Here is a 115,343-nt window from a genome sequence, read left to right on the forward strand (position 1 = left end):
AGGCGCCCCGTTAAACCACGCTGGCCGTCATCCGATATTGATTTGGGGGGTAACCCGGCAGGACGCCGGGTTAGCCGCGCTGGGCCATGGATGGCCCATCGCGGCGGCCCCCCAAATCAATGTCGGATGACGGGCACACCGAGCCTAGGCGAGGTGCCGAGTGGTGGGGCAAAAGCGCTTTGGTTACTTTCGCGCTCTTCGAAAGTGACCCGCCGTAAGGGCGGAACCAATAGCCGCCGTGACCCCAGCATCGGATATGTACACAAACCCAATAAGCTAAAGAGTTGTGTAGATACCTATGCCCCGATGGCGGTATATCAGTCACCGCCTGTATTGCCTGCCCCCTGCTATCGCGGGCAAGCCCGCTCCCACACAAGCTCATCCCACAGTCAGCGGGGGGCTGGGTTCAGGGCTTTTTCCAGACGTTTGGCCCGGGCGCTGGCGGCGAGGTCCAGCACGGCTTGGTCGCGCTGCCACATCGCGGCCCACGGTCCCGCCCCCATCGCCTGATTGACCTGCGCCTTCAGCGCCTCAAACTGCACAAACAATCCCCCCAACAACACATGCCCCGCCGCCGACGCGCTGGGTTGGCGAACAACCTCGGCGCAGCCGGCCAGCAATGCCAACAACTGCAAACGCAGGGCCTGGGGCCAGTCGCACTCCTGGCCGATGCCATGCAGCCAGGCGGTCATCGCGCTGAGTACATAGGTGTCCTCCAGGGTGCGGAAGGGTTTGACGTAATCGTCCCAGCCATCCCCCGGCAAGCGCTCGCAGGCGGCGTGGTCGAGGTAGACGCGACCATGGCTGATATCGGGCATCAAGGGGATCGCCGGCAAGGGCTCCACACGCACGCCGGGCTCGCCGGCCAGCACCACGGCCAGGGTCAGGCGCGGCTTTTCGCCGGGGGCCTCGCAGCGGGCGGCGATCAACAGCCAGTCGGCGGCATCGCCGGCGGTGACGAAGTCCTTGCGTCCGCTCAGGCGCAGGTCGTCCAGGCGCGTTTGCATATCCAACGGGCGCAGGCTGCGCTGTTCGGTCGCACACAGGGCGCCCAGGCTGTGGGGCGCGCTGGGCCATAACGCGCGCAATGCTGCTTGATAACCCACCAGGAACGCCAGGCCGGGCGTGGCCATCAGGCGGGCGCCCTGGGTTGCCAACTCAAAGGGCGTGAGCGGCCCCAGGCGTTGCAATAAAACGCTGTAGCCCTCGGCCAGGTTGGCGTGGACGGGCAGTCGGGCAGGTCGGTCGAGCAACGCGTGCCAGGGCATGGAAGGCTCCTTGGGGGCTGTCATCTAAGCGTCACCGTAGATTCATGGAGATGACACCGGGGGTACATAGCCTGACTTTGCACAACAAAGTCGACTGGCCGCAACCCTGGCCGGCACCTGGAGACTCGCCATGACTCAGATCGCCCGCATCAGTGACACCGGCAATGAACGCCGCCTGCAAGCCGAACGCCTGATCGGCGCCCAGGCGTTGCAGGAAGCCCAGGCCCTGCGTTTCAGCGTTTTCAGCGGCGAGTTCAATGCCAAGCTGAAAGGCGCGGAGCTGGGCCTGGACATGGATGACTATGATGTTCACTGCAGCCACATTGGCGTACGGGACTTGAACACCGGGCGCCTGGTGGCCACCACCCGCCTGCTGGATCACCAGGCGGCCAGCACCCTGGGCCGGTTCTACAGCGAAGAAGAGTTCAGCCTCCACGGCCTTCTGCATTTGCAGGGGCCGATCCTGGAGATCGGCCGTACCTGTGTCGACCCGGCCTACCGTAACGGCGGCACCATCGCGGTGCTGTGGGGCGAGTTGGCCGAGGTGCTCAACCAGGGCGGCTACAGCTACCTGATGGGCTGCGCGAGCATCCCGATGCACGACGGCGGCATCCAGGCCCATGCGATCATGCAGCGCCTGCGCGAACGCTATCTGTGCAACGAACACCTGCGCGCCGAACCGAAAAAACCCCTGCCGAGCCTGGACTTGCCGTCCAACGTCATCGCCGAAATGCCGCCGCTGCTCAAGGCCTACATGCGCCTGGGCGCGAAGATCTGCGGCGAGCCGTGCTGGGACGAGGATTTCCAGGTGGCCGACGTGTTCATCCTGCTCAAACGCGACGAGTTGTGCCCGCGATATGCCCGCCACTTCAAGGCGGCCATGTGATGGGCCGCCTGCGGGTCTACGGGCGGATCGCCCGCGTGCTGCTGGTGGTGGCCCTGGGCTTGAGCATGGCCGGCGTGTTTGGTGTGTTCGAGCGCCTGGGAATCGCCAACTCCATGGTGCGGCGCCAGCGCTGGTCGCGGTTTTTCATGGCGCGCCTGAGCAATGCCCTGCCCTTTCGCGTGACGGTGCACGGTGAGCTGCCGCAACAGCCGATGCTGTGGGTCAGCAACCATGTGTCCTGGACCGACATCCCGCTGCTGGGGATGGTGGCGCCGCTGTCATTCCTGTCCAAGGCCGAAGTGCGCACCTGGCCAGTGGCCGGTTGGTTGGCCGCGAAGGCCGGCAGCCTGTTTATCCGCCGTGGCTCGGGGGATAGTCAGTTGATTCGCAAACAGATGACTCGTCATCTCGAGCAAAAACACCCGCTGCTGATGTTCCCCGAAGGCACCACCACCGATGGCCGCAGCCTGCGCACCTTCCATGGCCGGCTACTGGCCAGCGCGATTGATGCCGAGGTGGCGCTGCAACCGGTGGCGATCCGTTATTTGCGCGAGGGACAGATTGATCCGCTCGCACCGTTTATTGGTGACGATGATTTGCTCTCGCACCTGATGCGTTTGTTTGCCAATGATCAGGGCGACGTTGAGATTCATCTGCTCAAGCCCATTGCCTGCGCCGGCCAGGAACGTGCGGCGCTGGCGTATCAGGCGCAGCAGGCGGTGCAGAAGGCCTTGTTCGGGCCGGTGCCACAAAACCAGCCAGTGCCGGTTCGGCCGGCGTATGCGGCCTGAAGCAAACGCAGTACCCAATGTGGGGGCTTGCTCCCACATTCAGGTTTGTATTACCAAGTGGCTATTCGAGAACGCCTGCAATTGGGGATAGAACACCCGGAAATCCTCGCTCAACGGCTCATACAGCACCCGCAACTCCTGCATCGCCTGGTCCAGTTCCTGGGGTTGGCTCAGGCGCCGGGAAATCCCCCGCAGCACATGCTCCATCACCGCAAACTCGCGGTAGGAGCCCAGCCAGTCATCCGTCGCCATAGACGGTGCAATCTGCGCCAGGCGCCCCGGCAATTGCGGTTCGGCCGCCAGCACCTGGTACACCTGGGAGGTAAAGCGCTCCAGTGGCTGATCGGCATACAACGCCCAATCCCGCGCCAGGCAATGGTCGAAGAACACGTCGAGGACGATCCCCGCATAACGACGCCGAGTCAGGGTAAACCGTGACAACGCCTGCCCGACCAATGGGTGGCTGTCGGTGAAACGGTCGATGGAGCGATGCAGCTGGATCGCCGCCTCGATTTGCGGGCTGTACTGGCCCTGCAGGCGGCCTTTGACGAAATCGCCATAGAGGCTGCCCAGCAGTTGTGCAGGAAGTTGGCCGCCGAGGTGCAGATGTGCGAGATAATTCATGGCGCGCAGTTTAGCACTGCTGCCAACGTATCGTTATAACCCGATATACCGATTTATTAAGTAACAAGATCAAAATCGTATTGGTATATCGGGATATAGCGATTTAAAGTTCGCCTCATCGCGATATAACGTTTTACCCACACCGAGCCCTGCCATGTCCATTGACCTCGACGAAATAATAAAAGCCCTGGCACACCCAGTACGGCGAGACATTCTCAACTGGCTGAAAGACCCGAAAGTGCAGTTCCCCGAACAAGTCCACAACCACGAGTACGGCATCTGCGCCGGGCAGATCGACCAACGCTGCGGCCTGTCGCAGTCCACCGTGTCGGCGCACCTGGCAACCCTGCAACGGGCAGGCCTGATCAGTAGCCAGAAAGCCGGGCAGTGGCACTTTTTCCGCCGCAATGAAGACGTCATCCAGGCGTTTATCCAAGCCATCACCGAAGAACTCAGCCCACCGCTGTAAAGGATCCCGCATGCCTCTCTCGCTCCTCATACTGGCCTTAAGCGCCTTCGCCATCGGCACCACCGAATTCGTCATCATGGGCCTGTTGCCCGATGTGGCGGCCGACCTTGGTGTGTCGATTCCTGGCGCCGGCTGGCTGGTGACTGGCTACGCCCTGGGCGTGGCCATTGGTGCACCCTTCATGGCACTGGCCACCGCCAAACTGCCGCGCAAGGCTGCCCTGGTAGCGTTGATGGGCATTTTCATCGTCGGCAATCTGCTCTGCGCCCTGGCCAGTGACTACAACGTGTTGATGTTTGCCCGGGTAGTCACCGCGTTGTGCCACGGTGCCTTCTTTGGGATCGGCTCGGTGGTGGCCGCCAACCTGGTGCCAGCCAACAAACGCGCATCAGCCGTGGCCCTGATGTTCACCGGCCTGACCCTGGCCAACGTGCTCGGCGTGCCCCTGGGCACCGCGCTGGGCCAGGAAGCCGGCTGGCGCTCGACCTTCTGGGCGGTGACGGTGATTGGTGTGATCGCGCTGATCGGCCTGATCCGCTTCCTGCCGGCCAAGCGTGATGAAGAGAAACTCGATATGCGCGCCGAACTGGCGGCCCTCAAGGGTGCCGGGATCTGGTTGTCGCTGAGCATGACCGCGCTGTTTGCCGCGTCGATGTTCACCCTCTTCACCTACGTCGCGCCGCTGCTCGGTGATGTCACCGGCGTCTCGCCCAAAGGCGTGACCTGGACCCTGCTGCTGATCGGCCTGGGCCTGACTGTGGGCAATATCATCGGCGGCAAACTGGCGGACAAACGCCTGGCGGCGACCCTGATCGGCGTGTTTATCAGCATGGCCGTGGTATCCACCGCATTGACCTGGACCAGCGTCGCCATCATCCCCACCGAAATCACCCTGTTCCTCTGGGCCACCGCGTCGTTTGCCGCCGTACCGGCACTGCAGATCAACGTGGTGACCTTCGGCAAGGCCGCGCCCAACCTGGTGTCGACCCTCAATATCGGCGCTTTCAATATCGGCAACGCCCTGGGCGCCTGGGTCGGCGGCAGTGTGATTGCCCACGGTTTCGGCCTGACCAGCGTGCCGCTGGCGGCTGCGGCCCTGGCGATCCTGGCGCTGGTGGTCACGCTGATCACCTTCCGCCAGAGCGCCGATGCTGACCTGGCCCCTGCTACCCATTAATCACTTAGAACAGACGAGTATTTGCGATGACGACTATTTTCGATCCGATCAAACTGGGTGATGTGCAGCTGTCGAACCGCATCATCATGGCACCGCTGACCCGCTGCCGTGCCGACGCCGGTCGCGTGCCCAATGCGCTGATGGCTGAATACTACGTGCAGCGGGCGTCTGCCGGCCTGATCCTCAGCGAAGCCACTTCGGTGACGCCGATGGGCGTGGGCTACCCGAACACCCCAGGCATCTGGTCCAACGACCAGGTGCGCGGCTGGACCAACATCACCAAGGCCGTGCACGGCGCCGGCGGCAAGATCTTCCTGCAACTGTGGCACGTGGGGCGGATCTCCCACCCGTCGTACCTGAACGGCGAGAGCCCGGTAGCCCCGAGCGCCATCCAGCCCGCCGGCCACGTCAGCCTGGTGCGCCCGCTGGCCGACTACCCAACCCCACGAGCCCTGGAAACCGCAGAAATCGCCGATATCGTCGATGCCTATCGCGTGGGTGCCGAGAACGCCAAGGCTGCCGGTTTTGACGGGGTGGAAGTGCACGGCGCCAATGGCTACCTGCTCGACCAGTTCCTGCAAAGCAGCACCAACCAGCGCACCGACGAATACGGCGGTTCCCTGGAAAACCGCGCGCGACTGTTGCTGGAAGTGACTGACGCGGTGATCGAAGTCTGGGGCGCCGGCCGCGTGGGGATGCATCTGTCGCCACGGGCCGACCTGCATGACATGGGCGATGCCAACCTGGCAGAAACCTTCACCTACGTCGCCCGTGAACTGGGCAAGCGTGGCATCGCCTTTATCTGCGCCCGCGAGAAAGAAGCCGGCGACAGCCTGGGCCCGCAATTGAAAGCCGCGTTCGGCGGTCCGTACATTGCCAACGAACGCTTCACCAAGGACAGCGCCAATGCCTGGCTGGCCTCGGGCAAGGCCGATGCGGTGGCGTTTGGCGTGCCGTTTATCGCCAACCCGGACCTGCCGGCCCGTCTCAAGGCCGATGCATCATTAAACGAAGCGAACCCGCAAACCTTCTACAGCCCAGGCCCGGTCGGCTATATCGACTACCCGACCCTGGCGCTCTGACCCGCAACAATGCAAAAGCCCCGGCTCGCAAGAGCCGGGGCTTTTTATTGGATCTTGAAAACACCGCGCCCGCTCCCACAGGTTCGGTAACAATCCTTCACAGCAATGAAACAATATCGCTACAAAATACTTAGCCGGCTACCTTTCAACCTGGGGCCAGCGCGTATATAACGTCACCCCACAAATAAGTCGGAAGGACGATTGATCATCCTTAGGCTTTACTGTTGACACCAACGAACGCAATTACGCATTTTGTATCAATTGTGCAGGCTGGGACTCAAGCGCAGCATGTCCAGCCCGATATCCACCAGACGCTCGGCCTGCTGATACAGCTCAAAGCTGTCTGGCACCAGTAGCCACTGGCCAATAAGCCCGTTGATGTAGGCATGAATGCACACTGCCCCGCGAGCGGTGTCGAGGTTTTCCGGAAGTTGCCCGCGGTGGACTGCATTGCGCAGTGTCAGGCCAATGCGCAGGTTGCACTCAAGGCTGTGGGTCTGGCGCTGACGGCGCATGTCACACATTTCATCGGTAAATTCGCACTTATGGAACAAGATCTCATTAATGCGCCGGGTTTTCGGGTCCAGGGCCACCTGATGAAAAAGATGGATCAGCAGCTTGCGCATGCAGCCCAGCGGATCTACCTCATCCTCGCTTTCACTGGCCCTGGCCAATTCGTCCAGGGGCTCGTGCAGCGTGTCCAGCAGCGCCTGCAGCAGGTCCGACTTGTTGCTGAAGTGCCAATAGATCGCGCCTCGCGTCACGCCCGCCCGCGCCGCGATATCCGCCAGCGTAGTACGGGCAACGCCACGCTCATAAAAGGCTTGCTCGGCAGCTTCAAGAATCTGGCTGCGCGTTTCCTGAGCTTCCTCTTTGGTACGACGAACCATGGCAGTAACACCTCAATCAGGACACGAGCGGTGGTTGATAACCACCTTCTGAATAATTATGGGACGACACCGTCAAGGGCGCCGAACGTAATAGAATCGAGGCTTTCAGCGCTGCCTTGCAAGGAATCCGCGAAGCCTGTCAAGAGTTTACAAACAACCATGAACGTAAGTATATTGCCTAGCAAGCTACTTATCTACTCACTGCCTGTTTTTTACCCTTCCACACTTCTTGTGCGCATCGAGCGCGCCTGACCCGAGGATCTTCATGCAACTTAAGCCAGCTGTTACCGCTCTGGTCACTGCCGTCGCCCTGGCATCGCTGCTCAGCGGATGTAAAAAGGAAGAAGCGGCTCCGCCCGCTCAAACCCCTCAGGTCGGCGTGGTCACTATTCAACCTCAAGCCTATACCCTGACCTCCGAATTGCCGGGCCGCACCACTGCATTCCGCATCGCGGAAGTCCGCCCGCAGGTCAATGGCATCATTCTCAAGCGTCTGTTCAAGGAAGGCGGCGACGTCAAGGAAGGCCAGCAGCTCTATCAGATCGACCCGTCGGTGTATGAGGCGACCCTGAAAAGCGCCCAGGCCAACCTGCAACAGACCAAGTCGATTGCCGACCGCTACAAACAACTGGTCAACGAGCAGGCCGTCAGCCGCCAGGAATACGACACCGCCGTATCCAACCGCATGACTTCCGAAGCCAACCTGCAGACCGCCCAGATCAACGTGCGCTACACCAAGGTGTTTGCCCCGATCTCCGGGCGTATCGGGCGTTCCTCGGTCACCGAAGGCGCGCTGGTCAGCAATGGCCAGGCCGATGCCATGGCCGTGATCCAGCAACTGGACCCGATCTACGTCGACGTCACGCAATCCTCCGCCGAGATGCTGAAGCTGCGTCGCGACCTGGAAAGCGGCCAACTGCAGAAATCCGGTGAAAACGCGGCCATGGTCAAGCTGACCCTGGAAGACGGCAGCGAGTACGCGCAACAGGGCAAGCTGGAATTCTCTGAAGTGTCGGTCGACCAGACCACCGGTTCGGTAACCCTGCGCGCCGTGTTCCCCAACCCTGATCACACCCTGTTGCCGGGCATGTTTGTCCACGCCCAATTGCAGGCCGGCGTGAACAGCAAGGCGATCCTCGCCCCACAACAAGGCGTGACCCGCGACATCCGGGGCATCCCGACTGCGCTGGTCGTGACCGCCGACAACAAGGTCGAACAGCGCGTGCTGGTGGCCAACCGTACCGCTGGCGCCTACTGGCTGGTGGAAAAGGGCCTGAATGCCGGTGACCGTGTGATCACCGAAGGCTTGCAGTTCATCAAGCCGGGCATCACGGTTGACGCGAAGGAAGCCACCAACGCCAAGCCTGCCGGTACTGCTCCTGCCGCCGCCGCTGGCAAAGGGGAGTAATACATGTCGAAATTTTTTATCGACCGTCCCATTTTCGCCTGGGTAATTGCCCTGGTGATCATGCTGGTCGGGGCACTGTCGATCCTGAAGTTGCCCATCAACCAATACCCGGCCATCGCGCCAACCGCCATTGATATCCAGGTGACCTACCCAGGCGCGTCCGCACAAACCGTGCAGGACACCGTGGTACAGGTGATCGAGCAGCAGCTCAACGGTATCGACAACCTGCGTTATGTGGCCTCGGACAGTAACTCCGACGGCAGCATGACCATCACCGCGACGTTCAACCAGGGTACCAACCCGGACATCGCCCAGGTTCAGGTGCAGAACAAGCTGAACCTGGCGACCCCATTGCTGCCGCAAGAAGTGCAGCAACAAGGGATCCGCGTAACCAAGTCGGTGAAGAACTTCCTGATGGTGATCGGCCTGGTGTCCGAAGACGGCACCATGAGCAAGGATGACCTGTCCAACTACATCGTTTCCAACATCCAGGATCCGATTTCGCGGACGTCTGGCGTGGGTGACTTCCAGGTCTTCGGTTCCCAGTACGCCATGCGTATCTGGCTGGATCCGGCCAAGTTGAACAACTTCCAGATGACCCCGGTGGATGTCAGCAGTGCCATTGCGGCGCAGAACGTCCAGGTGGCCACCGGCCAGTTGGGCGGCCTGCCAGCCCTGCCCGGCACCCAGTTGAACGCCACCATCATCGGCAAGACCCGTCTGCAAAGCGCCGAGCAGTTTGAAAAGATCCTGCTGCGCGTGAACAGCGATGGCTCCCAGGTACGCCTGGGCGATGTCGCCCGTGTCGAGTTGGGTGGCCAGAACTACAGCATCAGTGCCCAGTTCAACGGCAAGCCGGCTTCCGGCATGGCGATCAAACTGGCCTCGGGTGCCAACGCCCTGGACACCGCCAAGGCCATCCGTGCCACGGTCGCGTCCCTGGAGCCGTTCTTCCCGCCAGGCATGAAAGCCGTGGTTCCGTATGACACCACCCCAGTGGTGACCGAGTCGATTTCCGGGGTAGTCGATACCCTGGTCGAGGCGATCATCCTGGTGTTCCTGGTGATGTACCTGTTCCTGCAAAACTTCCGCGCCACCATCATCACCACCATGACAGTACCGGTGGTATTGCTGGGTACGTTCGGCATCCTCGCGGCCTTCGGCTTCACCATCAACACCTTGACCATGTTCGGCATGATCCTGGCCATCGGCTTGCTGGTGGACGATGCGATCGTGGTAGTGGAAAACGTCGAGCGGGTGATGGCCGAGGAGCATCTGTCGCCTAAAGAGGCAACGGTCAAGTCCATGGACCAGATCCAGGGCGCCCTGGTAGGTATTGCCCTGGTACTCTCGGCGGTACTGCTGCCGATGGCGTTCTTTGGCGGCTCGACGGGGGTCATCTATAAACAGTTCTCCATCACCATTGTGTCGGCGATGGCACTTTCGGTACTGGTTGCACTGATCTTCACCCCGGCACTGTGCGCCACCATGCTCAAGCCGGTCGACCCCGAGAAACACGGCCAACCCAAGCGTGGTTTCTTCGGCTGGTTCAACCGCACCTTCGACCGTGGCGTACTGAGCTACGAGCGCGGCGTGGGCAACATGATCAAGCACAAGGCGCCTTCGTTCCTGGTGTACCTGATCATCTTCGCCGGCATGATCTGGCTGTTCACCCGTATCCCAAGCGCGTTCCTGCCCGAGGAAGACCAGGGCGTGATCTTCGCCCAGGTACAGACGCCGGTTGGTTCTTCGGCCGAACGCACCCAGACCGTTATCGACGACATGCGTGCTTTCCTGTTGAACGACAAGGAAGGCGAGCCCGGTGAAGGCAAGGCCGTGCAATCGGTATTTACCGTAAACGGCTTCAACTTTGCCGGTCGTGGCCAAAGCTCGGGCCTGGCATTCGTCATGCTCAAGCCATGGGACCAGCGCGACGCATCCATGTCGGTGTTCGAAGTGGCCAAGCGTGCCCAGGGCTACTTCTTCCAGACCTTCAAGGACGCCATGGTGTTTGCCATCGTGCCCCCATCGGTACTGGAGTTGGGTAACGCCACCGGTTTCGACGTGTTCCTGCAGGACCAGGGCGGTGTGGGTCACGAAGCGTTGATGAACGCACGTAACCAGTTCCTCGGCATGGCCGCGCAGAGCAAGATCCTGGCCGGCGTACGTCCCAACGGCGTCAACGATGAGCCGCAGTACGAGCTGACCATCGACGACGAGAAAGCCAGTGCCCAGGGCATCAGCCTGTCGAGCATCAACCAGACCCTGGCGATTGCCTTGGGTGGCAGCTACGTCAATGACTTCATCGACCGCGGTCGAGTGAAGAAGGTCTACATCCAGGGTGAGGCCGCTGGCCGGATGACCCCTGAAGACCTGAACAAATGGTTCGTGCGCGCCAACGACGGAAAAATGGTGCCACTATCAGCAATTGCCTCTGGCAACTGGATCTTCGGTTCGCCGAAACTGTCGCGGTACAACGGTGTAGCGGCGATGGAAGTCCTCGGTACCCCGGCGCCTGGCTACAGCACCGGTGATGCGATGGCGGAAGTCGAACGCATCGCCAAGCAATTGCCGGCAGGTGTGGGCTATGCCTGGACCGGTCTGTCCTATGAAGAACGCTTGTCCGGCTCCCAGGCACCTGCGCTATATGCCCTGTCGTTGCTGGTGGTGTTCCTTTGCCTGGCAGCGTTGTACGAAAGCTGGTCGATCCCGATTGCGGTAGTGCTGGTAGTACCGCTGGGCGTGATCGGTGCACTGATGGCCACCAGCCTGCGAGGACTGTCCAACGACGTGTTCTTCCAGGTGGGGTTGTTGGTCACCGTGGGCCTGGCCTCGAAGAACGCCATCCTGATCGTCGAGTTCGCCAAGGAACTGCATGAACAGGGCAAGGGCATCGTCGAGGCGGCCATCGAGGCGTCCCGCATGCGTTTGCGTCCGATCATCATGACGTCCATGGCGTTCATCCTCGGCGTACTGCCGCTGGCGATCTCCTCGGGTGCAGGTTCGGGCAGCCAACACGCAATCGGTACCGGCGTAATTGGCGGTATGATCACCGCCACTGTTCTGGCTATCTTCTGGGTGCCACTGTTCTTCGTGACCGTGTCCGCCATTGGCAGCCGGAAAAAAACTGACAAGTCCGATACACCGAATACTCCTAAAGAGGCTGGCTAATGCGCAAGTCGCTACTCTCCCTGGCAGTCACGGCATTTGTGCTCAGTGGCTGCTCGCTGATCCCTGATTATCAGCAGCCTGAAGCGCCGGTGGCCGCCCAGTTCCCGCAGGGGCCGGCGTACTCGTCGGCCCAGGCACCAAGCCAGGCCGCGGCCGAGCAAGGCTGGAAGCAGTTTTTCCACGACCCTGCCCTGCAGCAACTGATTCAGGTCGCGTTGGTCAACAACCGTGACCTGCGCGTCGCCGCGCTGAACATCGACGCCTTTGCCGCGCAGTACCGCATCCAGCGTGCCGACCTGTTCCCGGCCGTCGGCGCCAATGGCAGCGGCAGCCGCCAGCGCGTTCCGGCACGGGCCTCGCAAACCGGCGAATCGAACATCACCAGCTCCTACTCGGCGACCCTCGGGATCAACGCCTACGAACTGGACCTGTTCGGCCGGGTGCGCAGCCTGAGCGAAGAAGCGTTGCAGAAGTACTTCGCCACTGAAGAAGCACGCCGCAGCACGCAGATCAGCCTGGTGGCCAGCGTGGCCAATGCCTACCTGACCTGGCAGGCCGACAAGGAACTGCTGAAGCTGACCCAGGACACCCTGGCCGCCTACGAGCAGAGCTTCAAGCTCACCTCGCGCAGCAACGAAGTCGGCGTGGCCTCGGCCCTGGACTTGAGCCAGGCGCGGACCTCGGTTGAAAGCGCCCGCGTGCAACTGGCCCGCTACACCCGCCAGGTGGCCCAGGATGAAAACAACCTGACCCTGCTGCTGGGCACCGGTCTGCCGGCGAATCTCGTCACTCAGCCGCTGTCCGACGACCTGTTGAGCGAAGTACCGGCCGGCCTGCCTTCAGACCTGCTGCAACGTCGCCCCGACATCCTCCAGGCCGAGCACAACCTCAAGGCTGCCAACGCCAACATCGGCGCGGCACGGGCTGCGTTCTTCCCGAGCATCAGCCTGACGGCCAATGCCGGGACTTTGAGCCCGGACCTCGGCGGCCTGTTCAAGGGCGGCTCGGGTACCTGGTCGTTCGCACCGCAGATCAACATCCCGATCTTCAACGCCGGTAGCCTGCGCGCAAGCCTGGACTACTCGAAGATCCAGAAAGAGATCAACGTCGCGACCTACGAGAAGTCGATCCAGACCGCGTTCCAGGAAGTCTCCGACGGCCTGGCGGCACGTGCGACCTACAACCAACAGTTGCAGGCCCAGCGTGACTTCGTCTCGGCCAACCAGGACTACTACCGTCTGGCCGAGCGTCGCTACCGCATCGGGGTTGATAGCAACCTGACCTTCCTCGACGCCCAGCGCCAGCTATTCGCTGCCCAGCAAACGCTGATCACCGACCGCCTGGCCCAACTGACCAGCGAAGTGACCTTGTACAAGGCCCTCGGTGGCGGTTGGAACGAACAGACGGCGCAGAATGAGCCGGTGAAAGAAGAAGCGCCGAAGCTCAAGTTGTTCTGATCGGCGTAGCAACACAGGAAGCCCACCTTTTGGTGGGCTTTTTCATGGGCGTACAGTTCCGTTCGATCACCGCCCAGAACCCGCCCTCCCCCAATTGAACCGCCCCGGCAACGCCCCGCACCATGGCCCGCACCTGAAAACCACCAATAACAACAGGTCCCACGCCATGAGCACCTTGCACCCTCGCCGGCTATTGCTGGCTACCGCTGTCGCCAGCCTTGCCCTCCCAGTTGTCGCCGAGGAACACGGCTTTCTGGAAGATGCCAGCGCCAACCTCAACCTGCGCAATTTCTTCCTCAACCGCAATTTCACCAACCCGACCAAGGCCCAGGGCGGCGCGCAGGAGTGGACGCAGAGTTTCATCCTCGACGCCAAGTCCGGTTTCACCCAGGGCACCGTGGGGTTCGGGGTGGATGTGCTGGGCATGTACGCGCAAAAGCTCGATGGCGGCGGCGGCTCCGGTGGCACCCAATTGCTGCCCCTGGATCACGATGGCAAACCGGCCGACAACTTCGGCCGCCTGGGGGTGGCGTTCAAGGCACGGATTTCCCAGACCGAATTGAAAGTCGGCGAGTGGATGCCGGTGCTGCCGATCCTGCGTTCGGACGATGGCCGCTCCCTGCCGCAAACCCTGCGCGGCGGGCAGATCACGTCCAAAGAGATCGCCGGCCTGACCCTGTATGGCGGCCAGTTCCGCGCCAACAGCCCGCGAGACGACAGCAGCATGACGGACATGTCGATGTTCGGTAAAACTGCGTTCACCTCCGATCGCTTCAACTTCCAGGGCGCCGAATATGCGTTCAACGACAAGCGCACCCAGGTCGGCGTGTGGAATGCCCAGCTCAAGGACATCTACCGCCAGCAATACCTCAACCTGACCCACAGCCAGCCCGTGGGCGACTGGACCCTGGGCGCCAACCTCGGCTTCTTCTATGGCCAGGACGACGGCAGCGCCCGTGCCGGCAACCTGGACAACCAGACCTGGTCCGGCCTGTTCTCGGCCAGGTACGGCGGCCATACCTTCTATGTCGGCCTGCAAAAACTCAATGGCAATAGCGCGTGGATGCGGGTCAATGGCACCAGCGGCGGCACCCTGGCCAACGACAGCTTCAATGCCAGCTATGACAACGCCGAAGAACGCTCCTGGCAGCTGCGCCACGACTACAACTTCGCCGCACTCGGCGTGCCGGGCCTGACCCTGATGAACCGCTACATCAGCGGCAGCAACGTGCACACCGCCACCGTCAGCGATGGCAAGGAATGGGGACGGGAAAGCGAAGTGGGCTACACCGTGCAAAGCGGCAGCCTGAAAAGCCTGACCCTGCGCTGGCGCAATTCCAGCATCCGTCGCGACTTCAGCAACAATGAGTTTGATGAGAATCGGTTGATTGTCAGTTATCCCCTTAGCCTGCTGTAGGCTGCCTCGCACTGACTAGGGGTACCAGCACTGGATATCTGCGGTGGCCCCCCCTGGAGCAGGCCGGCGACAAACCTGCGCGAGATACGCCCAACGGCAAACTTCAGGCCGTCGGCCTGCCGACCGCTGCCGCCCCCCCTTCAGTGTCAGCGCTGAAGGGGCCACTTGCCGCGAGTAGCGCCCCGGCCCACCAGCGTTTAGCCTCAATGAAGAGATGGCCGGCCGTTGTAGTTCGTCAGCCAGATGATCACCCCGGTTATTCTTGCTGTATGGTGCCCGCCTGTTGCGGCCTCTCCTTAGGCGCAATCTGTGTCAGAGCCCGGCCCATACCATGAAATCCTTCGCCATCACCGCCGCCGTGTTCGCTTTGGCACTGAGCCTCAGCGCCTGCATCGGCGCGCCCGTGGCATTGACACCCCAGACCGAACAGCGCCTGCACGCCCAGGCCCCCATCCGTTTCCTGCTGACGTTCGATGACGGCCCCAGCGCCTCGGGCTACGCCAACCCTAGCCGTTTGGTCATCGAGAGCCTGGCCAACAACCCGGTGCAACCGGGGATCAAGGCGATCTTCTTTTTGCAGACCGAGGCCTGGCGCTCTGGCGGCAGCCCGCGCGGGCGCAAGACCATGGAGCGCGAGCACGCCGCCGGCCATATCCTGGCGTTTCACACCGCCACGCGCTGGCATAGCAATCATCGGCTGTTGAACGACGAAGAGCTGACGCAGACCTTGAGCCTGGGCGCCGCGACTATCGCCTCGATCACCGGCGCTGCGCCGAACCTGATACGCCCGCCCTTCTGGAACTACGACAAACGCACCTTCGCCGCCTACCAGCGCCACGGCATGCAGATTCTGCTGACCGACCTGAGCGCCAATGACGGCAAGATCTGGGGCTTCAATGCCAGCCCACGGCGTCGGGCCAACCTGCTGCGGCAGCTGTCGCTGGTGCGCGAACGCATTGCCCTGGGCGAACTGCCGACTGTAGAAGGGGTGATCCCAGTGGTGGTGACCTTTCACGACATCAATCGCTACACCGCCCGGCATCTGCAGGAGTACCTGCAGATCCTGATGGACAGCGCCCAGGCCAATGGCCTGAAGACCGCCGCCGAACCGTTCTACACCGACCGCTCGGCACTGGAGCGCGGGGCCCTGGCGCGCACGGTGAAGGATGCCAGCCAAGCCGTGCACTTACCGGGGATGTGGGACTGGGTGTGGGACGCCGCCCCCCAATGATCCAACCCGACCACAGAGCCGTGTTTCGTTAACCGACACCCCAGACGATTTAGCGACGTGTGCAGCGGGCGCGAGCAAATTTCATTACGCCAGGACACAAAGCATCGGCCAGTATGGCGGAACCCTTTTATTCCAATCATCAACCTACAGAGAGCCCCCTATCTCGAATAGAAAGGTTCTCTGATGAACACTATCGCGCCACTGAACCACAGTCTGCCCCTCCCTTCCCTTGAGCCTTCCACACACTCGGCACCCGCCCCCGCCAAGAGGGAGCGCCGTCAAGCGCCCTCCTTGGCGCAGAACACTGGAGAAAGCCCTGCTCCGCCTGCGAGACGCGTTCGTCCATCGCAAGAACAGGAAGCGATACTGGTCGATGACGGTAATCTGATTGCCCGGCATTCAATCCGCACCCGGCAATATGACCTGGATAAACCCACCCTGCTGGACGATAAGCTGACGCTTGAAACAGGTAATACCTCAGACACTATTCATGTCAGTAACCGTACCGACGGACGACTCAATGTAGAGGTCAATGGCAAGTCATACATCTTTGACGCAAGAGACGCGAAAGATGAAGTCCCCACAAAACTCGTGATTAAAAGTAACGGTGGTGACGACAAGATAAAGGTCGATGCCGATGTCATGCTTTACGTAACGATTGAAGCGGGGGATGGCAATGATCACGTAAGGGCGGGAGGTGGTCCAAGCCGCCTGCTGGGAGGCAATGGCAACGACTTTCTCCAGTTGGGCAGCGGTGCAGGCTATGCCGAAGGCAATGAGGGTAGCGACATGATGATAGGCGGCTCCGGTAACGCCATCCTGTACGCCAATAACGGCAACGACTGGATGTATGCGGGGCCTGGGGCAGCCAGCAAAAAAAGCCACATGGACGGCGGCAGCGGCTCAGACACAATGTATGCCGGCAACGGCCACACGATTATGAATGGCGGCCGGGGTGACGATGTGATGCTGGGTCGCGATCGAACCACCTTTTACAGCGGCAAAGGTAACGACACGATCCGTTCCAACAATCGGGACGACCTTATCTACGCAAAACCCAGCGACAGGTTCCTGAACTCTGCGCACGCGAAGTTGATGGCGGTCACACCCAGTGAAGCCGGTAAAAGAGGGTTTAACGTCCAAGGCACAGCAGAGTTCAAACAACGCGTCGAAGATGACCTGGAGCTTTTACGCTGCTCGCCGGCAGGCCAGAAAATGCTTGCCGAGATGGACGCCGCCGCTGACAGAAATGGAGTACCGGTAACCCTTCAGGATGGCGGAAAAAGAGACAGGACAGATTACGCGTTCAACCAGCAAGAGCCGGATCAGTTGGATCCTGAGGCCCCCGTAAAAGGTTATGTTCACAACGGGGTACAGGGCGCGCCAATCACCGATGGCGTCGTGCGCTACTCCCCTTCCAGTACGTTTGACGCCCCTGTATCAGGCGGTTTTCCGATAACAAATCTCTACCATGAAATGGTGCATGCCTATAACGGCGCCACGGGTTCCTTCCTCCCCGGAACGACCGAGGAGCCGGTCGCGGGTGAACCTCCTGAAGACACACCCAATATTGAACGACAGGCTGTCGGTCTGCCGACGGGTGCCGAGCCGTTCGACTTTGACCATGATCCACTCACCCCGCCGACCGCCACCAATCCCGCCCCCTTCACGGAAAACTCTTTACGCAAAGAAATGGGACTTAATCTGCGCGATCGCTATACCTGACGCTCCTTGTTTTAAGGTAGGCCAATGATACATAACCGTGCGCGACCGCGAAGTTCTACGCGTTCATGTGTGGTCCGAAAAAAACGGTATTGAAGTTAGGCGGAATCCTGTTCAGGCGGCCAACCACTCATCTCCAAACCCCCTATCGCGAGACGATGCAATGTCCATCTCAGCCCCTGCACATTATCCAAACGTATTCTCCTCATCCGCACTCAGTCCAACACCGGCTGCTAACGCCCTGCAAAACCCCATTTCCATTGAAGTTCCCCTGCTACAAAACTCAAATGCGACTTTCACACCGAAATCAAAACTAACACCAGACCAACACTACGTAGAAAAATATCCAACCTATACAAACTCTGCTCCTTTATATAAGGACGACCTTATCAAAATAACCCATAAAACCACTTGGGAGACGGTCAGCGACAATGAACGCACAAACAGAAGCAACGTCATCAAAATCGAAACAGGTGAAAAGCCCGACGTTATAAAAGTCAATCAATCTTCGAACAATGAAGTCCAGCTGCAAGTCAACGACAGGCATTACACATTAAAAATCAACAATCACGAAAGTTACCCTGAAGAACTGCACATCAAGTCAAAAGGCGGCGATGATCACATTCGGGTTAATCCGCGCGTGACGATCCCCATTACGATCGAGGGCGGTAAAGGTCGAGACCGGATTGAAGCCCTTGGCAGTGGTGATACCCGTGTCTACGGAGGAGCGGGGAACGACAACATCACGCTGGGTAGCGGCAACGGCTACGCCGAAGGGAATGACGGTAATGACACAATGAAGGGCGGATCAGGAATAGCCGTCATGTATGGGAATAACGGCAACGACACTATGTCCTCCGGGACTGGCAGCGAAGGCACATTCAGCTATATGGATGGCGGCAACGGCAACGACACGATGGTCAGCGAAAGCCCGATGAATGTCATGCATGGCGGCCCCGGTGATGATTTGATGACAGGAAAAGCACAGACCGTGTTCTATACAGGGCGTGGTCGGGATCGTGTCAACTCATACAATGCAAACGATACTATCTATGCCAAGAAATATGACCTCGTCACCAGTATCCCCGGCACCCGATATAAAAAAGTCAACATCAGCAATGCGGGTCATAAAGCGTTCAAGATCGAGGGCTCAAGCAAATTCAAACAACAAACCCAGGATGATCTTGAATTCTTCAGAAACTCACCAACGGCACAAAAAATGCTGAGTGAACTGGACCGGGCCGCCGAGCGCAACGGTTCCCCCGTAACAATCCGAGAGACTACCGTTCGCCCCAACTATACATTCACCAACAACTTCACCAGAGAACACGACAAACAATTAAAAGAATATGACGAGCTCGCAGAGTCGCCCCAATTGGGATTCATACACGGCAACACCAAAGGCTCAGTCGCCACGGGGGCAAAGATACACAACAATCCCGGCCTCATCTTCCGCGAGCCTCCGGTCATCAGCCTCTACCATGAAATGGCCCACGCCTATAACGGCGCCAATGGCACCTTTTTACCCGGCAAAACCGCAGATGAACCGAATCCGGAGCGCCAAGCCGTCGGGGTAGAGACCAATGCCCCCGCCTTTGATTTTGACAACGACCCGTCGACCCCCCCGACGACTACCAACCCCAACCCCTTTAATGAAAACGCACTGCGTGAAGAAACGGGTACTGCGCGGCGGGATGCTTACTTTCCGCCTGACGAGGGGTGAGCGGCTCCAGGCGGGGGTAAATCGTCGTCAATCCCGCGACTCAACCCCCAACTCATCCCACACCGACTCGGCCAGGTGAAACGTCGCATTGGCCGCCGGGATCCCGCAGTAGATCGCGCTCTGCATCAGTACTTCCTTGATCTCGGCGCGGGTCACGCCATTGCTGGCGGCGGCGCGCAGGTGCAGTTTGAGCTCTTCGTTGCGGTTCATCCCGATCAGCATGGCAATGGTGATCAGGCTGCGGGTGTGCCGGGGCAAGCCCGGGCGGGTCCAGATATCACCCCAGGCATGGCGGGTGATCATTTCCTGGAATTCGCTGTTGAACTCGGTCAAGGCATTGAGGCTGCGATCGACATGGGCATCGCCCAGCACTTCACGCCGCACCTTGAGCCCATCGGCGTAACGTTGTTTCTCGTCCACAAAACCTCCTAAAACCAACCATTAATGACTGTGCCACAACAAGCGCTACTCGCCTGGACCATCAGCCCGCCAACAAGAACGCCAGTACCCGCTCGCTGAACGCAGCCCCGGCCTGTACGTTGGACAAGTGCGCCGCATAAAACTCGGCATACTCGGCGCCCGCGACACGCTCTTGAATAAAGTGCCCGCCGGCCGGCGGTGTGACGGCATCCTCAGTACCGGCAATCACCAGCGTCGGCACCTTGATAGACGCCAGTTGCTCACGCAGATCCGCATCGCGCACCGCGCCACAGTTGGCGGCATAGCCTTGGGGCGATGTGGCCGCGAGCATGTCGGTAATGCGCTTGGCCTGAGCGGGATGAGCCTGGGCAAAATCGGCAGTAAACCAACGCGCAACCGACGCATCACGCAAGCCGACCATTGCCGCCTGGCCCTCGCGCAGGACCATTTCGATCCGCGGGTTCCAGATGTCCGCAGTGCCGATCTTGGCTGCCGTGTTGCACAGCACCAGCTTGAGCAAGCGCTCACCGGCGTTGATGCCCAGCCACTGGCCAATCAACCCGCCCATGGACAAACCGCAGAAATGCGCACGCTGGATATCCAGCGCATCCAGCAACGCCAGCACGTCACGCCCCAGTTGCTCAATGCTGTAGGGGCCCTCGGTGACCAGGGATTTGCCGTGGCCACGGGTGTCCAGGCGCAGCACCCGAAAATGCTCGGTGAAGGCCGGCATCTGGGTATCCCACATATGCAGGTCGGTGCCCAGTGAATTGGACAGCACCAGTACCGGCGCGCCTTCAGGACCTTCCAGTTGGTAATTCAGTTCGCCATCGGCGAGTCGTACAAATCCCACAGCAGCCTCCTCAGGCAGAAAAAGCAAAGTGCTCAGCCACGGCGCGGCTGACCCAGGTCTGTGCCTGGCCCAGGTAATGCGCCGGGTCCAGCAGGCGATCCAATTCCACCGCCGACAGCTCGGCGGTGACTTGCGGCTCATCGGCCAATACCGCGCGCAAATGGCGCTGCTCGGCGACCGCGCGTTTGCAACACTGTTCCAGCAGGTGATGGGCGGTTTCACGGCCCAGGCGCTGGGCCAATGTGCTACTGACGGCCTCGGCCAGCACCAGGCCCTGGGTCAGGTCGAGATTGTGGCCCATGCGTTGTGCATCGACTTCCAGGCCTTCACTCACCAGTAATGCCTGATGCAAGGCACCGGACACCAGGCGGCAGATTTCGGGCAGAGTTTCCCATTCGGCATGCCACAGGCCCAGGCTGCGCTCGTGCTCCTGGGGCATGGCGCTGAACATCGTCGCCACCAAGCCCGGCACCCGCGTAGCAGCGCTGATCAACACCGCCGCGCCAACCGGGTTGCGCTTGTGCGGCATGGTCGAGGAGCCGCCCTTGCCTGGGGCTGACGGCTCGAACACTTCCGCCGCTTCGGTCTGCATCAGCAGGCTGATATCCCGCCCGAGCTTGCCCAGGCTGCCGGCGATCAGGCCCAGCACGCTGGCGAACTCCACCAGACGGTCACGCTGGGTGTGCCAGGGTTGTTCGGGCAGCGTCAGTTGCAACTCCGCTGCCAGGGCTTGCGCCACCGGCATGGCGTGTTCACCCAGTGCCGCCAAGGTGCCGGACGCGCCGCCGAACTGCAGGACCAGCAGGCGCGGCTGCAGCTCCACCAACCGTTGGCGATTGCGCGTCACCGCCCCCAGCCAACCGGCGATTTTCATCCCCAGGGTGACCGGCGTTGCGTGCTGCAACCAGGTACGCCCGGCCAATGGCACGTCGGCATAGCGCTGCGCCTGGGCCGCGAGAACCGCGCCCAGCCGGGCCAGGTCCGTGTCGATCAGTTCCAGCGCCCGTCGCAGTTGCAACACCAGGCCGGTGTCCATCACATCCTGGCTGGTGGCGCCCAGATGCACATAGCGCTCGGCGCCGGCGTCCTCGCTGGCAATCAGTTTGCCCAGGGCCTTGACCAGCGGGATCGCCGAATTGCCCGCCGTGGCAATCGCCGCGCCGAGGGCATCCACGTCGTACAACGAGGCCAGGCATGCCTGGGCAATCGGCGCGACGGCGGCCTGGGGAATCAACCCGACCCGCGCCTGCGCCCGGGCCAGTGCGGCTTCGACATCCAGCATGCCCTGCAAGCGTCCCTGGTCACAGAACACCTCGGCCATGCTGTCGGCGGTGAAGTAAGCGTCGAACAGTTGGTTGCTCGTGCGCAGTGTCATAAGTCATCCCTTACAGATCGTGGTGCAAGTACTCAGCCTGTTTCGGCAGGCGCAGGCTGAACAGGAACGCAATCGCCATCATGCCGGTCACGTACCAGTAGAAGGTGTTTTCCAGGCCAATGGATTTCAGGCCCAGGGCCACGTATTCCGCCGAACCACCGAAGATCGCGTTGGCCACCGCATAGGCCAGGCCCACACCGAGAGCGCGCACTTGTGGCGGGAACATTTCGGCTTTTACCAGGCCACTGATGGAGGTGTAGAAACTCACAATTGCCAGCGCCAGGGTAATCAATACAAAGGCCAGGAACGGGCTGGTCACGGTTTTCAGGGTCAGCAGGATCGGGACTGTGCACAAGGTCCCGAGCGTGCCAAACCAGAGCATCGAGTTACGGCGGCCGATCTTGTCCGAGAGCATGCCGAACAGCGGCTGCATGCACATATAGAGGAACAGCGCGCCGGTCATGATGTAGCTGGCGGTCTTGGCGTGCATGCCGGCGGTGTTCACCAGGTACTTCTGCATGTACGTGGTAAAGGTGTAGAAGATCAGCGAGCCGCCGGCGGTGTAGCCGAGCACGGTGATAAACGCGGCCTTGTGATCGCGGAACAACGCGGCAATGCTGCCGGCGTCCTTGTTTTCCCGCATTTCCTTGCTGGTGGTTTCTTTCAGGGAGCGGCGCAGCAACAGCGAAATCACCGCCGCCACGGCCCCGATCACAAACGGAATGCGCCAGCCCCAGGCCCGCAGCTCGTCCTCGGTGAGCAGTTGTTGCAGGATCACCACCACCGACACCGCCAGCAGTTGCCCGCCAATCAGGGTCACGTACTGGAACGAGGCGAAGAAGCCGCGCTGGCCTTTGAGCGCGACTTCACTCATGTAGGTCGCCGTGGTGCCGTACTCGCCCCCCACCGACAGGCCCTGGAACAGCCGCGCCATCAGCAGCAGGGCCGGAGCCCAGGCGCCGATGTCTTTGTAGGTCGGTAGAAAGGCGATGACCAGGGAACCGGCGCACATCATCAGCACCGAAATCATCATCGAATTCTTGCGCCCGTGCTTGTCGGCGACCCGGCCAAACAGCCAGCCACCGATGGGGCGCATCAAGAAGCCTGCGGCGAACACGCCAGCGGTGTTGAGCAGCTGCACCGTGGGGTCGTCGGAGGGGAAAAACGCCGGAGCGAAATAGATCGCGCAGAAGGCATAGACGTAGAAGTCGAACCATTCGACCAGGTTGCCGGAAGAGGCCCCGACAATCGCAAAAATCCGTTTGCTGCGTTCTTCTCCGGTGTAGTGACTGGTACTCGTTGTCATGTTGTTTTCACTCGTAGGGAACGGGTTAGAGTCTAGACACACTTTGCAACAACCTCGTTCCGCAAGCAGACCTTTGAATGGCAGCCAAGCCCGCTCCCACAGGTGATCGCATTCCACTGTGAGAGCGGGCTTGCCCGCGACAGCGCCCTGGCAGGCAACTCAATAATCGAAAAACACCGTCTCTTCATCGGTGCCCTGAAGCACCACATTCCACTGATACACCCCCGACGCATCCGCCTTGGCAACCAACGTGCCGCGCCGCTCTGCCGGCACACACGCCAGCAACGGATCATCGCCATTGGCCGCTTCGCCGTCGAAATAAATCCGCGTCAGCAAGTGCTTCACCAAACCACGGGCAAACACCAACACCACCAAATGCGGCGCCTGGGTCGTACCCTTCAGGCCCGGCACACTACCGGGCTTGATGGTGCTGAAACGGAAACGCCCTTGCGCATCCACCGGCACCCGGCCAAAGCCTGCGAAATTGGGGTCCAGGGCTTTGTCCTGGTCGTCCTCGGGGTGGTCATATTTACCGGCGGCGTTGGCCTGCCAGACTTCCAGCATGGCATCGTTGACCACCTCGCCATTGCCATCCACCACCTGCCCGGTGATGGCCACACGCTCGCCGAGGGTGCCCGCATTCGCCAGGTCTTCGCAGTTCAACCAGGTCAGGCCGATGTGGTAGTACGGCCCGACGGTGTGGGACGTGGTTGCGTTGAGGGTCATGTCATTTCTCCATCGGCGTGGCGTCGCGGCCGCGCAGGACGATGTCCCAGCGATAGCCGAGGGCATAGTGCGGCACGGTCTTTTCCAGGTCGAAACGGGCGATCAGGCGTTCCTTGGCCGAGGTGTCCGGCACGCAGTTGTAGATCGGGTCATAGGCCAGCAGCGGGTCGCCGGGGAAGTACATCTGGGTCACCAGGCGCGTCAGCACACTGGGGCCGAACAGCGAGAAGTGGATATGCGCCGGGCGCCAGGCGTTGTGGTGATTGCCCCACGGATAGGCGCCGGGCTTGATGGTCTGGAACTGGTACCAGCCATCGGCATCGGTGACGGTGCGACCGGTGCCGGTGAAGTTCGGGTCCAGGGGCGCGTCGTGCTGGTCGCGCTTGTGGTTGTAGCGACCGGCGGCGTTGGCCTGCCAGATCTCCACCAGGATGCCCGGCACAGGCAGGCCGTTTTCATCCAGGACCCGGCCGTGAATGATGATGCGCTCGCCTTGGGGCTCGCCCTCGTGCTGGGCGGTCAGGTCGTTGTCGTGCTCGGCAATGCGGTCGGCGCCGATGGTCGGGCCGGTGATTTCCGACAGCGAATGGGGCAAAAACACCAGCGGCTTGGACGGCGAACGCAGGTTCGTCGACTGGTACGCCGGGTGCAGGTAATCAGGCTGAGTACCCGCTTGCGGGCGCCGGTATCCGGGCTTGTCACTCATGGAGCATTCCTCTTTTTCTTGTAGGTCTCAAACGCGTTCGATGGCCAACGCCAAGCCTTGGCCAACGCCGACACACAGGGTCGCCAGGCCTTTGCTGCCGCCGGTTTTTTCCAGTTGATGCAGGGCCGTCAAGACCAGGCGCGCACCGCTCATGCCCAGGGGATGACCCAAGGCAATCGCGCCGCCGTTGGGATTGACCTGGGGTGCGTCGTCCGCCAGGCCCAACTCACGCAGCACCGCCAAACCCTGGCTGGCGAAGGCTTCGTTGAGTTCGATCACATCAAAGTCGCTGACCGCCAGGCCCAGGCGCTCTACCAACTTGCGCACCGCTGGCACCGGGCCGATGCCCATCACCCGGGGTTCGACCCCGGCACTGGCCATGCCCAACACCCGGGCGCGGGCGGTCAGGCCGTGCTTTTTCACCGCGTCCGCGCTGGCCAGAATCAACGCGGCGGCGCCGTCGTTGACCCCGGAAGCGTTGCCGGCGGTGACGGTCTTGTCCGGGCCGTTGACCGGCTTGAGCTTGGTCAGGGCTTCGAGGGTGGTATCGGCACGCGGGTGTTCGTCGTGCTCCACCAGGGTCTCGCCTTTTTTATGGGCGACCCGTACCGGGACGATTTCTTCAGCGAAAAACCCCGCGGCCTGGGCCACGGCTGTGCGTTGCTGGCTACGCAAGGCGAAGGCGTCCTGGTCGGCGCGCGAGACGTTGTAGTCATCTGCCACGTTATCAGCGGTCTGCGGCATGGCATCCACGCCGTACTGGGCCTTCATCAACGGGTTGATAAAGCGCCAGCCGATGGTGGTGTCTTCCAGCTTCATGTTGCGCGAGAACGCGGCGTCTGCCTTGCCCATCACGAACGGTGCACGGGACATCGACTCGACACCACCGGCAATCGCCAGCTCCATTTCGCCACTGGCAATGGCGCGGAACGCGGTGCCGATGGCGTCCATGCCCGAGGCGCACAAGCGGTTGACCGTCACCCCGGGAATGCTCGGCGGCAGGCCGGCCAGCAGCGCGGCCATGCGCGCCACGTTACGGTTGTCTTCGCCGGACTGGTTGGCGCAGCCGAGGAACACTTCGTCGACCGCGCTCCAGTCTACCGACGGGTTGCGCGCCATCAGGGCCTTGATCGGCAGGGCCGCCAGGTCATCGGCGCGCACCGTGGACAGGCCACCGCCGAAACGGCCGATGGGGGTGCGGATCGCATCACAGATAAACACGTCGCGCATCAGGCTTCTCCTGGGGTTTGGCCATGGGCCGCGGCGGTACGGGCTTCAAGATCGCGCAAGGCGTTCAGTTCGACTGGCGTGGGTTCGGCGCTGGTGCTGACCTGCTCGGCAAAGCGGATCGCCCAGCCGGTGGCGGCAATCACTTGCTCGCGGGTCACGCCGGGATGCAAGGCGGTGACCACAAATTCGTGGGTGCCCTCCTCCGGCTCCATGATGCACAGGTCGGTAATAATCCCGACCGGGCCTGCGCCTGGCAGGCCGAGGCGTTTGCGCGAGTCGCCGCCTTCGCCATGGCCGACCGAGGTGATGAAGTCCAGTTTGTCGACAAACGAACGGGACGACTGCTTGAGGATGATCAACACGCTCTTGGCGGAGCCGGCAATCTCCGGCGCACCACCGGCACCCGGCAGGCGCACCTTGGGTTGGTGGTAATCACCGACCACCGTGGTGTTGATATTGCCGAAGCGGTCGACCTGGGCTGCGCCGAGAAAACCGACGTCAATGCGCCCGCCTTGCAGCCAGTAGCGAAAAATCTCACCCGTGGGCACGACACTGTCGGCGGTTTCCGCCAACTCGCCGTCGCCAATGGACAGCGGCAGGACCGAGGGCTTGGCGCCAATCGGGCCGGACTCGTAGATCAACACCACGTCCGGCGACGACGTCAGGCGGGCCAGGTTGGCGGCCTTGGACGGCAGGCCGATGCCGACGAAGCACACGGCACCGTTCTTCAGGCGGCGCGCGGCGGCGACGGTCATCATTTCATTGGTCGAGTAAGTCATTACTTGGCCTCCTGCGCTGCAGCCAGTTTGGCCTGGAATTGACTGAAGTCAGCGGTGCCATGGATGTATTCATTGATCCATGCGGTAAACGTCCCACGGTCCCGAGCGATCGGATCCCAGGCTTGATAGAAGCGATTGTCACGCTCGGTGTAACCGTGGGCGTAGGAAGGATGCGCGCCCCCTGGTACATGGCACACGGCGGTCAGGGCCCAGGTCGGCAGCACGCAGGCGTTCATGGGGGCGTTGAGGTCGTCGACGATTTCTTCGACGGTGACGATGCAACGCTTGGCCGCCAATGCCGCCTCTTTCTGCACCCCGAGAATCCCCCACAACAGCACGTTGCCCTTGCGGTCGGCCTTTTGCGCATGGATCACGGTGATGTCCGGGCGCACCGACGGCACCGCCGCCAGCACTTCGCCGGTGAAGGGACAGGTCACGGTCTTGATCAGCGGGTTGACCTTGGGCAGGTCAGAACCGGCATACGCCCGCAGCACCGCGAACGGCAGGCCGGAGGCGCCGGCCACGTAGGCGTTGGCCAGGTCCGCATGGCTGTGTTCTTCGATCTCCAACGGTTGCGGCCATTGCTTTTCCACTGCATCCCGCAGGCGATGCAGGGAACCTACGCCCGGGTTGCCGCCCCAGGAAAAAATCAACTTGCGCGCACAGCCGGCCCCGATCAGTTGGTCGTAGATCAGGTCGGGCGTCATGCGCACCAGCGTCAGGTCTTTCTTGCCCTGACGGATGATTTCATGACCTGCCGCTGTAGGGATCAGGTGGGTAAAGCCTTCGAGCGCGACGGTATCGCCGTCATTGACGAACTGCTTTACCGCATCAGCCAGCGAAAGGATTTCAGCCATGGGGTTGGGCTCCCGGTGTAGGTCGAAAAAGGCGCTGGAGGCAGCGCCGAAGTGCTTGAAGAGTAAGCCGGGGTCAGGGGTCAAACAATCCGATAATCGACTAACTGTTCGATAATCGAACGGATTGTTACCTGGCTAACATTCCTCCAAACACCTCTGCTTTCCATGCGAACAGCGTCCCTGTGGGAGCGGGCTTGCTCGCGAAGGCGGTGTGTCAGTCAACACACTTTTGTCCTGAGCCACCGCCTTCGCGAGCAAGCCCGCTCCCACATTTTTCATCCGTGCCTGCTTTAAGTCTCAGGTGGCGTCGGCGTGGCTGACGAAGCCCTTGATCAATACCGCCGTGGTGGCCAATGCAGCCGGAATCACCAGTGCCGTCAGCACTTGCTCGAAGTTCCAACCCAGCCCCAACAGCGTGGCTCCCATCCACGCACCGAGGATCGCGCCAAAACGGCCAATCCCCAGCATCCAGGACACCCCGGTCGCCCGGCCCTGGGTCGGGTAAAACCGCGCCGCCAACGAAGGCATGGCCGATTGCGCACCGTTGACGCACATCCCGGCGATCAACACCAGGGTGGCCAGGAGGGTGATATTGCCCAGGCTCTGGCCCACGGCGTAGGCAAAGACCCCAGCCAGCAGGTAGAAAGTGCCGATGACCTTGTGCGGATTGAACCGGTCCATGGCCCAGCCCACGCCCACGGCGCTGAGTACTCCACCAAACTGGAACAACGCGCCGATAAAAGCCGCCTGCTCCATGCTGGCGCCGCTGTCACGCATCAGGGTCGGCAACCAACTGGTCAGCAGGTACACAATCACCAGGCCCATAAAGTAGGTGAGCCACAGCAACAGGGTGCCGGCGCTGTAGGTGCCAGAGAAGATCACCGCGAACACATTGCGCGCCTTGACGGTTTTCTGTTCCGGGACGCTGAAGCTGGAAGCCTGGGCGACGGTGGCCGGGTCGATGGGTGACAAGGCCTTGCGCACCTTGTCTGTGCCGCGATTGCGCACCACCAGGTAGCGCGCCGACTCCGGCAGCCACAGCACCAGCACGCCGACCAGGATCAAGGGCAGGATGCCGCCGATCAGCAGCAGGCTGTGCCAGCCGAACATCGGGATCAGCTTGGCCGAGATAAACCCGCCACCGGCCATGCCCAGGTTGAAGCCGCAGAACATGCTGGTCACCAGCAACGACTTGTGGCGCTCCGGGGTGTATTCGGACAGCAACGTCGTGGCGTTCGGCATGCCAGCGCCCAGGCCCAGGCCGGTCAGGAAGCGCAATACCAGCAACTGATCAACGTTGCTGCTATAGGCCGAGGCCAGGCTGAACGCACCGAACACCAGCACGGCGCCGACCAACACCACCTTGCGTCCGAAACGGTCGGCCAACGGGCCTGAACCCAGGGCGCCAAACACCATGCCGATCAACGCGGCACTCATCACCGGGCCGAGGCTGGCACGGTCGATCCCCCAATCCTGGGACAGTGCCGGCGCAATAAAGCCCATGGCCGCGGTATCCAGGCCATCGAGAAAGACAATCAGGAAGCACAGGATCACCACCCGCCATTGATAGCGGGACAGCGGTTGCGCATTGATAAAGGACTGCACGTCCAGACATGTACCAACAGAAGGCGAAGGCTGATTCATTATTTTTATTTCCACACCGATGGCGGGCGGACGACGGCGAGTCGTCATTATTATTGGGGCGAAACCGAAACCGCGGCGGTAGAGGCTGTCGCGGTCAATCACGCTGCCGCGACATTAATGAGCCAGGGGAAACACCGTCAATTCGTCAAACTAGGATCTGTGCGGTCACCGAACAGCTTAAGCAAACAACTGGGCACTCAGCTCCTGGCTGGCGCAGAGCATGCTCGGCAGGAAACGTTGTTCCAGCTCACTGCGGCTGACCCGCCCGGCGTGGGTGCTGACATTCAGCGCAGCCAATACCTGGCCGGACGCGTCATACACCGGCACGGCGATGGAGCGCAGACCCTGCTCCAGTTCCTGGTCGACAATGCACCAGCCCTGTTGCCGCACTTGTTGCAGGCATTCAAGCAAGGCTTGCGGCGTGGTCAGGGTGCGGCTGGTCTTGGTTTGCAGGTCGGCATGATCCAGGTAGTCCTGCAGCGACGCGTCATCCAGGGCTGCCAAGAGGATTCGGCCCATGGAGGTGCAATAAGCTGGCAGCCGGCCACCGACCGAAAGATCCACCGAAATCAGGCGTTGGGTGGTGGCGGATCGGGCGATATAGAGGATGTCGTCGCCCTCCAGGGTCGCCATGTTGCAGGCTTCATGAAGCTGCTCACTCATGCGGTCCAGGTAAGGCTGGGCAGAAACCGCCAGGGGCGTGGACGACAGATAGGCATGGCCCAGGGTCAGGACCTTGGGCAGCAGGGAGTACGTGCGCCCGTCGGTGGTGGCGTAGCCGAGTTTGATCAAGGTATGCAGGCAACGCCTGACGGCAGCGCGGGGGATTTCCGTGCGATGGCTGATCTGGGCGATGGTCAGGTGCCGCTTGCGCTCCTGGAACGCCTGCACCACGGCCAGCCCACGGGCCAGGGAGGTCATGAAATCCGGGTCGCCGGTAAACGCCTGGATGCGCTTGGCCGGTGACGCAACGATCGGCGGCGCCACTGAGGCAAAGGAGTTGCGCAATTGATCGTTCATTTCAGGTCCTTTCTCTTATTTTCAAGCGCCATTACAAGCCGGCAGGCAACGGATGTACAAGGCAAGGGCGCCAACATTGGGCGATTATCGGACGGTCATTCGATAATCGCAATTTGCGCCGCTGGGCGCTGCCAGGTCCCCGCACTGAATTTGTTGCGCTCACTTAACCGGCGGCGTCCGGCCTGGCAATGTTGACTTAATTAACGACCGTGCAACTGTCACACACAGAGTATTAGGCAAGTACGGCGTCAAGTTCCCGACATCAGGTGAATAGCAATACAGCTACGCCAAGTTGACGTTTTTTAACTTGTTGACGATAGTCTTATGCAAATGCGCCGCTATAATGCACCCTGTGACAAGGTCGAGTTAGCCTCAAGGGCATGCCTGCCCCCACCAAGCCTCAGCTTTTCCTTGTCCTGGCCTGGGTTGCAGATACCGGGTATTCAGTTCCACAGCCTGCCCATATTTGTGATGTAAAAAGAAAACTGTTGCTACGACAGCTGTTCTTCCCCGGTGCCGTGGCCGCGTGCAATAACTGAAGTGGTTGATCGTGTAATACGCCCATCACTTGCGTCATCGCGCATCACCGGAATCAAACTCAACTCAATTAGGTAACAAAGTGACGAAAGACGAACTGCGCGCGGAACTTGAGCGCCAGGAACAACGTTACAAGGATGTTTACGGCGGGGAAGTCACCACCTACGCCGCCCAACCTGAGCCGGAGCGCAAACCATGGCGCAAACGAGCCAGTCTGCTCGACCAGGCGTTTGCCCAGGAAATCCAAAAGATCGAAAAGGACCTCAAGGCCGAAGAGCCATAAGCCTCTCGGATTGAGCCTTCCTGGCAAGTCATTGCCCTGCCAGCCCCCTGGCAGGGGCGCACGGGGTTTGCCCAGCAATCGTCAGTTTCGCCGCTCTGACGAAATTTCATACACCTGTTTCAGACCCTTCATCTTAATTGTCGCACCCTGCCACGGCCCCTCTATTCTTTATAAATCAATGAGTTGCCAAACCACCGAAATATCTGGTAGTCGCACCCCTCCTCCAAATTAATTCGTTGAAGAATGTTACCGGCGAGCAGCTAGTGCATAGATTACTGAGGTTTTCTGGCATAATCGCGCCCCCTTACGACCGGGTCATAAAACCTTCATGATCGATTTATTCAGCGGACTGGATGCTTGGGTTCTTGTGAGCCTGTTGCTCGCCCTCGCCTTTGTCCTCGCCTTCGAGTTCATCAATGGCTTTCATGACACCGCTAACGCGGTGGCCACAGTCATCTATACCAAAGCGATGCCGCCGCACCTGGCCGTATTCTTTTCCGGGGTGTTCAACTTCCTCGGCGTGTTGCTCGGCGGGGTGGGCGTTGCCTATGCCATCGTGCACCTGCTGCCGGTGGAGTTGCTGATCAATGTAAACACCGGCCATGGTCTGGCCATGGTGTTTTCATTATTAGCAGCGGCCATCACCTGGAATCTCGGCACCTGGTATTTCGGGATCCCGGCGTCCAGCTCACACACCCTGATCGGTTCGATCCTCGGTGTCGGCCTGGCCAATGCCTTGATCAACGATATTCCGCTGGCAGACGGGGTCAACTGGCAGAAGGCCATTGATATCGGCGCCTCGCTGGTGTTCTCGCCCATGGCCGGCTTCCTGGTCGCAGCCCTGGTGTTGATTGGCCTTAAATGGTGGCGTCCGCTGTCCAAGATGCACAAGACACCGGACCAGCGCCGCAAGCTCGACGACAAGAAACACCCGCCGTTCTGGAACCGCCTGGTACTGGTGATCTCCGCGATGGCCGTGAGTTTCGTGCATGGCTCCAACGACGGTCAGAAAGGTATTGGCCTGATCATGCTGGTGCTGATCGGTATCGTGCCCGCGCAGTTTGTACTCGATCTGGGCAGCACTACTTACCAGATCGAGCGAACCCGCGACGCCACCCTGCACCTCAACCAGTTCTACCAGCGCAACCACGAAACCCTCGGCGAATTCCTTGCCCTGGGCAAAAGTGTCAGAGACGACCTGCCAGGCAAGTTCCGTTGCAACCCGCAACAGACCGAGCCAACCATCAACGCCCTCCTCGGCACATTGAAGGGTGTCTCTGACTACCATTCCTTGACCTCCGACCAGCGCATTGAGGTCCGTCGCTACCTGTTGTGCCTGGACGACACCGCGAAGAAAGTCGGCAAGCTGCCAGGCCTTGATTCCCGCGAGAAGTCGGACCTGGAAAAACTGCGCAAAGACCTGACCGCCACCACCGAATACGCACCGTTCTGGGTAATCCTCGCCGTGGCCCTGGCCCTTGGCCTGGGCACCATGGTGGGCTGGAAGCGCGTGGTACTGACGATTGGCGAGAAGATCGGCAAGCAGGGCATGACCTATGCCCAGGGCATGTCGGCGCAAATCACCACCGCCACCATGATTGGCTTTGCCAATATCTTCGCCCTGCCGGTGTCCACCACCCACGTGCTGTCTTCGGGCGTGGCCGGGACCATGGTCGCGAACAAGAGCGGCCTGCAAGGCGGCACCGTGAAGACCATCCTGATGGCCTGGATCCTGACCCTGCCAGCCACAGTGAGCCTGTCGGCCGGGTTGTTCTGGCTGGCGTCCAAGGCGTTGGGCAGTTAACCGACAACGCAATTAAAAAAGGCGTGACCTGCGAGGGTCACGCCTTTTTTTGTGCTTTTGTGGCTAGGGAGCTAAACATCGGGCAAAAAAAAGGGCGACCGAAGTCGCCCAAAATGCCTTGCGTGCTCATGTAACCCGGAAAAACCTATGGTTTTTTACGCTTGTTCGCGTCTTTCCAGATAAAAAATCCAAACCCTACAAAAAACAGCACCATGAGGCCGACAGTCAGCACCCCGGCAAAAACCACATTATCGAAAAACATGACCGGCCTCCTGCTCTTGCCCTGTTGCGATAGGGCTAAGTTAACCAAGAAGTCGGGGGCAGAAATTGACGGGGATCAATGTCGCCCGCAACGGGGCGTAAAGAAGGGAGATAACTGACCTGAATCAATAGATTCAGGGCATTTCAGCGCTTTTTCGGTTTGTTTTTCGACTTTTTCTTCGCCTTGCCCAGCGGCATGGCCTGCTCGAACGCCTGGCGCACGTCATTCAGGCGCTTGTCATTGAGATCGTGGACCCGTTTGGCGCGTTCGGCAGTCAGGTCGATCAGCTTGTCGTCACTCATGGCATGGCTTACGTGGTGGCTGGATTGACTCAATAATGCGTCCTGGCCCGCCCAGGGGTCAAACCTCGACGTCCACCCACAACCCCTGACGGGGTGCATCCTCGATCAGCGGCGCGACCGGCACGGTGTTATCGGCATTCAGTTCGTCACCAGGAACGGCCAGGTGCTGCTCGGGATCTTCGTCGGCCTCGCGCCGGCGTTTTTGCTGTTCCTGCTGGCGTCGTTGTTCCTCGCGCAGCATCAGGGTCGATTGCTCGGCGTCGCGGTGCTTGAGGTCAATGGTGCTTTCATTGGAACTCGCCTGCGCAGGCACCACCGGCGGGATATCGGGTTTGGGGCGCACGGGGTCGAGTTGTGACGTAACCGGCACAACACTCAAGGGCAAGATCGGTGGCAGCATAATTATTGGTCTCCTGTCAGCAGGCTGTCGGCTGCTGTACCAGCGACTTGAGCCTGGGGCTGCCAACTTGTGACCCAGTCGTCAGTCGCCAGTGCCCTGCCACCCGTCGAATCGCCCTCTTTCACTCCGGCAAGCGGAGTAGTTTTTGTCAGAGTCCTTTGGCTGGGGGCCTTGTTCCGTTAGAATAGTCGGCTTTTTCACGGCGGGAGTCAGGCAGCATGGCGCAGCAGTATCAACCGGGGCAACGCTGGATTAGTGACAGCGAAGCAGAGCTGGGGTTAGGCACCGTTCTGGCACAGGACGGCCGCTTGTTGACCGTGCTCTATCCGGCCACTGGCGACACCCGCCAGTATGCGCTACGGAATGCGCCCCTCACTCGCGTGAGGTTCTCGCCGGGTGACACCATCACCCACTTCGAAGGCTGGAAGATGACCGTGCGCGAGGTCGACGATGTCGACGGCCTGCTGGTCTACCACGGCCTCAATGGGCAGAACGAGCAGGTCACCCTGCCGGAAACCCAACTGTCGAACTTCATCCAGTTCCGCCTCGCCAGCGACCGTCTGTTCGCCGGCCAGATCGACCCGCTGGCCTGGTTCTCCCTGCGCTACCACACCCTGGAACACACCAGCCGCCAGTTGCAGTCCTCGCTCTGGGGCCTGGGCGGCGTGCGTGCGCAGCCGATTGCGCACCAACTGCACATTGCCCGTGAAGTGGCTGACCGGATCGCGCCACGGGTGCTGCTGGCCGACGAAGTGGGCCTGGGCAAGACCATCGAAGCCGGCCTGGTGATCCATCGCCAACTGCTGTCCGGGCGCGCCAATCGCGTACTGATCCTGGTCCCGGAAAACCTCCAGCACCAATGGCTGGTGGAAATGCGCCGGCGTTTCAACCTGCAGGTCGCGCTGTTCGACGAAGAACGTTTTATCGAAAGCGATGCCAGCAACCCGTTCGAAGACACCCAGCTCGCGCTGGTGGCCCTGGAATGGCTGGTGGACGACGAAAAAGCCCAGGACGCACTGTTTGCCGCCGGCTGGGACTTGATGGTGGTCGACGAAGCCCACCACCTGGTCTGGCACGAAGAAAAGGCCAGCGCTGAATACCAACTGGTCGAGCAACTGGCCGAGACCATTCCCGGCGTGCTGCTGCTGACCGCAACCCCGGAACAACTGGGCCAGGACAGCCACTTCGCCCGTCTGCGCCTGCTGGACCCGAACCGTTTCCATGACGTCAAAGCCTTCCGCGCCGAGAGCGAGAACTATCGCCCGGTCGCCGAAGCCGTCCAGGAACTGATGGACAAGGGTCGCCTCTCGCCGGCCGCGCACAAGACTATCCAGGGCTTCCTCGGCAACGAAGGCGAAGCACTGCTGGCTGCCGTCAACGATGGCGACACCGAAGCCAGTGCGCGCCTGGTGCGTGAGCTGCTGGACCGCCACGGCACCGGCCGCGTGCTGTTCCGTAACACCCGCGCCGCCGTACAAGGCTTCCCCGAACGCAAGTTGCACGCCTACCCGCTGCCGTGCCCGGACGAGTACCTGGAACTGCCGCTGGGCGAGCATGCCGAGCTGTACCCGGAAGTCAGCTTCCAGTCGCAACCGGATATAGAAGAAGAAAACCGCTGGTGGCGCTTCGACCCGCGCGTCGAGTGGCTGATCGACCAGCTGAAAATGCTCAAGCGCACCAAAGTCCTGGTGATCTGCGCCCACGCCGAAACCGCCATGGACCTGGAAGACGCCCTGCGCGTGCGTTCCGGCATCCCGGCCACGGTGTTCCACGAGGGCATGAACATCCTCGAACGGGACCGTGCCGCCGCCTACTTCGCGGATGAAGAGTTCGGCGCCCAGGTGCTGATCTGTTCGGAAATCGGCAGTGAAGGCCGCAACTTCCAGTTCGCCCACCATCTGGTGCTGTTCGACCTGCCATCGCACCCGGACTTGCTGGAGCAGCGCATCGGGCGCCTGGACCGGATCGGCCAGAAGCATGTGATCGAGCTGCACGTGCCGTACCTGGAAACCAGCCCGCAAGAGCGGCTGTTCCAGTGGTACCACGAAGCCTTGAATGCCTTCCTTAATACCTGCCCGACCGGCAACGCCTTGCAGCACCAGTTCGGCCCGCGCCTGCTGCCGCTGCTGGAAAATGCCGACGACGGCGAATGGCAAGCCCTGATCGACGAAGCCCGCACCGAGCGCGAGCGCCTCGAAGCCGAGCTGCACACCGGCCGCGACCGTTTGCTGGAGCTCAACTCCGGCGGCGCTGGCGAAGGTGATGCGCTGGTCGAGGACATCCTGGAGCAAGACGATCAGTTCACCCTGCCGATCTACATGGAAACCCTGTTCGACGCGTTCGGCATCGACAGCGAAGACCATTCGGAAAACGCGCTGATCCTCAAGCCCAGCGAAAAAATGCTCGACGCCAGCTTCCCCCTCGGCGACGACGAAGGCGTGACCATCACTTACGACCGCAACCAGGCGCTGTCTCGCGAAGACATGCAGTTCATTACCTGGGAGCACCCGATGGTCCAGGGCGGCATGGACCTGGTGCTGTCCGGTTCCATGGGCAACACCGCAGTGGCGCTGATCAAGAACAAGGCGCTGAAGCCGGGCACCGTGTTGCTGGAACTGCTCTATGTCAGTGAAGTGGTGGCACCGCGTTCGCTGCAACTGGGTCGCTACCTGCCCCCGGCGGCCCTGCGCTGCCTGCTGGATGCCAATGGTAATGACTTGTCGGGCCGGGTGTCCTTCACCACCCTCAACGACCAGTTGGAAAGCGTGCCACGGGCCAGCGCCAACAAGTTCGTGCAGGCCCAGCGCGATCAGCTGACGCCACGGATCAACGCCGGCGAAGAGAAAATCGCCCCGCGCCACGCCGAACGTGTGGCCGAGGCGCAACGTCGCCTGGCGGCAGACACCGACGAAGAGCTGGCGCGCCTGACCGCCCTGCAAGCCGTCAACCCGACCGTACGCGACAGCGAACTGGTTGCCCTGCGCCAACAGCGCGAGCAAGGCCTGGCCATGCTCGACAAGGCGGCGCTGCGGTTGGAGGCGATTCGGGTGTTGGTCGCCGGTTGATCCGCGCCCTGCCCTGATGTCTAGTCCTGAAATAGGTTTACACCTATTTCAGTCTCAAAACGCCCGATGCACTGCATCGGGCGTTTTGTATTTCAGGGACAGGTGTGGCCGTTCCCCGTTGTAGATCAGCACCGACTCATCCACCATTTTCACTGCGTCCGCCAGATTTTTAGGGCGATACAGCAGGAACTCGGTCTTCAAAATGCCGTTTATCCTCTCTGCCAGAGCATTCTGGTAGCAGTCATAGCCGTCGGTCATTGAGCATCTGACGCCATGACTAGCGTGCAAGCGTTGATAAAGCTCAGAGCAGTATTGGGCTCCGCGGTCTGAGTGATGGATCAGTGGCAGCGTGCTTCGGCGTTCGCCAACGGCCTTTTCCATCGCTTTGATCACCGACTCGGTATGCAAGCTCTCATGCACATGATGGCCTACGATCTTGCGTGAGTAGGCGTCTGTCACCAGGCTCACATAAGCCACGCTTTCCTGTGTCGGCAGGTAGGTTATGTCTGCAACCCAGACCTGTTCTGGCCTATTGGCCACGACCTGCTCCTGACCTGCTTTGAGCAGGTTGGGATGGCGGCGAAAGCGGTGATGGCTGTCCGTCGTTTTGTGGTAAGCCCGTTTGCGCACAACCAGTTTTCGAGCATTGCGCAGGATGCTAAACAGGCGGTCTCTGCCGACCCGCACTGATGCGCCAACTTCGACGCTCATCAGGTAATGCAGCTTGCGCGTGCCTATCCGAGGCTGACGGCGGCGCTTTTCAAGAACAAAGTCCATGACTTCTTGATCTTGACGAGCTCTCTCGTCGAAAGCCCGATTGCGTTGGTAATACGCTTGGCGCGAAATGCCCATGAACAGGCAAGCCCTGGTGATGCTCAGGCCTTGGATTTGCCCTTGCGAGAGGACTTGCCGGGTCGCTTTTTTACGACGGAAACACCGTAGTCATTCTTCAGAACATTCACGACGGCTTCGAAGAATTGCGCTTTCTGATTGCTTAGCGCCAGCTGTTCTTCGAGTTCTTTGATCCGCTGCTCGGGGGTCAGCGGGAGGGTTGGCTCGGTCATGGACCTGCTCCTCGGCTCTCGAATTGAGGCGCCTTGGCTCCAGTCCTGCCGGCCGTACTTGCGTAACCAGACCAGTACCGTGGACCGGCCCTGGATGCCATAGCGCCGTTGAGCCTCTTTATAACTCAACTCGCCCTTTTCGACCTGGTCTACGACCGATAATTTAAAGGCTAACGTGTAGTCACGCTGGCTCCGCCTTTTGCCCGATTCCATTGACTCCTCCTGAAGATAGGTCAGAAGGTGTAAACCTTATTCAGGACGGGACATGATGAACAAAAAGGCCCGCGCAATGCGGGCCTTTTTTATGGGGGGTGTCCTGCCGGTTTACCCCCCAAATCAATATCGGATGACGGCCAGCGTGGTTTAACGGGGCGCCTCAGATCAAGATCAAAAGCAAAGCGAGGCGGCCTGACCTTCGAGGCGTGGGCGTCCTTCTGTGGGAGCTGGCTTGCCTGCGATGGCGGCAGGTCAGCCAATAGATTTATCGACTGATACACCGTCATCGCGGGCAAGCCCGCTCCCACAGGGGAATGCAGCTTCGCGCTCTTGCTTTGCTGTTGCTCTGCTTTTGATTTGGCTTTTGATCTTAGGCGCCCCGTTAAACCACGATGCCCGCAGTCAGGCATTGCTCCGAGTGGTGGGGCAAAAGCGCTTTGGTTACTTTCGCGCTCTTCGAAAGTGACCCGCCGTAAGGGCGGAACCAATAGCCGCCGTGACCGCAGCAACGGATATGTACACAAACCCAATAAACACCAGATAAAAGAGTTGTGTAGATACCTATGCTGCGATGGCGTCACCTCGGTTTCAAGCAGTAGCCGCCGCCGCCGGCACCTCAACCCTCCCCAACCCATCCTTCATCCGCTTGGCATCGCGCACAAAACACCGCGAAGCCTGGAACAGAAACAGCATGGTCAGGAACAACGCCACCGGAATCAGGTACATGGCGTCATGCAGCCCCACCGCCTTGAACGCCTCGGTCATTTGCTCGGCACCCGCCGCGTACATTGCCGCATGGGCAAAGTGATCAGACAGCGCGCCCACCACCACCGGCCCCATGCCGCCGCCCAGCAGATACAGGCCGGCGAAGAACAGCGCCATGGCCGTGGCCCGCAGGCGCGGCTCCACCACATCCTGGATCGCCGTGTACACGCAGGTGTAGAAGTTATAGGCAAACAACCAGCCCACACTGAACACCGCGACAAACACCCCGATCTCGATGCGCCCCGCATGCAGGGCCCAGGCAGTGCATACGGTGGAGATAATCAGGCTGAAGGCGGCAAACAGTAAGCGGCCGTTGGCAATGCGCTGGTGAATCTTGTCCGCCACCAGGCCGCCCAAGGTCAGGCCGAACAAACCGGTCACGCCGACAATCACCCCGGTCGCCACGGCCGCTTCCTGCAGGGGCATGAGGAAGTAACGTTGCAGCATCGGCACCAGGAACGAGTTGCAGGCATAGGTCGCAAAGTTAAAGCACAGCCCCGCCAGCACCAGCCACAGAAAGGTCGGCACCGCGAGCACGCGACGGATCGGCCGGTCGACTTTCTCTTGGGAGACTTGCACGGTTTCGGCGGCGCCGCGCTTGGGCTCCTTGATGTAGAACATGAACACCGCAAGGATCAGCCCCGGGATGGCCGCAATAAAGAACGGCGCACGCCAGCTGTCGAACGCCTTGACCATCGCACCGATGGTGAAGAACGCCAGCAACAGGCCCAGGGGCAGGCCCAGCATGAAAATCCCCATGGCCCGGGCGCGGCGGTGAGCCGGGAACAGGTCGCCGATCAACGAGTTGGCGGCCGGCGCGTAACTGGCTTCACCAATGCCGATACCCATGCGCACCAGCAGAAAGGTCCAGAAGCTACCAACCATGCCGTTGACCGCCGTCAGCGCGCTCCAACTCGCCAGGCCCCAGCCCATCAGCTTGCTGCGCGAGCCGGTATCGGCCAGGCGCCCCAGGGGCAAGCCGGCAATCGCATAGACGATGGTGAATGCGGTGCCGATGATGCCGAGCTGGAAGTCACTGAGGTGCCATTCCATGCGGATCGGCTCGATGATGATCGCCGGGATCGTGCGATCAAAGAAGTTGAACAGGTTGGCCAGGAACAGCAGGAACAGAATGCGCCAGGCATTCGCCGCTTGGGTCGAGTTCTGCATGGGTCCGTCTCTTTTATTGTTATAGAGGCTCGATGCCGACGCATCCTGCCCGGAACCTGCAATCTAGTCAGGCGCGGCGCGGTTGTCTGTAATGATTCGTAAAGCTGATAGGGCGTAATTTCATCCAGGACAGCCAGATTTTCCCGCTAAAAAAATAAGCACGCGCCCCCCTTCCCAAGCGCCTTGGCAGGCATAGAATAGCGAGCCTTCCGCAGCTCCCCCTTACCTCTTATTGATGACGTGCCATGTCCGATGCCAGTCCGTGTCTGAATTGCGGTGCCTGCTGTTCACACTTTCGCGTGTCTTTCTTTTGGGGCGAATGCGCCTCATCAGGCGGCACCGTGCCCGATGAACTGGTGGTACAGATCAACCCCAGCCGGGTGGCGATGATCGGCACCGACCAGAAACCGGCACGCTGTTGCAGCCTGGAGGGCGAAGTGGGCAGCGGCACCCGTTGTTCGATCTACGAGCAGCGTTCCAGCGTGTGCCGGGAATTCGAGGCCTCGTGGAGCCAGGGTGAAGTGAACGTCGATTGCGACGCCGCCCGCGCCGCATTCGGCCTGGCGCCGCTGGAGCAACCGCCTTACGAGTTCGAGCTGCCCATCAGTGCTTAGCACCATTGGCTATGGCGAGCATGCCAAAATCAAAGCAATCAAAATGCCATTACAGCTTGCGCTTCCGTTGAGCCTTCTATACTCGATTCCATAGGTCATCGCCACGCGCAGTGACACGAGATGACTCTGCAACGGGACGTGCTATGGAATGGCTGGGTCTGCATTTTTTTACCCCGCTTCCCGAGAGCGGGTATTTATTACTTAATTGCACCCATAACCCCTTCCTGGTGCTACTGGCGTACCTGGTTGCCTGCGCCGCGAGTTTTGGCACCCTGGACATGGCCGAGCGTGTCGGCCACGTTGATAACCTGACGGCAAAACGCCATTGGCGCTGGATCGGCGCCGGTTGCCTGGCCGGCGGGATCTGGTCGACGCACTTCATCAGCATGCTGGCGCTCCAGGCGCCCATCACTATCCATTACGAATGGTTCCTGACGCTGGCTTCATTGGCGATCGCGTTGATCGCTTCGTTGTTCGCCCTGCAAACCCTCAGTCATGCCCGAATGCGTTTTCATCAGTACCTGACGGCGGCCACCTGCATGGGCCTGGGCATCGCCCTGATGCACTACGTGGGCATGGCCGCCATGCGCTCCGAGGCCCAGGTGTATTTTTCCAGCGGGCTGTTCGGGTTGTCGGTGGCCATTGCCATTGGCGCCAGCCTGGCCGCCTTGCTGTTGTCCCGCTACCTGCGCAATGGCAGTGGAATGTTCCACCAACTGCTCAAGTACGCTGCCAGCCTGGTGCTCGGCGCCGGCATTATCAGCATGCACTTCACCGGTATGGCAGCCATGCAATTGCTGCTGCCCACCGGGGCCGTGCCGGCATTGCCCATCGACAACAACCCGACGCAACTGGGCCTGTCGGTGGCCGTCATCACGTTGTTGGTCATCGGCAGCAGCATCAGCGCGGCCCTCGCCGACAAGAAACTGCAGCACAAGGAACGCGACCTGCGTCGGGTCAATGCCCTGCTGACCGAACTGGACCAGGCGCGCGCATCCCTGCAGCAAGTGGCCCACTACGACGCCCTGACCAGCCTGCTCAATCGCCGGGGCTTCAACCAGATCTTCGCCGAAAACCTCGCGCAGAAAGCCCAGGCCGAGGGCATGCTGGCGGTGATCTTCCTCGACATCGACCACTTCAAGCGGATCAACGACAGCCTCGGCCATGATGCCGGCGATGAGCTGCTGACAGTCCTGGCCGGCCATATCAAGAGTTCGATACGCAGTCACAATGATGTAGTGGCGCGCTTTGGCGGCGATGAATTCTGCATCCTGATCAACATCCATCATCGCGACGAAGCGCGGCACATGGCCCAGCGCATCATGCAGAAAATGAAAGAGCCCATCGAGCTGGCTGGCCGGCGCATGGTGATGACCACCAGCATCGGTATCAGCGTGTTTCCCGAGGACGGGACCACCTGCGAGGAACTGCTGAAAACCGCCGACCTGGCGCTGTATCAATCCAAGGATGGCGGGCGCAACAGCTTGAACTTCTTCAGCTCCAACCTGAAAACCCGAGCCTTTCTCGAACTGCAGTTGGAAGAGGAATTGCGCAGTGCATTGCGCAACCAAAAGGAACTGGTCCTGCACTACCAACCGATTCTGGACCTGCACAAAGGCAAGGTCACCCGCCTCGAAGCCCTGGTGCGTTGGCAACACCCGCAACATGGGCTACTGGCGCCCGAACGGTTTATCGGCATCGCCGAAAACAACGGCCTGATCGCCGAGCTGGACAACTGGGTGCTGCGCCAGGCCTGTGCCGACCTGGGTTGGCTGACGGACCAGGGGCACCCGGAGCTGGTCATGGCCGTGAATTGTTCGGCCCTGAACCTGGCCCGTGACGAACTGGCAGATGAAATCGAATACGCCTTGCGCAGCAGTGGCATCGCCGCCAGCCGCCTGGAGCTGGAGGTGACCGAAAATGCCTTGATGGGCAACATCAGCAGCACCCTGATCCTGCTGCGGCAAATCCGCGCGCTGGGTGTGGCGCTGTCCATCGACGACTTCGGCACTGGCTACTCCTCCCTCTCCTACCTCAAGCGCCTGCCCCTTAACACGCTGAAGATCGACCGCTCCTTTATCCAGGACATTCCCAAGTCCACCACCGATATGGAGATTGTCCAGGCGATCATCGGCATGGCCCACACCCTGCACCTGCAAGTCATTACCGAAGGCGTGGAAACCCAGCAGCAACTGGAGCTGTTGATCAAACATGGCTGCGATTACGTGCAGGGTTACCTGCTCAGTGCAGCGGTGCCGGCCAGTGAAATCAGTGCCGTGATCACGGCACTTGACCAACGCAACCCGCCGGGCCTGGCGGGCAGCAAGGACACGACCAGCGCCAAGGGTTCATCGACGGGTTCTTCGGTAGTCCGCCCTATTCGCTGAAACGCCAGCATCAGGGCAAATCGCCAGTATTTGATTAAAGAACGCCGACGAACGGCCGATTCATGAGAGTCCAACGTAGCTTTTCCCTAGAAAACCTAGGGTTAAACCCTATCGGGTAAAGTCGCGAACTCTCACTCGGTGATGGCTCTTTGATGTTTTCCGGCCATCCGTCCAGGCACATGGCGCACAATGACTTCTAAAAATAATCCTGTTACCGCGGTATCCGACGTGTTGCTGACAGCGCCTGCGGAAAAACCCTCAGGTTCAAAGTCATTGACCAGTCAACGTGCGCTGGGCACCCAGCAATACCTGTACTTCACCGAAACCAACACCGACCGCATCCTCGACAACCTCGATGGCCTGCGCGACATGGTGTTCCCGCGCCCGCCGCACCTTGACGGTGACAGCGAGCTGCACAGTGAGCAGGAGTTTCCCTCGGTCTGCCTGATCGGCCTGGGGCGCTGTGGCTCCAACATCGCCCTGGATGTGGCGGAACTGGTGTACAACGCCCGCAAGTTTTATCTGAACGAGTTCAGCACCGAAGACAAATCCTACGTTGAAAAGGGCTACAGCCCAGCCCAGTGGATCCGTAACAACTTGCGCCTGGGCGCCAGCAAGGCCAGCAAGCCGGTGTTTCTGGTCGAGCCGCTGGTGATGCTCGGCGACCTGGACAAAGACATCGCCGGACGCATCCGTTTCTCGCGCAAGGGCGAGAAAAGCGGCTTTTTGCGCGACTACAGCAAAATGAAAATCATGGACCTGTCGGAAGTGCATGCCGGTGGCGCCGGTAACGCACCGATCCTCGGCCAGTACCTGGCCAAGATCATCCTCAACAAAGACACCCAGCGTTTTTCCAGCCCTGACTGGAAGATGATCCATTCGTACCTGATCGACTCCTGCGGGATCAAGGCCAACCAGTCGCGCCTGTACTTCTCGATCTTCAGCGCCGGCGGCGGCACCGGCTCGGGCATGGCCTCGGAGTTTGGCCTGGCCCAGCAACACTCGTACATGAACAAGACCTTCGACACCAAACCTGCCGACGAGCATGACAGCAAGAGCGGCCATGCCTTTGTGTTCGAGCCGATTTTCACCAGCGGGATCTGCGTGCTGCCGAACATCTCCGATCACCGCAGCGAAATGTCCGAGGCACTGCATATCAACGCCGGTCGGCTGCTGTGCAAGTACCTGTCGGAGGAATGGGATTTCTCGTACAACTTCGACAATGAAGACAGCAGCGAGGCCAGTGTCAAAGGCCGTATCCGCCCGTGGAACGCGATGATGCTGATCTCCAACGACATCATGCGTTACGCCGAAGAAAGCGACGACGGCAACATCCAGAACATTGACGTCAATGCCATGGAAAAACACGCCAACCAGTACATCTCACAGCAGATCTTCAACATCCTGACGGCTCAGGCGGTGACGACCGACTATGACCAGAACTATTTCCGCCGCGCCGGCATCGACATCGGTGAAACCATTCGCCTGGACGCCAACGACCTGTTCATGAGCCTGGCCGGGCCGGTGGCAATTGCCTACGCCGAGTCGGTGGTCCCGGAAACCCCGGCGCCGAGCAACGACAAGTTCAAGGTGTTTGAAAAAGAGCCGCAGCGCCTGAACATCGACGATTTGTTCTTCCGTTCCATCGACCTGCCCCACTTCAATAAAGTCACCCAGGCCATCGAAGGCATCAGCCTGTTGCCGATCGAATCCAAGCGCTACAAGGCATCCCTGGAGCAGTACAAGAACTCCGGCTATGACGCAGCGGCCCTGCATGACCTGCACTTCTTCAAGAACTGCTCGTCGGTGGTGTCCATCGTCTCCCTGCCCAAGGACTACAAACTGTCCTATATGGACCTGAACCGGCTCAAGACCCACCTCAACAGCCTGTTCCCCAACACCACCCTCAAGCGCTACGCCCTGGTGATCGGTGCTTCGGCCAACCTGTCGTTGACCACCCTGATCGCCAAGAGCCCCTGCCTGTCGGATGACTTCCTGACGTTGATCGTGGCCTTTATCAAGCGCTGCTTTGCCCGCAACCCGTACCGTTTCGACGAGACCCTGGACAACTCGATCCTGGACTTCATCATCCATGAAGACTTCGACGAGGACCGTATCGACGAGTTACTCAACGAATTCGAGAACCCGGCGAAGATCCTCGATACCAACTGGTACGCGATCAAGCCGATGTATGAGAAGAAGTACCGCGAGCTGATCAACGACAAAGAGAAGTTTGTCTCGATCAACGACATTCGCCTGTCGCGCGATTGCGTGAAGAAGGCGATCAAGTACCTGCGTGAGATTTATCGTCACCGGATTGGCAAGACCAAGGTGATCTCGCTGAACAACCATACGGGCAAGACCGCCTAGACCGAGGTGCGCCCATCGCGAGCAAGCCCGCTCCCACAGTTGACCGAGTTCCACTCTTGGAATGCGGCTGGATGTGGGAGCTGGCTTGTCTGCGATAGCGGTCTAACCGGCAACAAATACCCCTAACCTTGCCACACCAAGAAACAATTCCCCGGGCCATCCGCGGCCCGCAAAACTGTTCCCCTGACGTTTACGTCACCCTCGCCTGTGACCTTTCTTCACGGCCAGTTGCCATCATGGGCAAAGCGGTTACTCCGCTACACACTTTTAATGGCGCGCAACTCGCACTATTTCGGTGCGCGCGTTTAGTTCGATGCCCTTTCCTGGATCAGAATCCACGGTGAAACCACCACCGCCCACAAGCTCGGATCACGCTCCACCAGGTCCAATGCCCGCGTCGCAGACACTTCGCCAAGACTCCCGGAGGCCAGCCAGGCGGCCACTTTGTCACGGTTGTCCTCGGCCATTCCCTCGGCCGCTTCGATCAAATCCAGGCCAGCGTCGACCCACAATAGGGCACCCTTGGCAAAGAACGGTTCGAGCTCCTTCCAGGAAATTTCCGCGGTTTCGCCGAGCAGCTTGGCATAGAGGGTGCTAGGTTCTTGCGTCATGGGAACTCACCTGAGGAAAAAATCGGCGCAATCATACCGTCGAGGCTTCCCCAGAAAAACCCAGTTGCAATTGAGGCACCGATTGAAAGTGTCAGGAACGCCAAGGATTGCCCGAGACTCTGGCAAGCACCCGCCGCCATTCTGTCTTTTTCTTTCATTTAAGCGACATACCCGGCGTTTGCCCCCAGCAGCCAGCTTTTCAAGCGATCAACCGGCGCTCTACACTGTACCGGTACAGTTGCCAGGCCGCTGCCGGGGGATATCCGAGATATCTGATCCGGTTCTGTAGCCCACAAGGCCGCTAGAACTATAAAAAATACAACAGTAAGAGTGGAGCACTATGAATAAGGCTACTAAGCAGATTTCCAAACTGTTTGCCGCTATGGTCCTGGCTGGGGTTGCCGGCCATTCGTTCGCAGCTGACACCATCAAGATCGGTATTGCCGGCCCTAAAACCGGCCCTGTGACCCAATACGGCGATATGCAGTTCATGGGCGCCAAGCAAGCCATCAAGGACATCAACGCCAAGGGCGGTGTCGATGGCAAAATGCTTGAGGCCAAGGAATACGACGACGCTTGCGACCCTAAACAAGCCGTTGCCGTCGCCAACAAAGTGGTCAACGACGGCGTCAAGTTCGTGGTCGGCCACCTCTGCTCCAGCTCCACTCAACCTGCAACCGACATCTACGAAGACGAAGGCGTGATCATGATCACTCCGGCGGCTACCAGCCCGGAAATCACCTCCCGTGGCTACAAGCTGATCTTCCGTACCATCGGCCTGGACAGCGCCCAGGGCCCAGCGGCCGGCAACTACATCGCCGACCACGTCAAGCCGAAGGTCGTGGCAGTCCTGCACGACAAGCAACAATACGGTGAAGGCATCGCCACCGCCGTTAAGCAGACCCTCGAGAGCAAAGGCACCAAGGTTGCTGTGTTCGAAGGCCTGAACGCCGGTGACAAGGACTTCTCCTCGATTATCCAGAAGCTCAAGCAAGCCAACGTCGACTTCGTCTACTACGGCGGCTACCACCCAGAACTGGGTCTGATCCTGCGCCAATCCCAGGAAAAAGGCCTGAAAGCCAAGTTCATGGGCCCGGAAGGCGTGGGCAACGACTCCATCTCGCAAATCGCCCAGAAAGCCTCCGAAGGCCTGCTGGTCACCCTGCCGAAATCCTTCGACGCCGACCCTGCGAACAAGGCCATCGTCGACGCACTCAAGGCTGACGGCAAAGACCCAAGCGGTCCGTTCGTGTTCCCAGCCTACTCGGCGGTTGAAATCATCGCGGGCGGCATCGCAGCTGCCAAAAGCGAAGACACCACCAAAGTGGCCGAGGCCATCCACGCGGGTACCTTCAAGACCCCGACCGGCGACCTGAGCTTCGATAAGAACGGCGACCTGAAAGACTTCAAGTTCGTGGTCTACGAATGGCACTTCGGTCAACCAAAAACCGAAGTTTCCCCTCAGTAAGCCAGGCGTTACTGGACAACAAGCCCACTGTGCAAGCAGTGGGTTTTGTTTTACGAGGTTTATGGGCCACGCACCCGCGATCCGGGCGCTGGTTCACCTGAAAATCTTAAAACCGTCACCAGCGGTTCGCTGGCAAATGCTTTGTGCAAATGTGCTCACAGAACACAGCACCGAGCAGGAAGATGACTCCACCAGTGAAATGCGTATCGGGTTTTTAGGAGCGCTGTAATGCCTGAGATCTATCATTTTTTCCAACAGCTGGTTAATGGCCTGACCATTGGCAGCACCTATGCCTTGATAGCCATTGGCTACACAATGGTTTACGGCATCATTGGAATGATCAACTTCGCCCACGGCGAGGTGTACATGATTGGCTCCTACGTGGCGTTCATTGCCATTGCCGGGCTGGCCATGATGGGTATCCACTCCCTGCCGCTGTTAATGACTGCCGCGTTCCTTGCGTCAATCGTCGTAACCAGTGCCTACGGCTACAGTATCGAACGTGTTGCATACCGCCCCTTGCGTGGCAGCAACCGCCTGATCCCGTTGATTTCCGCCATCGGCATGTCGATTTTCCTGCAGAACACCGTATTGCTGTCCCAGGACTCCAAGGACAAGTCCATTCCCAACCTGATCCCGGGGAGCTTTTCCTTCGGTCCAGGTGGTGCAGAAGAAGTGCTGATTTCCTACATGCAGGTCCTGGTCTTCGTCGTCACCCTGGTGGCCATGCTGGGCCTGACCCTGTTCATCTCCCGCTCCCGTCTGGGGCGCGCCTGCCGGGCCTGCGCCGAAGACATCAAGATGGCCAACCTGCTGGGTATCAACACCAACAACATCATTGCCCTGACCTTCGTCATCGGCGCCGCACTGGCCGCCGTCGCTGCCGTGTTGCTGAGCATGCAGTATGGCGTGATCAACCCCAACGCCGGCTTCCTGGTGGGGCTCAAAGCCTTCACTGCGGCGGTCCTCGGCGGCATCGGCAGTATTCCGGGCGCGATGCTCGGCGGGCTGGTGCTGGGTGTGGCCGAAGCCTTTGGTGCCGATATCTTCGGCGACCAGTACAAGGACGTGGTGGCATTCAGTCTATTGGTTCTGGTGCTGTTATTCCGGCCGACCGGCATCCTGGGCCGTCCGGAGGTTGAGAAAGTATGAGCAGATATCTTAAATCGGCGTTTTTCAGCGCCTTGCTGGTATGGGCCGTGGCCTTTCCGGTACTCGGGCTCAAGCTGAGCATTGTCGGGATCAACCTTGAAGTACACGGCACCGGGCCAGTCACCCTGACCATCATTGCCCTGTGCTCGGTGCTGATGTTCCTGCGGGTGCTGTTCACCCAGCAGGTCGGTGCGCTGCTCAAGTCCAACCGTGGCCCGCTGGTCTCGCCCAAGGTCAGCCAGTTCCTGACCCTGCCGCGCACCCAGCGCTACATCATCATCGGCCTGATCGTGGCCGCGTTGATCTGGCCATTCTTCGGCTCCCGTGGTGCGGTGGATATCGCCACCCTGATCCTGATCTACGTGCTGCTGGGCCTGGGCCTGAACATCGTGGTGGGCCTCGCCGGCCTGCTCGACCTGGGTTATGTGGGCTTCTACGCAGTAGGTGCCTACACCTACGCGCTGCTCTCGCACTACCTGGGCTGGAGCTTCTGGATCTGCCTGCCTCTGGCCGGCATGGCGGCGGCCACCTTCGGCTTCCTGCTGGGCTTCCCGGTGTTGCGCCTGCGCGGTGACTACCTGGCCATCGTGACCCTGGGCTTCGGTGAGATCATCCGTCTGTTCCTGCGTAACCTCACCGATATCACCGGCGGCCCCAACGGCATCAGCAGCATTCCCAAGCCAACGTTCTTCGGCTTGTCGTTTGATCGCTCCGCTGCCGAAGGCATGCAGACCTTCCACGAGTACTTCGGGATTGCCTACAACCCCGTGAGCAAGGTGGTGTTCCTGTACCTGGTCGCCCTGTTGCTGGCCCTGGCCGCGCTGTTCGTGATCAACCGCCTGCTGCGCATGCCGATCGGGCGTGCCTGGGAAGCGCTGCGTGAAGACGAAATCGCCTGCCGCGCGCTGGGCCTGAACCCGACCATCATCAAGCTCTCGGCCTTCACCCTGGGTGCCGCGTTCGCCGGTTTTGCCGGTAGCTTCTTTGCCGCTCGCCAAGGTCTGGTGACACCGGAATCGTTCACCTTCATCGAGTCGGCAATCATCCTCGCCATCGTGGTGTTGGGTGGCATGGGCTCGCAGTTGGGCGTGATCCTTGCGGCCATCGTGATGATCCTGCTGCCGGAACTGATGCGTGAATTCAGTGAGTACCGCATGTTGATGTTCGGCGCCATGATGGTGCTGATGATGATCTGGCGCCCTCAAGGCCTGCTGCCCATGCAACGTCCACATATGGAGCTGCGCAAATGAGCCGCGAGATCCTGAAAGTCGAAAACCTGAGCATGCGCTTCGGCGGCTTGCTGGCGGTCAATGGCGTCGCCCTGACCGTCAAAGAGAAACAAGTGGTCGCGTTGATCGGCCCCAACGGCGCCGGCAAGACCACGGTGTTCAACTGCCTGACCGGTTTCTACAAACCGGCCGGTGGCAGCATCCTGCTGGACGGCCAGCCGATCCAGGGCCTGGCCGGTCACGAGATCGCCCGCAAGGGCGTGGTGCGGACCTTCCAGAACGTGCGGTTGTTCAAGGACATGACCGCCGTGGAAAATCTGCTGATCGCCCAACACCGGCACCTGAACACCAATTTCTTCGCGGGCCTGTTCAAGACCCCGGCGTTCCGCAAGAGCGAGCGCGAGGCCATGGAGTACGCCGCGTACTGGCTGGACAAGGTCAACCTGACCGAGTTTGCCAACCGCCCGGCCGGCACCCTGGCCTACGGTCAGCAACGGCGCCTGGAAATCGCCCGCTGCATGATGACCCGCCCGCGGATCCTGATGCTCGACGAACCGGCTGCCGGCCTCAACCCCAAGGAAACCGAAGACCTCAAGGCGTTGATCGGTGTGCTGCGTGAAGAAAACAACGCCACCGTGCTGCTGATCGAACACGACATGAAACTGGTCATGAGCATTTCCGACCATATCGTCGTGATCAACCAGGGCACGCCATTGGCCAACGGGACGCCGGAGCAGATCCGCGACAACCCGGAAGTGATCAAAGCCTATTTGGGGGAAGCGTAAATGCTGCAATTCGAAAACGTTTCCACTTTCTACGGCAAGATCCAGGCCCTGCACGAGGTCAACGTGGAAGTGCGCCAGGGCGAAATCGTCACCCTGATCGGTGCCAACGGTGCCGGCAAATCCACCTTGCTGATGACCTTGTGCGGCTCGCCCCAGGCGCACAGCGGCAGCATCCGCTACATGGGTGAGGAACTGGTGGGCCAGCATTCGGCGGCGATCATGCGCAAGAGCATTGCCGTGGTCCCGGAAGGCCGTCGGGTGTTTGCCCGCCTGACCGTGGAAGAGAACCTGGCCATGGGTGGGTTCTTTACCGACAAGGGCGACTACCAGGAGCAGATGGACAAGGTGCTGCACCTGTTCCCTCGGCTCAAGGAGCGCTTCAGCCAGCGCGGCGGCACCATGTCCGGTGGCGAACAGCAAATGCTTGCCATCGGCCGTGCGCTGATGAGCAAGCCCAAGCTGCTGCTGTTGGATGAGCCGTCCCTGGGCCTGGCCCCGATCATCATCCAGCAGATCTTCGACATCATCGAGCAACTGCGCAAGGACGGTGTGACGGTGTTCCTGGTGGAACAGAACGCCAACCAGGCACTGAAAATTGCCGACCGCGCCTATGTGTTGGAAAACGGCCGGGTAGTGATGCAGGGCAGCGGCGAACAACTGCTGACCGACCCGAAAGTGCGCGAGGCTTACCTGGGCGGCTAGGGTCTGAATGTGGGAGCGGGCTTGCCCGCGAAGGCGGTGTGTCAGTGCCGGATGGTTTGGCTGACACACTTCTATCGCGAGCAAACCCGCTCCCACATTTGCTTTGTGTGAACCGTAGAATTTGCGTTGTTTTAACTTTTCTTCGAACCACCTGTAACGATCCCCTCCCCCCTTTCTCTAGTGGGGTATGCAAGCACAATCGCTTGCTTACCCACCTCACTGCTGGAGAAACACCATGACCACCCGTTCGCTGTCCGCCGCCACCCTCGTCCTCGCCCTGGGGTCGGCCTTGAGCCTGAGCACCCTGACCACTGTCGCCCATGCCGACGACGCGAAGATGGAAAAATGCTTCGGCGTCGCCCTCAAAGGCAAGAATGACTGCGCCGCAGGCCCCGGCACTACCTGTGCGGGCACCTCGAAAACCGACTACCAGGCCAACGCCTGGAACCTGGTCCCTGAAGGCACCTGCGTGAAGATGGAAAGCCAAACCTCGCCGACAGGTTTTGGCCAACTGGAAGCCTTCAAGGCCAAGTCCTGAATCCCCCCTGCCTGAGTACTGACGATGACGCTTTCATCCCTGCCTGATGTCGCCCAGGCTCAGGCACCCGGCCTTGCGCGCCGGGCCGGGCTGGGGCTCAAGAGCGAACACTGGCATACAGTGCTCGCCACCCTGCCCGATATTGGTTTTTTTGAAGTCCACGCCGAAAACTACATGGTGGCCGGCGGGCCTTTTCATCACTACCTGGGCTTGATCCGCGAGCAGTATCCGCTGTCGCTGCATGGCGTCGGCCTGTCCATCGGCGGCGAAGGCCCGCTGAGCCAGGCTCACCTGGCACGCCTGGCGGTACTGATCGAGCGCTATCAACCCCAATCCTTTTCCGAACACCTGGCCTGGTCCAGCCACGGCCCGGTGTTTCTCAACGATCTGCTGCCCCTGGCCTATGACGACGCAACTCTCAAGCGAGTGTGCGAACACGTGGACCAGGTACAAACCACCCTCAAGCGGCCCATGTTGCTGGAGAATCCGTCGACCTACCTGCAGTTCCAACGCTCCACCCTGGATGAAACCGACTTTATCCGCGAGGTCATCCGGCGCACCGGCTGCGGCTTGTTGCTGGACGTGAACAACGTGTATGTGTCCTGCATCAATCATCAGCAGGATCCGTTGGCCTACCTCGATGCGTTGCCTTTGCACGCGGTGGGCGAGATTCATCTGGCAGGCTTTGCCGAAGACAGCGACAGCCTTGGTGATCGCCTGCTGATTGATGATCACGGCGCGCCCATCGACAACGCCGTCTGGCAGTTGTATCAGCAGGCCTTGCAACGCACCGGGCCGGTTGCGACGCTGATCGAGCGCGACAACGATGTACCGGCCTTCAGCGTATTGCACGCCGAAGCCCGGCAAGCCGAGCGCTACTTGCTGGCTGCGGCGGTGCGCCCATGAATGTGCTCGAACAGTTTGCAAAGGCCCTGTTGGCGCCGGGCCAGCCATGCCCGGAGGGTTTGTTCAGCCACAACGGCGCCGATCCCTCCAGCCGTTTTGCGGTGTATCGCAACAACGTCCACAGTTCGTTAATCAGCGCCCTGGCCGACAGTTACCCAGTAACCCGGCAACTGGTGGGCGATGGGTTTTTCCGCGCCATGGCCGGGTTGTATGTCCAGGCCTATCCACCCACCAGCCCGCTGCTCAACGAGTACGGCAGCGACCTCGCCGCCTTTATCCAGGGCTTCGCCCCCGCCGCCAGCGTGCCTTACCTGGCTGACGTCGCGCGACTGGAGCACTTGCGGATCAACGCCTATCACGCCGCCGACACACCCGTCGCCGAGCCCCAGGCCGTCATCGACCAACTGCAACAGTTGCCCAGCCTGGGCAACGTACGCCTGCACCTGCACCCCAGCGTCAGCACCCTGCAGTCGAACTATGCCGTGGTGGCGTTATGGGCCGCGCATCAAACCACCGACACCGTCGCCAGCCTCAACCCCTGGCAGGAGCAAAGCGCGTTGATCCTGCGCAACGGCCTGGAGGTCGAGGTATTCGGCATCGACAGCGGCTGCGTGACGTTTATCAACAGCCTGGCCAACGATTGGCCCCTGGAAATGGCGGTGGCGTACGCCCTCGACGCAGCGAGCGAATTTGACCTGCACCACTGCCTGGGACTGCTGATCAACCACCGCGCCATCACCCATATCAAGGTACAACCATGAATACTGCCGCTACGCGCCTGATTGCACGCGCCACCCAAACCTTCGGGAACATCCCCTACAGCCTGATCGCCCTTATTGCACGCTTTTCCATGGCGGCGGTGTTCTGGAAGTCCGGCCAGACCAAGGTCCAGGGCTTTGCCGTCGACCTGATAGACGGCACCTTCGAACTGGGTGTGCCGCAGTTGGCCAACTCCACCGTGCCGTTGTTTAAAAGTGAATACCACGTACCGTTTGTGCCCGCAGAAGTGGCGGCGTACCTGGCTACGTTCGCCGAGCATTTTTTCCCGGTCCTGATTCTGCTGGGGCTGGCCACGCGCTTTTCGGCCCTGGCCTTGTTGGGTATGGCCCTGGTGATCCAGTTGTTTGTCTACCCCGACGCCTACCCGACCCACGGCACCTGGATCGCCTTGCTGCTGCTGTTGATGGCCAAGGGGCCAGGACGGGTGTCCATGGATCACTGGATTGCCCGGCGCTGGCGCTAAAGCCGGTCCAGTGCCTCGCCATTGCGTTTGAACCAGCCCACCAGGTAATCGGCCAGTACTTGGGTACGGCGTGGCAACCCGCCCTGATAGGGGTGGACCAGGTACATCGGCTGGCTACGAGTCTGATAATCACGCAGGAGCCAACGCAGCCGGCCGTCAGCCAATTCCATCTGCAACAGATAGGAGGGCAGCCGTGCGATGCCGGCGCCCACCAACGCAGCCTTTTTCAGCAGGTTGTAGTGGTTGGAGGCAAACGTGCCATCCACCCGGACCCGCAGCAATTCGTGTTGCTGGTGATACAGCCACTCTTCGCGACCACTGTAGTGGCTGTTGAGCAAGCAACGGTGGCCGACCAGCTCCGCCGGTGTCAGCGGTTCCCCGTGTTGCTCCAGATAGGCCGGGCTGGCGCAGGTCATTTCATGCCAGGCCAACAGCGGCCTGGCGACCAGCCTTTCATCGTTGGCCACCGCCGAGCGTACTGCCAGATCAAAACCGTCCCGCGCCAGGTCACGATAATTGTTGTTCAGATCCAGCTCGATCTGTACTTGCGGGTACTGCCGGGAAAACTCCAGCAACAGACCATCGAAGAAGGTTTCACCCAGGGAAACCGGAACGGTCATACGCACCGGCCCTGCCACATCGTCCTTGAGCCGCGCCAATGCCTGACGCGCGCGGTCGACCTGGATTACCAATGCCTGGGCCTGGGGTAACAGCGCCGCGCCGGCGGCAGTGAGGCTTAATCGACGGGTGGTGCGATGCAGCAACACCACCGAAAACTGCGCCTCCAACTGGCTGATGCGCTTGGACAACTGGCCCTTGCTGCACCCCAGTTGCTGGGCGGCCAGGGTAAAACTGCCGGCTTCGATCAACACCGCAAACGCCGCCAGATCATCCATCTCGCTCATGGATTGTTTCCATTTGAAAACCAAAGGTTGCCTATTAGTGCGCTTATCCGCAGAAAAAACCACTCTAGACTCAAGGCTCACCTGAACCTCTAGAGGAACGACACATGAAAATCCTGTTGATTGGCGCCAGCGGCACGGTGGGCTCAGCGGTCAAGGCCGAACTGTCCCAGCGCCATGAAGTGATCAGCATTGGTCGCACGAGCGGCGACTTTCACGTCGATATCAGCGACAGCGCTTCGATCCGCCGACTGTTTGCACAAACCGGCAAGTTCGACGCCCTGGTGTGCGCCGCCGGCAGCGTCAACTTTGTGCCCCTGGGCGAAATGGACGCCAGCCACTTCGACCTCGGCCTGCAAGACAAACTGATGGGCCAGGTCAACCTGCTGCTGATCGGCCGCGAATTTGCCAACGACGGTGCGTCCTTCACCTTCACCAGCGGCATTCTCAACCGCGACCCGATCCGCACCGGCGCCTCGGCGGCGCTGGTCAATGGCGCCATTGATGCTTTCGTCAAAGCGGCGGCAATTGAACTGCCACGGGGCCTGCGGATCAACTCGGTCAGCCCCAACGTACTGCTGGAGGCCATGGGTAGCTATGCGCCTTATTTCCGGGGCTTCAAGCCGGTGCCTGCGGCAGATGTAGCTTTGGCCTACGCCAAGAGTGTGGAAGGCTTACAGACCGGGCAGACTTACATCGTCGGCTGATCACTTGATCAGCGACGGCATCATCTCCAACAACTGATCGCGGGGGATGGAGAACCTCAGGCTCGGACCGTCGAGCACACCCTGGACCGTCGCCGTATTGAGCTGCCGGCCATTGAGGTACAGGGCCATCTGTTTATGCATGGCCGCCTGGGACAGCGCCTTCGTGCGCTCCTGGGCCTGCGGTGTCAGCGTCACATCAACCTCGATAAACTCGGGGTGGAGGGCTTGGGCTTTTTTCAGGGTCAAGGTGATATCGGTGAAGTCGGTCTGTGAGGTATAGAACAGCTTGGCCGGCACCTCGGCCCAGGCCAGGGGTGCCACGCAGGCCAGGGCGAAAAGGGTCCATCGAATGTTCATATGAATGCGCCTTTCGAAAAACTTAAACTTGGCATAAGGCTTCCGTAACATCCACGGGAAAAGGCTTAATTTCAGGCTCCGTTAAAATGCTGCAACCTAATCGCCCATCACCGACTTGTGATGCAGCGCCAGCCTGCGTAACGTGGCGGCACTTGTCAGGAGACCCGATAATGCGTGCCGCCCGTATCCTTGCTCTGTTTGCCCTACTGCCCCTGTTCGCCGCCTGCCAGGTGTTTGAGCGCGACCCGGCCAAGCCGTCCACGGCGGGCCTGACCCGCATGCAGGGCGAGTTGACCGCCATCGGCGATAAACTGCTGTTCCAGCCCTGCCATGACCAGCGCAACTACGTGGTCAACGATACCGGCGGCACCAGCATCCTCCAGGAAGCGGCGTCCCTGGCCGGCCAGCAAGGGGCCTTGTTTGCCGACTTGCGCGGCAAGTTCTCCGGGGTCGCCAGCGGCACCCAGGGCCAGGTGGAGCTGCAGCAGCTGTACCGCGTCGAACGCTCGACCTCGGCCTGTGACGACCCGGACTTCAAGCGCATGATCCTGCGCGCCAACGGCCACAAACCCGCGTGGGCGCTGAATGTCACCAACAAGGGCATGGTCCTGCAGCGCGAGGGCCAGCCACCGCTGCCGGTACCTTATGTGGAAGAGCAACTGGGCGATGGCCGTTTCAACCTCACCACCGAAGCCAACGGCCAGAAGATCGAACTGTGGGTCGCGCCCCAGCGCTGCATCGACAGCGTCAGCGGCAGCCTGCAGCACATGAGCGCCGAACTTCGGATCAACGGCCAGGTGCAGCGCGGCTGCGCGGCGTTTGGCGGCTCGCGAGACGACTGATTCGGCCCTGCGCTGTTTTAGCATGACGGGAAACCGCCGTTGGGGCTTATAATCGCCGGTTTGCAAAACCGCCGGCCCTACCAAACGCCGCATACCGGATCCTGTCATGCTACGAATCACCGAACTCAAGCTGCCCATCGACCATCCCGAAGAAGACCTGCGGCCTGCGATTGTGCAGCGCCTGGGCATCGCCAGTGATGATCTGCTCGATTTCACCCTGTTCAAACGCAGCTACGATGCGCGCAAGAAATCATCGGAGCTGTGCTTCATCTACACCGTCGACCTTGAGGTCAAGGGCGAAGCCGCCCTGCTGCTCAAGTTCGCCGACGACCGCAATATCAACGCCGCACCGGATGTCAGCTACAAGGTAGTCGGCCAGGCGCCGGCCGACCTGAGCGAGCGACCGATTGTGGTCGGTTTCGGTCCTTGCGGGATCTTTGCCGGGCTGTTGCTGGCGCAGATGGGTTTCAAGCCGATCATCCTCGAGCGTGGCCGCGAAGTGCGCCAGCGCACCAAGGACACCTGGGGCCTGTGGCGCAAAAGCGTACTCAACCCCGAGTCCAACGTGCAGTTCGGCGAGGGCGGCGCCGGGACCTTTTCCGACGGCAAGCTCTACAGTCAGATCAAGGATCCGAAGTTCCACGGGCGCAAGGTGCTGCACGAGTTCGTCAAGGCCGGCGCGCCAGACGAAATCCTCTACGTCAGCAAACCGCATATCGGTACCTTCCGCCTGACCGGCGTGGTGGAAAACATGCGCCAGCAGATCATCGCCCTGGGCGGTGAGGTGCGTTTCGAACAGCGGGTCACCGACGTGCTGATCGAGGACGGCCAGTTAAATGGTGTGGTCGTCGATGGTGGCGAGCAGATCCTCTCCAGGCACGTGATCCTCGCCCTCGGCCACAGTGCCCGCGACACCTTCCGCATGCTCCACGGCCGTGGCGTATACATGGAAGCCAAGCCGTTTTCGGTGGGTTTCCGTATCGAACACCCGCAGTCGCTGATCGACGCCGCGCGCCTGGGCAAGTATGCCGGGCACCCAAAACTGGGGGCGGCCGACTACAAGCTGGTGCACCACGCCAAGAACGGCCGTTCGGTGTACAGCTTCTGCATGTGCCCGGGCGGTACGGTGGTGGCGGCCACTTCCGAGCCAAATCGGGTCGTGACCAACGGCATGAGCCAGTACTCGCGTAACGAGCGCAATGCCAACTCCGGGATCGTGGTCGGTATCACCCCGGAAGTGGACTATCCGGGCGGCCCGCTGGCCGGGATCGAGTTACAGGAGCGCCTGGAATCCCATGCGTTCATCCTCGGCGGCAGCAACTACGAAGCACCGGCGCAACTGGTGGGTGATTTCATCGCTGGCAAGCCGTCCACCGCTATTGGTAGCGTGGAACCTTCCTACAAGCCGGGCGTTGCCCTCGGCGACTTGGCCCTGGCCTTGCCAGACTTCGCCATCGAGGCCATCCGCGAAGCGTTGCCGGCCTTTGAGAAGCAGATCAAGGGCTACTCGCTGCATGACGCAGTCCTGACCGGGATCGAAACCCGCACTTCGTCGCCACTGCGGATCACCCGCGACGCGTCGATGCAGAGCTTGAATGTGAAAGGTCTGTTCCCGGCGGGTGAAGGCGCAGGTTATGCCGGTGGGATCCTGTCGGCAGGCGTTGACGGGATTCGGATTGCCGAAGCCGTGGCGCGCAACATCCTCGGGATCGAAGCCTGAGTAAACGCGCTCCATTGTGGGAGCGGGCAAGCCCGCCTCCCACAGTGATCGTCATGCGCCAGGCAGTTTAGATATTGGCGCGCAATACGCTGTCCGGCAACGGCTCGCCACGCTCGACACTGGCGGCAACCGCGTCGATCAACTCTTCCAGCGCATACCCCTGCCCAACCAGCCACGCATCGTCGTAGTAGGTCGTGGCATAACGCTCGCCACCGTCACACAGAATTGCCACGATAGACCCCGACTCCCCCGCCGCCTGCATCTGCTGCGCAGCAATCAACGCGCCGATCAGGTTGGTGCCGCTGGATCCCCCGACCCGCCGTCCCAAGCGCTGCGCCAGGTAATGCATGGCAGCCAGCGACAAGGCATCCGGCACCTTGACCATTGCATCAATCACCTTGGGCAGGAACGACGCTTCCACCCGTGGCCGACCAATGCCTTCGATCCGTGAGCCGCAGTCCAGGCGCAAGCTGGCATCACCGCTCTGGTAATAATCGAAGAACACCGAACGCTCGGCGTCGGCACACAACACTCGGGTGCAATGCTGGCGGTAACGCACATAGCGCCCAAGAGTCGCCGTGGTACCGCCGGTACCCGGGCTGGAAATCAGCCAGCTCGGCTCTGGATGCCGTTCGAAGCGCAACTGCTGGAAGATCGACTCGGCAATATTGTTGTTCGCCCGCCAGTCGGTAGCCCGTTCGGCATAGGTGAACTGATCCATGAAGTGCCCACCGCTTTCCTGCGCCAGGCGCTCGGATTCGGCGTAGATCTGCGTGGGGTCCTGCACCAGGTGGCTCTTGCCGCCATAGAAGGCGATCTGGGCAATTTTTTCCTGGGACGTGGTGGCCGGCATCACCGCAATAAACGGCAGGCCCAGCAAGCGCGCGAAGTACGCTTCAGAAATCGCGGTGGAGCCACTGGAGGCCTCGATCACCGGCGCGCCGGGCTTGAGCCAGCCGTTGCACAGCGCATACAGGAACAAGGAGCGGGCCAAGCGGTGCTTAAGGCTACCGGTGGGGTGGCTGGACTCATCCTTGAAATACAATTCGATTCCCGGTAAGCCCGGCAATGCCAGTGGGATCAGGTGGGTGTCGGCGCTGCGCTGGAAGTCCGCTTCAATAATACGAATGGCCTCTCGGGCCCACTGACGATGGTCGCTCATGCTCAAGTTCCATTAAATTTTCAGGCTTGATCTTAGGGTGTTTCCTACACTGCACACAGATACAGTCATGACTTAATTCGATACAGAATTGCTAGGCTTTGAGCCAATCCCTAGCACCGCACTTTTATATAACAAAAAAGAATATAACTTTTGTTTTAACAACTAACAGTACGGGTTAGGGTACGCCCCTATTGAACCTTGATTGGAGAGCGTCCCTTGCCTCTGCGTAGCACGTTTACCCGTTTCTTCCAGCTCGAAGCGGCCAGCGGTCTGTTACTGATCGCTGCAGCCGCCTTGGCCCTGATCATCAACAACTCGCCGCTGTCGTCGTTCTACAGCAGCTTTCTTGAAGTGCCCGTCGCCGTACAGATCGGCGCCCTGCAAATCGCCAAGCCATCGCTACTGTGGATCAACGACGGCCTGATGGCCCTGTTCTTCCTGCTGATCGGCCTGGAGGTCAAGCGCGAGCTGCTCGATGGCCATTTGTCCAAGCCTTCCCAGGTTGTGCTGCCAGGGGCTGCGGCCATCGGCGGCATGGTGGTGCCGGCGCTGATCTACTGGGCCTTGAACAAGGATAACCCGGCGGCACTCGGCGGCTGGGCCATCCCGATGGCCACCGATATCGCCTTTGCCCTGGGCGTGCTGGCACTGCTGGGCAAGCGTGTACCGGTGTCGCTGAAGCTGTTCCTGATGACCCTGGCGATCATTGATGACCTGGGCGCCATCATCGTCATTGCAATTTTCTACTCCGGCGAACTGTCCAGCGCGTCGCTGGCGGGCGCCGGCGCCTGCCTTGTCGCGTTGATCGCCATGAACCGCCTGGGCGTGGTCAAGCTCGGGCCGTACCTGATCATCGGCTTGATCCTGTGGGTCTGCGTGCTCAAGAGCGGTGTTCACGCCACCCTGGCCGGCGTCACCCTGGCGTTCTGCATTCCGCTGCGCACCAAGAACGCCGAGCCCTCGCCCCTGCTCGGCCTGGAACACGCCCTGCACCCGTGGGTGGCATACGGCATCCTGCCGCTGTTCGCCTTTGCCAACGCTGGCGTGTCGCTGGCCGGGGTCAATCTGGAAAGCTTCACCCACCACGTACCGATGGGTATCGCGGCAGGTTTGCTGGTGGGCAAGACGGTCGGTGTGTTTGGCCTGACCTGGCTCGCCGTGAAAACCGGGCTGGCCGCCCTACCGACCGGCGCCAATTGGGGCCAGGTCATGGGTGTCGCCATCCTGTGTGGCATCGGCTTCACCATGAGCCTGTTTGTCGGCTCACTGGCGTTCTTGCCGGGCAGTAGCGAATACGCCGGGATGGACCGGATGGGCATTCTCACCGGCTCGATCCTCGCGGCATTGATTGGTTATGCCGTGACGGCGATGGCCAGTCGTAAGCAGGTGACAGTCAACGCTTAACGCGTCATGTGGGGGCAGGCCTGTCTTGCCCCCATGCACTGTTTCAGCCTCTTCCCCCCTCGCTCACAGCACCTTCCTACCTTCTTTCTCCTGCGCCTCCCCTAACGTCGCACACCCGTCTGCAAGAACGGATGTCACGGCCAGGTGGGCAGGATGGCCAACAACCAGGACAGCCCCCTGCTGTCGGGGGCGTGTTCGCCAAATCCTCTCTACGAAAATCCAAAAGAACAAAGAAGATTCGCACCATGAGATATCTGATTGCAGCCTTCGATAAGGCTACTGACCTCCAGGCGTTTGTAGTCGAGCAACATGGCTGGGAGGTCTACAACCTGCCCCCGCTCAACTAACGGCTATAGAAACCTTGGCCGGCAGAGTAATAAATGACTCTGCTCATCACTTCCAACTTACCTGCAACGTTTAACGCGCCCGGTCGAAATCAAAAATCACATTAAGAAAATCCTTAGCCGAACCGAAAAAAACCCCGACCAGTCACCCGGTCGGGGTTTTTCTTTTACTGTATGACGCTTAGCGGGTAACGCGGCTGGTCCCATCTACAGTCATGATGCGCACCCGGTCGCCGATGCGGAAGATTTCGTTTTCCTGCACCGCCTGGACGTAGGCGCGCATGCTGCCGTCGTCTTCGCGCACGGTGATTTCCACGCCCTGGGTACGGGTCAGGCCTTCTTCGGTGGCCGAGCCCAGCAGGCCGCCCGCCACGGCGCCGATAACGGCAGTCACGATGCTGCCGCGACCGCCACCGATGGCGCTACCGCCAACACCGCCGATGACCGCGCCTGCTGCGCCGCCGATTGGGGTCTTGGTGCCTTCGATCTTGACCGGACGCAGGGATTCGATGGTACCCATGCGCACGCTTTGCACACGACGGGCTTCGTCACGGGAGTACGAGTCGCCGGTCAGACTGGAGGCGCAGCCACCCAGCAGCAACGACATGGTGGTAAAGCAGGCAACCAGCAGAACAGACTTACGCATAGCATCAACTCCAAAGGACATATCTTTATTAGACTCCGCTGCTTGACGCCTGTCACGGCACGGCCCGGAGAAAATTGCTTTCATTCAGCCCCAGTACAGACAGGCTGTACCGCAAAAACCGACAAACGGTAGCACCTACACCCAGACAAGGAATTTCATGGACTACTTCATCATTGTAGCTACCACCGCCGCCGGCCTGTACTTCCACTGGTGGCTCTACCGGCGGATCAAGCGCTGGGTAGATCGCGACCTGGCGCTGTCCCTGGCTGGAGACGATCAGCGCAAGCGCAACTTTATGCTGCAACAGTTGGACCGCGCCAAGGCAGAGAAGGTCAAGCGTAAGGATTTACCACAATGGCTGCAGGACGCAGCACGGCAATACACACCACAAGCCCCGGAGTAGAGACTTCGGCAGGAACACCTGACTCCAGGCCACAGCGCCCATATGGATTACAGGTGTTTAAAGGCGCACTCAGGGCGCCAGGCGCTCGCGGGTCCAGTCCGTACCCTGCAAGCGATAGTTCAAGCGGTCATGCAAGCGGCTCGCCCGGCCCTGCCAGAACTCGATGCGTTCCGGCAGCAGGCGATAACCCCCCCAGTGCTCCGGGCACGCCGGCTGGGTATCGCTGAAGCGCTGTTCGGTCAGCGTGAGCAAGTCCTGCAATTGCTGGCGATCACGGATCACCTGGCTTTGCGGGGAAGCCCAAGCACCGATGCGGCTGCCCAGGGGTCGCACCTGATAGTAGGCATCCGATTCCTCAGGCGTGACCTTGACCACCCGCCCCTCGATGCGCACCTGGCGCTCCAGGGTCGGCCAGAAGAAGGTCATGGCAGCAAACGGGCGGGCTGCCATTTGCTGACCCTTGGCGCTCTGGTAGTTGGTAAAGAAGGTAAAACCCTGGGCATCCAGGCCCTTGAGCAGCAGGACTCGGCAGTGAGGCCGGCCCTCCTGGTCCACGGTCGCCAGGGTCATCGCGTTGGCCTCCACCGGCGCTTGCTCGGTCTTGACCGCATCGCTGAACCACTGGTGGAACAAGGCAAACGGCTCGTCCGGGGCCTGGGCCTCGCTCAAACCGTCCCGCGTGTAGTCACGGCGCATATCCGCCAATGCCTGGTTCATGGGGCTTTATCCTTCTCGCTCAACTGCTCAGTTTTTCGCCTGGTCGTTTGCCGCTACTTTTTTCGCAGGTGCAGCTGCCTTGGCGGCCACCGGCTTTTTGGCTGCCGGCTTGGCGGCGGCTTTTTTCGCGGCTGGCTTGGCGGCGGTCTTCTTGGCCGGGGTTTTCTTCGCGGCCACGGCTTTCTTGGCCACCGGCGCAGGAGCAACGACGTCCTGTACCGCTACCAGTTCAGGCTTCGGCGGGTTTGGCGAGTTGTACTTGCTCAGCAGTGCCAGCATGGTGGTGCGCTGGGTGAACATGATTTCCATGCGACGGTTCAGAGCGCGGCCCTGGGTGCTGTCGTTGGCGGCGCGGGGCATCAGGTCGCCCATGCCACGCAACATCAGGCGGTCCTGCTTCAGGCCGCTGAGGCTGAAGATCGAAGCGATGGACTGGGCACGCTCCTTGGTCAGGGCCTGGTTCTGCACGGTGTCGATGTGGCCCAGGACCAGCACGGCAGTCTTCGGATCCTTTTCAACGGCCTTGGCGACACGGGTAAACGGACCCAGGGTCACCGGCAACAACATCGCCGGGCGCTTCGGGTTGTACGAACCATCGACCGGGGCAATCACCACCAGTACGTTGTCGCGACGTTCCAGTTGCAGGTTGCTGTCCTTGATCGCGGCGCGCAGGCGTGGCTCGTAGTCATCCAACCAGGCCTGGGTGATTTTCGGGTCTGGCATCGGGATGTTGGTCACATCGACTTTGTTCAGGGGTTTTGGCTTGCTTTCAAACGGCCACCACCATTTGGTGTCGCTTTCAGCCTTGGCCACTACCGGCGCCGCAGCGGGAGCAGGTGTTGCCGCCTTCAGATCGGCCTTGAGATCAGCCTTGGCGTCAGCCGCCTTGGCATCGGCCTTGGCGGTAACGTCCTTGGCCGCCGCCTTGTCGGACCCGAATGACCACCAATGCTCGCCAGACGCATCATTTTGTGGGTTTTGTGCACAGCCAGTAATAGTGAGGCAAAGCGCCAGAGCCAAGGACTTGTTCGATAACATGAGATATCCACAAAATGAGAAAACACAGGGGTCTGAATGACCCGTTAAACGGACGCTTCACGAAGTTTAAAGTAACAATACTTTTCCAGCGTCTTTTGTAGGTGCCTTTTTAACAAAAAAACGCCAGACAGCAAGCTATTTACAGACAACCGGCCAATATTCTTACCAACTTTTGCGCGCGCGGGTCCATAAGTACATACGGCCCCAGTGTATTGGTCACAAAACCAAATGCTACATCATGTTCCGGATCGGCAAAGCCCACGGAACCACCGGCCCCAGGATGCCCAAATGCACGTGGGCCAAGGCCGAACGTCGCGTTGGGCACGTCTGGCTGGTCCAACATGCAACCCAGGCCAAAGCGGGTTTGCGTCAATAAGGTTTTATCCGGCCCAACACTGTGCTCGCGGGTCAGTTGTTCAAGCATATCGGCTTCCAACAAACTTCCGTCCAACAAACCACTATAAAACCCGGCCAAACTGCGCGCATTGCCATGACCATTTGCCGCAGGCTGCTGCATGCGACGCCATTCAGGCTTGTTAGTGCTGGTTAGTATAGAAGGCGGATTGGTAAACGCCCGGGTAGTCATTGCTTCGGGCTCACGCAGGGTGACCTGTAACAACCGTTGGGCTGCCGCATCCCCCATATTGCCTTTGCTCCGGGCAATGTGGGCGACACGATAAAATTCCTCGTCCGCCAACCCGACATGGAAGTCCAGGCCCAGCGGCCGGGCAACCCGCGCCACAATCGACTCCCCCGGCCCACGCCCATCGGCGCGGCGCAGCAGTTCACCGACCAGCCAGCCATAAGTGATGGCCGCGTAGCCATGGCCTTCGCCGGGTGTCCACCAGGGGGTTTCGGCGGCCAGGGCGGCAGTCATCAAGGGCCAGTCATACAGGGCCTCGGCAGGCAATATGTCACGCAACGCGGGCAGCCCGGCCTTATGGCAAAGCAGTTGGCGCAGGGTGATGTTGTGTTTACCTGCCGCAGCGAACTCCGGCCAGTAGTTGGCAACCGGGGCGTCCAACTGCAATTTGCCCTCGGCTACCAGTTGCAGCGCGGTGACGGCGGTGAAGGTCTTGGTGCAGGAGAACAGGTTGGCGATGGTGTCGCTGTGCCAGGCCTCGGCACCGTCCTTGTCGGCAGTGCCTGCCCACAGATCAAGGACGGTTTGCCCGCCAATCTGTACACACAGCGCCGCACCACGCTCCTGAGGGTCGTCAAACAGCGCGGCGAAGGCTTCGCGCACTGCTTCGAATTGAAGCTCGTAATGACCCTGAATCTGCACCTGCATCCCCCTCGGAAAAGTCCTGCGTTAAATGGCGTTCATTGTTCCAGCCATTACTGGCTTTGGGAACCCGTGGCAGCCTGGGCGACCTTGGCTTTTTCAGCTTTGCGGCCCAATTGCTGGATCGCCGCCAGGTTGCTTTTACGCACACTGTCGACAAAACCCTGGAAGGGCACATCGGTGATCCCCACCAGGCCGAAATGGCCATTTTCACCGTCCAGCAATCGCCCGGTCACCGGCTGGTCGAGGTACTGGAACCAGTGCACGCCAACAATCGACGGCTCGGCCATGGCCTGCTTGAGGAACGTCGCGTAGGCCGGGCCACGCGCCTCCTCCCTGGCCAAGGGCGTCAAGCCACCCCAGAACGGGCCACGGTCGGTCGAGCCGAAGTTGAACTCGCTGATCAATACCGGCTTGTCCAGCCCGCGCAGGGCGGCGAAGTCATAACCGTCCTGGGGCTTGAGGGTGTACATATTGAAGCTCAGTACATCACAGTACTGGGCGCAGGACGCCACGGCTTCCGGGGTGCTGACCGCATAGCGGCCACCCAGCAGCAGCTGGTTGGGCGCATGCCATTTCAGCGCATCGGAGATGGTCTTGAAGTAGGCGTCGGCGAAGGTCTTCTGGAAGTACTGGAAATCAGCTTCGATTTCCGGGTGCTCGGGGTTGGGAACGGGCGGCTCGAAGCCTGGATCTTCCATCAACTCCCAGCCCGCCAATTGAATACCCCAGGCTTTGGACAGGCCATCTTCGTTACGGTATTTATCGCGCAGTTGCTTGAGGAACGCACGCTTGGCCGGCACATCGGTGGTCATGCGCAGGGTGCCGTAGGCCAGGGCATAGCGGGATTTCGCATCGTTGCCAGGACCGGCCCACGCCAGTTCGTTATCGGCAAAGAAGCCGATCAACCAGGGGTCGTCGCGATGGTCACGGGTGGCAATCGCGACCGCCCGCTCGGTGGCCATGGCAAAGCGCGGGTCGAAGGGATCGGGCATGCCGCCCCACCAGTCGATACCGGTGCTGATACTGGTGTAGTCGCCAATGATCGACAGCGGCAAGGTGTAAGGCACGCGATCCGCGCCAACCAGTTGCGGGGCGCTCCAGTTGCCGACGGTGTTGAAACCCCAGGCCTGCAGGCGGTCCAGGGTGTGGCTAACCCAGCGCGCCTGGTCAAACCCCTGGGCTGTGCAGGGCTGGGCCTGGGCTGCCGGGTCGCACGCCTGGCCATAGGTGCGTTGCAGGTTAGCGCCGTAGAAGTCATACCAGCGCCCCACATTGAAGCCACGCCCTACATCCGCGCCATTGCCGCCACGGTTGTCGCCACTGCCGTAATACTTGTCGAAGGGCTCACCCGCCTTGGGCAACGCGCCAAACATCCATTCGCGGCCGGCGACATAGGTCTGGCTGTTGTCCGGGGTCACCGTGTTGACGCCCAGGGAGTAGAACGGATGCCCCAGTGGTGTCACCAGGTACCAGCGCCCATCACGCTTTTCGGTACGGAAGAAGCCGCTGGCGTCAAAGGCCGGACCCTTGGTCCAGCCGCCAAACTTGTCCAGGCCCGCCTTGTCACGCTCCGCAAGCCAGCCCTTGAGCTGTTGCTGCTCCTTGGCGGCCGCGGCTTTCAACTGCTCGTCGCTGCTGACCTTTTCCGGCCAGCGCGCGCGGTTGGACTGCCCGTAGGCATCCACCAACTCACTGTAGGCAGCCTTGAGCACCGGCTCGCTGTCCTGCACGCCAAAGCGCTCCAGCAGGATACTTTGCGGCGCAGCCGGCTGGATCATCGACAGCGTGACCGAGACCACCTGGCTGCGGTCGAGCTCGCCAGCGCTACCGGCCAGCATCACGCGCTGACCGTCCACGGTGATCGGCATCGGCGGCCCGGCTTTCATACCCTGGCTCAAGGGCGAATTGGCTTGCAGTGGCACCAGCAGCGTTTGCGCAGGTCCCGCCGGCAAATCAATCCGGCTGACCAGGGTCTTGCCGTCGCTGCTCTGCACCTTGACGTACAAGGTCAGCGCCCAGTCCATCGCACTCTGGATACGCAGGCTCATGGCACTCGATTGCGACCAGTCCCACACGCCACTCTGCGGGCTGAGCACCAGGCTGGGTTCCGCCGCCGGGTTGAAGGTGATGCGGCGCAACACCTCGCCTTCCGGGGTCTGCTCGGCGTTGTATTGCGGCAGGCTGGCGTCCTGGGTCGCCACCTTGACCACATCGGCCGGCCGGACAAAGTTGAACAGCGTCTGTTGCCCGGCCGGCGCGGCCAGCAATGGCGCAGCGAACAACAAGGCAAAAAGAGCAGGCAGCGTGCGGATCATACGAACAAGGTTCTCCCAATTGGCCGGTGAATGGCCTGATGACATACATGAGATAGACCACGAAGTGGGCGAATTCGCCCACTGCGGCTTAAGAAATTTCGCGCCGGAAAGGCGGCAAGGCATTCAGGATCGCCTTGCCATAGCGCTGGGTTACCAGACGGCGGTCGAGCAAGGTGATGGTGCCCCGGTCTTCTTCGGTACGCAGCAAGCGACCACAGGCCTGGACCAGCTTCAACGAGGCATCCGGAACCGAGATCTCCATGAACGGATTACCGCCCCGGGCTTCGATCCACTCGGCCAGCGCAGCCTCGACCGGATCATCCGGCACCGAGAACGGGATCTTGGCGATCACCACGTGCTCGCAGTAGGCACCGGGCAGGTCGACACCTTCGGCAAAGCTCGCCAGGCCGAACAGCACGCTGGAGTCCCCGCCATCAACCCGCGCCTTGTGCTTGTTCAGGGTTTCCTGTTTCGACAGGTTGCCCTGGATAAACACCTGTTTGCGCCAGTCGCGGTCGAGGCCGTCGAACACGTCCTGCATCTGTTTACGCGACGAGAACAGCACCAGGGTGCCCTTGGAGCCTTCCACCAGCGACGGCAGGTCACGAATGATTGCCGCGGTGTGGGCCGGCGCATCCCGTGGGTCGGCCTTGAGGTCCGGCACCCGCAGCACGCCAGCGTCGGCGTGATGGAACGGGCTGGGGACCACGGCAGTGACGGCTTTTTTCGGCAGGCCGGCGCGCATGCGGAAGCGGTCGAAGGTGCCCAGGGCCGTCAGGGTGGCCGAGGTCACCAGGGCGCCGTAGGCCACATTCCACAGGTTGCGCCGGAGCATTTCTGCGGCAAGGATCGGGCTGGCGTTGACCTCGATATCGAACAGCGCACCGCTCTCCGACAGCGTCAGCCAGCGGGCCATGGGTGGATTGTCTTCCGGGTCTTCAACGGTGAAGGCCGTCCACAACTCCCAGTTGCCCTGGGCACGGGACAACAGGCTGCCAAACAACGGATACCACTCTTCGGCCTGGTTGCTGGCGATGCCGATATTGACCTCGCCGTCCATGCCTTCCTTGAGCAGGTCGGTGAGGCGGGTGAACAGGTCGGTCAGGCGTGAGAAGCCCTTCTTCAACTCCACGCCCATCTCGCGCATATGCTCGGGGATCAGCCCGCCGACAAAGCGATGGCGTGGCCGCTCGCGACCTTCAACGTCTTCGCCGGGCTTGAAGTCCGCCACCTGTTCGCAGGCGCTGAACATGAACTGTTGCTGGGTCTTGATCTCCCGCGCCAACTCCGGCACCTGTTCGATCAACTTGCCCAGGTCGCCCGGCAGCGGATGCTGGGCCAGCAGCTTGGTGAGGTTCTTGGCGGTGGTTTCCAGCCAGTCAGCGGTGGAACGCAGGCGTGTGTAGTGGGCAAAGTGGCCGATGGCCTTGTCGGGCAGGTGATGGCCTTCATCGAACACGTAGAGGGTGTCGCGCGGGTCGGGCAGCACGGCGCCGCCGCCCAGGGCCAGGTCAGCCAGGACCATGTCGTGGTTGGTGACAATCACGTCGACCTTGCCCATGCCTTCGCGGGCCTTGTAGAAGGCGCACTGGCCGAAGTTGGGGCAGTGCCGGTTGGTGCACTGGCTATGATCGGTAGTCAGGCGCGCCCAGTCGGCATCTTCAAGGGCGTTGGGCCAGCTGTCGCGGTCGCCGTCCCACTTATTGCCGGCCAGCTTCTCGATCATGCTGGTAAACAGCTTCTGGCTGGCCTCATCGACTTCGATCTTGAAGCCTTCTTCTTCGAACAGCGAGGCCGTGGCGGTTTGCGCGTGGCCTTCCTGCAACAGCACATCCAGCTTGGACAGGCACATATAGCGGCCACGGCCCTTGGCCAGGGCGAAGGTGAAGCTCAGGCCGCTGTTGCGCATCAGGTCCGGCAGGTCTTTGTAGACGATCTGCTCTTGCAGGGCCACGGTGGCGGTGGCAATCACCAGGCGCTTGCCGGCGGCCTTGGCAGTGGGAATCGCCGCCAGGCTGTAGGCCACAGTCTTGCCGGTACCGGTGCCGGCCTCGACGGCCACGACCGCAGGGTCGCCACTGCGCCGGCCTTCGTCGTCGGTGTCGATATCCCCGAGGACCTTGGCCACTTCGGCGATCATCAGGCGCTGGCCGTAGCGCGGTTTCAAGCTCTTGGCTTCGAGAAAACGCGAGTAGGCGCCCTGGATCGTGGTTTTGAGTTCAGTGCTGATCATGGATAGTCGGGCGCAAAAAACGCTGGATAAATTTTCAGTGGTTCGGATCGGCCGCTATCATACCCCGCTAATTAATCCCGCGCAGAACGGAGTACCTCAATGACCGTGTTTAGCCTTGCCTACACCCTGCATGTATTGGCCGCCCTGGTATGGGTCGGCGGTATGTTTTTCGCCTGGATGATCCTGCGCCCGGCTGCAATGGCGGCGCTCGACGGCCCTCCACGGCTGAAATTGTGGATGAATGTGTTTCAGCGTTTTTTCGTGTGGGTCTGGGTCGCGGTGCTGATCTTGCCGATCAGTGGCGTCGGCCTGTTGCAACTGCGCTTCAACGGGTTTGAAACCGCGCCGCGTTATGTGCAAGTGATGATGGGCTTGTATGTGGTAATGACCGCGCTGTTTATCCGCATCCAGGCGTTGCAACTGCCTGAACTGCGCACGGCTGTGGCGGCCGAGGACTGGGCGACGGGCGCGCAGGTGCTGGGAAGAATCCGAAAGCTGGTAGGGATCAATCTGATTGTCGGGTTGGTGGTGGTGGGCGTGGCTTCGGCTCGGCCGATGTTCTGAGGTTGTTCCTCAGTGCCTCATCGCGGGCAAGCCCGCTCCCACACTTTGATTTGTGAATACCCAAAAATGTGGGAGCGGGCTTGCCCGCGATGGGCCAGTGCCGATAGCTCAAAGCCGCTGGATGGTCACCGTACCGGCAGGCCCCGCCTGCCCCGCCTGGCCTTCCAGACCCGGCCGGCCTTTCTCACCGCCGTCGGCGCGGTACACCAGGCAGCCCTTGGACGCCCCGCCCTTGCCCGGCTTGCCGGCCACACCCGGTAAACCACCCGCACCACCCTCGACCCAGACCTTGATCTGCTCACTCGGATAATCCCGCGGCAACTCGATGCGCACCGCCGCCCCCGCAGCCCCCGGCAGCCCGTCGCCGCCGTTGTCACCATTGGCGCCACGTCCGGCCGAACCCCAGGTGCAACCAGGGTCTTCGCCATTGGCACCATCCAGGCCGCTGTAACCCTGGGCACCGGTGCCACCACGGGCATCGACGGACAGTTCTTCTGCAATCAACCCATTGATCCGCAGGGTCAGGTCACGCCCCGGCCGGGCCGGTTTTTCATGGGTGCCGGGCGCGCCACGGGAGGTGATTTGGCTGCCATGCTCCAACTGCGCGTGCCGCACCTGCAACTGCAGGGCCGAGGCGCTGGGCACGATGGCAATCCGCGCTTCGCGGCCCAGGTGCAATTCGTCGACAGTAACCTGGGTGATATTGGCCGGAATCAACAAGGTGCCATAGTCCGCCACTTCCAGGCGCTCCAACTGCAGCACGCTGGTGCTGTTGGGCAAGCGCATCAGCGAGTGGGTCTCGACACTGACGCTTTCGGCCAGGGCAATGGGGCTGACCAGCAGGGCCAGGAGAAAAACCTTACGCATGATTGGCATCCTTGTTGTCTTGGTTAGCCGTAGGCGCAGGCAGGCTCTTTATATGGAACATCCCCAGCAACAGGATCAGCAGGCGGTCACGCCAGGGGTGAGCACGATGTTTGACGCTGGCGTTGAATAACACCAACTCCAGAAGATGGACCAGCAACAACAGGCTGCCGACCAGGTTGACCAACAGATGAAATGGATTAGTCAGCGGTTTGAACAGGTTGACCAGCACAACCGTCCAGAACAGCATCGCCAGCAACTTCCCCAATCCTAGCAACAGCTTCATGCCCTACGCCCCCTTGCACATTATTCTTTGGGCGCACAGTAACGAGTTCTACAGGCGATTTGCCAGTGAAGGATTAAAAAACTTGAGAAGGCTGCGACTTGGCGGCCAGATCGCCGAGATTCGTCGGATACAGCTGTAAGAAATGCCCCTGGCACCACCCAGGGGCATATCAGAAATGTCTTAGCGGTTGATTTGAATTTCCACGCGACGGTTCTGGGCGCGGCCGTCGGCGGTTTTGTTGTCGGCCACCGGATGGCTCTCACCGGCCCCCGTCACCGACACAAAGTTACTGCGGGGCACGCCGGTGCTGACCAGGTACTCGGTCACCGAACGGGCGCGTTTTTCCGAAAGTTTCTGGTTGTAGGCATCTTTACCGACGCTGTCGGTGTGCCCGCTGACCCGCAACTGCGCACTCGGCGCTTCCTGTTTCAGGCGTGTGGCAACCGTGTCGAGCTTGGTTTTGTCGGCGGCCGTCAGCCGGGCCGAATCGAACTCGAAGTGCACATCACGAATCACGATGGTCTCTTCCTGGACCACGACCACTTCCTCGACGACGACCGCCTCAGGTACCGGCGGGCAGCCGTTGGCATCCACCTGCACGCCCTTCGGGGTGCCCGGGCACTTGTCGCGACTGTCCGGGACGCCATCCGCGTCCTCGTCACCGTCGCCATGCACCCAGCAATAGGCGCCGGCCATGCCGCCAATCAACAATGCGCCACCGCCAGCCCATGAAGAGCTTTCGGTAGCGCCCAGCGCGGCCCCGGTTACGCCGCCGAGGGCGGCACAGGTGGGCCAGTCGTTTTTTTGCAAGCCTGCGCAACCTGTCAATACTCCGGTTAGCAGAACCAAGGGTAGAGCTGTCCGCATGATGCTCATTTGATTTCTCCTGAGGGGATCGGCCGCAAGCCGATGGGTGGAGTAAAGACCGCTCTTTTCATCTGCGCCAGCCGGCCATACCCCCGTATTCATTGGTCGAGGCCGCTTTTTCCGGTCGACAGGCGAGCGCCCGCTCTAGGCCCGCACGCTCAAGCAGGCTAGTCTTGAAGGTTCTGATGTGAGGATCTTCGATGACCGCCGGCAATTCTTCCCGTACTCCGCAGCAAGCACTCGCTGCCCTGCTTGATCGCCAAGCCCCCAAACGCCTGCTGGTGTTGGGCGCCGGCCACTTCCCGGCGCTGGAGGCATTCCAGCAGGCGCACCCTGACACCGTGGTCTGCGTCGCCGGGCCTGGACCATTGCCACCTGAGGTGGCCGCCCAGCGATTTGACCTGGCCCTGGTGGTCGATTGCCTGGAGCACCTGTCAAAACGTGCAGGTCTGGAGCTGCTGGGCGGCGTGCGCAACCTCAATGCCAGCCGCATCGCCGTTCTCGCCGACCTTGCCGCCTGCGGCTGGAAGGACACCGACTTTTTCTCCCTGGCCCTGCAGACCAATGAGCAGTTTTGCCGCGACAATCAGGTACTGACGCTGTTTACCTACGATCTGCTTGAATACAAACAAGTGCCGGACTGGCTGAATGCCCGGTTCTGGGCCAACCCGGAAAATTTCGGAAAGTATTGGTGGTAACCATGAGTACATCCATTTGCCCTTGCGGCAGCGGCAACCTGCTGGATGCCTGTTGCGGCCACTACCACACTGGCCACCCCGCGCCGTGCGCCACCGCGTTGATGCGCTCACGCTACAGCGCCTATGTGCTGGGGCTGGTGGATTATCTGGTGGCCACTACGCTACCGGCACAACAGAACGGCCTCGACCGTGATGCCATCGGGGCCTGGAGCGCGCAAAGCACCTGGCTCGGCCTGGAAGTGGAAAGCTCCGAGGTGTTTGGTGGGCAGCCGGAACATGCCTTTGTCACTTTTACCGCACGCTGGCATGACAGCACCGGCGAACACAGCCACCGCGAACAGTCGTCTTTCGTACAGAACGATGGGCGTTGGTACTTTATTGATCCTACGGTGGAGGTGAAGGCCGGGCGTAATGATGCCTGCCTGTGCGGCAGTGGGCAGAAGTTCAAGAAGTGCTGTTCCAGTTACCTGTAAAACCACGGACACCGCGTTAAACCACACAACACTCGTCATCGTTGACGACCATCGCCGGCAAGCCGGCTCCTACAAGGGATTGCGTCATGGTCAGCCGATTACGAACCTACAGCTGTTTAATGGTGTTGACCGTTGGCCTCTCGGGCTGTGCGTCCTGGTTCGCCGATGACACGCCGCCGCCACAGATCCATCTGGTCAAGGTCGAGTTGGTGCGGGCCAAGCTGCTGGAGCAGAAATTCAAGCTGCACTTTCGCGTGGATAACCGTGACGACTCGGACCTCACCGTGCGCGGCCTGATCTATAAGATCAGCCTGGCTGACGTGGAGCTGACCGAGGGCGAATCCAACGAGTGGCTGACCATACCGCCCCATGGCCGGGGATTTTTCAAGGTCACGGTGCGCACCAACCTGTGGCCACAGGTGCGGGAGATCGCCGACCTGCTGAAAAATCCGCACCGCCCCATCCCCTATCGCCTGGAAGGTGAGCTGAAAACCGGATTATTCATCGGTAACGACGTGCACGTGATGCGCAATGGCGAGATAATCCCCGGCGATTTTATTCCGGAGCGACACCAATGACTCAGCAACCCCATGTCCATGGTCCTGACTGCAACCACGATCACGATCACCACGATCACGACCATGGTCATGTCCACGGCCCGAACTGCGGCCATGCCCACCAGGAACCGGTGCGCAACGCCCTGAAGGACGTTGGCCGCAACGATCCATGCCCATGCGGCAGCGAGAAGAAGTTCAAGAAGTGCCACGGCGCCTGATACGCGTCCCGCAGGAGCCGGCAAGCCGGCTCCTACAGTTCTATCGTTAGACGCAAATATTTCATTGAATTTTCGGTAGCTGAGCACTACCTATACCTACAGGCACATCAGCGGGCGTCCTGCCCGTTCAAGCATCACCAATCCTGGAGAGCTTCATGATCGACCTGTATTACTGGACCACCCCCAACGGTCACAAGATTTCGTTGTTCCTGCAAGAAGCCGGCCTGCCCTACGAGGTGCACCCGATCAACATTGGCCAGGGCGACCAGTTCAAGCCAGACTTCCTGAAGATCGCTCCCAACAACCGCATTCCTGCCATTGTCGACCAGCACCCGAGCGACGGTGGCGCGCCGATTTCGCTGTTCGAATCCGGAGCCATCCTGCTGTACCTCGCGGAAAAAACCGGTCAGTTCCTGCCCAAGGACCTGCGCGGTCGCCAGGAAGTGCTGCAATGGTTGTTCTGGCAAATGGGCGGCCTGGGTCCGATGGCCGGGCAGAATCACCATTTCAGCCAGTTCGCCCCGGAAAAAATCCCCTACGCGATCAAACGCTACGTCGATGAAACAGCGCGCCTCTATGGCGTGCTCGACCGGCGCCTGGCGGACCGCAGCTTCGTTGCCGGCGAGACCTACAGCATTGCCGATATGGCGATCTACCCGTGGATCGTTTCCCACAAATGGCAAAGCCAGCGCCTGGAAGACTTCCCCCACCTGCATCGCTGGTTCAACCTGATCAAGGAACGCCCGGCGACAGTGCGGGCCTATGACCTGGTGCAGAAGGTCAACCCGCCGAAATCCTGATACACGCTCCCCCCTGTGGGAGCTGTCGAGCCCCGGCGAGGCTGCGATGCAGGCGCTGGGGCTGCCAGATACAGCGCGATGCTCCTATCGCAGCCTGGCTAAAGCTCGACAGCTCGCACATCTGCTCAATCAAATCCTGAAAATTAGCATCGCCTCCCGCTTGCGTCGGTTCGCCGCGCTCACTAACGTAGCGCCTTTACTGACGCTACCCCCCGCAGGAGCTTTGCCATGGCCTCGCCAGCCCTCTCACGTTTTCTTCCCCGGTTCGGCGTTGCCGCGGCAGTGGCCAGTGCCTTGGGCCTGGCCGGTTGCCAGTCACTGAACAGCCAGGACACCCTGCCCCCCGTTTCCGGCGTGCAGCCGCTCAAGGGCCTGGCGCAGAATGTTTCCGTACGGCGTAACAGCCAGGGCATGCCGCTGATTGAAAGCAGTACCTTCCACGACGCGCTGTTCACCCTCGGTTATGTGCACGCCAGCGACCGGATCAACCAGATGGTTACCCTGCGCCTGTTGGCCCAGGGCCGACTGGCGGAGATGTCCGGTCCGGACGTGCTGGATGTCGACCGCTTCATGCGCGCCGTCAACCTGAAGAAAAGCGCCAGCGAGCTGTACAACGCCTCGTCGCCGCGCCTCAAGCGCTTCTTTGAAGTGTATGCCCGCGGCGTCAACGCCTACCTGTTCCGCTACCGCGACAAACTGCCGACGGACCTGGCCCAGACTGGCTACAAGCCCGAGTACTGGAAGCCAGAGGACTCGGCGCTGTTGTTTTGCCTGCTGAATTTCAGTGAGTCGGCCAACCTGCAGGAAGAGTTGTCCGCCCTGGTACTGGCGCAAAAAGTCGGCGCCGACAAACTCGCCTGGCTGACCCCAAGCTACCCGGACGAACCGCTGCCTGTGGCGGAGTCCGACAAGCTCAAGGGCGTCAATCTCGGGCAGATTCCCGGCCTTGCCACGCTCAACAGCATCAACGAACACCTGAGCAGCCTCAACACCCTTGGGGTTTCCACCTCCAGCAACTGGGCCATCGCCCCGCAACGCAGCCGCAGTGGTCGCAGCCTGTTGGCCAACGACCTGTCTACGCCTATGCAGGCGCCGTCCCTGTGGAATTTCGTACAAATCCGCGCGCCGAAATACCAGGCGGTCGGGGTGTCGATTGCCGGGATTCCGACCTTGCTGTCCGGTTTCAACGGCAAGGTGGCCTGGAGCATGAGCCAGGTGTCCGGCGATACCCAGGACCTGTTCCTGGAGAAGGTCAAACGCCAGGGCAGCGCGCTGTACTACGAGCACAACGGCAAATGGCTGCCGACAATCGTGCGTAACGAAACCTTCTTCGCCAAGGGCCAGCGGCCGATTCGCGAGGCGGTGTACGAAACCCGCCACGGACCGTTGCTCAACAGCGCCCAGTCGCTGACCAGCGGTTACGGCCTGGCCCTGCAAACCGCCAGTTTCAAGGACGACAAGAGCCTGGATGCGTTTTTCGACCTGTCCCGGGCGCAGAATGTGGAAAAAGCCTCGGACGCCAGCCGCGAGATTCGGGCCATCGCCCTGAACATGGTATTTGCCGACGCCAGCAATATCGGCTGGCAGGTCACCGGGCGTTTCCCCAACCGCCGCGAAGGTGAAGGCCTGCTGCCCTCGCCGGGCTGGGACGGGCGCTTTGACTGGGATGGCTACGCCGATGCGATGCTGCACCCCTATGACCAGGACCCGCCACAGGGCTGGGTCGGCACGGCCAACCAGCGTACGGTGCCCCACGGCTACGGCATGCAACTGTCCAACTCCTGGGCCGCGCCGGAGCGCAGCGAACGCCTGGCGCAACTGGCCGGCAACGGCAAGCACGACAGCCGCAGCGTGATCGCCATGCAGTACGACCAGACCACGCTGTTCGCCGCCAAACTCAAAAGCATGTTCCAGGCGCCAGGCATGGCCCAGCCACTGAAGCAGGCGATTGATGCCCTGCCTGCCGCAGAGCGGGCCAAGGCCCAGCAGGCCCTGGGCCGCCTGATGGCGTTCGACGGGCGGCTGGCAGCCACCTCGGCCGACGCCGCGATCTACCAACTGTTCCTGCAGGAAAGCGCCAGGCAGATTTTCCTCGACGAGCTGGGCCCGGAATCCAGCGCCACCTGGAAAGCCTTTGTCAGCAACGCCAACCTGTCCTACGCGGCCCAGGCCGACCATCTGCTGGGGCGTGAAGACAGCCCGTTCTGGGACGACCTGCACACCCCTGGCAAAGAAGACAAGCCGGCGATTCTCGCCCGCAGCCTGGCTGCTGCAATCACCGCCGGCGACAGCCAGTTGGGCGCAGATCACAAGGCCTGGCAATGGGGAAAACTGCACAGCTACACCTGGAAAAACACCGGCGGGCAGACGATTCGCGGCCCATTGGCAGCCGGCGGCGATCACAGTACGTTGAACGCAGCGCCCTACAATTGGGGGCAGGATTTCGCCACCAGCCAAGTCCAGGCCCTGCGCATGATTGTCGATTTCGGCCAGGTGGAACCGATGATGGGTCAAGGCGGGATCGGCCAATCCGGCAACCCTGCCAGCCCGAACTATGCCAATGGCATTGATCCATGGCTCAAGGCGCAATACCTGAGCTTCCCGATGCAGCCACAGAACTTTGAAAAGGTGTATGGCAAGACTCGTCTGACCCTGGTTCCGGGAAAGTAATCCCACGTAGGCGACCCGCCCGCACTGCAATGGTGCTGAAGATTTCTAGCGCCCGATATCGGGCGCTTCCTACGTTACCCTTCGTGTAATCCCGCCAATTAAAAAGACTATTCAGAACTATGGTGCAGAAATTGCTACTTGCGATTCGTCTGACACCGTTCAGTAACAGTCCTAATCGCGCCATAAGCGCTTATCTTGGTTCCCAGGGATTACCTAATGAAAAAAGCATTGCTGACCCTTTCTGCACTCGCACTGTGCATGGCCGCCGGTACCGCCTTGGCCAAGGAATACAAAGAATTGCGTTTTGGTGTGGACCCTTCCTACGCGCCATTTGAATCCAAGGCCGCCGACGGCAGCCTGGTGGGCTTCGATATCGACCTGGGCAATGCCATTTGTGCGGAGCTGAAGGTCACGTGCAAGTGGGTGGAAAGTGACTTTGACGGCATGATCCCGGGCCTGAAAGCCAAGAAGTTCGACGGTGTGATTTCGTCCATGACCGTGACCCCGGCCCGCGAGAAGGTCATCGACTTCTCCAGCGAGCTGTTTTCCGGGCCGACCTCCTATGTATTCAAGAAAGGCTCGGGCCTGAGCGAAGACATGGCCTCTCTCAAGGGCAAGACCGTCGGCTATGAACAAGGCACCATCCAGGAAGCCTACGCCAAGGCTGTGCTGGACAAGGCCGGAGTGAAAACCCAGGCCTACCAGAACCAGGATCAGGTCTATGCCGACCTGACCTCGGGCCGCCTGGATGCGTCGATCCAGGACATGCTGCAGGCCGAACTGGGCTTTCTGAAATCGCCACAAGGGGCGGACTATGAAGTCAGCAAGCCCGTAGACAGCGAAATGCTGCCCTCCAAAACGGCTGTCGGCATCGCAAAAGGTAACAAAGAGCTCAAAGCCCTCCTGGATAAAGGTATCAAAGCGTTACACGATGATGGCACCTACGCCACCATCCAGAAAAAACACTTCGGCGATCTGAACCTGTACAGCGGCAAATAACGCTGCGGCGCCCGCCGCTCCAAGGGGTGGGCGCACTACCGATTGCCAAAGGCGTACCCCATGTTTGAAGACCTGTTGCAGACCCTCGGGCTTGGCGCGTTCAGCTTGAAAGGGTTTGGCCCGCTGTTGCTGCAAGGCACCTGGATGACCATCAAGCTGTCGGTGCTGTCCCTGGCCGTCAGCGTGCTGCTGGGGCTGATCGGCGCCAGCGCCAAGTTGTCGAGCCTGGCGCTGTTGCGCATTCCCGCGCAGCTCTACACCACCTTGATTCGCGGCGTGCCGGACCTGGTGCTGATGCTGTTGATTTTCTACAGCCTGCAAACCTGGCTGACCAGCTTCACCGACTACATGGAATGGGAATACATCGAGATCAACCCGTTCGGCGCCGGGGTGATTACCCTGGGCTTTATCTACGGTGCGTATTTCACCGAGACTTTTCGCGGCGCGATCCTCGCCGTGCCCCGCGGCCAGCTCGAGGCCGCCACGGCCTATGGCCTCAAGCGCGGGCAGCGCTTTCGCTACGTGACCTTCCCGCAAATGATGCGCTTCGCCTTGCCGGGCATTGGCAATAACTGGATGGTGATGCTCAAGGCCACGGCGCTGGTGTCGATCATCGGCCTGGCCGACGTGGTCAAGGCTGCCCAGGATGCCGGCAAAAGTACCTACCAACTGTTCTTTTTCCTGGTAGTGGCGGCCTTGATCTACCTGGCCATTACCAGCGCATCAAACTTCGTCCTGCGCAGGCTGGAAGCCCGTTACGCCGCCGGCTCACGGGAGGCAGTGCGATGATCGAACTGTTGCAGGAGTACTGGCGGCCTTTCCTTTACAGCGATGGCAACCATATGAGCGGCCTGGCCATGACGATGTGGCTGCTCACAGCCTCGATCTGCATGGGTTTCGTGGTGTCGATCCCGTTGTCCATTGCCCGCGTCTCGCCCAAGCGCTGGGTCCGTTGGCCGGTGCAGTTCTACACCTACCTGTTTCGCGGCACACCGCTCTATATCCAGCTGCTGATCTGCTACACCGGTATCTACAGCCTCGCTGCGGTTCGCGCACAACCATTGCTGGATGCGTTTTTTCGCGACGCGATGAACTGCACCCTTCTGGCCTTTGCCCTCAACACCTGCGCCTACACCACGGAAATCTTCGCCGGAGCCATCCGCAGCATGGCCCATGGTGAGGTCGAAGCGGCGAAAGCCTATGGCCTGAGCGGCTGGAAACTCTACGCCTACGTGATCATGCCGTCGGCCCTGCGCCGTTCATTGCCGTACTACAGTAATGAAGTGATCCTGATGCTGCACTCGACGACGGTAGCCTTTACCGCGACGATCCCGGACATCCTCAAAGTCGCCCGGGACGCCAACTCGGCCACCTTCCTGACTTTCCAATCGTTTGGTATCGCTGCGCTGATCTACCTGACCGTGACCTTTGCCCTGGTCGGTCTGTTTCGTCTGGCGGAGCGGCGCTGGCTGGCCTTTCTCGGGCCGAGCCATTAAGGAGCCCCTATGCGGCAACAGATTCATCCCCTCCTCGCCCCCGTGCCAGGCACGGCACGGCAGATTCACAGTTTTCACTTCGGGCCAGAGCAGGCCGAAGGCAAAATCTACATCCAATCCTCGCTGCACGCCGACGAACTGCCCGGCATGCTGGTGGCCTGGCACTTGAAGGTACGCCTGGCGGAACTGGCTGCAGCCGGCCGCCTGCGCAGCGAAATCGTGCTGGTGCCGGTGGCCAATCCAGTGGGCCTGGAGCAAGTGCTGATGGACATTCCCCTGGGCCGCTACGAGCTGGAGAGCGGGCAGAATTTCAATCGCCTGTTTGTCGACCTCAGTGACGAGGTCGGCAATCAGGTCGAGGGTCGGCTGGGGGATGATCCAAGGCGCAACGTCGCGCTGATCCGCGACAGCCTGCGCCAGGCCCTCGACCGCCATGTACCGGCCACGCAGCTGCAATCCCAGCGCCTGGTGCTGCAACGCCTGGCCTGTGATGCCGATATGGTGCTGGACCTGCATTGCGACTTCGAAGCCGTCGCCCACCTTTACACCACGCCCGAGGCCTGGCCGCAGGTCGAGCCGCTGGCCCGTTACATCGGCGCCGAAGCCTGCCTGCTGGCCACCGATTCCGGGGGGCAATCCTTCGATGAGTGTTTCACCCTGCTCTGGTGGCAATTGCAGCAACGTTTTGGCGAGCGCTTCGAGATTCCCCAGGGCAGTTTTTCCGTGACCCTGGAGTTGCGCGGCCAAGGCGATGTCAATCACGGCCTGGCCAGTCTCGATTGCCAGGCGATCATCGACTATCTGATCCGATTTGGCGCCATCAGCGGCGAACCTGCACCCCTGCCCGACTTGCCCTACCCCGCCACGCCGCTGGCTGCCGTCGAACCGGTGGCAACCCCGCTAGGTGGCTTGCTGGTGTTCCACGCGCTGCCAGGGGAATACCTGGAGGCCGGGCAGTTGGTCGCCGAGGTTATTGACCCCATTCACGACCGCGTCACCCCCGTTCACTGCCGCCATGCCGGCCTGATGTATGCCCGCTCGCTAAGGCGCATGGCCACGGCCGGCATGGTGATTGCCCATGTCGCCGGCCTTACGCCCTATCGCAGCGGCTATTTACTATCGCCTTGAGGATGCACGCCCCATGTACAAACTGACCGTTGAAGGCCTGCATAAAAGCTATGGCGACCATAAAGTGCTCAAAGGTGTTTCGCTAAAGGCCAAAAGCGGTGATGTGATCAGCCTGATCGGCGCCAGCGGCTCGGGGAAAAGTACCTTCCTGCGTTGCATCAACTTTCTTGAACAACCCAATGACGGCGCCATTAGCCTGGATGGCCAGCCGATCCGTATGGTCAGCGACCGCCACGGCATGCGCGTGGCCGACGAAGCCGAGCTACAGCGCCTGCGCACCCGCCTGGCGATGGTGTTCCAGCACTTCAACCTGTGGAGCCATATGAGCGTGCTGGAAAACATCAGCATGGCCCCCCGCCGGGTCCTGGGCTGCAGCAAAAAGGACGCCGAGGACCGTGCCCGGCGTTATCTGGACAAGGTAGGGCTGCCGGCACGGGTGGCCGAGCAGTATCCGGCGTTCCTCTCGGGGGGCCAGCAACAGCGAGTGGCTATCGCACGCGCCCTGGCGATGGAGCCGGAGGTGATGCTGTTCGACGAGCCGACATCGGCCCTCGACCCGGAACTGGTGGGCGAAGTGCTGAAGGTGATCCAGGGTCTGGCTGAAGAGGGGCGGACCATGATCATGGTGACCCACGAGATGAGTTTTGCACGCAAGGTTTCCAGCCAGGTGCTGTTTTTGCACCACGGGCTGGTGGAGGAGGAAGGCACGCCGGAAGACGTGCTGGGCAACCCGAAAAGCGAGCGTTTGCGGCAGTTTCTAAGTGGCAATCTGAAGTAAGAGGCCAAGGCAAGAGGCCTTACTGTGGCGAGCGGGCTTGCCCGCGTCGGGCTGCGTAGCAGCCCCTGTAACGTTGCCGCCTGTCTTCAGATACACCGCGGCGCCAGGTTTCAGGGCTGCTGCGCAGCCCCACGCGGGCAAGCCCGCTCGCCACCACAAAAGCTACCAGCGGTTTGTGGAGGCCTGTCAGGCCACTGGCGCGGGTGGTGGCTCATCCGGCAGGGTCGGCACACCAGGCTCGGTGGGTTGTTCCGGGGTATCGGGGTCAGGCTGGCCAGGGATGCCGCCGGCGGCGGGGTCGGCCATCAGGGACCAGGCCAGAACACCAATCTGGTTGGGTTCAAGCCGGGCAAGTTCGGCGCTGATTCGCGGGTCGATCTTCATAGGGTACTCCTCAAGCGTGGCTCGGCGCGCTGTGCACGCGCCGAGGCAGTACTCCCAATAGAGTGCCTGCCCGCTGACAAATTCCCTTGCTCTGTAAGACGTTTCGATCAGGTGCGTGGCAGGGTGACGCCGCGCTGGCCCTGGTACTTGCCGCCACGGTCTTTATAGGACACTTCGCACTCTTCGTCGGATTCGAAGAACAGCATCTGTGCGACGCCTTCATTGGCGTAGATCTTGGCCGGCAAGGTGGTGGTGTTGGAGAACTCCAGGGTCACGTGGCCTTCCCATTCCGGCTCAAGCGGAGTCACGTTGACGATAATGCCGCAGCGCGCGTAGGTGCTCTTGCCCAGGCAGATGGTCAGCACATTGCGCGGAATACGGAAGAACTCGACAGTGCGCGCCAGGGCAAAGGAGTTTGGCGGGATGATGCACACGTCGCTCTTCACATCGACGAAACTCTTTTCATCGAAATTTTTCGGATCGACGGTGGCCGAGTTGATGTTGGTGAACACCTTGAACTCATCGGCGCAACGCACATCGTAGCCGTAGCTGGAAACCCCGAACGAAATCAGGCGCTCGGTGCCCTCTCCGCGCATCTGGCGCTCGACGAAGGGTTCGATCATGCCGTGCTCTTGCGCCATGCGGCGAATCCACTTGTCCGATTTGATGCTCATGGCGGGTGTCCTGAATAGCGAGGTGGAAAATTCTGTTGGGCATCTTACCGGGGCTGGCCTCGCGGTTCAAAGGACGCGGGGGTTTTTCTTGATTAAGTTGCGCCCGATCACTGTCAGCCGTATGGGGCGGGCCCTGCCCCTGAATTAAAGGGCCGCAGGCCTGTAAAAGGCACCGCCAGTCACGAAAATAGAGAAACCTTCGGAAATACCATTGGCACGTTCCGGAAAAAGGGTTAAGGTGGCGCCACTGTGCTGCTTGTGTCACTGAGAATCTCTACACGATATGTTGAATTTCGATCCAACCATCTCCAAGAATTTTTCCTGCTCTTTGCACTCAGTCTCGGCCAGGGCTTTTCCTGAGTCGCAGTTAACTTTGTCCAAGGAGATACACCATGTCTAATCGCCAAACTGGTACCGTTAAGTGGTTCAACGATGAAAAAGGCTTCGGCTTCATCACTCCACAATCCGGTGACGACCTGTTCGTTCACTTCAAAGCTATCCAATCCGACGGCTTCAAAAGCCTGAAAGAAGGCCAACAGGTTTCTTTCATCGCTACCCGCGGTCAGAAAGGCATGCAAGCTGAAGAAGTTCAAGTTATCTAACTTGTACTGACTTAGTCGAAAGAACCCCGCCCTTAAAAGCGGGGTTTTTTTATGCCTGGGATTTGATGCTGCCCTTGCGGCGAGGGTCGCCCTCAAGGTCGCCATCGTCGGCAAGCCGGGCTCCCACAACGCAAAACGCCCGGTGCACTCCCATGCACCGGGCGTTCTCATAGCTACCTTACAAGCCGTTACTGAAACAACGACTCACTCGACAAGCCATTCTTCTCCAGGATCTCCCGCAAGCGCTTGAGACCCTCAACCTGGATCTGCCGCACCCGCTCGCGGGTCAAGCCGATCTCCAGGCCAACATCCTCCAGGGTACTGCTCTCATGGCCACGCAGACCGAAGCGGCGAATCACCACCTCGCGCTGCTTGTCCGTCAGTTCTGAAAGCCATTGGTCGATGCTCTGCGACAAGTCATCGTCCTGCAACAGCTCACACGGATCCGTTGGCCGGTCATCCGTCAGGGTGTCCAGCAGGGTTTTATCCGAATCCGGACCCAGCGAGACATCGACCGAAGACACACGCTCATTAAGACCCAGCATGCGCTTGACCTCTCCCACCGGTTTTTCCAGCAGGTTGGCGATCTCTTCAGGCGATGGTTCATGATCCAGCTTTTGAGTGAGCTCACGTGCTGCCCGCAGGTACACGTTAAGCTCCTTGACGACATGAATCGGCAACCGGATGGTCCGGGTCTGATTCATGATTGCCCGTTCGATGGTCTGGCGAATCCACCACGTAGCGTAGGTCGAGAAGCGAAAACCCCGTTCAGGGTCAAACTTCTCCACTGCCCGGATCAGGCCGAGGTTGCCCTCTTCGATCAAGTCCAACAGGGACAGCCCACGATTGACATAGCGTCGGGCGATTTTCACCACCAGTCGCAGGTTGCTTTCAATCATGCGCTTGCGCCCAGCAGGATCGCCCTTTTGCGACAGTCGCGCAAAATGGACTTCTTCTTCGGGAGTGAGCAAGGGGGAAAAGCCGATTTCATTGAGATACAACTGGGTCGCATCGAGCGCCCGGGTGTAATCAATGTACTTATGCTGTTTTAACGCTGTGGAGTTTTTGGACTTGGTACGAACTGAAGGTACAGCGGGTCCCTCATTCGACATCGAATCCGTACCGATGCCGGTCTCCATAAGGAGAACCTCATCGTCGATGTCAAACTCCGGCGCTTCTTTACTGAGAGCCATTGTTATAGTCCTTTGGTGAGTTCGACCTCAAGCTCAAGCGACGCCTTTATCCTTGGCAACGCTGGAGCCTGTTCCTTCTACGTGAGGGAACAGGCTGACAACACATCAACGCCGGGGTAGGAATTGCAGTGGATCTACAGGCTTACCTTGGCGGCGAATCTCAAAGTGCAGTTTCACCCGGTCTGTACCAGTCGACCCCATTTCGGCAATTGTCTGTCCGACTTTGACCTGCTGCCCCTCCCGAACCAACAACCTGCGGTTATGACCGTAGGCACTGACGTAGGTATCGCTGTGTTTGATGATGACCAATTCGCCGTAACCCCGTAGACCACTCCCGGCGTATACAACAGTCCCATCAGACGCAGCTAAAACAGGCTGTCCCAAATCCCCGGCGATATCAATGCCTTTATTCAAACTACCGTTTGAAGAGAATTTTCCAATAAGAATGCCATTCGAGGGCCATCCCCAACCCTTCGGCGCAGGCCCCGCAGGTGGCAACGGCGCGGCTGCCGGCTTGCTCGCAGCCGCCGGCGCAGCGGTGCCTGCAGGCCGGGTGAAGACCGTCGTCTTGCTGGAAGAAGAAGCCGAGGAACCGGATTTTGTCACAACTGCCGTGGGTGCCGAACCCGTGCGCCCATCGAAGCGTATCGTTTGCCCCGGATGAATCGTATAGGGCACTGGGATGTTGTTCCGCGCGGCCAGCGCCTTGTAATCCCAACCATAACGGAAGGCGATCGAGAACATGGTATCGCCCTTGCGCACCACGTACTGCCCGGTGGTCACCGTAGGCCGCTGCGGTGCCGCGCTATTGCGGTCGACGACCCGCGCCCCGCCGCCTGTGTTGGAACAGGCAGCCAACAAGGAACTCAAGACAAGGCCAATCACCAGTCGCTGAAAGCTCGTTTTACTCATACGCTGCGCAATGACTGTGAGACTCACCCGCCGCTCCCTTTGTGGTGGCTGAAACATGAACGCCTGTATCAGGCTTGAAATATGTAGCAAGTATAACTGGCTGCCGGACGTTAACCGGCAACAAGGTAGAAACGAAAAATTCATCTCGTTGAGTAACTACCCAACTTGATGTTGACTCAATGAACCCCGCTGTAAGACACATACCCGACAATAGAATTCAGTACGCCGTCATAAATGATCAGGCCAGCGGCCCATTAAGTAACGGCACAAAACGCACTGCCCCCAGGACATGCCGCGAAAAACCTTCTTCTTCGCGCACAATCAACATCAGTTGCTGTACTTCGCCCGAGCCGACCGGAATCACCAGGCGCCCGCCCGGGGCCAGTTGGTCGAGAAGCGCCTGAGGCACATCCGTGGCCACGGCCGTCACGATGATGCCGTTATAGGGCGCCAATGCCGGCCAGCCCTCCCAGCCGTCCCCCCAGCGAAACACCACATTGCGCAGGTTCAACTCCACCAGGCGCTCCTTGGCCCGGTCCTGCAGGACCTTGATCCGCTCGACGGAAAACACCCGCTCCACCAGCTGCGAGAGCACGGCGGTCTGGTAGCCGGAGCCGGTGCCGATTTCCAGCACTTTGTCCAGCGGGCCCGCCGCCAGCAGCAGCTCGCTCATGCGCGCCACCATGTAGGGCTGGGAGATGGTCTGGTTATGGCCAATGGGCAGCGCGGTGTCTTCATAGGCGCGATGGGCCAGGGCCTCATCGACAAACAGATGACGCGGGGTACGACGGATGACTTCCAACACCTGGGCGTTGGACAGCCCCTCTTCGTAGAGCCGCTGGATCAATCGCTCACGGGTGCGCTGGGAGGTCATGCCGATGCCACGGCGCAACAGGTCGTCCTGTTCACGAGCCATCAGCGCAGCCCCTCCAGCCAGGGATCGAGACCACCGAAGGCATCATTGAAGGTGCGATCAAGTTGTAACGGGGTAATCGAAACATAACCTTGCATCACCGCATGAAAGTCCGTGCCCGGCCCGCCATCCTCGGCGTCGCCCGCTGCAGCAATCCAGTAGCCTTCCCTGCCACGGGGATCGACCACTTTCAGCGGTGCCGCGGCGCGGGCGCGATGGCCCAGGCGGGTCAACTGGATACCGCGAATATGGTCCAGGGGCAGGTTGGGGATATTGACGTTGAGCACTGTACGTGGCGGCAGCACCAGGGTGTCGTGGGCCTCCACCAGTTTGCGCGCGAAGTACGCGGCGGTCGCCAGGTTATCCACCTGCCGCGACGCCAACGAAAAGGCAAATGCCGTGCGCCCCAGGAAACGCCCTTCAAGGGCCGCCGCCACGGTGCCGGAGTACAACACGTCATCGCCCAGGTTGGCGCCCAGGTTGATCCCGGAAACCACTAAATCCGGCTCATCGGCCAGCAAACTGTTGATCGCCAGGTGCACGCAATCGGTCGGCGTGCCATTTACGCTGATAAAGCCGTTGGCCAACGTTTGCGGGTGCAAAGGACGGTCGAGCGTCAGCGAACTGCTGGCGCCGCTTTTGTCCTGGTCCGGGGCAACCACCACGCACTCGGCGTAATCGGCCAGCGCAGCATGAAGCGCGGCAAGGCCGGGTGCGGTGACCCCGTCGTCGTTAGATATCAGAATACGCATGGGCTGTCCGTCTGCCCCACCGGCACCAGATCAACAAGCTCGCGCACCAAAACAGTGGCGAAGCATCCGGCCGGCAGGACGAATTCCAATTGCAGAATGTCAGTCTCGGGATAATGCCACGTCAACCCGCCAATGGGCAGTCGCAGAATGCGTCGCTCCTGACTCATGCCGGCTTTGGCCAGCCAATCGCACAGGTCTCCTTCGCTCGCTGCGACGGTTTGCTCCAGCGCATGGGTGGCGCCGCTGGCGGGCGATTCGCCTTCACCCCACTGCGGGCCGGTGGGATGCAGGTCGAGGATGGCCAGGCGCGGATCGCTGCACTCCGCCTCCCCGGCCGGGAAAAAGCTGCGGCTGTCGGTGAACGCCAGCAAGTCACCGACCTGGGCGCGCTGCCATGAACCATCGGCAACCCGCGCCGCCAGCACTTTATTGAACACAAAGCTGCGCGCGGTCGACAGCAGGCGCGAACGCACATTGCGCTGCTCCGGCAGGGCCTTGCGGGCCGCCCAGTCGCGGGCATCGACGACGTTGCCGCCGTTATGGCCAAACCGCTGGGCGCCGAAATAGTTGGGGATACCGTGTTGGGCGATCAGTTGCAGGCGCGCATCGATCGCGGCGTGGTCACCGACCAGTTGGGTCAGGCGCAGGGTAAAACCGTTGGCCGCATGGGCGCCACGCTGCAACTTGCGCTTGTGGCGGGCGGTCTTGAGGATCTTCAGGGTGTCGTTTTCCGCCGCGCTCAGGTCTGGATCGGCCTTGCCGGGCAGTTGCACGCTGAACCACTGGCGGGTCAGCGCCTGGCGATCCTTGAGGCCGGCATAGCTGACCGTGCGCAAGGGCACGCCAGCAGCCTTGGCAATGCGCCGCGCGGCCTCTTCGGTGTTCAGGCCACGCTTTTCCACCCACAGCCACAGGTGCTCGCCCTCGCCGGTCAGCGGGATATCCAGCACCTCGTCCACCTGGAAGTCCTCAGCCGTCGCCTTGAGTACCGCGCTGCCCAGTGCTTCACCATAGGCCCGCGGCCCCAACAGTTGCAGGTCGTTCATGCGCGCAGCAACAAGGCGACGGAGTGCACGGCGATGCCCTCTTCTCGACCGGTAAACCCGAGTTTTTCGGTGGTGGTGGCTTTCACGTTGACTTGATCCAGTTCTATTTGCAGATCGGCGGCAATCACTGCGCGCATCGACTCGATATGCGGGGCCATTTTGGGCGCCTGGGCGACGATGGTGTTATCGACATTGCCGACCTTCCAGCCCTTGGCATGGATCAGGCCGACCACATGCCGCAGCAGCACGCGACTGTCCGCGCCCTTGAAGGTGGGATCGGTGTCCGGAAAGTGTTTACCGATATCCCCCAACGCCGCCGCACCGAGCAAGGCATCGCTCAAGGCATGCAGCACAACGTCGCCGTCGGAATGAGCCAGCAACCCATGGTGGTGCGCAATGCGCACGCCGCCCAGGGTGATGAAGTCGCCTTCGGCGAAACGGTGCACATCATAGCCGTGGCCAATACGCATAAAAAAACGCCCCGAGTTAATTCAGGGCGTGATTCTACCTACTTTTGCCGGACATTAACCGAGCAAAGCACGTCCATGATGACGCAAGTGGTCCTCGATGAAGCTGGCGATAAAGAAGTAGCTGTGGTCATAACCCGGCTGCAGGCGCAGCTCCAGCGGATGGCCGGCGGCCTTGGCGGCTTGTTGCAAGGCCTCGGGCTTGAGCTGGGTCGCGAGGAAGTCGTCGCGATCGCCCTGGTCCACCAGCAACGGCAGTTTTTCCGAGGCTTCGCTGATCAGCACGCAGGCATCCCATTCGCGCCACTTCGAACGCTCTTCCCCCAGGTAGCGAGAAAAAGCCTTCTGCCCCCAAGGGCAATCCATCGGATTGTTGATCGGCGAGAACGCCGACACCGACTGGTAGCGCCCAGGATTGCGCAAGGCACACACCAGCGCACCGTGGCCGCCCATGGAGTGCCCGCTGATGCCACGCTTGTCGGAAGCCGGGAAATGCGCTTCAACCAACGCCGGCAATTCCTGCACTACATAGTCATGCATCCGATAGTGCTTGCTCCACGGCTCTTGCGTGGCATTCAAGTAAAACCCGGCACCCAGGCCAAAGTCCCAGGCATTGTCAGGGTCGCCCGGTACACCCGGCCCACGGGGGCTGGTGTCCGGCGCGACGATGATCATTCCCAGTTCGGCCGCCATACGTTGCGCGCCGGCCTTTTGCATGAAGTTCTCATCGGTGCAGGTCAGCCCCGACAGCCAGTACAGCACCGGCAACTTGCCGCCCTGCTCCGCCTGGGGTGGCAGGTAGACGGCGAAGGTCATGTCGCAGTCCAGCACATCGGAATGATGTTTGTAACGCTTATGCCAGCCGCCGAAGCTCTTCTGGCATGACAGGTTTTGCAGACTCATGGCCGACCTCAGAAATGGATGACGGTACGAATGCTCTTGCCTTCATGCATCAGGTCGAACGCCTTATTGATATCTTCCAGGCCCATGGTGTGGGTGATGAAGGTATCCAACGGGATTTCACCGCTCTGGGCCATTTCCACGTAGCTTGGCAACTCGCTGCGGCCACGCACGCCACCGAAAGCCGAACCGCGCCAGACGCGACCGGTCACCAGCTGGAAGGGACGGGTGGAAATTTCCTGGCCGGCCCCGGCGACACCGATGATCACCGACTCGCCCCAACCTTTGTGGCAGCACTCCAGGGCCGCGCGCATCAGTTGGACATTGCCGATGCACTCGAAGGAAAAGTCCACGCCGCCGTCGGTCAAATCGACGATAACGTCCTGGATAGGCCGGTCGTAGTCTTTCGGGTTGATGCAGTCGGTGGCGCCCAGCTGCTTGGCGATTTCAAACTTGGCCGGGTTGATGTCGATGGCGATGATACGGCCGGCCTTGGCCTTCACTGCACCGATCACAGCCGACAAGCCAATCCCGCCGAGGCCGAAGATGGCCACGGTATCGCCCGGTTTGACCTTGGCGGTGTTGATCACCGCACCAATACCGGTGGTGACGCCGCAGCCCAGCAGGCAGACTTTTTCCAGCGGAGCTTCTTTAGGAATCTTGGCCACGGAGATTTCCGGCAACACGGTGTATTCGGAAAAGGTCGAAGTACCCATGTAGTGGAAAATCGGCTGGCCCTTGTAGGAGAAGCGCGTAGTGCCGTCCGGCATCAGGCCTTTGCCCTGGGTTGCGCGGATGGCCTGGCACAGGTTGGTCTTGCCCGACAGGCAGAACTTGCACTTGCCGCACTCCGGGGTGTACAGCGGGATCACGTGGTCACCCACGGCTACCGAGGTCACACCCTCGCCAATCGCTTCGACTACCGCACCGCCTTCATGGCCGAGGATCGACGGGAAAATACCCTCCGGATCGGCGCCCGACAGGGTGTAGGCATCGGTATGGCAAACCCCGGAGGCAACCACGCGCAGCAGGACTTCACCGGCCTTGGGCATGGCGACATCCACTTCCACGATCTCCAGTGGTTTCTTGGCTTCAAAGGCGACAGCGGCGCGTGACTTGATCATCCGGGTTTCTCCTGGGGCTTAAAAAGTAAGACGGGCAGTGTAAAACATGGCTCATTGATTAATAATCCAGGCAAAAGCAAAACATTATTGCTGTACTGGGATAATCACCATGCTTGAAAACCGCTGGGAAGGCATTGATGAGTTCGTCGCCGTGGCCGAGTGCAGCCAATTTACCGCTGCCGCCGAACGCCTGGGCGTGTCCTCGTCCCATATCAGCCGCCAGGTGGCACGCCTGGAAGAACGCCTGCAAACCCGCCTGCTCTATCGCAGCACCCGGCGCGTCACGCTGACCGAGGCCGGGCAGACCTTTCTGCAACATTGCCAACGCCTGCAAGACGGACGCGAAGAAGCCTTGCGCGCAGTGGGCGACCTGACCAGTGAACCCAAGGGTATGTTGCGCATGACCTGCGCCGTGGCTTATGGCGAACGTTTTATCGTGCCGTTGGTAACACGCTTCATGGGGCTTTATCCGCAATTGCGGGTGGATATTGAACTGAGCAACCGCCCCCTCGACCTGGTGCATGAAGGCCTGGACCTGGCGATTCGCCTGGGCCGCCTGCAGGATTCACGAATGGTCGCCAGCCGCCTGGCGCCGAGACGCATGTATCTCTGCGCCTCGCCGTCCTACCTGGAGCGGTACGGGCGCCCCCATAGCTTGTCGGAACTGAGCCGGCATAACTGCCTGATCGGCAGTTCGGATATTTGGCAACTGGCGCAGGACGGACGCGAATTTTCCCAGCGCGTGCAGGGAAACTGGCGCTGCAACAGTGGGCAAGCGGTGCTGGATGCGGCGTTGCAAGGGGTGGGGTTGTGCCAGTTGCCGGACTATTACGTGCTGGAGCACTTGCACAGCGGCGCGCTGGTTTCACTGCTTGAAGCCCATCAACCGCCGAATACGGCAGTGTGGGCGCTGTATCCGCAACAGCGGCATTTATCGCCAAAGGTGCGCAAGTTGGTGGAGTTCTTGAAGGAGGGGTTGGCTGGGCGGCCGGAGTATGGCGGGTGATCTGGGGTGTCAGGCCTGGCCTCATCGCAGGCAAGCCAGCTCCCACACCTGACCGCGTATCTCTGTTGGAATGCGGTCAGGTGTGGGAGCTGGATTGCCTGCGATGAAGTCACCTCGGTCCAGCAGCCTACCGGCGATTAGCCCACCGCAACCTAAGCCACTCCAGATCCTCCGGCCGCGTCACCTTGATATTGTCCGCACGCCCTTCCACCAAACGTGGCGCCTGGCCAGACCACTCCATGGCCGAGGCTTCATCGGTGATGAGCGCATCAGCCACCAGGCTATCGGCCAACGCGCGGTGCAAGGCGCCGAGGCGGAACATTTGCGGGGTGTAGGCTTGCCAGATCAGGCTACGGTCAATGGTTTCCACCACCCGCCCCCGCTTGTCGACACGCTTGAGAGTGTCGCGGGCCGGTACGGCGAGCAAGCCACCCACCGGGTCGTCCGCCAACTGCGCCAATAACGTGTCGAGGTCTTCACGGCTCAGGTTCGGCCGCGCAGCATCGTGCACCAGCACCCAGTCGTCATCGCCGGCGCCCAGGGCATTGAGTTGCAACAGTGCATTGAGCACCGAGCCTGAGCGCTCTGCCCCGCCGTCCGCACGCTGGATACGCGGGTCGGTAGCACACGCCAGGTTGGGCCAGTAAGGATCATCGACCGCCAGACTGACCACCAGCCCCTTGAGGCTCGGATGGTCGAGAAAACAGCCAAGGCTGTGTTCGAGAATAGTGCGCCCGCCCAACTGCAAATACTGCTTGGGACGGTCCGCGGCCATACGGGCACCGACGCCCGCGGCAGGAATCACGGCCCAGAAGGCCGGCAAACAGGCGCTCATTGGGCCAACTGGTAGAGGGTTTCGCCCTCCTTGACCATGCCCAATTCATGACGAGCCCGCTCTTCAACGGTCTCCATGCCTTTTTTCAACTCAAGCACTTCGGCATCGAGCACACGGTTGCGCTCCAGCAACACCTCGTTCTCGGCGTGCTGCGCGGCAATTTGCTGGGTCAGGTCGGTCACCTGCGCCAGACTGCCATTGCCCACCCAAAGGCGGTACTGCAGGCCAGCCAGCAGCAAGAGCAGGACGAGGAACAACCAATTGGGACTGCGCATCGAATATCGGGTATCCAGTGAAAAAAGACAGCCATGCAAAACTTTTGAAGCAACTGATAGCACGAAGCCTGGAAGACCCAGGCTTGTGCTTGATAGGCATCAGATTAGTGCGCAAATTCACTCTACAGCGAGTTTTCCGACACAATCCTTTGTCTTTTTACCATCAACTACTCAGCCGCGAAACTCGCCACGACCGTTGTATTTGGCTTTTCCGCCCAGTTGCTCTTCGATACGCAGCAATTGGTTGTACTTGGAAACGCGGTCGGAACGGCACAGGGAACCGGTTTTGATCTGGCCCGCCGAGGTGCCCACAGCCAGGTCGGCAATGGTCGAATCTTCGGTTTCGCCGGAGCGGTGGGAGATCACGGCGGTGTAGCCCGCAGCCTTGGCCATCTGGATGGCTTCCAGGGTTTCGGTCAGGGTGCCGATCTGGTTGAACTTGATCAGGATCGAGTTGGCGATCTTCTTGTCGATGCCTTCTTTCAGGATCTTGGTGTTGGTCACGAACAGGTCGTCACCGACCAGTTGGATCTTCTCGCCGATCTTGTCGGTAAGAATTTTCCAACCGTCCCAGTCAGACTCGTCCAGGCCGTCTTCGATCGAGATGATCGGGTAGCGCTGGGTCAGGCCCTTCAGGTATTCCGCGAAACCTTCGGAGTTGAACACCTGGCCTTCGCCGGACAGGTTGTACTTGCCATCTTCGTAGAACTCGCTAGCCGCGCAGTCCAGGGCCAGGGTCACGTCGGTGCCCAGCTTGTAGCCAGCGTTGGCCACGGCTTCGGAGATCACTTTCAGTGCATCTTCGTTGGACGCCAGGTTCGGTGCAAAACCACCTTCGTCACCCACTGCAGTGCTCAGGCCACGGGCTTTCAGTACCGCTTTGAGGTGATGGAAAATCTCGGTACCCATGCGCAGGCCTTCGGAGAAGGTCTTGGCGCCCACTGGCTGCACCATGAATTCCTGAATATCGACGTTGTTATCTGCGTGCTCGCCACCGTTGATGATGTTCATCATTGGGACTGGCATCGAGTACACGCCCGGAGTGCCGTTCAGATTGGCAATGTGCGCGTACAGCGGCAGGTCCTGGTCCTGGGCGGCAGCCTTGGCAGCTGCCAGGGACACAGCGAGGATCGCATTGGCGCCGAGGCTGCCTTTGTTTTCAGTGCCGTCGAGCTTGATCATCGCGTGATCGAGGGCTTTCTGGTCCAGCGGGTCCTTGCCCAGCAACAGGTCGCGGATCGGACCGTTGATGTTGGCTACTGCCTTGAGGACACCCTTGCCCAGGTAACGGCTCTTGTCGCCATCACGCAGTTCCAGCGCTTCGCGCGAACCGGTGGAAGCACCGGACGGCGCGCAGGCGCTGCCGATGATGCCGTTATCGAGAAGCACGTCGGCTTCGACGGTGGGGTTGCCACGGGAGTCGAGAACTTCACGACCTTTGATGTCGACGATTTTTGCCATTGTTGTAAACACTCCAAAGTTGACGAAAACGACGCAGCTGAAGGAAATCTTTTGACCGACCGCAAGGGTGGAACAACGGGGCAGGCTTGCAGACGACAAGACTCAGGCCCGGGGGCCTGAGCATAAAGCGCGGAAAGTTTACCGGAGAAACGCGGGTTACGCGGTCTCTACCGTCGGAAAACTCTTGACCAGTTCGTCCAATTGCTTGAGTTGGGCCAGGAATGGCTCCAGCTTGTCCAGGCGCAGAGCGCAAGGACCGTCGCACTTGGCGTTGTCCGGATCCGGGTGGGCTTCCAGGAACAGGCCTGCCAGGGACTGGCTGATACCGGCCTTGGCCAGATCCAGTACCTGGGCACGTCGGCCACCGGCGGAATCGGCTCGACCACCAGGCATTTGCAGCGCATGGGTCACGTCGAAGAACACCGGGTATTCGAACTGTTTCATGATGCCGAAACCAAGCATGTCCACCACGAGGTTGTTGTAGCCGAAGCTCGAACCACGCTCGCAGAGGATCAACTGGTCATTACCCGCTTCCACGCACTTGTTCAGGATGTGTTTCATCTCCTGGGGCGCGAGGAACTGGGCTTTCTTGATATTGATCACAGCGCCGGTCTTGGCCATCGCGACGACCAGGTCGGTCTGGCGCGACAGGAAGGCCGGCAACTGGATGATGTCGCATACCTCGGCGACCACACCAGCCTGTTCAGGCTCGTGGACGTCGGTGATGATCGGCACGCCGAAGGCTTGCTTGATGTCCTGGAAGATCCGCATGCCTTCTTCAAGGCCCGGGCCGCGATAGGACGTCACGGACGAACGGTTCGCCTTGTCGAAGCTGGCCTTGAATACATAAGGGATACCCAATTTCTCGGTAACCTTTACGTATTCTTCACAGACCTGCATCGCCATGTCGCGGCTTTCCAGCACGTTCATGCCGCCAAACAGCACCATGGGCTTGTCGTTGGCAATTTCGATGTCGCCTACGCGAATGATCTTCTGGGCCATCAGGTTTACGCCTTCTTCTGATGTTGCGTCAGTGCTGCTTTAACGAAACCGCTGAACAACGGGTGACCGTCGCGCGGCGTCGAAGTGAACTCAGGGTGGAACTGGCAAGCGACGAACCATGGATGATCCGGGGCTTCGACCACTTCAACCAGCTTGCCATCACCGGAGCGACCGGAGATTTTCAGGCCAGCCGCTTTGATCTGCGGCAGCAGGTTGTTGTTCACTTCGTAACGGTGACGGTGACGCTCGACGATCACGTCCTTGCCGTAGCAGTCGTGCACCAGCGAGCCGGACTCCAGCAGGCAATCCTGTGCGCCAAGGCGCATGGTGCCGCCCAGGTCGGAGCTTTCGGTACGGGTTTCGACAGCGCCGGTGGCATCTTCCCACTCGGTGATCAGGCCCACGACCGGGTGGCCGCTGGTGTGATCGAACTCAGTGGAGTTGGCGTCTTTCCAGCCCAGTACGTTACGAGCGAACTCGATAACGGCCACTTGCATGCCCAGGCAGATACCCAGGTAAGGCACCTTGTTCTCACGAGCGTACTGCACAGCAGTGATCTTGCCTTCCACGCCACGCAGGCCGAAACCGCCTGGCACGAGGATCGCATCCACACCTTCGAGCAGCGCGGTGCCCTGGTTTTCGATGTCTTCGGAGTCGATGTAGCGCAGGTTGACCTTGGTACGGTTGCTGATGCCCGCGTGGCTCATCGCTTCGATCAGCGACTTGTACGCGTCCAGCAGCTCCATGTACTTGCCAACCATGGCGATGGTGACTTCGTGCTCAGGGTTGAGCTTGGCGTCAACCACCGCTTCCCACTCGGACAGGTCCGCGCCATTGCACTGCAGGCCGAAACGCTCGACCACAAAATCATCCAGGCCCTGGGAATGCAGGATGCCTGGGATCTTGTAGATGGTATCGGCGTCTTCCAGGGCAATCACCGCACGTTCTTCAACGTTGGTGAACTGGGCGATCTTGCGACGCGAGGAAATGTCGATCGGGTGATCGGAGCGGCATACCAGCACGTCCGGCTGCAGGCCGATGGAACGCAGTTCCTTGACCGAGTGCTGGGTAGGCTTGGTTTTGGTTTCGCCAGCGGTGGCGATGTACGGCACCAGGGTCAGGTGCATCAGCATCGCGCGCTTGGCGCCGACTTCGAAACGCAACTGGCGGATGGCTTCGAGGAACGGTTGGGATTCGATGTCACCCACGGTGCCACCGATCTCGACCATCGCCACATCGGCATCGCCTGCACCCTTGATGATGCGGCGCTTGATTTCGTCGGTGATGTGCGGGATCACCTGGATGGTTGCACCCAGGTAGTCACCACGGCGCTCCTTGCGCAGCACGTGCTCGTAGACACGGCCGGTGGTGAAGTTGTTGTTCTGGGTCATGGTCGTGCGGATGAACCGCTCGTAGTGGCCCAGGTCCAGGTCGGTCTCGGCGCCGTCGTGGGTGACGAACACTTCACCGTGCTGGAACGGGCTCATGGTGCCCGGGTCGACGTTGATGTACGGGTCCAGCTTGAGCATGGTGACCTTAAGTCCCCGCGCCTCCAGGATGGCCGCCAACGAAGCGGAGGCAATGCCTTTCCCCAATGAAGAAACAACACCGCCCGTGACGAATATGTAGCGCGTCATGAAAAACCCTAGAAGTCTGCGTTAAAGCGGTCGGAGCCGCCGGGGAAAGCGAAGGAAGGCCGAAGCCCCCGATCACCTGCATTAATCACAGTGCACCTTTCAAAAAAACCGCCGCGTTGTGACAGACCAGCAATGGAACACCGGTACGTTGATCGCTACACATTTTTTGGAATCGCCCAGCAAAGACTGCTTGGTAATCGGCAACAACTGTGTTTCAGGAGAATCCACAGAAGTTGTATCAAGAAGGGAGCGTAGTCTACCGGAAAGGCGCTATCAGCTCAAACCTTGATCGCAGGTTGGTGGCGCCCAATGTAATTGCCAGTCATCCCCCTGCCCTGTCGAGGCCCCTGCCAGGTTGGCCACGGCCACCAGACGGCCGCCCTGGTACAGCAGCGGCAATCTGCCACGGATAAAGCCCGGTACAGCCGTTTCGTTGAGCAGACGCTTGAGGTCGCGCCGGCCACGGCCGGGCACGTCCATGACTTCACCGCCCTGGCGGTAGCGGATGCTCAAAGGGCCTTCAGGGGCATGCCCGCTGAAATACAACTGCCCGTTGCCAGGTAACTGTAGTGGGTTTTGCGGGTGCGACCAGCTCAAAGGACTGTCGGAAAACTCTGACCAATTGGTAGGTATCCACCAGATACGATCGTTGCAACGCTGCAATTGGCCGTCAGCCAAACGCCACACCGGCTGCGCGTCCTCCTTGGCATCGCGCAAGGCGCTCCAGCCAACCCAATGTTCGCTGTCGGGCATCGCCGTCAACGGCGCCAGCCAATAGCGCAGGACGTTGCGCTGCCGAGCGTCGGAAAGATCGCGCAGTGGCGCAAGTGCCAACGATGGCAGCGCCAGCCAGGGAAACGCCGACGGCAGTTGAGCGGCCTGCATATCCAGTTGCGCCAACTCATCGAGCAGCCCCTGGGCCTGCGCCAGATGCCCGGCAGTACGGGCCAGGCTATTCACGGCCTGGGGCCAGCGCGCCGTAAGTACGGGAAACACATGATGGCGCAGGTAATTCCGGGAAAAGCGTGGGTCGCCGTTGGAGGGGTCTTCGATCCAGCTCAACTGCTGCTCGCGGGCGTAAGTTTCCAGTTCGGCTCGCGACACCTCCAGCAGCGGCCGCATCAGGTGCCCCCCACCCAAAGATCGCTGGGCGGGCATGCCGGTGAGGCCCCGCACTCCCGCGCCCCGCAGCAGGCGAAACAGCAAGGTCTCGGCCTGATCGTCACGGTGCTGGCCAGTGAGTAGTAACTCACCTGGGCCGATTGCCTCGGCGAACGCCTGGTAGCGCGCGTCACGGGCCGCACGCTCCAGGCTTGCACCCGATGGCACCTGCACACGCATGACCCGCAGCGGCACACCGGCGGCATCACAGACCGCCTGGCAATGGGCTGGCCACGCGTCGGCCGCAGCCTGGAGGCCGTGGTGAACATGGATAGCCTGCAGTGGCGGCAAGGGTTGGGTTTTTGCCAAGTCGGCAAGGAGGTGCAGCAGAACCGTGGAGTCGAGTCCGCCGGAGTAGGCGATCTGCCAGGCCGGGGCGTCGCGCCAGGGGGCCAGGGTTTGCAGGAGTTTGGCGGTTAGAGTTGATTTCATCGCACGTTACCGCCGCAAAACTGGAATACGTTAGCCAAGACACAACGCCAATGTGGGAACGGGCTTGCCCGCGACAGCGGTGTACCAGTCAACCCATCTGGCACTGACACATTGCTATCGCGGGCAAGCCCGCTCCCACAGGGGTAATGCAGTGGCTTAGAGACCGTAGCTCATCAGGCGCTCGTAACGACGGGCCAGTAGCGCCTCGTTGTCGAATTTCTTGAGCATGTCCAACTGCGCGCAGAGTTCGGCGCGGATGGTGGCCGATGCGGCCGCCGGGTCGCGGTGAGCGCCGCCCAGGGGTTCGGCAATCACTTTGTCGACGATACCCAGGCCTTTCAGGCGATCAGCGGTGATCCCCATGGCTTCGGCAGCATCCGGGGCCTTTTCTGCGGTTTTCCACAGGATCGAGGCGCAACCTTCCGGAGAGATCACCGCATAGGTGGAGTATTGCAGCATGTTCAGTTGGTCGCAGACGCCAATGGCCAGCGCACCGCCGGAACCGCCTTCACCGATCACGGTAGCGATGATCGGGGTTTTCAGACGCGCCATCACGCGCAGGTTCCAGGCAATCGCTTCGCTCTGGTTGCGCTCTTCAGCGTCGATGCCTGGGTAGGCGCCAGGGGTGTCGATAAAAGTCAGGATCGGCATTTTGAAACGTTCAGCCATTTCCATCAGGCGGCAGGCCTTGCGGTAGCCTTCAGGACGCGGCATGCCGAAGTTGCGACGCACTTTCTCGCGCACTTCACGGCCTTTCTGGTGACCGATCACCATCACCGGCTGGTCATCCAGGCGGGCAATACCGCCGACAATCGCCGCATCATCGGAGAAGTGGCGGTCGCCATGCAGCTCGTCGAATTCGGTGAAGATGTGGTCGATGTAGTCCAGGGTGTACGGACGGCGCGGGTGGCGGGCCAGGCGCGCGATCTGCCAACTGGTCAGCTTGCCGAAGATGTCTTCGGTGAGCGTCTTGCTCTTGTCTTGCAGGCGGGAGATTTCATCGCCGATATTCAGCGAATTGTCATTGCCGACCAGGCGCAGCTCTTCGATCTTGGCTTGCAGGTCAGCGATCGGCTGTTCGAAATCAAGAAAATTCGGGTTCATAAGCGTCCGTCTTGGGTCGACGGCCAGGGAGTGCCTGGCCAGCCGGTTGTCTATTCGCGCCCTACCTTAAGGGAGAGGCGCGTCAAGGTCGAGATTAAATGTCGAGTCGAGGTCAGGGGTACAAGGGCAGCCCTGACCGTCAACGGTATTGGAGGAAGACGTTGTCACGCCCGAACTGGTCACGCAATGCTTGAATCAAGCCATCAGCCGGGTCAATTCGCCACGTCTCGCCAAACTGCAACATCGCCTTGGCATCGCTGCCGGTGTACTCCATGGTCACCGGGCACGCACCACGGTGACGTTTGAGCAGATCCCCCAGCCAGCGTAGCTGATCGCCCTTGAGCGCTTCGGTTTTCACCTTCAGGCGTAGGCTTTCGGCCAGGTTGGTGCGGGCATCTTCCATGCTCATTACGCGTTTGATCCGCAGGCGCAGGCCGCCGGAGAAGTCATCGTTGCTGACCTCGCCCTCCACCACCACCATCGCGTCGGTCTGCAACAGCGACTGCGCAGAATGGAAAGCATCGGCAAACAGCGACGCTTCGATACGCCCGGAGCGGTCGTCGAGGGTGATGAAACCCATCTTGTCGCCCTTTTTGTTCTTCATCACCCGCAGGGCAATGATCATCCCGGCGACGGTCTGGGTATCACGCGCCGGTTTCAGGTCGATGATGCGCTGGCGGGCAAAACGCCGGATTTCGCCTTCATATTCGTCAATCGGGTGGCCGGTGAGGTACAGACCCAGGGTGTCTTTTTCACCCTTGAGGCGTTCCTTGAGGGTCAGCTCCTTGGCCTTGCGGTGGTTAGCGTACACATCGGCATCTTCTTCGACGAACAACCCGCCAAACAGGTCGGCATGCCCACTGTCATGGGTGCGAGCGGTTTGTTCGGCGGCCTTGATCGCTTCTTCCATGGCGGTCAGCAGTACCGCACGGTTACGGTCGATATTGGCCTGGTAGGCCTTCGGCTCGTCATGGAAGTACGGGCCAAGACGGTCAAGTGCGCCGCTGCGGATCAGGCCATCGAGGGTACGTTTGTTGATGCGCTTGAGGTCGACCCGGGCGCAGAAGTCGAACAGGTCCTTGAACGGACCGTCCTGGCGCGCCTCGGTAATCGCCTCAACCGGGCCTTCGCCCACGCCCTTGATCGCGCCCAGGCCATAGATGATGCGGCCTTCGTCGTTCACCGTGAACTTGAACTCCGAGGCGTTCACGTCCGGCGCGTCGAGGCGCAGCTTCATGGTCCGCACTTCTTCGATCAAGGTCACGACCTTGTCGGTGTTGTGCATATCCGCCGACAGCACCGCCGCCATGAACGGCGCCGGGTAGTGGGCCTTCAGCCAGGCAGTCTGGTACGACACCAGGCCGTAGGCGGCGGAGTGGGATTTGTTAAAGCCATAACCGGCGAATTTTTCCACCAGGTCAAAGATGTTACCGGCCAGGTCGGCGTCGATATTGTTGGTGGCGCAACCCTCAATGAAGCCGCCGCGCTGCTTGGCCATTTCCTCGGGTTTTTTCTTACCCATGGCCCGGCGCAGCATGTCCGCACCGCCAAGGGTGTAGCCGGCCATGACCTGGGCGATCTGCATCACCTGTTCCTGATACAGGATGATGCCGTAGGTCGGTGCCAGTACCGGCTTGAGGCCTTCGTACTGGTAGTCGGAGTGCGGGTAAGCCAGTTCGGCGCGCCCGTGCTTCCGGTTGATAAAGTCGTCCACCATGCCCGATTGCAGCGGGCCCGGACGGAACAGGGCCACCAGTGCGATCAAGTCTTCCAGGCAGTCGGGCTTGAGCTTTTTGATCAGCTCTTTCATGCCGCGGGATTCAAGCTGGAACACCGCAGTGGTTTCGGCTTTTTGCAGCAGCGCGTAGGTAGGTTTGTCGTCCAGTGGGATAAAAGCGATATCCAGCGGCGCTTCATCAACCTTGGCGCGCTCACGGTTGATGGTCTTGAGCGCCCAGTCGATGATCGTCAAGGTACGCAGGCCGAGGAAGTCGAACTTCACCAGGCCGGCCGCCTCCACGTCATCCTTGTCGAACTGGGTTACCAGGCCATCGCCTTCTTCGTCGCAATAGATCGGCGAAAAGTCTGTCAGCTTGGTCGGCGCGATTACCACGCCACCGGCGTGCTTACCAACGTTACGCACCACGCCTTCGAGCTTGCGCGCCATGTCCCAGATTTCGGCGGCTTCTTCATCGACCTTGATGAAGTCGCGCAGGATTTCTTCCTGCTCGTAGGCCTTTTCCAGGGTCATGCCGACTTCAAAGGGGATCATCTTCGACAGACGATCCGCCAGGCCGTAGGACTTGCCCTGCACCCGCGCCACGTCACGAATTACCGCCTTGGCCGCCATGGAACCAAAGGTGATGATCTGGCTTACAGCGTTACGGCCATATTTCTCGGCCACATATTCGATGACACGGTCGCGACCATCCATGCAGAAGTCGACGTCGAAGTCGGGCATCGATACCCGTTCCGGGTTCAGGAACCGTTCGAACAGCAGGTCATATTCCAGCGGGTCGAGGTCGGTGATCTTCTGCACATAAGCCACCAGCGAGCCGGCACCCGACCCCCGGCCAGGGCCCACCGGTACGCCGTTGCTTTTGGCCCACTGGATAAAGTCCATTACGATCAGGAAGTAACCCGGGAACCCCATCTGGATAATGATATCCAGCTCGAAGTTCAGCCGGTCGACATACACCTGGCGCTTGGCCTCGTAGTCTTCGGTGGTGTCCTTGGGCAGCAGGACGGAAAGACGCTCTTCCAGACCATCGAACGACACCTTGCGGAAATACTCGTCGATGGTCATGCCATCGGGAATCGGGAAGTTGGGCAAAAAGTGTTTGCCCAGCTTCACTTCGATATTGCAGCGCTTGGCAATTTCGACGGAGTTTTCCAGGGCCTCGGGCAAGTCGCTGAACAGCTCAGCCATTTCCTCGGCGCTTTTGAGGTACTGCTCTTCGCTGTAGTTCTTCGAGCGACGCGGATCGTCCAGCGCCCGGCCTTCGCCGATACACACGCGGGTTTCGTGGGCCTCGAAGTCTTCCTTCTTGATAAAACGCACATCGTTGGTGGCGACCAGCGGCGCACCCAGCTTTTCGGCCAGGGCCACGGCAGCGTGCAGGTGCTCTTCGTCGTTGGGGCGATTGGTGCGCTGAACTTCCAGGTAGAAGCGGTCAGGGAACACCGCCATCCACTCCCGGGCGAGCACTTCTGCCTCCTGGGGATTGCCGCCCAGCAAGGCGAGGCCGACCTCTCCTTCCTTGGCAGCCGACAGCATAATCAGCCCTTCGCTGGCCTCGGCCACCCATTCGCGCTCGATGATGATCGAGCCGTTGCGCTGGCCGTCGATAAAACCGCGGGAAATCAGTTCAGTCAGGTTGCGATAACCCACGCCGTTCATCGCCAACAGGCTGATGCGACTCAAGGCGTTATCGGGGTCTTTGTTGGACAGCCACAAGTCGGCGCCGCAGATCGGCTTGATGCCGGCGCCCATGGCGCTCTTGTAGAACTTGACCAGGGAGCACATGTTGTTCTGGTCGGTCACCGCCACGGCCGGCATATTCATGCCCACCAGGGTTTTGACCAGCGGTTTGATCCGTACCAGGCCGTCGACCAGGGAGTATTCAGTGTGCAGGCGCAGGTGAACGAATGAAGCCGGCATAGTGATCCTGTCTAGATACGTGTGAAAACAACAAGGCCCGGATTGTACCGGGCCTTGAGTAAAACATCAGCCTGCGCCTAAAGCTCGACCAGGCTTTCGCGCACCTCATAAGCCTGGCGTACCGGGGCAAACGAGCGGCGGTGGATCGGCGTCGGGCCCAATCGAGCCAGGGCTTCCAGATGAACGGGCGTCGGGTAGCCTTTATGGCCGCCTATGCCGTAGCCCGGGTAGATCAATTCGAACGCTGCCATCTCACGGTCACGACTGACCTTGGCCAGGATGGAGGCGGCGGCAATTGCCGGCACCTTACTATCACCCTTGACCACCGCCTCGGCCGGCATCGCCAGCTTCGGGCAGCGATTGCCGTCGATCATCGCCAGCTTGGGGGTGATGTGCAGGCCCTCGACGGCGCGCTGCATGGCCAGCATCGTGGCATGCAGGATGTTCAGTTCGTCGATTTCTTCGACTTCGGCCCTGGCGATATGCCAGCTGAGGGCTTTTTCGCAAATTTCATCAAAAAGCTTTTCACGACGGGCTTCGGTGAGCTTCTTCGAGTCGTTGAGACCGAGGATCGGACGATTCGGATCAAGAATCACCGCCGCCGTGACCACCGCGCCGCACAACGGGCCGCGCCCTACTTCATCGACACCGGCGACCAGTTCGTGGGTTTGGGCGACCAGGCTGAAATCCAGGCCCATTTGCGTCTTCATAGGGTTTCCTGCTGGCGGCCGATCAAGGTCAACACGGCGTCTGCGGCCTGGTTCGACGCATCACGGCGCAAGGTACGGTGAATTTCGTCAAAGCCACGGGTCTGCTCTTCGCCACCGTCGATCAACGGCAGAATGGTCTGGGCCAAGGCCTCGGGGGTAGCAGCGTCCTGCAGCAACTCCGGCACCAACAACCGCTGGGCCAGCAGGTTGGGCAAGGAGATGTACGGGCTTTTGACCATGCGCTTGAGAATCCAGTAGGTCAGCGGCGCCAGGCGATAGGCCACAACCATCGGCCGCTTGTAGAGCAAAGCCTCCAGCGTGGCGGTACCGGAGGCGATCAACACCGCATCACAGGCCGCCAGGGCCAGGTGCGAACCACCGTCGAGCAGGGTCAACGGCAGGTCACGTCCTACCAGCAAAGCCTCGATCTGTGCACGCCGTTGCGGGCTCGCGCACGGCAGTACAAACCGCACCCCGGGTTTCAAGGCCAGCAGACGCTCGGCCGCATCGAAAAACAGTGCGCCCAGGCGCCCGACTTCACCGCCACGGCTACCGGGCATTAACGCCACCAGCGGCCCGTCGGGCAGGCCCAACTCGGCGCGGGCGGCGGCGCGATCAGCCTGCAGCGGGATGGTATCGGCAAGGGTGTGGCCGACAAACCTGACCGGCACGCCCTTCTCTTCGTAGAACCGCGCCTCGAAAGGCAGCAGGGTCAGCATCAGGTCGCAGCCTTCGCGGATCTTCAGCACACGCTTTTGCCGCCACGCCCATACGGACGGGCTGACGTAATGCACGGTCTTGATCCCGGCCTGACGCAGTTTGAGTTCGATATTGAGGGTGAAGTCCGGTGCGTCGATACCGATAAAGACGTCCGGTTTTTCTGCAATCAGGGTCTGGATCAGCAGTTTGCGCCGAGCCAGCAGCTCGCGCAGGCGCCCCAGCACTTCCACCAGCCCCATGACCGACAAACGCTCCATGGGAAAGTAGGAAGTCAGGCCTTCGGCCTGCATCAGCGGGCCGCCGACCCCAATGAATTCAACGGCTGGATGCTGCGCCTTGATGGCGCGCATCAGGCCAGCGCCGAGGATATCGCCGGAAGCTTCTCCGGCAACCAATGCAATACGCAGCGTGGCCATGATCAGCGGGTGATGCCGCGAGTCGATGCCTGGATCGAATCGCGGAAGATGGCAACTTCTGGAAACAGCGCCGCCGGCTCGGCCAGCTCGGCCAGCGCCTGGTCAACCGTCAGCCCCTGGCGATACACCACTTTGTAAGCGCGGCGCAGGGCGTGGATGGCATCTTCGCTGAAACCACGTCGGCGCATGCCTTCGAAGTTCATGCTGCGGGCTTCGGCAGGGTTGCCAAAAACCGTGACGAACGCCGGTACATCCTTGCCAATAGCGGTACCCATGCCGGAAAAGCTATGGGCACCAATATGACAGTACTGATGCACCAGGGTGAAACCGGAAAGAATCGCCCAGTCGTCAACGTGCACATGGCCGGCCAGCGCAGTGTTATTGACGAGGATGCAGTGGTTGCCGATCACACTGTCGTGACCAATATGGGCGTAGGCCATCACCAGATTGTGATCACCCAGGGTCGTTTCCGCCCGATCCTGCACTGTGCCACGATGAATGGTCACGCCTTCACGAATGATGTTGTGATCACCGATTACCAGGCGGGTTTCCTCACCCTTGTACTTCATGTCCGGCGTATCTTCGCCTACCGAGGAGAACTGGTAGATGCGGTTGTGTTTGCCAATGCGGGTCGGACCCTTGAGGATCACGTGCGGCCCGATGACAGTCCCCTCGCCGATTTCCACACCTGCGCCGATGATCGACCAGGGGCCGACCTCAACGTCGGCGGCCAGCACGGCCGTCGGATCGATGATTGCGCGAGGGTCAATCAAACTCATAGTTTGCGTTCCGCACAGATGATTTCGGCGGAACACACAGGCTTGCCGTCAACGGAGGCCTGGCATTCGAATTTCCAGATCTGGCGCTTGCAGCTCACGAACTTGGCTTCCAGGATCAACTGGTCACCTGGGGTGACCGGGTTGCGGAAGCGCAGCTTGTCGGAGCCCACGAAATAGTAAAGCGTGCCATCGGCAGGCTTGAGGTCGAGCATTTTAAAACCGAGGATACCAGCGGCCTGGGCCATTGCCTCAATGATCAACACGCCCGGCATGATCGGATGCGCGGGAAAGTGACCGTTGAAGAATGGTTCGTTGATGCTGACATTCTTGTAGGCACGAATGCGCTTTTCCTCAACATTCAGTTCCACTACACGGTCCACCAGCAGGAACGGGTAACGGTGAGGCAGGTATTCGCGAATCTCGTTGATGTCCATCATTTCGGGGGGAAGCCTGTAATAAAGATTGGGAGCGCGCGGACTAAGGCACGCCCCTCTAGCAAATCAAGAAGGCAGTCTAGCTGCTGTGCACACTTGATATGGAAATGGTATCAGCCATCTGATGAAACATTACTGCCAGGGGTCACGTCCCCAACACGCTTTTCCAGATGTTTCAGGCGCCGCGCCATGTCGTCGAGCTGCCTTAAACGGGCCGCGCTCTTGCGCCACTCGGCCGCGGGTTGCATCGCTGTACCGGAAGAGTAGGCCCCTGGCTCGGTAATCGAGTGGGTCACCATGGTCATGCCGGTAATGAATACGTTGTCGCAGATTTCAATATGGCCCACCAAGCCGACACCGCCGGCCAGCATGCAATGCTTGCCGATCTTGGTGCTGCCAGAGATGCCGACACACGCGGCCATGGCCGTGTGATCGCCAATCTGTACGTTGTGGGCGATCTGGATCTGGTTGTCCAGCTTCACACCATTGCCAATCACGGTATCGGCCAGGGCCCCGCGATCGACGGCAGTGTTGACGCCAATCTCCACATCATCACCGATCAGCACACCGCCGACCTGGGCGATCTTCTGCCAGATGCCCTTCTCGTTGGCGAAGCCAAAGCCTTCGCCGCCGATCACGGCACCCGACTGAATCACCACTCGCTGCCCGATACGCACATCGTGGTACAGGGTCACGCGCGGCGCGAGCCAGCCACCTGCACCGATTTCACTGCGGGCACCGATAAAGCAATGGGCTCCGACAGTCACACCGGCGCCAATGCGCGCACCACTCTCGATCACCACAAAAGCCCCGATGCTCGCCGCAGGATCTACCTGAGCATCATCGGCGATGACAGCAGAAGGATGGATACCAGGAGCCGCTTTGGGTTTCGGATCGAACAGGTGCGACACCCGCGCGTAAGCCGCGTAAGGGTCAGCCACCACCAGCGCATCCCCGGCAAACGTCTCGGCGTCAGCGGCCTTCAGCAATACGGCTGCAGCCTGGCTGTCGCCCAGGTATTTACGGTATTGGGGATTTGCGAGGAAGCTCAACTGAGCTGGGCCAGCCTCCTGCAAGGTGGCTAGCCCAGTGATTTCCTTCTCCGGGGAGCCACGCAAGGTAGCCCCCAGGAACTCGGCCAATTGACCGAGTTTGATAGTCGCGGTCATGGCTTACTTCAGCTGGTTCATGCGCTCGATCACCTGGCGGGTGATGTCGTATTGAGGCTTGACGTCAATCACGGCGCCACGCTCGAAGACCAGGTCAAAGGCACCTTTCTTGATGACTTCTTCCACGGCGCTGTCGAGTTTTGGCTTCAGTTGCTTGAGCATTTCACGGTCAGCAACAGCCTTGGCTTCGTTCAGCTCCTTGGACTGGAACTGATAGTCACGGGCCTTTTGCTTGAACTCAAGCTCCAGACGCTCGCGCTCGCCTTGCTGCATTTTATCGCCACCGGCGACCAGACGATCCTGGATGCCCTTGGCGCTGCTTTCCAGGGTCTTGAGCTTGGTCAGTTGCGGACCAAATTTCTTCTCGGCATCCACGGCGTACTTCTTGGCCGCATCGGATTCCAGCAGAGCCATCTGATAGTTCAGGACGGCGATTTTCATTTCGGCAAACGCCGGGGTCGCTACCAGCACAGTTGCCAGAAGAACCAATTGAGTCAACTTACGCACGATGCACTCCTACAGAATCCGTTGTCGTTATCTTGGGTCGGACGCTTAGAACGTCTGGCCGAGGGAAAATTGGAAAATCTGGGTTTCAGCGTTATCCGGTTTCTTGACTGGCATCGCCAAGGCGAAGCTCAGCGGACCCAGGGCAGTAATCCAGGTCACACCCACACCCACGGAACTGGCCAGATTGCTCAAGCTGACGTCGTTGCACTGGGTGTTGGACTTCAAGCCGCTTGGGTTACGGATCTGCTCGCACTTGGAGTCGAATACGTTACCCACATCCCAAAAGACCGAGGTCCGCAGGGAACGCTGGTCCTTGACGAACGGCAGCGGGAACAGAATTTCAGCACCACCTTGAATCAGCACGTTACCACCGAATGGCAGCGGATCATTGTCCGAGTCACGCACGGTGCCGACGTTACCGGTTTCGGCAACACCACGGCTTGGCGTACCACGCGGACCCAGGGTGCTGTCCTTGAAGCCACGTACCGAGTTGAAACCACCGGCGTAGTAGTTCTCGTAGAACGGCAGGCCATCGGTCGAACCGTAGCCATCACCATAGCCCAATTCCGTGTGCAGGCGCATGGTGTAGTTATCGCTCAACGGCGTGAACAACTGGCCACGGTAGTCGAGTTTGAAGAACGACAGGTCGCTACCTGGGGTGGTGGCTTCCAGGGTCAGGCTCTGGGAATGACCACGGGTCGCCAGCACGCCTTTGTTCAGGGTGGACTCGGACCAACCGGCCGAGGCCTTGAAGTTGAGGAACTTGTCACCTTCACGACGGGTGAAGTCGAAGATCTCGTCCACGGTGTAGACACCGGTCTTGATCTCATCCTGCTGCGCGGTCAGGCCGAAGGTCAGACGCGAAGTCTCACTGATCGGGTAGCCCACGTTGACACCGGCACCCAGGCTGTCGATCGCATAGCTTGCAACGTCGACGTCGAGGTCTTTGTAGTCGGTGGTGCGGTAGAAAGCGTTGTAGCCCAGGCTCACACCATCAGCAGTCCAGTAGGGGTCCACATAACCGAAGTTGTAGCGGCTCTGGTATTCACTGCGGGTCAGGCCGATGGAAACCTTGTTACCAGTACCCAGGAAGTTGTTCTGGGTGATCGAGCCACCAAGGATCAGGCCTGCACTCTGTGCAAAACCGACACTGGCGGTGATCGAGCCGGAGGCTTGTTCTTCCACGGCGTAGTTCACGTCGACCTGGTCATCCACACCCGGTACGGCCGGGGTTTCGACGTTGACTTCCTTGAAGAAGCCCAGGCGCTCAAGACGGGTCTTGGACTGGTCAATCAGGTAGGTCGAAGCCCAGCCACCTTCCATCTGACGCATTTCACGACGCAGCACTTCGTCCTCGGACTTGGTGTTGCCACGGAAGTTGATGCGGTTGACGTAGGCACGCTTGCCTGGATCGACGACAAAGGTGATGTCCACAGTGTGGTCATCATCGTGTGGGGTCGGCACGCCGTTGACGTTTGCGAAGGTATAGCCTTCGTTACCCAGGCGACGGGTGATCAGCTCGGAAGTCGTGGTCATCAGCTTGCGCGAGAACACCTGGTCCTTCTGGACCAGCAGCAGGGACTTGACCTGGTCTTCAGGCACTTTCAGGTCGCCGCTGAGCTTCACGTCACGAACGCGGTACTTCTCGCCTTCGTTGACGTTGACGGTGATGTACACGTGTTTCTTGTCCGGGGTAATGGACACCTGGGTCGAAGCGATATCCATGTTGATATAGCCACGGTCCAGGTAGTAGGAACGCAGGCGCTCCAGGTCACCGGAGAGTTTTTCACGGGCGTACTTGTCGTCGTTCTTGAAGAACGACAGCCAATTGGTGGTCTTGAGTTCGAACAGGTCGATCAGGTCGTCGTCGGCGAACTTGGTGTTACCCACCACGTTGATGTGCTGGATCGCCGCCACAGTGCCTTCGTTGATGTTGACCTTCAGGCCGACACGGTTGCGCGGCTGCGGCACCACTTCGGTTTCCACGGAAGCGGAGTAACGGCCCTGGGCAACGTATTGACGTTGCAGCTCGTTACGCACGCCTTCGAGGGTGGCACGCTGGAAGATCTCGCCTTCGGCCAGGCCGGACTGTTTGAGACCCTTCATCAAGTCTTCAGTGGAGATCGCCTTGTTACCTTCGATCTCGATACTGGCGACAGAAGGCCGCTCGACGACAGTGATGACCAGGACGTTGCCTTCACGACCCAGTTGGATATCTTGAAAGAAGCCGGTTTTGAACAGCGCACGAGTGGATTCCACCAGGCGACGGTCGTCAGCCTGTTCCCCAACGTTCAACGGCAAGGCGCCAAAGACGCTACCCGCGGAAACCCGCTGGAGGCCGTTGACGCGAATATCGGAGATGGTGAAGGACTCGGCGTGAACTTCGGCGATCATCAATACGGTGAGAACCGCAGTTAGCAGCAGACGTTTCATGAAGTCCTTTCTTATTCCAACTGGCAATAAACAAACTGCCGCAAAATGCGGCAGATTCGCAATTCAGCGAAGCGTTACAGACGTCCCAGATCGTTGACCAAGGCTAACAACATCACCCCGACCACCAAACTGATACCGATCTGTATCCCCCAACCCTGCACCCGATCCGACAAGGGGCGACCACGCACCCACTCGACGAGATAAAACAACAGATGCCCCCCATCCAATACTGGAATGGGCAACAAATTCAGAACTCCTAGGCTAATACTCAGATAAGCCAGGAAATTCAGGAAATCAGCAACGCCCGACTGGGCAGAAGCGCCCGCCACTTTAGCAATGGTTATCGGTCCACTCAAGTTTTTTACCGAGAGCTCGCCGAACAACATTTTCTTCAGCGAATCGAGGGTCAGCACACTCATGGTCCAAGTGCGTCTTGCACCTTCGCCAATTGCAGCCAACGGCCCGAAGCTGACCTCCCGCACCATCGATGGCGGCCATTCGACACCTTTGACCCCGGCACCCAGGTATCCGCCGGCTGCCTTGGCCTCTCCACGCACCGCGAGGGTAACAGGGACGTCGATTTGAGCACCGTCGCGCTCAACTTTCAGCACAATTTTCGTATCAGGACGTACACGAACCAGATCGACCACTTGCTGCCAGTCACCTAGCACCTGACCATCCAGGGCCAGCAAACGATCACCGGTCTTGAGGCCGGCCGCCTGGGCCGGCCCCTTCGGATCGAGCTCAGCCAACACCGGCGGCAGTGCCGGGCGCCATGGACGAATGCCGAGGGACTTGATCGGATCAGGCTCATCAGCGCCCTTGAGCCACTTGTCCAGGACCAGCTCGCGCGGTGTCTCGGCCGTGGAGTCCTGCTCGCGCACTACCAGTTGTACGGTGCCGCTCTCACCCAGGCGGCGAACCAACTGCAGATTGACCGCCCCCCAGCCTGTAGTAGGCTCGCCATCAATAGCAACAATTTCCTGCCCGGCGCTCAAACCGGCCTTGGCGGCGATGCTGCCCACCTCCACCGCACCGATGACCGGCCGCACTTGCTGGCTGCCCAGCATTGCCAGGACCCAGAAGAACACCATGGCCAGCAAGAAGTTGGCGATCGGGCCGGCAGCCACGATAGCGATCCGCTGACGAACGGTCTTGCGATTGAAAGATTGATCCAACTGATCAGCCGGCACTTCGCCTTCGCGCTCGTCGAGCATCTTGACGTAGCCACCCAGGGGAATAGCGGCAATCACGAATTCGGTGCCCTTGCGGTCGTGCCAGCGCAGCAGCGGCATGCCAAAACCCACGGAAAAACGCAGGACTTTGACGCCACAACGGCGCGCCACCCAGAAATGACCGAATTCGTGGAAAGTGACCAGCACACCCAGAGCAACCAGGGTGCCGATAATCATGTAGAGCGCACTCATCTAATCTCTCCGCATTCCAATCCAGCGCCTGCCGACTAACCTGCGTGGCGTTTCAACCATTGCTCGGCCAAGACCCGGGCCTTGGCATCCGCCTCGAACACGGCGCCCAAATCATTCACGGCAACCACCGGCTCAAGGCTCAAAATTTCCTCGATGATACTCGCGATCTGTGGAAAGCGGATGCGCCGATCAAGAAACGCAGCAACCGCGACCTCATTGGCCGCATTGAGCATCGCCGGAGCGCTGTTGCCCGCCTCTGCCGCCTCACGTGCCAGGCGCAGGCAAGGGAAGCGCTGATCATCCGGTGCTTCGAAATCCAGGCGGGCAATAGCAAACAGGTCCAGGGGCGCCACACCCGAGTCAATCCGCTCTGGCCATGCCAGGGCATTGGCAATCGGCGTGCGCATGTCCGGGTTGCCCAACTGGGCCAGCACCGAGCCATCCACGTAGTCGACCAGGGAATGAATCACGCTTTGCGGATGAATCACCACTTCGACCTGATCGGCGCGAGCATCAAACAACCAGCAGGCTTCGATCAGTTCCAGGCCCTTGTTCATCATGCTGGCCGAATCCACCGAGATCTTGCGCCCCATCGACCAATTGGGATGAGCGCAAGCCTGATCGGGAGAGACGTGCTCCAGCTCGGCCAGCGGCGTCTGACGGAACGGGCCGCCAGAGGCTGTCAGCAGGATACGCCGTACGCCGACCTGACTCAGGCCGCGGGCAAAATCGCCCGGCATGCACTGAAAAATCGCGTTGTGTTCGCTGTCCAGCGGTAACAGTACCGCTGCGCTCTTGCGCACGGCCTGCATAAACAGCGCACCGGACATGACCAGCGCTTCTTTATTGGCCAACAGGATCTTTTTGCCAGCATCCACCGCTGCGAGGGTTGGACGCAAACCCGCGGCGCCGACAATAGCAGCGACCACGGTATCCACTTCAGAGGCAGCGGATACCTGGCACAAGCCCTCCTCACCGACCAACACCTGGGTCGACAGACCCGCAGCCCGCAGATCGTCCTGCAAACCACGGGCAGCGGTCCCATCCGGCACCACTGCGAACTGCGGCCGGTGCCGCACGCACAGCGCCAACAGCTCGCTCAAGCGACTGAAGCCGGTCAGGGCAAATACCTGGTAGCGCTCAGGGTGACGGGCAATCACATCCAGCGTGCTCAATCCGACCGAGCCGGTTGCCCCCAGCACGGTTACCTGCTGCAGGCGGCTCACGAAGCGGCCATCCACAACAATACGGCAAACACCGGGATCGCCGCCGTCAGGCTGTCGATGCGGTCCAGCACACCGCCATGGCCCGGCAGCAGGTTACTGCTGTCCTTGATGCCAGCCTGGCGCTTGAACATGCTTTCGGTGAGGTCGCCGACCACCGAGATCAGTACGACCACCGCCGCGCCCATCAGGGCCAGGAGGATTTGTTTGCCCCCCCAATCACGCATAACGCCAACAACCAGGGTAATCAACAACGTCAGGGCCAGCCCGCCGTATACCCCTTCCCAGCTCTTGCCGGGGCTGACCGCCGGGGCCAGCTTGCGCTTGCCAAAGGCACGGCCGGAGAAGTACGCACCGATATCCGCGCCCCAGACCAGGACCATCACCGCCATGATCAACCAGTTGCCCAGGGCCATATGCTTGATATAGACCAGGCCCTGCCAGGCCGGCAGCAGGATCAGCAGGCCGATCACCAGCTTGCAGGCGACGCTGGACCACTTGCTGCTGGTCCGCGGGTAGGTCAATACGAGGAATGTCGCCAACGCCCACCACAGCACCGCCGCCCCGAGCACCCAGGGTGCGACATCCGGCAGGATGTACATCAGGAACAGCAACAACGCGACAACGGCGGCGTACACCACCCGCGGCAGTTGTTCGGCAAACCCTGCCAGGCGCGCCCATTCCCAGGCGCCCAGGGTCACGACCAGACCAATGAACAGCGCAAAGCCTGCGCCTTCGAGCAGGAAAAACCCGCACAGGGCGATCGGCAGCAGGATCAGTGCTGTGATGATTCGTTGTTTAAGCATTAAACCCGGGCTCCAGCTTCGATCTGCTCGCTCGTTTTACCGAAGCGACGCTGACGGGAAGCGAAATCGGCCAGCGCATTACGCATGGCATCGTGTTTGAAGTCCGGCCAGAACAGGTCGGAGAAGTACAGCTCGGTATAGGCCAACTGCCACAACAGGAAGTTGCTGATGCGGTGCTCGCCACCGGTACGGATGCACAGGTCCGGCAACGGCAGGTCGCCGGTCACCAGACAGGTTTGCAACAACTCGGGCGTGATGTCTTCCGGCCGCAGATGACCGGCCTGCACTTCACGCGCCAGGCGCTGGGCGGCCTGAGCAATGTCCCACTGCCCACCATAGTTGGCGGCGATTTGCAGGACGAAGCGGTTGCTGCCAGCAGTGATAGCCTCTGCCTCACGCATGGCCGTCTGCAGTTCCGGATGGAACCGCGAGCGATCGCCGATGATACGCAGGCTGATGTTGTTGTCGTTCAGGCGCTTGGCCTCACGACGCAAGGCCTTGAAGAACAGGTCCATCAAGGCGCTGACCTCTTCGGCCGGGCGCTGCCAGTTTTCACTGGAGAAGGCAAACAAGGTCAACACCTCGACCTTGGCCTCG

At 60.4% G+C, this 115,343-nt stretch carries 108 protein-coding genes (1 of these 108 running past the window's edge); 46 read left to right on the top strand and 62 right to left on the bottom strand.

Going from position 1 to position 115,343, the window contains the following annotated elements; genetic code table 11:
* Positions 1-389 precede the first annotated feature (389 nt).
* Positions 390-1,268, bottom strand: coding sequence for an acyl-CoA dehydrogenase family protein (locus HBR93_RS16215; RefSeq protein ID WP_169960702.1), 879 nt, complete (start codon positions 1,266-1,268; stop codon positions 390-392).
* A 130-nt stretch (positions 1,269-1,398) separates the two neighbouring features.
* Here HBR93_RS16215 and olsB point away from each other — a divergent pair, with 130 nt between their 5' ends.
* Complete coding sequence (gene olsB, locus HBR93_RS16220) at positions 1,399-2,154, top strand: L-ornithine N(alpha)-acyltransferase (RefSeq protein ID WP_057439788.1); 756 nt, start codon at positions 1,399-1,401, stop codon at positions 2,152-2,154.
* A complete protein-coding gene (locus HBR93_RS16225) occupies positions 2,154-2,945 on the top strand; it encodes a lysophospholipid acyltransferase family protein (RefSeq protein WP_115127562.1) in 792 nt (263 codons plus the stop codon). Before olsB ends, HBR93_RS16225 begins: the two co-directional genes overlap by 1 nt.
* Positions 2,946-2,984: 39 nt before the next feature.
* Here the strand turns inward: HBR93_RS16225 and HBR93_RS16230 are convergent, their stop codons facing one another.
* The gene (locus tag HBR93_RS16230; RefSeq protein ID WP_115127561.1) at positions 2,985-3,569 is read right to left on the bottom strand and encodes an ACP phosphodiesterase; all 585 of its coding nucleotides are present in this window, start codon (positions 3,567-3,569) and stop codon (positions 2,985-2,987) included.
* 154 nt (positions 3,570-3,723) lie between these two features.
* Here HBR93_RS16230 and HBR93_RS16235 point away from each other — a divergent pair, with 154 nt between their 5' ends.
* From HBR93_RS16235 to HBR93_RS16245, 3 genes are read left to right on the top strand one after another with little or no spacing between them, the layout of a single operon-like run.
* Positions 3,724-4,038, top strand: coding sequence for a helix-turn-helix transcriptional regulator (locus tag HBR93_RS16235; protein WP_029297039.1), 315 nt, complete (start codon positions 3,724-3,726; stop codon positions 4,036-4,038).
* A gap of 10 nt (positions 4,039-4,048) precedes the next feature.
* Positions 4,049-5,215, top strand: a complete 1,167-nt coding sequence (locus HBR93_RS16240) for an MFS transporter (protein WP_057958749.1) — start codon at positions 4,049-4,051, stop codon at positions 5,213-5,215.
* A gap of 26 nt (positions 5,216-5,241) precedes the next feature.
* The gene (locus tag HBR93_RS16245) at positions 5,242-6,297 is read left to right on the top strand and encodes an alkene reductase (protein ID WP_057439794.1); all 1,056 of its coding nucleotides are present in this window, start codon (positions 5,242-5,244) and stop codon (positions 6,295-6,297) included.
* Between the two features lie 257 nt (positions 6,298-6,554).
* On the opposite strand, the gene HBR93_RS16250 is transcribed toward HBR93_RS16245, so the two are convergent.
* On the bottom strand, positions 6,555-7,187 hold the full coding sequence (locus HBR93_RS16250) for a TetR family transcriptional regulator (protein ID WP_057439796.1): 633 nt from the start codon (positions 7,185-7,187) through the stop codon (positions 6,555-6,557).
* Between the two features lie 265 nt (positions 7,188-7,452).
* On the opposite strand from HBR93_RS16250, the gene HBR93_RS16255 reads away from it, so the two are divergent.
* From HBR93_RS16255 to HBR93_RS16285, 7 genes are all read left to right on the top strand, one after another.
* Positions 7,453-8,595, top strand: coding sequence for an efflux RND transporter periplasmic adaptor subunit (locus HBR93_RS16255; protein ID WP_057439798.1), 1,143 nt, complete (start codon positions 7,453-7,455; stop codon positions 8,593-8,595).
* A gap of 3 nt (positions 8,596-8,598) precedes the next feature.
* Positions 8,599-11,766, top strand: a complete 3,168-nt coding sequence (locus tag HBR93_RS16260) for an efflux RND transporter permease subunit (RefSeq protein WP_057958748.1) — start codon at positions 8,599-8,601, stop codon at positions 11,764-11,766.
* A complete protein-coding gene (gene adeC / locus HBR93_RS16265; protein ID WP_057958747.1) occupies positions 11,766-13,223 on the top strand; it encodes an AdeC/AdeK/OprM family multidrug efflux complex outer membrane factor in 1,458 nt (485 codons plus the stop codon). The genes HBR93_RS16260 and adeC overlap by 1 nt, the downstream gene beginning before the upstream one ends.
* 166 nt (positions 13,224-13,389) lie before the next feature.
* On the top strand, positions 13,390-14,640 hold the full coding sequence (locus HBR93_RS16270) for an OprD family porin (protein WP_169960703.1): 1,251 nt from the start codon (positions 13,390-13,392) through the stop codon (positions 14,638-14,640).
* 331 nt (positions 14,641-14,971) lie between these two features.
* Positions 14,972-15,871 carry a polysaccharide deacetylase family protein gene (locus HBR93_RS16275; RefSeq protein ID WP_057958745.1) on the top strand — a complete coding sequence of 300 codons (900 nt, stop codon included), beginning with the start codon at positions 14,972-14,974 and terminating at the stop codon, positions 15,869-15,871.
* A 291-nt stretch (positions 15,872-16,162) separates the two neighbouring features.
* Complete coding sequence (locus tag HBR93_RS16280; protein ID WP_169960704.1) at positions 16,163-17,596, top strand: M91 family zinc metallopeptidase; 1,434 nt, start codon at positions 16,163-16,165, stop codon at positions 17,594-17,596.
* A 37-nt stretch (positions 17,597-17,633) separates the two neighbouring features.
* Positions 17,634-19,316 carry a M91 family zinc metallopeptidase gene (locus tag HBR93_RS16285; RefSeq protein ID WP_169960705.1) on the top strand — a complete coding sequence of 561 codons (1,683 nt, stop codon included), beginning with the start codon at positions 17,634-17,636 and terminating at the stop codon, positions 19,314-19,316.
* 27 nt (positions 19,317-19,343) lie between these two features.
* On the opposite strand, the gene pcaC is transcribed toward HBR93_RS16285, so the two are convergent.
* From pcaC to pcaR, 11 genes are all read right to left on the bottom strand, one after another.
* Positions 19,344-19,736, bottom strand: a complete 393-nt coding sequence (gene pcaC, locus HBR93_RS16290) for a 4-carboxymuconolactone decarboxylase (protein ID WP_057958742.1) — start codon at positions 19,734-19,736, stop codon at positions 19,344-19,346.
* 61 nt (positions 19,737-19,797) lie between these two features.
* Entirely contained in the window at positions 19,798-20,589 is a 792-nt protein-coding gene (gene pcaD, locus HBR93_RS16295) for a 3-oxoadipate enol-lactonase (protein WP_057958741.1), read from the bottom strand.
* A gap of 10 nt (positions 20,590-20,599) precedes the next feature.
* Positions 20,600-21,964 carry a 3-carboxy-cis,cis-muconate cycloisomerase gene (locus tag HBR93_RS16300; RefSeq protein ID WP_057439807.1) on the bottom strand — a complete coding sequence of 455 codons (1,365 nt, stop codon included), beginning with the start codon at positions 21,962-21,964 and terminating at the stop codon, positions 20,600-20,602.
* A 10-nt stretch (positions 21,965-21,974) separates the two neighbouring features.
* Positions 21,975-23,270: an MFS family transporter gene (locus HBR93_RS16305; RefSeq protein WP_169960706.1), complete on the bottom strand. Its 1,296-nt coding sequence runs from the start codon at positions 23,268-23,270 to the stop codon at positions 21,975-21,977.
* Positions 23,271-23,429: 159 nt separating this feature from the next.
* Positions 23,430-23,996: a protocatechuate 3,4-dioxygenase subunit alpha gene (pcaG, locus tag HBR93_RS16310; RefSeq protein WP_057439808.1), complete on the bottom strand. Its 567-nt coding sequence runs from the start codon at positions 23,994-23,996 to the stop codon at positions 23,430-23,432.
* Position 23,997: 1 nt separating this feature from the next.
* A complete protein-coding gene (gene pcaH, locus HBR93_RS16315; protein ID WP_169960707.1) occupies positions 23,998-24,702 on the bottom strand; it encodes a protocatechuate 3,4-dioxygenase subunit beta in 705 nt (234 codons plus the stop codon).
* 27 nt (positions 24,703-24,729) lie between these two features.
* The gene (pcaF, locus tag HBR93_RS16320) at positions 24,730-25,935 is read right to left on the bottom strand and encodes a 3-oxoadipyl-CoA thiolase (RefSeq protein ID WP_169960733.1); all 1,206 of its coding nucleotides are present in this window, start codon (positions 25,933-25,935) and stop codon (positions 24,730-24,732) included.
* Positions 25,932-26,711 (bottom strand): CoA-transferase subunit beta, encoded by a 780-nt coding sequence (locus HBR93_RS16325; protein ID WP_057439814.1) that lies wholly within the window; start codon positions 26,709-26,711, stop codon positions 25,932-25,934. Before HBR93_RS16325 ends, pcaF begins: the two co-directional genes overlap by 4 nt.
* Positions 26,711-27,568, bottom strand: coding sequence for a CoA transferase subunit A (locus HBR93_RS16330; protein ID WP_057439815.1), 858 nt, complete (start codon positions 27,566-27,568; stop codon positions 26,711-26,713). The genes HBR93_RS16325 and HBR93_RS16330 overlap by 1 nt, the downstream gene beginning before the upstream one ends.
* A gap of 297 nt (positions 27,569-27,865) precedes the next feature.
* Complete coding sequence (locus HBR93_RS16335; protein ID WP_057958737.1) at positions 27,866-29,212, bottom strand: MFS transporter; 1,347 nt, start codon at positions 29,210-29,212, stop codon at positions 27,866-27,868.
* Positions 29,213-29,389: 177 nt separating this feature from the next.
* Entirely contained in the window at positions 29,390-30,232 is an 843-nt protein-coding gene (gene pcaR / locus HBR93_RS16340; protein WP_057439816.1) for a pca regulon transcriptional regulator PcaR, read from the bottom strand.
* A 619-nt stretch (positions 30,233-30,851) separates the two neighbouring features.
* Between pcaR and HBR93_RS16345 the strand changes: the two genes are divergently transcribed.
* Together HBR93_RS16345 and HBR93_RS16350 are read left to right on the top strand one after the other, a co-directional pair.
* Entirely contained in the window at positions 30,852-31,052 is a 201-nt protein-coding gene (locus tag HBR93_RS16345; RefSeq protein ID WP_029297082.1) for a hypothetical protein, read from the top strand.
* 328 nt (positions 31,053-31,380) lie between these two features.
* Positions 31,381-32,856, top strand: coding sequence for an inorganic phosphate transporter (locus tag HBR93_RS16350; RefSeq protein WP_057439817.1), 1,476 nt, complete (start codon positions 31,381-31,383; stop codon positions 32,854-32,856).
* Positions 32,857-33,001: 145 nt separating this feature from the next.
* Here the strand turns inward: HBR93_RS16350 and ccoM are convergent, their stop codons facing one another.
* From ccoM to HBR93_RS16360, 3 genes are all read right to left on the bottom strand, one after another.
* Positions 33,002-33,118 carry a cytochrome c oxidase subunit CcoM gene (ccoM, locus tag HBR93_RS27130; RefSeq protein WP_029297086.1) on the bottom strand — a complete coding sequence of 39 codons (117 nt, stop codon included), beginning with the start codon at positions 33,116-33,118 and terminating at the stop codon, positions 33,002-33,004.
* Positions 33,119-33,261: 143 nt separating this feature from the next.
* Positions 33,262-33,453 carry a hypothetical protein gene (locus tag HBR93_RS16355; protein ID WP_128593654.1) on the bottom strand — a complete coding sequence of 64 codons (192 nt, stop codon included), beginning with the start codon at positions 33,451-33,453 and terminating at the stop codon, positions 33,262-33,264.
* A 25-nt stretch (positions 33,454-33,478) separates the two neighbouring features.
* Positions 33,479-33,820, bottom strand: a complete 342-nt coding sequence (locus HBR93_RS16360; protein ID WP_057439820.1) for a hypothetical protein — start codon at positions 33,818-33,820, stop codon at positions 33,479-33,481.
* Positions 33,821-34,038: 218 nt separating this feature from the next.
* Here HBR93_RS16360 and rapA point away from each other — a divergent pair, with 218 nt between their 5' ends.
* Positions 34,039-36,885, top strand: coding sequence for an RNA polymerase-associated protein RapA (gene rapA / locus HBR93_RS16365; protein WP_057439822.1), 2,847 nt, complete (start codon positions 34,039-34,041; stop codon positions 36,883-36,885).
* Between the two features lie 54 nt (positions 36,886-36,939).
* Here rapA and HBR93_RS16370 read toward each other — a convergent pair.
* Both HBR93_RS16370 and HBR93_RS16375 read right to left on the bottom strand, forming a co-directional pair.
* Positions 36,940-38,162 (bottom strand): IS3 family transposase gene (locus tag HBR93_RS16370; protein WP_162947727.1). Its coding sequence is split into 2 segments (ribosomal slippage): positions 36,940-37,811 and positions 37,811-38,162, totalling 1,224 coding nucleotides; the frame shifts between segments, so codons are not numbered across the junction.
* Between the two features lie 591 nt (positions 38,163-38,753).
* Positions 38,754-40,100 (bottom strand): MFS transporter, encoded by a 1,347-nt coding sequence (locus HBR93_RS16375; RefSeq protein ID WP_115127555.1) that lies wholly within the window; start codon positions 40,098-40,100, stop codon positions 38,754-38,756.
* Between the two features lie 245 nt (positions 40,101-40,345).
* Here HBR93_RS16375 and HBR93_RS16380 point away from each other — a divergent pair, with 245 nt between their 5' ends.
* From HBR93_RS16380 to HBR93_RS16390, 3 genes are all read left to right on the top strand, one after another.
* A complete protein-coding gene (locus tag HBR93_RS16380) occupies positions 40,346-40,714 on the top strand; it encodes a YkgJ family cysteine cluster protein (RefSeq protein ID WP_057439824.1) in 369 nt (122 codons plus the stop codon).
* A gap of 143 nt (positions 40,715-40,857) precedes the next feature.
* Entirely contained in the window at positions 40,858-43,101 is a 2,244-nt protein-coding gene (locus HBR93_RS16385; RefSeq protein ID WP_057439826.1) for a bifunctional diguanylate cyclase/phosphodiesterase, read from the top strand.
* A 189-nt stretch (positions 43,102-43,290) separates the two neighbouring features.
* Positions 43,291-45,471, top strand: coding sequence for a hypothetical protein (locus HBR93_RS16390; protein ID WP_057958732.1), 2,181 nt, complete (start codon positions 43,291-43,293; stop codon positions 45,469-45,471).
* Between the two features lie 305 nt (positions 45,472-45,776).
* Here HBR93_RS16390 and HBR93_RS16395 read toward each other — a convergent pair whose 3' ends face one another.
* Both HBR93_RS16395 and HBR93_RS16400 read right to left on the bottom strand, forming a co-directional pair.
* Positions 45,777-46,082, bottom strand: a complete 306-nt coding sequence (locus tag HBR93_RS16395; protein WP_057958731.1) for a DUF2288 domain-containing protein — start codon at positions 46,080-46,082, stop codon at positions 45,777-45,779.
* Complete coding sequence (locus tag HBR93_RS16400) at positions 46,079-46,240, bottom strand: hypothetical protein (protein ID WP_169960701.1); 162 nt, start codon at positions 46,238-46,240, stop codon at positions 46,079-46,081. The genes HBR93_RS16395 and HBR93_RS16400 overlap by 4 nt, the downstream gene beginning before the upstream one ends.
* A gap of 182 nt (positions 46,241-46,422) precedes the next feature.
* On the opposite strand from HBR93_RS16400, the gene HBR93_RS16405 reads away from it, so the two are divergent.
* From HBR93_RS16405 to HBR93_RS16445, 9 genes are all read left to right on the top strand, one after another.
* Positions 46,423-47,550 (top strand): branched-chain amino acid ABC transporter substrate-binding protein, encoded by a 1,128-nt coding sequence (locus HBR93_RS16405; protein WP_057958730.1) that lies wholly within the window; start codon positions 46,423-46,425, stop codon positions 47,548-47,550.
* Positions 47,551-47,778: 228 nt separating this feature from the next.
* Positions 47,779-48,702 (top strand): high-affinity branched-chain amino acid ABC transporter permease LivH, encoded by a 924-nt coding sequence (gene livH, locus HBR93_RS16410; protein ID WP_169960708.1) that lies wholly within the window; start codon positions 47,779-47,781, stop codon positions 48,700-48,702.
* Positions 48,699-49,952, top strand: coding sequence for a high-affinity branched-chain amino acid ABC transporter permease LivM (locus HBR93_RS16415; protein WP_029297111.1), 1,254 nt, complete (start codon positions 48,699-48,701; stop codon positions 49,950-49,952). The genes livH and HBR93_RS16415 overlap by 4 nt, the downstream gene beginning before the upstream one ends.
* Entirely contained in the window at positions 49,949-50,716 is a 768-nt protein-coding gene (livG, locus tag HBR93_RS16420) for a high-affinity branched-chain amino acid ABC transporter ATP-binding protein LivG (protein ID WP_038446527.1), read from the top strand. Before HBR93_RS16415 ends, livG begins: the two co-directional genes overlap by 4 nt.
* Positions 50,717-51,418: an ABC transporter ATP-binding protein gene (locus HBR93_RS16425; RefSeq protein WP_057439834.1), complete on the top strand. Its 702-nt coding sequence runs from the start codon at positions 50,717-50,719 to the stop codon at positions 51,416-51,418.
* A gap of 235 nt (positions 51,419-51,653) precedes the next feature.
* Complete coding sequence (locus HBR93_RS16430) at positions 51,654-51,956, top strand: DUF2282 domain-containing protein (RefSeq protein ID WP_057439836.1); 303 nt, start codon at positions 51,654-51,656, stop codon at positions 51,954-51,956.
* A 24-nt stretch (positions 51,957-51,980) separates the two neighbouring features.
* Positions 51,981-52,862, top strand: a complete 882-nt coding sequence (locus HBR93_RS16435) for a DUF692 domain-containing protein (protein ID WP_057444375.1) — start codon at positions 51,981-51,983, stop codon at positions 52,860-52,862.
* The gene (locus HBR93_RS16440) at positions 52,859-53,623 is read left to right on the top strand and encodes a DNA-binding domain-containing protein (protein ID WP_169960709.1); all 765 of its coding nucleotides are present in this window, start codon (positions 52,859-52,861) and stop codon (positions 53,621-53,623) included. The genes HBR93_RS16435 and HBR93_RS16440 overlap by 4 nt, the downstream gene beginning before the upstream one ends.
* Positions 53,620-54,105 carry a DoxX family protein gene (locus HBR93_RS16445; protein WP_169960710.1) on the top strand — a complete coding sequence of 162 codons (486 nt, stop codon included), beginning with the start codon at positions 53,620-53,622 and terminating at the stop codon, positions 54,103-54,105. Before HBR93_RS16440 ends, HBR93_RS16445 begins: the two co-directional genes overlap by 4 nt.
* Here HBR93_RS16445 and HBR93_RS16450 read toward each other — a convergent pair.
* Positions 54,102-55,010, bottom strand: coding sequence for a LysR family transcriptional regulator (locus tag HBR93_RS16450; RefSeq protein ID WP_057439842.1), 909 nt, complete (start codon positions 55,008-55,010; stop codon positions 54,102-54,104). The two genes, HBR93_RS16445 and HBR93_RS16450, sit on opposite strands and share 4 nt — an antisense overlap.
* 104 nt (positions 55,011-55,114) lie before the next feature.
* Here HBR93_RS16450 and HBR93_RS16455 point away from each other — a divergent pair, with 104 nt between their 5' ends.
* A complete protein-coding gene (locus HBR93_RS16455) occupies positions 55,115-55,714 on the top strand; it encodes a short chain dehydrogenase (protein WP_128593658.1) in 600 nt (199 codons plus the stop codon).
* Here the strand turns inward: HBR93_RS16455 and HBR93_RS16460 are convergent, their stop codons facing one another.
* The gene (locus HBR93_RS16460; RefSeq protein WP_057958723.1) at positions 55,715-56,071 is read right to left on the bottom strand and encodes a hypothetical protein; all 357 of its coding nucleotides are present in this window, start codon (positions 56,069-56,071) and stop codon (positions 55,715-55,717) included.
* 170 nt (positions 56,072-56,241) lie between these two features.
* Between HBR93_RS16460 and HBR93_RS16465 the strand changes: the two genes are divergently transcribed.
* Positions 56,242-56,913 carry a hypothetical protein gene (locus HBR93_RS16465; protein WP_057958722.1) on the top strand — a complete coding sequence of 224 codons (672 nt, stop codon included), beginning with the start codon at positions 56,242-56,244 and terminating at the stop codon, positions 56,911-56,913.
* A 106-nt stretch (positions 56,914-57,019) separates the two neighbouring features.
* Entirely contained in the window at positions 57,020-58,633 is a 1,614-nt protein-coding gene (locus tag HBR93_RS16470) for an NAD(P)/FAD-dependent oxidoreductase (protein ID WP_057958721.1), read from the top strand.
* A 67-nt stretch (positions 58,634-58,700) separates the two neighbouring features.
* Here HBR93_RS16470 and HBR93_RS16475 read toward each other — a convergent pair whose 3' ends face one another.
* A complete protein-coding gene (locus tag HBR93_RS16475; protein WP_057439850.1) occupies positions 58,701-59,795 on the bottom strand; it encodes a PLP-dependent cysteine synthase family protein in 1,095 nt (364 codons plus the stop codon).
* Positions 59,796-60,011: 216 nt separating this feature from the next.
* On the opposite strand from HBR93_RS16475, the gene nhaA reads away from it, so the two are divergent.
* A complete protein-coding gene (nhaA, locus tag HBR93_RS16480) occupies positions 60,012-61,199 on the top strand; it encodes a Na+/H+ antiporter NhaA (protein WP_057439852.1) in 1,188 nt (395 codons plus the stop codon).
* 525 nt (positions 61,200-61,724) lie between these two features.
* On the opposite strand, the gene HBR93_RS16485 is transcribed toward nhaA, so the two are convergent.
* A complete protein-coding gene (locus tag HBR93_RS16485) occupies positions 61,725-62,189 on the bottom strand; it encodes a glycine zipper 2TM domain-containing protein (protein ID WP_029297142.1) in 465 nt (154 codons plus the stop codon).
* A gap of 157 nt (positions 62,190-62,346) precedes the next feature.
* On the opposite strand from HBR93_RS16485, the gene HBR93_RS16490 reads away from it, so the two are divergent.
* A complete protein-coding gene (locus HBR93_RS16490; RefSeq protein WP_057439854.1) occupies positions 62,347-62,592 on the top strand; it encodes a hypothetical protein in 246 nt (81 codons plus the stop codon).
* Between the two features lie 69 nt (positions 62,593-62,661).
* Here HBR93_RS16490 and pdxH read toward each other — a convergent pair whose 3' ends face one another.
* From pdxH to dinG, 5 genes are all read right to left on the bottom strand, one after another.
* A complete protein-coding gene (pdxH, locus tag HBR93_RS16495) occupies positions 62,662-63,309 on the bottom strand; it encodes a pyridoxamine 5'-phosphate oxidase (protein WP_057958718.1) in 648 nt (215 codons plus the stop codon).
* Positions 63,310-63,336: 27 nt separating this feature from the next.
* Positions 63,337-64,347 (bottom strand): OmpA family protein, encoded by a 1,011-nt coding sequence (locus HBR93_RS16500; protein WP_057958717.1) that lies wholly within the window; start codon positions 64,345-64,347, stop codon positions 63,337-63,339.
* A gap of 139 nt (positions 64,348-64,486) precedes the next feature.
* A complete protein-coding gene (locus tag HBR93_RS16505) occupies positions 64,487-65,632 on the bottom strand; it encodes a serine hydrolase domain-containing protein (protein WP_057439926.1) in 1,146 nt (381 codons plus the stop codon).
* A 53-nt stretch (positions 65,633-65,685) separates the two neighbouring features.
* Positions 65,686-67,950: a beta-galactosidase gene (locus tag HBR93_RS16510; RefSeq protein WP_115127547.1), complete on the bottom strand. Its 2,265-nt coding sequence runs from the start codon at positions 67,948-67,950 to the stop codon at positions 65,686-65,688.
* An 88-nt stretch (positions 67,951-68,038) separates the two neighbouring features.
* Positions 68,039-70,183 carry an ATP-dependent DNA helicase DinG gene (gene dinG, locus HBR93_RS16515; protein WP_032858113.1) on the bottom strand — a complete coding sequence of 715 codons (2,145 nt, stop codon included), beginning with the start codon at positions 70,181-70,183 and terminating at the stop codon, positions 68,039-68,041.
* Between the two features lie 99 nt (positions 70,184-70,282).
* Between dinG and HBR93_RS16520 the strand changes: the two genes are divergently transcribed.
* Positions 70,283-70,747: a CopD family protein gene (locus HBR93_RS16520; protein WP_057439857.1), complete on the top strand. Its 465-nt coding sequence runs from the start codon at positions 70,283-70,285 to the stop codon at positions 70,745-70,747.
* 108 nt (positions 70,748-70,855) lie between these two features.
* On the opposite strand, the gene HBR93_RS16525 is transcribed toward HBR93_RS16520, so the two are convergent.
* From HBR93_RS16525 to HBR93_RS16535, 3 genes are all read right to left on the bottom strand, one after another.
* Positions 70,856-71,614 (bottom strand): collagen-like protein, encoded by a 759-nt coding sequence (locus HBR93_RS16525; RefSeq protein WP_169960711.1) that lies wholly within the window; start codon positions 71,612-71,614, stop codon positions 70,856-70,858.
* A complete protein-coding gene (locus HBR93_RS16530) occupies positions 71,607-71,897 on the bottom strand; it encodes a DUF1145 domain-containing protein (RefSeq protein ID WP_057439859.1) in 291 nt (96 codons plus the stop codon). Before HBR93_RS16530 ends, HBR93_RS16525 begins: the two co-directional genes overlap by 8 nt.
* Before the next feature lie 180 nt (positions 71,898-72,077).
* Positions 72,078-72,773 (bottom strand): OmpA family protein, encoded by a 696-nt coding sequence (locus HBR93_RS16535; protein WP_169960712.1) that lies wholly within the window; start codon positions 72,771-72,773, stop codon positions 72,078-72,080.
* Positions 72,774-72,964: 191 nt separating this feature from the next.
* Here HBR93_RS16535 and HBR93_RS16540 point away from each other — a divergent pair, with 191 nt between their 5' ends.
* From HBR93_RS16540 to HBR93_RS16590, 11 genes are all read left to right on the top strand, one after another.
* Positions 72,965-73,462 carry a DUF6231 family protein gene (locus HBR93_RS16540; protein WP_057439863.1) on the top strand — a complete coding sequence of 166 codons (498 nt, stop codon included), beginning with the start codon at positions 72,965-72,967 and terminating at the stop codon, positions 73,460-73,462.
* A 2-nt stretch (positions 73,463-73,464) separates the two neighbouring features.
* Positions 73,465-73,935 (top strand): YchJ family protein, encoded by a 471-nt coding sequence (locus HBR93_RS16545; protein ID WP_057439866.1) that lies wholly within the window; start codon positions 73,465-73,467, stop codon positions 73,933-73,935.
* A gap of 86 nt (positions 73,936-74,021) precedes the next feature.
* Positions 74,022-74,513 (top strand): LEA type 2 family protein, encoded by a 492-nt coding sequence (locus HBR93_RS16550; RefSeq protein ID WP_057439868.1) that lies wholly within the window; start codon positions 74,022-74,024, stop codon positions 74,511-74,513.
* Positions 74,510-74,710, top strand: a complete 201-nt coding sequence (locus HBR93_RS16555; protein WP_003189235.1) for an SEC-C metal-binding domain-containing protein — start codon at positions 74,510-74,512, stop codon at positions 74,708-74,710. Before HBR93_RS16550 ends, HBR93_RS16555 begins: the two co-directional genes overlap by 4 nt.
* 155 nt (positions 74,711-74,865) lie before the next feature.
* Positions 74,866-75,510: a glutathione S-transferase N-terminal domain-containing protein gene (locus tag HBR93_RS16560; RefSeq protein ID WP_169960713.1), complete on the top strand. Its 645-nt coding sequence runs from the start codon at positions 74,866-74,868 to the stop codon at positions 75,508-75,510.
* 228 nt (positions 75,511-75,738) lie between these two features.
* Positions 75,739-78,180, top strand: coding sequence for a penicillin acylase family protein (locus HBR93_RS16565; RefSeq protein WP_169960714.1), 2,442 nt, complete (start codon positions 75,739-75,741; stop codon positions 78,178-78,180).
* Positions 78,181-78,396: 216 nt separating this feature from the next.
* Entirely contained in the window at positions 78,397-79,179 is a 783-nt protein-coding gene (locus HBR93_RS16570; protein ID WP_057439875.1) for a transporter substrate-binding domain-containing protein, read from the top strand.
* A gap of 60 nt (positions 79,180-79,239) precedes the next feature.
* Positions 79,240-79,968 carry an ABC transporter permease gene (locus HBR93_RS16575; protein WP_057439877.1) on the top strand — a complete coding sequence of 243 codons (729 nt, stop codon included), beginning with the start codon at positions 79,240-79,242 and terminating at the stop codon, positions 79,966-79,968.
* Positions 79,965-80,675 carry an ABC transporter permease gene (locus tag HBR93_RS16580; protein WP_057958712.1) on the top strand — a complete coding sequence of 237 codons (711 nt, stop codon included), beginning with the start codon at positions 79,965-79,967 and terminating at the stop codon, positions 80,673-80,675. The genes HBR93_RS16575 and HBR93_RS16580 overlap by 4 nt, the downstream gene beginning before the upstream one ends.
* A gap of 9 nt (positions 80,676-80,684) precedes the next feature.
* Positions 80,685-81,803 carry a succinylglutamate desuccinylase/aspartoacylase family protein gene (locus HBR93_RS16585; RefSeq protein WP_057958711.1) on the top strand — a complete coding sequence of 373 codons (1,119 nt, stop codon included), beginning with the start codon at positions 80,685-80,687 and terminating at the stop codon, positions 81,801-81,803.
* 13 nt (positions 81,804-81,816) lie between these two features.
* Positions 81,817-82,581: an ATP-binding cassette domain-containing protein gene (locus tag HBR93_RS16590; protein ID WP_169960715.1), complete on the top strand. Its 765-nt coding sequence runs from the start codon at positions 81,817-81,819 to the stop codon at positions 82,579-82,581.
* Between the two features lie 186 nt (positions 82,582-82,767).
* On the opposite strand, the gene HBR93_RS16595 is transcribed toward HBR93_RS16590, so the two are convergent.
* Positions 82,768-82,965: a hypothetical protein gene (locus HBR93_RS16595; RefSeq protein WP_029297182.1), complete on the bottom strand. Its 198-nt coding sequence runs from the start codon at positions 82,963-82,965 to the stop codon at positions 82,768-82,770.
* A 107-nt stretch (positions 82,966-83,072) separates the two neighbouring features.
* Positions 83,073-83,639: a dCTP deaminase gene (gene dcd / locus HBR93_RS16600; RefSeq protein WP_093412595.1), complete on the bottom strand. Its 567-nt coding sequence runs from the start codon at positions 83,637-83,639 to the stop codon at positions 83,073-83,075.
* A 392-nt stretch (positions 83,640-84,031) separates the two neighbouring features.
* Between dcd and HBR93_RS16605 the strand changes: the two genes are divergently transcribed.
* Positions 84,032-84,241: a cold-shock protein gene (locus tag HBR93_RS16605; protein ID WP_002554837.1), complete on the top strand. Its 210-nt coding sequence runs from the start codon at positions 84,032-84,034 to the stop codon at positions 84,239-84,241.
* A 188-nt stretch (positions 84,242-84,429) separates the two neighbouring features.
* On the opposite strand, the gene rpoS is transcribed toward HBR93_RS16605, so the two are convergent.
* The 8 genes from rpoS to HBR93_RS16645 all read right to left on the bottom strand — a co-directional run bounded on the left by rpoS (position 84,430) and on the right by HBR93_RS16645 (position 91,548).
* Entirely contained in the window at positions 84,430-85,434 is a 1,005-nt protein-coding gene (gene rpoS, locus HBR93_RS16610) for an RNA polymerase sigma factor RpoS (RefSeq protein WP_057958709.1), read from the bottom strand.
* A gap of 105 nt (positions 85,435-85,539) precedes the next feature.
* Positions 85,540-86,373 carry a peptidoglycan DD-metalloendopeptidase family protein gene (locus HBR93_RS16615; RefSeq protein ID WP_115127538.1) on the bottom strand — a complete coding sequence of 278 codons (834 nt, stop codon included), beginning with the start codon at positions 86,371-86,373 and terminating at the stop codon, positions 85,540-85,542.
* Between the two features lie 211 nt (positions 86,374-86,584).
* A complete protein-coding gene (locus HBR93_RS16620) occupies positions 86,585-87,220 on the bottom strand; it encodes a protein-L-isoaspartate(D-aspartate) O-methyltransferase (RefSeq protein ID WP_169865481.1) in 636 nt (211 codons plus the stop codon).
* A 41-nt stretch (positions 87,221-87,261) separates the two neighbouring features.
* Positions 87,262-88,011 carry a 5'/3'-nucleotidase SurE gene (gene surE / locus HBR93_RS16625; protein ID WP_169960716.1) on the bottom strand — a complete coding sequence of 250 codons (750 nt, stop codon included), beginning with the start codon at positions 88,009-88,011 and terminating at the stop codon, positions 87,262-87,264.
* Positions 87,999-89,057: a tRNA pseudouridine(13) synthase TruD gene (truD, locus tag HBR93_RS16630; RefSeq protein WP_169960717.1), complete on the bottom strand. Its 1,059-nt coding sequence runs from the start codon at positions 89,055-89,057 to the stop codon at positions 87,999-88,001. The genes surE and truD overlap by 13 nt, the downstream gene beginning before the upstream one ends.
* The gene (ispF, locus tag HBR93_RS16635; RefSeq protein ID WP_029297241.1) at positions 89,054-89,527 is read right to left on the bottom strand and encodes a 2-C-methyl-D-erythritol 2,4-cyclodiphosphate synthase; all 474 of its coding nucleotides are present in this window, start codon (positions 89,525-89,527) and stop codon (positions 89,054-89,056) included. The genes truD and ispF overlap by 4 nt, the downstream gene beginning before the upstream one ends.
* Before the next feature lie 54 nt (positions 89,528-89,581).
* Positions 89,582-90,427: an S-formylglutathione hydrolase gene (gene fghA, locus HBR93_RS16640; RefSeq protein ID WP_115127535.1), complete on the bottom strand. Its 846-nt coding sequence runs from the start codon at positions 90,425-90,427 to the stop codon at positions 89,582-89,584.
* An 8-nt stretch (positions 90,428-90,435) separates the two neighbouring features.
* Positions 90,436-91,548: an S-(hydroxymethyl)glutathione dehydrogenase/class III alcohol dehydrogenase gene (locus HBR93_RS16645; RefSeq protein WP_057439887.1), complete on the bottom strand. Its 1,113-nt coding sequence runs from the start codon at positions 91,546-91,548 to the stop codon at positions 90,436-90,438.
* A gap of 109 nt (positions 91,549-91,657) precedes the next feature.
* Here HBR93_RS16645 and HBR93_RS16650 point away from each other — a divergent pair, with 109 nt between their 5' ends.
* Positions 91,658-92,554, top strand: coding sequence for a LysR substrate-binding domain-containing protein (locus tag HBR93_RS16650; protein WP_038446476.1), 897 nt, complete (start codon positions 91,658-91,660; stop codon positions 92,552-92,554).
* Positions 92,555-92,681: 127 nt separating this feature from the next.
* On the opposite strand, the gene ispD is transcribed toward HBR93_RS16650, so the two are convergent.
* From ispD to uppS, 19 genes are all read right to left on the bottom strand, one after another.
* A complete protein-coding gene (gene ispD / locus HBR93_RS16655; protein WP_169960718.1) occupies positions 92,682-93,389 on the bottom strand; it encodes a 2-C-methyl-D-erythritol 4-phosphate cytidylyltransferase in 708 nt (235 codons plus the stop codon).
* Complete coding sequence (ftsB, locus tag HBR93_RS16660) at positions 93,386-93,664, bottom strand: cell division protein FtsB (protein WP_029297251.1); 279 nt, start codon at positions 93,662-93,664, stop codon at positions 93,386-93,388. The genes ispD and ftsB overlap by 4 nt, the downstream gene beginning before the upstream one ends.
* A 171-nt stretch (positions 93,665-93,835) precedes the next feature.
* Positions 93,836-95,125 (bottom strand): phosphopyruvate hydratase, encoded by a 1,290-nt coding sequence (gene eno / locus HBR93_RS16665; RefSeq protein WP_029297253.1) that lies wholly within the window; start codon positions 95,123-95,125, stop codon positions 93,836-93,838.
* Positions 95,126-95,281: 156 nt separating this feature from the next.
* On the bottom strand, positions 95,282-96,127 hold the full coding sequence (gene kdsA / locus HBR93_RS16670) for a 3-deoxy-8-phosphooctulonate synthase (RefSeq protein ID WP_057439889.1): 846 nt from the start codon (positions 96,125-96,127) through the stop codon (positions 95,282-95,284).
* A gap of 5 nt (positions 96,128-96,132) precedes the next feature.
* On the bottom strand, positions 96,133-97,764 hold the full coding sequence (locus HBR93_RS16675) for a CTP synthase (protein ID WP_057439891.1): 1,632 nt from the start codon (positions 97,762-97,764) through the stop codon (positions 96,133-96,135).
* A gap of 273 nt (positions 97,765-98,037) precedes the next feature.
* A complete protein-coding gene (gene tilS / locus HBR93_RS16680; protein WP_169960719.1) occupies positions 98,038-99,357 on the bottom strand; it encodes a tRNA lysidine(34) synthetase TilS in 1,320 nt (439 codons plus the stop codon).
* 156 nt (positions 99,358-99,513) lie between these two features.
* Positions 99,514-100,461 (bottom strand): acetyl-CoA carboxylase carboxyltransferase subunit alpha, encoded by a 948-nt coding sequence (locus HBR93_RS16685; RefSeq protein WP_029297260.1) that lies wholly within the window; start codon positions 100,459-100,461, stop codon positions 99,514-99,516.
* A 139-nt stretch (positions 100,462-100,600) separates the two neighbouring features.
* Positions 100,601-104,122: a DNA polymerase III subunit alpha gene (gene dnaE, locus HBR93_RS16690; RefSeq protein ID WP_115127532.1), complete on the bottom strand. Its 3,522-nt coding sequence runs from the start codon at positions 104,120-104,122 to the stop codon at positions 100,601-100,603.
* Between the two features lie 77 nt (positions 104,123-104,199).
* Positions 104,200-104,832, bottom strand: coding sequence for a ribonuclease HII (gene rnhB / locus HBR93_RS16695; RefSeq protein WP_057439893.1), 633 nt, complete (start codon positions 104,830-104,832; stop codon positions 104,200-104,202).
* On the bottom strand, positions 104,829-105,968 hold the full coding sequence (gene lpxB, locus HBR93_RS16700; RefSeq protein ID WP_057439895.1) for a lipid-A-disaccharide synthase: 1,140 nt from the start codon (positions 105,966-105,968) through the stop codon (positions 104,829-104,831). The genes rnhB and lpxB overlap by 4 nt, the downstream gene beginning before the upstream one ends.
* Before the next feature lie 2 nt (positions 105,969-105,970).
* Complete coding sequence (gene lpxA, locus HBR93_RS16705) at positions 105,971-106,747, bottom strand: acyl-ACP--UDP-N-acetylglucosamine O-acyltransferase (protein ID WP_032858160.1); 777 nt, start codon at positions 106,745-106,747, stop codon at positions 105,971-105,973.
* Complete coding sequence (gene fabZ, locus HBR93_RS16710) at positions 106,744-107,184, bottom strand: 3-hydroxyacyl-ACP dehydratase FabZ (RefSeq protein ID WP_029297270.1); 441 nt, start codon at positions 107,182-107,184, stop codon at positions 106,744-106,746. The genes lpxA and fabZ overlap by 4 nt, the downstream gene beginning before the upstream one ends.
* Before the next feature lie 110 nt (positions 107,185-107,294).
* The gene (lpxD, locus tag HBR93_RS16715; protein WP_115127530.1) at positions 107,295-108,350 is read right to left on the bottom strand and encodes a UDP-3-O-(3-hydroxymyristoyl)glucosamine N-acyltransferase; all 1,056 of its coding nucleotides are present in this window, start codon (positions 108,348-108,350) and stop codon (positions 107,295-107,297) included.
* 3 nt (positions 108,351-108,353) lie between these two features.
* Positions 108,354-108,857, bottom strand: a complete 504-nt coding sequence (locus HBR93_RS16720) for an OmpH family outer membrane protein (RefSeq protein WP_003219314.1) — start codon at positions 108,855-108,857, stop codon at positions 108,354-108,356.
* A 45-nt stretch (positions 108,858-108,902) separates the two neighbouring features.
* Positions 108,903-111,290, bottom strand: a complete 2,388-nt coding sequence (bamA, locus tag HBR93_RS16725; protein WP_057958697.1) for an outer membrane protein assembly factor BamA — start codon at positions 111,288-111,290, stop codon at positions 108,903-108,905.
* 74 nt (positions 111,291-111,364) lie between these two features.
* Positions 111,365-112,717, bottom strand: coding sequence for a sigma E protease regulator RseP (rseP, locus tag HBR93_RS16730; RefSeq protein WP_169960720.1), 1,353 nt, complete (start codon positions 112,715-112,717; stop codon positions 111,365-111,367).
* A gap of 35 nt (positions 112,718-112,752) precedes the next feature.
* Positions 112,753-113,943, bottom strand: coding sequence for a 1-deoxy-D-xylulose-5-phosphate reductoisomerase (gene ispC / locus HBR93_RS16735; protein WP_057958695.1), 1,191 nt, complete (start codon positions 113,941-113,943; stop codon positions 112,753-112,755).
* Positions 113,940-114,746 carry a phosphatidate cytidylyltransferase gene (locus tag HBR93_RS16740; RefSeq protein WP_057439903.1) on the bottom strand — a complete coding sequence of 269 codons (807 nt, stop codon included), beginning with the start codon at positions 114,744-114,746 and terminating at the stop codon, positions 113,940-113,942. The genes ispC and HBR93_RS16740 overlap by 4 nt, the downstream gene beginning before the upstream one ends.
* Positions 114,746-115,343 carry the 3' portion of a polyprenyl diphosphate synthase gene (gene uppS / locus HBR93_RS16745; RefSeq protein WP_057439905.1) on the bottom strand. It continues 158 nt past the right edge of the window, so the window shows 598 of its 756 coding nt (coding positions 159-756); the start codon falls outside the window, past its right edge; it ends in the stop codon at positions 114,746-114,748. The genes HBR93_RS16740 and uppS overlap by 1 nt, the downstream gene beginning before the upstream one ends.

It is taken from the genome of Pseudomonas sp. WS 5411 (genome assembly GCF_012985595.1).
GTDB classification, from domain to species: Bacteria; Pseudomonadota; Gammaproteobacteria; order Pseudomonadales; family Pseudomonadaceae; genus Aquipseudomonas; species Aquipseudomonas shahriarae.

Bases quoted from the DNA above. Each gene is read 5' to 3' on its own strand.
- HBR93_RS16215 (WP_169960702.1), bottom strand. From the start codon at position 1,268: ATGCCCTGGCACGCGTTGCTCGACCGACCTGCCCGACTGCCCGTCCAC.
- olsB (WP_057439788.1), top strand. From the start codon at position 1,399: ATGACTCAGATCGCCCGCATCAGTGACACCGGCAATGAACGCCGCCTG.
- HBR93_RS16225 (WP_115127562.1), top strand. From the start codon at position 2,154: ATGGGCCGCCTGCGGGTCTACGGGCGGATCGCCCGCGTGCTGCTGGTG.
- HBR93_RS16230 (WP_115127561.1), bottom strand. From the start codon at position 3,569: ATGAATTATCTCGCACATCTGCACCTCGGCGGCCAACTTCCTGCACAA.
- HBR93_RS16235 (WP_029297039.1), top strand. From the start codon at position 3,724: ATGTCCATTGACCTCGACGAAATAATAAAAGCCCTGGCACACCCAGTA.
- HBR93_RS16240 (WP_057958749.1), top strand. From the start codon at position 4,049: ATGCCTCTCTCGCTCCTCATACTGGCCTTAAGCGCCTTCGCCATCGGC.
- HBR93_RS16245 (WP_057439794.1), top strand. From the start codon at position 5,242: ATGACGACTATTTTCGATCCGATCAAACTGGGTGATGTGCAGCTGTCG.
- HBR93_RS16250 (WP_057439796.1), bottom strand. From the start codon at position 7,187: ATGGTTCGTCGTACCAAAGAGGAAGCTCAGGAAACGCGCAGCCAGATT.
- HBR93_RS16255 (WP_057439798.1), top strand. From the start codon at position 7,453: ATGCAACTTAAGCCAGCTGTTACCGCTCTGGTCACTGCCGTCGCCCTG.
- HBR93_RS16260 (WP_057958748.1), top strand. From the start codon at position 8,599: ATGTCGAAATTTTTTATCGACCGTCCCATTTTCGCCTGGGTAATTGCC.
- adeC (WP_057958747.1), top strand. From the start codon at position 11,766: ATGCGCAAGTCGCTACTCTCCCTGGCAGTCACGGCATTTGTGCTCAGT.
- HBR93_RS16270 (WP_169960703.1), top strand. From the start codon at position 13,390: ATGAGCACCTTGCACCCTCGCCGGCTATTGCTGGCTACCGCTGTCGCC.
- HBR93_RS16275 (WP_057958745.1), top strand. From the start codon at position 14,972: ATGAAATCCTTCGCCATCACCGCCGCCGTGTTCGCTTTGGCACTGAGC.
- HBR93_RS16300 (WP_057439807.1), bottom strand. From the start codon at position 21,964: ATGACACTGCGCACGAGCAACCAACTGTTCGACGCTTACTTCACCGCC.
- HBR93_RS16305 (WP_169960706.1), bottom strand. From the start codon at position 23,270: ATGACAACGAGTACCAGTCACTACACCGGAGAAGAACGCAGCAAACGG.
- pcaG (WP_057439808.1), bottom strand. From the start codon at position 23,996: ATGACCCTCAACGCAACCACGTCCCACACCGTCGGGCCGTACTACCAC.
- pcaH (WP_169960707.1), bottom strand. From the start codon at position 24,702: ATGAGTGACAAGCCCGGATACCGGCGCCCGCAAGCGGGTACTCAGCCT.
- HBR93_RS16325 (WP_057439814.1), bottom strand. From the start codon at position 26,711: ATGACTTACTCGACCAATGAAATGATGACCGTCGCCGCCGCGCGCCGC.
- HBR93_RS16330 (WP_057439815.1), bottom strand. From the start codon at position 27,568: ATGGCTGAAATCCTTTCGCTGGCTGATGCGGTAAAGCAGTTCGTCAAT.
- HBR93_RS16335 (WP_057958737.1), bottom strand. From the start codon at position 29,212: ATGAATCAGCCTTCGCCTTCTGTTGGTACATGTCTGGACGTGCAGTCC.
- pcaR (WP_057439816.1), bottom strand. From the start codon at position 30,232: ATGAACGATCAATTGCGCAACTCCTTTGCCTCAGTGGCGCCGCCGATC.
- HBR93_RS16350 (WP_057439817.1), top strand. From the start codon at position 31,381: ATGATCGATTTATTCAGCGGACTGGATGCTTGGGTTCTTGTGAGCCTG.
- ccoM (WP_029297086.1), bottom strand. From the start codon at position 33,118: ATGTTTTTCGATAATGTGGTTTTTGCCGGGGTGCTGACTGTCGGCCTC.
- HBR93_RS16360 (WP_057439820.1), bottom strand. From the start codon at position 33,820: ATGCTGCCACCGATCTTGCCCTTGAGTGTTGTGCCGGTTACGTCACAA.
- rapA (WP_057439822.1), top strand. From the start codon at position 34,039: ATGGCGCAGCAGTATCAACCGGGGCAACGCTGGATTAGTGACAGCGAA.
- HBR93_RS16375 (WP_115127555.1), bottom strand. From the start codon at position 40,100: ATGCAGAACTCGACCCAAGCGGCGAATGCCTGGCGCATTCTGTTCCTG.
- HBR93_RS16380 (WP_057439824.1), top strand. From the start codon at position 40,346: ATGTCCGATGCCAGTCCGTGTCTGAATTGCGGTGCCTGCTGTTCACAC.
- HBR93_RS16385 (WP_057439826.1), top strand. From the start codon at position 40,858: ATGGAATGGCTGGGTCTGCATTTTTTTACCCCGCTTCCCGAGAGCGGG.
- HBR93_RS16390 (WP_057958732.1), top strand. From the start codon at position 43,291: ATGACTTCTAAAAATAATCCTGTTACCGCGGTATCCGACGTGTTGCTG.
- HBR93_RS16395 (WP_057958731.1), bottom strand. From the start codon at position 46,082: ATGACGCAAGAACCTAGCACCCTCTATGCCAAGCTGCTCGGCGAAACC.
- HBR93_RS16400 (WP_169960701.1), bottom strand. From the start codon at position 46,240: ATGAAAGAAAAAGACAGAATGGCGGCGGGTGCTTGCCAGAGTCTCGGG.
- HBR93_RS16405 (WP_057958730.1), top strand. From the start codon at position 46,423: ATGAATAAGGCTACTAAGCAGATTTCCAAACTGTTTGCCGCTATGGTC.
- livH (WP_169960708.1), top strand. From the start codon at position 47,779: ATGCCTGAGATCTATCATTTTTTCCAACAGCTGGTTAATGGCCTGACC.
- HBR93_RS16415 (WP_029297111.1), top strand. From the start codon at position 48,699: ATGAGCAGATATCTTAAATCGGCGTTTTTCAGCGCCTTGCTGGTATGG.
- livG (WP_038446527.1), top strand. From the start codon at position 49,949: ATGAGCCGCGAGATCCTGAAAGTCGAAAACCTGAGCATGCGCTTCGGC.
- HBR93_RS16425 (WP_057439834.1), top strand. From the start codon at position 50,717: ATGCTGCAATTCGAAAACGTTTCCACTTTCTACGGCAAGATCCAGGCC.
- HBR93_RS16430 (WP_057439836.1), top strand. From the start codon at position 51,654: ATGACCACCCGTTCGCTGTCCGCCGCCACCCTCGTCCTCGCCCTGGGG.
- HBR93_RS16435 (WP_057444375.1), top strand. From the start codon at position 51,981: ATGACGCTTTCATCCCTGCCTGATGTCGCCCAGGCTCAGGCACCCGGC.
- HBR93_RS16440 (WP_169960709.1), top strand. From the start codon at position 52,859: ATGAATGTGCTCGAACAGTTTGCAAAGGCCCTGTTGGCGCCGGGCCAG.
- HBR93_RS16445 (WP_169960710.1), top strand. From the start codon at position 53,620: ATGAATACTGCCGCTACGCGCCTGATTGCACGCGCCACCCAAACCTTC.
- HBR93_RS16450 (WP_057439842.1), bottom strand. From the start codon at position 55,010: ATGAGCGAGATGGATGATCTGGCGGCGTTTGCGGTGTTGATCGAAGCC.
- HBR93_RS16455 (WP_128593658.1), top strand. From the start codon at position 55,115: ATGAAAATCCTGTTGATTGGCGCCAGCGGCACGGTGGGCTCAGCGGTC.
- HBR93_RS16460 (WP_057958723.1), bottom strand. From the start codon at position 56,071: ATGAACATTCGATGGACCCTTTTCGCCCTGGCCTGCGTGGCACCCCTG.
- HBR93_RS16465 (WP_057958722.1), top strand. From the start codon at position 56,242: ATGCGTGCCGCCCGTATCCTTGCTCTGTTTGCCCTACTGCCCCTGTTC.
- HBR93_RS16470 (WP_057958721.1), top strand. From the start codon at position 57,020: ATGCTACGAATCACCGAACTCAAGCTGCCCATCGACCATCCCGAAGAA.
- HBR93_RS16475 (WP_057439850.1), bottom strand. From the start codon at position 59,795: ATGAGCGACCATCGTCAGTGGGCCCGAGAGGCCATTCGTATTATTGAA.
- HBR93_RS16485 (WP_029297142.1), bottom strand. From the start codon at position 62,189: ATGCGTAAGTCTGTTCTGCTGGTTGCCTGCTTTACCACCATGTCGTTG.
- HBR93_RS16490 (WP_057439854.1), top strand. From the start codon at position 62,347: ATGGACTACTTCATCATTGTAGCTACCACCGCCGCCGGCCTGTACTTC.
- pdxH (WP_057958718.1), bottom strand. From the start codon at position 63,309: ATGAACCAGGCATTGGCGGATATGCGCCGTGACTACACGCGGGACGGT.
- HBR93_RS16500 (WP_057958717.1), bottom strand. From the start codon at position 64,347: ATGTTATCGAACAAGTCCTTGGCTCTGGCGCTTTGCCTCACTATTACT.
- HBR93_RS16510 (WP_115127547.1), bottom strand. From the start codon at position 67,950: ATGATCCGCACGCTGCCTGCTCTTTTTGCCTTGTTGTTCGCTGCGCCA.
- dinG (WP_032858113.1), bottom strand. From the start codon at position 70,183: ATGATCAGCACTGAACTCAAAACCACGATCCAGGGCGCCTACTCGCGT.
- HBR93_RS16520 (WP_057439857.1), top strand. From the start codon at position 70,283: ATGACCGTGTTTAGCCTTGCCTACACCCTGCATGTATTGGCCGCCCTG.
- HBR93_RS16525 (WP_169960711.1), bottom strand. From the start codon at position 71,614: ATGCGTAAGGTTTTTCTCCTGGCCCTGCTGGTCAGCCCCATTGCCCTG.
- HBR93_RS16530 (WP_057439859.1), bottom strand. From the start codon at position 71,897: ATGAAGCTGTTGCTAGGATTGGGGAAGTTGCTGGCGATGCTGTTCTGG.
- HBR93_RS16535 (WP_169960712.1), bottom strand. From the start codon at position 72,773: ATGAGCATCATGCGGACAGCTCTACCCTTGGTTCTGCTAACCGGAGTA.
- HBR93_RS16540 (WP_057439863.1), top strand. From the start codon at position 72,965: ATGACCGCCGGCAATTCTTCCCGTACTCCGCAGCAAGCACTCGCTGCC.
- HBR93_RS16545 (WP_057439866.1), top strand. From the start codon at position 73,465: ATGAGTACATCCATTTGCCCTTGCGGCAGCGGCAACCTGCTGGATGCC.
- HBR93_RS16550 (WP_057439868.1), top strand. From the start codon at position 74,022: ATGGTCAGCCGATTACGAACCTACAGCTGTTTAATGGTGTTGACCGTT.
- HBR93_RS16555 (WP_003189235.1), top strand. From the start codon at position 74,510: ATGACTCAGCAACCCCATGTCCATGGTCCTGACTGCAACCACGATCAC.
- HBR93_RS16560 (WP_169960713.1), top strand. From the start codon at position 74,866: ATGATCGACCTGTATTACTGGACCACCCCCAACGGTCACAAGATTTCG.
- HBR93_RS16565 (WP_169960714.1), top strand. From the start codon at position 75,739: ATGGCCTCGCCAGCCCTCTCACGTTTTCTTCCCCGGTTCGGCGTTGCC.
- HBR93_RS16570 (WP_057439875.1), top strand. From the start codon at position 78,397: ATGAAAAAAGCATTGCTGACCCTTTCTGCACTCGCACTGTGCATGGCC.
- HBR93_RS16575 (WP_057439877.1), top strand. From the start codon at position 79,240: ATGTTTGAAGACCTGTTGCAGACCCTCGGGCTTGGCGCGTTCAGCTTG.
- HBR93_RS16580 (WP_057958712.1), top strand. From the start codon at position 79,965: ATGATCGAACTGTTGCAGGAGTACTGGCGGCCTTTCCTTTACAGCGAT.
- HBR93_RS16585 (WP_057958711.1), top strand. From the start codon at position 80,685: ATGCGGCAACAGATTCATCCCCTCCTCGCCCCCGTGCCAGGCACGGCA.
- HBR93_RS16590 (WP_169960715.1), top strand. From the start codon at position 81,817: ATGTACAAACTGACCGTTGAAGGCCTGCATAAAAGCTATGGCGACCAT.
- HBR93_RS16595 (WP_029297182.1), bottom strand. From the start codon at position 82,965: ATGAAGATCGACCCGCGAATCAGCGCCGAACTTGCCCGGCTTGAACCC.
- dcd (WP_093412595.1), bottom strand. From the start codon at position 83,639: ATGAGCATCAAATCGGACAAGTGGATTCGCCGCATGGCGCAAGAGCAC.
- HBR93_RS16605 (WP_002554837.1), top strand. From the start codon at position 84,032: ATGTCTAATCGCCAAACTGGTACCGTTAAGTGGTTCAACGATGAAAAA.
- rpoS (WP_057958709.1), bottom strand. From the start codon at position 85,434: ATGGCTCTCAGTAAAGAAGCGCCGGAGTTTGACATCGACGATGAGGTT.
- HBR93_RS16620 (WP_169865481.1), bottom strand. From the start codon at position 87,220: ATGACCTCCCAGCGCACCCGTGAGCGATTGATCCAGCGGCTCTACGAA.
- surE (WP_169960716.1), bottom strand. From the start codon at position 88,011: ATGCGTATTCTGATATCTAACGACGACGGGGTCACCGCACCCGGCCTT.
- truD (WP_169960717.1), bottom strand. From the start codon at position 89,057: ATGAACGACCTGCAACTGTTGGGGCCGCGGGCCTATGGTGAAGCACTG.
- ispF (WP_029297241.1), bottom strand. From the start codon at position 89,527: ATGCGTATTGGCCACGGCTATGATGTGCACCGTTTCGCCGAAGGCGAC.
- fghA (WP_115127535.1), bottom strand. From the start codon at position 90,427: ATGAGTCTGCAAAACCTGTCATGCCAGAAGAGCTTCGGCGGCTGGCAT.
- HBR93_RS16645 (WP_057439887.1), bottom strand. From the start codon at position 91,548: ATGATCAAGTCACGCGCCGCTGTCGCCTTTGAAGCCAAGAAACCACTG.
- HBR93_RS16650 (WP_038446476.1), top strand. From the start codon at position 91,658: ATGCTTGAAAACCGCTGGGAAGGCATTGATGAGTTCGTCGCCGTGGCC.
- ispD (WP_169960718.1), bottom strand. From the start codon at position 93,389: ATGAGCGCCTGTTTGCCGGCCTTCTGGGCCGTGATTCCTGCCGCGGGC.
- ftsB (WP_029297251.1), bottom strand. From the start codon at position 93,664: ATGCGCAGTCCCAATTGGTTGTTCCTCGTCCTGCTCTTGCTGCTGGCT.
- eno (WP_029297253.1), bottom strand. From the start codon at position 95,125: ATGGCAAAAATCGTCGACATCAAAGGTCGTGAAGTTCTCGACTCCCGT.
- kdsA (WP_057439889.1), bottom strand. From the start codon at position 96,127: ATGGCCCAGAAGATCATTCGCGTAGGCGACATCGAAATTGCCAACGAC.
- HBR93_RS16675 (WP_057439891.1), bottom strand. From the start codon at position 97,764: ATGACGCGCTACATATTCGTCACGGGCGGTGTTGTTTCTTCATTGGGG.
- tilS (WP_169960719.1), bottom strand. From the start codon at position 99,357: ATGAAATCAACTCTAACCGCCAAACTCCTGCAAACCCTGGCCCCCTGG.
- HBR93_RS16685 (WP_029297260.1), bottom strand. From the start codon at position 100,461: ATGAACCCGAATTTTCTTGATTTCGAACAGCCGATCGCTGACCTGCAA.
- dnaE (WP_115127532.1), bottom strand. From the start codon at position 104,122: ATGCCGGCTTCATTCGTTCACCTGCGCCTGCACACTGAATACTCCCTG.
- rnhB (WP_057439893.1), bottom strand. From the start codon at position 104,832: ATGAAGACGCAAATGGGCCTGGATTTCAGCCTGGTCGCCCAAACCCAC.
- lpxB (WP_057439895.1), bottom strand. From the start codon at position 105,968: ATGGCCACGCTGCGTATTGCATTGGTTGCCGGAGAAGCTTCCGGCGAT.
- lpxA (WP_032858160.1), bottom strand. From the start codon at position 106,747: ATGAGTTTGATTGACCCTCGCGCAATCATCGATCCGACGGCCGTGCTG.
- fabZ (WP_029297270.1), bottom strand. From the start codon at position 107,184: ATGATGGACATCAACGAGATTCGCGAATACCTGCCTCACCGTTACCCG.
- lpxD (WP_115127530.1), bottom strand. From the start codon at position 108,350: ATGACCGCGACTATCAAACTCGGTCAATTGGCCGAGTTCCTGGGGGCT.
- bamA (WP_057958697.1), bottom strand. From the start codon at position 111,290: ATGAAACGTCTGCTGCTAACTGCGGTTCTCACCGTATTGATGATCGCC.
- rseP (WP_169960720.1), bottom strand. From the start codon at position 112,717: ATGAGTGCGCTCTACATGATTATCGGCACCCTGGTTGCTCTGGGTGTG.
- HBR93_RS16740 (WP_057439903.1), bottom strand. From the start codon at position 114,746: ATGCTTAAACAACGAATCATCACAGCACTGATCCTGCTGCCGATCGCC.